We start from the raw sequence: 115,343 nt of genomic DNA, 5'->3' as shown, positions 1-115,343 counted from the left end.
AAAGATTTCGCGGGTAACGACGCGGTGCTGACACTGCAACATGTACCTGCCACCAACGGCATTATTGTGAAAACGAACAGCCCGGCCGTAACGCTGTCATCCGCCAGCTCCGGCCGTGTCAATACACCATTTGCCGTAAAACTGTCCTTCAGTGAAGTGGTGACCGGCCTTACCACTGCCGCCATACAGGTGACTAACGGTACCGCAGGCACGCTGCAAACAGTTGACAATATCAATTATACTGTTGTGATCACTCCTGCTGCAGATGGCAACGTCACCGTGCAATTACCTGCCGGCGTAGCGGTGGACATCGCCGGTAATAATAACCTGGCCTCTAACCAGCTCAGCCTGGTATATGACGTTACGGCACCGGTTATCGCGCAGCAGACATTCGATGTATATGATAACAGTCCGGCCGGCACCGTAGCCGGTCAGCTGACAGCCACCGACGCTTACGGCATCGTTCAGCACTGGACGCTGGCAACAGACGGCTCCAACGGCGCCTTGTCACTCGATGCCAACGGCCGCATCACCGTTAAAGACAATGCCGTACTGCGCGGTTTTGCGGGCAAAACCATCACCCTACAGGTAAGCGCAAGCGATGGGCTCAATATCAGTACAGCCGTTCCCGTTACCGTGAACGTCCGGATTTCCTATGTCAATAAACAACCGGTGATGGACTCTGTGGCAGACGTGTACATCTGTGCTGCCACTGCGGCACAAACAATACAGCTCACCGGCGTATCACCCGTGGAAGCTGACCAGCACTATGCCATCACGCTGACGGCCAACCAGCCCTACTTCGATGTGCTCCAGGCAGACGTTGTCACCAATACTATCCGCTATCAGCTGAAACCCGGCGTCACCAGCGGTAATACGGCCATCACCATCACCCTGAAAGACGATGGCGGCACAGACAACGGCGGCAGAGACACGTACAGCCAGACCTTCTACCTGACGGTAAACCCGCTTCCCGGCGTGAGCATCAGCAGCGATAAAGGCACCACCGTTTCCAAAGGAGATATCGTTACGCTGACGGCGACCGGCGCGGCTACCTATAGCTGGCAACCGGCCAGCGGCACCAGCGGCGACCTGCACCAGCCCACACTGACGGCCCGCCCCAATGCAGACGCCACCTACCAGGTGACCGGTACCAACGCTGCCGGCTGCAGCGCTGTCGCTAACATCAGCATACGTGTAGCAGATGATTATAAACTGGACGCTACCAACCTGCTGACGCCCAACGGTGACGGCAAAAACGACCGCTGGATTATCCGCAACCTGGACAGCTATCCGGACAACGAAGTGAAAATATTTGACCGCACCGGCAGGCTCGTATACCAGCGCCGTAACTATAGCAACGACTGGGACGGCACGCTGAATGGCCGCCCGCTGGCAGAAGGCACTTATTACTATGTGTTGACCGTCAACGGCACCAGCCGCGTATGGAAAGGATTTATCACCATTCTCCGGAATGATCAATAGGAAAAAAAGATGTCTTATCAACATAATTACATGAGAAGTAAATTATCTTCCCTGACGACACGCATCGCCGTGCTGCTGCTCACCGTAGCGGCTGGCGGTGCCTCTGCTCAAACACTCAGTAACGTGCCGGCATTGCTGGAACCCTCCGGTACCCAGTTCTTTCAGAACCAATACCTCGCCAATGCCGCCATGGCAGGCATTGATACCGGTCTGCAGGTGAACGTGGCCTACCGGCGGCAGTTCAAACAAATGACCGGTGCGCCGGAAACACGCTTCCTTACAGTAGACGGTGCTTTGGGTAAAAGAGTAGGAGCGGGCCTGAACGTGTTTAACGACGTGGCAGGATTGATCAACCGCACCCGGGTGGCCATGAGCTATGCCTATCATTTGCCGTTAGGAGAGGGGGGACAGCAACTGCATTTCGGTCTCTCGCTGGCGCTGAACATTCAGCGGCTGGACCTTTCCCATGTAAACGGCGACCCCAATGACCCTTCTCTCGGCGCTTTCAACCGGCGTGACAACTATTTCGAAGGCGAATACGGTATGGCCTATACGAACGGTCAACTTACCCTGCAGGCAGCCCTGCCCAATGTAAGGAGCCTTTTTACCGGTGACAATAAAACCGTAGACGGGGGCACTATCCTGTATTCAGCGGCAGAATACAGGTTCCTCTTCGATGGTGCGCTGGAAAGCCTTACGCCTAAGGTCTGTTTCCGTGGCGTACGCGGTTACGACAATATTGTGGACGTGGGCGTAAATGCCGCGTTCCTCAACAATGTGCTGAACATTATGGCGCTGTACCACACCTCCAAAAGCATTACTGCTGGATTTGGCGTAGACATCAAAAACACCGTGATGATACAGGCGCTGTACCATGCCCAGACAGGCGGATACAATAACCCCAATAACGGCGCTTATGAAATAGGCGCTTCCATGCACCTGTTTAAATAAACAATGACATACCATTATGAAAAAGCTCCGCTGTCAGCGGGGCTTTTTTTGTGTGACGTTGGTGAGGATGTCCAACAGAACGGCGATAACGGTATTGGTATAATAATACCTGATGGTTACCGGGTCATCTTCGCCGGGTGGCGGCGTAATACGGGCTGACTTCATTTCCTCTCCGTCGGTCGCAATGCTGTAGTAGGCATACAATTCCGTGATGCCTTTTTCCGGTACCGTAGAGGCGTACCCGGTAATGCCGATTCCCCAATGTGATGAAAAAAGGGAACAACAGTTCTCTGATAATGCGCGCGCAGTTTCAGCAGATACACAGTCGCATTGTTGTCCGTGGATAGGGTCCAGGCCCAGGTGCCGGGCCTTTTGTCCGAGGTTGTACGCTGTAATGCCACCCTGAAAATATTCAGTGGCATTGTCGGCCGATGAGAAGGCCACCTGTAACATGCCGGCGGTAACGCTTTCCGCTACGGCCAATGTCTGTTGACGCCTGATCAGGATAGTTCTGATCCGGTTAATGGTTTCGAGATGTTTGCTGTTCATAACAAGGCTCATTTCTAATCCCGTGCCAGTGTTTGGCACGGGGTTTACAACAGATTTTCAAAAAGAAGATCCATGAAACAGACAGAAAAGATCGCTGAGTTTGCTCTACGGTATCGTTACGCAGACATACCGCCGGAAATACTGTCCCGTTTGAAAACCCACCTGTTGGATGCGGCCGCATCCTTTATCTGGGCCCAATTTCAGGAGACGCCCCGTAAAATGGAGGCCGGCATCCGGCAGTTATATGCGCCGGAGCAGCCGCTGGCGGCAGATCATGCTGCCCAATGTTATACGGCCTATATCCGTTACCCTGATTTTATGGATAATTTTCTGGCGAAAGAATCTACCTGTCATCCCAGTGATAATATCGGCATATTGCTGGGCGCCTGTCATCTGCGGGATATTTCCGGGGAAGACTTTTTATCGGCGATGGCTACCGCCTACGCAATAGAATGCAGGCTTACGGAGATTTACCCGGTGATGATAGCTGGCTTTGACCATACCACGCTGCTGGCGTTTTCGGCTACTGCCGCCGCCGGCAGGCTGATGGAGCTGTCGGCCAAAGCGCTTACCCATGCACTGGGCATCGCCGGCTGTAATTTAAATCCTATTGTCACCTCCTGGGCTTCTTACACCAGCGAGTGGAAAGGACTGGCTTCTTCACTGGTCAATGCGGATTGTATGAACATCGTGATGATGGCCAAAAACGGTGTCACCGGCCCGCCGGAACTGTTTGAAATACCGGAGAAAGGGTACGACGCCATTCACCAGCAAAAGCTGGAATATGACTGGACGGCAGCAGACTTTCAACTGCTTTCCCGTTGTGTGCTAAAGACGTATAACGCGGAAGTACATACGCAATCAGTGCTGGAGCTGTTGCAGGAGATGGCTGAGGAATACCCGTTCCGGGTGGCGGAGATCACGGAGATAAATATCACCACCTTCCTGACAGCGTATCATATTGTAGGCGGAGGCGAATACGGCGACAGAACAAAAGTTTTTTCCAAGGAGCAGGCGGACCACAGCCTGCCTTACCTGGCGGCGGTGGTGTTGCTGGACAAACAGGTATACCCGCCGCAGCTTACAGCAGAAAGGATAGCGCAGGAAGACGTACAGAGCCTGTTGCAGAAGGTGAAGATACATACGGGTTTCCCCCTGCACAAGCCGGTAAAGGTGGCAGGCCTCTTAGATCCCTATACAGCGGCCTATCCCGATAAAGTAAGATGTAAGGTGGAGATCACGACTATTGACGGGCAGCAGTTCACCGGAGAAAAAGAAGATTATAAAGGTTTTTTCACCCGGCCACTGTCCTGGGAGGAAATAAAAGAAAAGTTTATAAAATTAAACAAGCCTTACATCTCGGCAGCGGAAATCGACAAGGTGTGTGATATCATTGAACGGCTGGAAAGTCACACTGCCAATGAGCTGTTGGCTGCCATGCTTAAAAACAGTTTATAAAAACACAGCCCCGGGCCCAGGGCCCGGAGCTGTGTTTTTATACGACCGACCTGGAATTATAATTTATCGATCCATGATTTCACCTCTTCCTTTGTTTTGCCTGTTTTCTGCTGGATGCGCCCCAGCAGCTCATCTTCCTTGCCTTCTTCCCATAACAGGTCATCATCTGTAAGATCGGCATATTGTTGTTTGATCTTACCCTTTAATTCATTCCAGTTGCCTTTTACCTTCAGAGCAAAGCTGTTGTTTTGAGTGTCCATAGTAAACAGTTTTTTGGGTGAATAATATTTTATACCTAAGTGTTCAAATATTAAACCACCAGTAGATGTGCCTGTTTTTGCGGGTCGCAGACATCAAAAGCGAGGAAAAACATCCCCGGGCGCGGTCATCTGTCGACAGTTTGCTTACCCATGTCCGCGGCTGAGCCGGACAGAAACGACGTTTTGTCCATAACGGCCACGGTATGCCGGCATATGCAGATGAGCCTTTGTTCATCGTCGGTGATCCTGATTTCCCAGATATGGCTGCGGCGGCCGAGGTGTATAGGCGTGGCCGTGCCATGCACATATCCTTCACGGGCGCTGCGGACGTGATTGGCATTGATTTCCATGCCCACACATATTTCTTTGGCGGGATCTATCACCAGGGTGGAAGCAATGCTGCCCACTGTTTCCGCCAGCGCTACGGAAGCACCGCCGTGTAAGATACCGTAAGTCTGCACTGTACGGTGGTCAACGGGCATGCGTATACGAAGATAGTTGTCGCCAATTTCGGTGAACTCCATACCGAGGTGTTCGTTCATCGTGGATTTTCCTCTTTCATTCAGGGCTGCGATGGAAACATGGGTATGCCAGATTGTTTTTGTGGTCATATGATATACATCTTTTTTTGCAAACCGGAAATATAGTAATTTAGTTGGCTACATAATACCACCAATATGAAACCTCTCAAATTATTGCTCGCCACAGGCATCGCGGTATGCCTGTCTCTTCAGATGCATGCCCAGCAGATCACCGGCAAAATGATCAAAGAATGGGAAAGGGCCAAGACATACACCAGGGAGTACCTGGACGTTATGCCGGAAGGTTCTTACAGCCTGAAACCAACGCCTGAAATGCGTTCTTTCGCAGAACAGATGCTGCACCTCGCAGAAGCCAATTTCGGTTTTGCTGCTGCCGCCAGTGGCAGTACCCTGCCCGGAAAACCCGGTGACATGGAGAAAAACTCCGACAAGACCAAACCGGCAGTGACCAAAACCGTAATGGACAGCTATGATTACGTTATTGACAAGCTGAAAAACATGACGGACGCACAGCTGCCGGAGAAAATCAAACTCTTTGGCCGCTTTGACCTCACCAAGGGGGAAGCCATGGAGAAAGCGTTTGAGCACCAGACACATCACCGCGGACAGACTACTGTCTACATCCGCCTGGCCGGTGCTAAACCGCCACAGGAAAAACTGTTCTAAGCCGGACTATCCGTTTTGTCGCAATTGGACGCAGCGCATGCCAGAGGATAGTTGTTACTTTGCCCCGGACAAAAGCATTGATGATGAACTTTTCAATACAGCCTCGCCTGGAAAACGAACGCGCTATTCTCTATCCGCTGCAGCAAAGCGATTTTGAAGCATTGTACGAGGTGGCCTCCGATCCGTTGGTATGGGAACAACATCCCAACAAAACCCGCTGGCAACGGCCGGTATTTGAGACCTACTTCGATGGTGCGATGAAAAGTGGCGGAGCATTCCGCATTGTAGACAAAGCCACGGGCAAAACAGCCGGGAGCAGCCGTTTTTATGATTATGACCCGCAACAGAACAGTATCCTGATCGGCTATACATTTTACAGCCGTGAGTTCTGGGGTTCCGGACTGAACCCTTCGGTGAAACACCTGATGCTTTCCTGGATATTTCAGTACGTGGACAAGGTCATTTTTCATGTAGGCGCTGTCAACACCCGCTCACAGATAGCGATGACGCGGCTCGGCGCCCGTAAGGTGAAAGAAGAGGAAGTGGCTTACTTTGGCGAACCTTCCCGCCTGAATTGTATTTACGAAATCAACAAAGCAGACTGGCAGGCACAGCACCCCTGATGCTACCAGTCTGTTTTCTTATGCCCCCGCCCTGATCTGCCGCATGCCTTTACCATAGAACTTCTTCATCATACGGTTCATATGGCTGCTGTCGGTGAACCCCAGCTCCGACGCAATATGCTGTAAAGCGGTATCCGTATACAATGCGCGCGACTCCGCGATCTTTAGCCGCAGCTTCATCACATAATCCTGGAAACGTTCGTCTGCATTACGCCGGAAGTACTCACTGAAATAGGTTTCAGCGATGTGAAACTGTTTTGACAGGTTAGGCACGCTCAACTTCTCCACATCCGTGATATTAAAGCTGATGAAGTTGATGAGGTCTGCAAACCGCGTGTCGGTAAAGCGGCGCCCATCCAGTTTTTTCTTCTGGATATTACGGCAGATCACCGCCAGTACAGACACCAGTGTGTTTTGTATAATAAAAGCGGAACAGATGTCTTTCCGTTGGTATTCGTGTAAGATGACATCCAGCAGGCTTTTGAGCTGGGCCTTGTCGGCCGGGTCTTCTACCAGTTCGCCGGGATGGTAGTCATGATGCCCGAAAATAAAATTCAGCCGGCTGAACCAGCTGCTGTAGTCCACTACGTCTGTCGGCCCTGGAATGAAGTAACTGCCGGTAAACCGCACAAACAAAAAGCAGCTGCGTTCTTTTACTTCGTAAGAATGGCATTTAGCCGCCGGTAAAAGAAAAATACCGTTTGTGGCATAGGGGAACTGCATCTGGTTGACCATCTGGTAACCTGTCCCGTCCAGCACGTACACCAGTTCAAAGAAGTTGCTTTTACGGCTTCTTTCCTTCCATTCATCGTATGTCGCGATTTCCACCGCAAAGGAGTCGTGTAAAAAATCCATGGTATAAAATTACGGCAAAGGAATCAACGGATATGTTTCATCCAGGAATGTTACTGTTTTTTCAGGGTAGCGTACCGAAGGTTGCCACGGCGCAAAGTGACCTTTGCCCTGTTAAACATCAACCTGAAAAAAACATGAAAGCAGTACAATTAACAGCCTTCGGGACGGAGCATCTGGTGATCAGCGATATTCCCACGCCATCCCTCAAAGCCAATGAAGTATTGGTCAATATCAAAGCCGTGTCGCTGAACTATCTTGATTGGATCGTGCTGAACGGCACTTTCAACAAAGAGCTGGTATTTCCCTATATCCCCGCATCCGACGGTGCCGGCGTGGTGGCCGCAGTAGGAGCGGACGTTACCCGCTGGAAGCCGGGCGACCGTGTGGTGATGCAGTATGTGCAAAACTGGACCAGAGGCAAAGTAGATCCGGACAGCAATGCCGTGAGGGTAGGCTGGCAAACGCCCGGCGTGTTGTCTGAATACACGGCCGTTCCGGAACACGGGCTGGTGAAGATACCCGTAAACCTGAGTTTTGAAGAAGCCGCCACGTTGCCTATTGCTGCGGTCACCGCCTGGTACGGACTGATAGAGCAGGCAGGCCTGCGGCCCGGGCAAACGGTGCTGACACAGGGCACCGGTGGCGTGTCATTATTCGCCTTGCAGATAGCCAAGGCTGCCGGCGCAAAAGTGATCGCTACTACCAGCAGCGACGAGAAAGCTGTCCGGCTTAAAGCACTCGGCGCAGATGCGGTGGTCAACTACCGGCAGCACCCTGAATGGCACGAGCAGGTAAAAGCGCTCAACGGCGGAGAAGGCGTGGATATCACCATGGACGTGGCCGGAGCCGCCACTATCGGGCAGTCGCTGCTGTCTTTAAAAGAAAATGGCTTTGTGGGCACGGCCGGTTTTATCGCGGGACCGGAGTTGCTGCTGGACATTCATCAGCATCGTATCAACCTGAACTTCATCCGGATACAGGGGCTGGCAGTAGGCAGTGCGGAGAGTTTTGCCGCGCTGAACCGGGCTATTGAAGTCAATGACATCCATCCGGTGATTGATAGCGTGTTTACCATGGAACAGGTGCGGGAAGCATATCTGCGGCTGGAGTCCGGCCAGCATACCGGCAAGATCGTGATTACGCTTCCGTGATAGCACAGCACATATAACAAAGGGCTGCCTGCATGATGCGCGGGCAGCCCTCGTTGTGGTATAATGGCAGGTTTATTTGCCGGATTTGCTGATGGTCACATCATCCAGGATAATGTCCTGCTGACCGGTATTTTTAAAGTAGATGCGGACCGTTTTCATGTTCCGGCCGTATTCTTTGCCTGTCTGAAAGTAAAGCTGCTGGCGGATGAAAATGGTTTTACCACTTTGCGTTTGCGCAGCGGCCTGTTGTAATTCGCCGGTGACTAGCTTCATGTTCGCCACGGCGGCGTGTAACGGGCTGTCGCCTTGTTGCCAGTAGGTCAACTGGTAATTGGCATCATTGTTCAGGTACACGTATTGTTCCATTTCCTGGCCGGGTTTCAGCAGCAGGCCATGGCTGCCATTGCGGCCGGTGGCCAGTGTGCCGTTGCCTTCCCATGGCAGCAGGCTGGTATTGGCGTCAAAACCGGGATTGGGCAATTCGTTGTTGCCTTCCAGCGGCCACTGGTATCCGCGGATATAATCCACTTCCATGTTCACGGAGCCGCCGCCGCCATAGGAGCCGAGGAACACGTTCATGGCATGGTTAGGGGAGTAAATCTGGTGTTTGTCGGTGTATGCTTTTATCAGCTGGCCGTTGATATAGTGTTTGATGCTGTTGGGCGTCCAGAGAATACCGTGGGTCACCCATTGGTCTTTATGCTCAAACCCTTTGGCGATGTGGGTGTTCAGGTTGTGCACGAACTGGCCTTTTTCGTCCACATGGCCGTGCAGCACAAACTGCGCATCGATGTTTTCGAACACGTCGATTTCAAATACCTGCCCTTTGGGCCGTACGCCACTAACGCCGTCCAGCGTAGTGCCTTCCTGGAGATAGTATTTCAGGTCCGGCCCCGGGGAGTCAAACCAGAAGGCGGTGTTCAGTCCCTGTGGTTTACCGGTGAAGCTGCGTTTTACCCTTACTTCGAAGTATCCGCCGCGGCTGTTGTCCAGCAGGTTTTCGTTGGTGCGCCAGTCGTATGTCTGAATGGAAGATATCTTCCTTCCGCTAGAAGGATAGTATACTTTTACCGGCAACGAGTCGTTTGTGAAAATGTTGATGGTACGGCCGTTCAGCGTATAGGCCGCTTCCGGCAAGGTACCGTTGCGCATGGCTTCCAGGTTGTCTTTCTTCAGGAAGTCGATGTTGGAATAGTAGGTGGTATGCCACTTGTTGCGGTCCAGCAGGGAGTCGTTGAACTCATCGTGCCAGAAGAGGGCCATGCCTTCCGGAACGGCGGGAGAGCTGGCAATATCGAGGCGACGGGCTTCGGCGGAATCCAGTGACCAGCGGGTGTTTGTGAGCACGGTACCGGTCAGTGTTTTGCTATGCTGCCTGGCATCGAAAGCTTCTACCCAAACATGGTAGCGCGTGTTGCCCCTGACCTGTTGAATGTAAAAGCGGGTGCTGTTGGCGGGGAGGGTCGCATTTGGCGTGGCGGGCTTTTGGTTATTGTCCGACCAGTACAGATGGTACCCTGTTTCGTTGGAGGTTTTGTCCTCCCAGTCCGCCCTGATCCAGCTGCGCGTGCCGGCGAGCCGGAGGTTTGCAGGCGCGGATAAATCCTGCGCCTGCAAACCGGTAGATGTTAAAAACAATAAATAAAACAATCGCTTCATGGTCCTTAGTTATATCCTTCGTTTTGTTTGATGACACCGTTGCTTTGGGTGATCACCAGCCTTGGTAAGGGCAGCAGCACTTTATAAGCCTGGGCGGTAGTGGAACCGTCGTTGATGGCACGCTGGATGTAAAGGTTCCAGCGTATCAGGTCATCTTTTCTCCAGCCTTCTCCCCAGAGCTCAAACAGGCGTTCGTCCTGTATTTTGGCGAGGAACTGCGCTTTAGAGAGACCAGCAGGGATATCGTCTACCCCGGCCCTTCTCCTGACTGCGTTGATAGCATCGTAAGCCTGCTGGTTGGGTGCGCCGTTTGCTTCGTTGATGCTTTCTGCCAGCATCAGCAGCACGTCGGCGTAGCGGTAGACAGGGAAGTCAACAGCACTGTTTTGTGAATTGGCGCGGGACGGGTCTGGTCCAAATTTCACGGGAATAGCGCCCAGCTGGCCATCTGTCCTGGCATTTTTATAGATCACTTTACCGTTGGCGTCTTTTCCAACAGGATAGGATTCCAGCAGCACTTTCAACCTGAGGTCCTTTTTATCGAATTTGTCATAGCTGGACCAGGGCATTTTATAACCGCCCCAGGCAGTCAGCGGAATACCGGTAGAGTCTTTATAGTCTGACGGCAGCGCGTGTGCCAGCCACATATTGGTGTATTGGTCGCCGCCGGAAGAAGAGCATACTACGGCGAGGATCATCTCTGTGGAGACGCCACCTTTGCTGGCGATGGTGAAGTTGTCTTCGTATTTAGGCAGCAGGGAGAAGCCCATCTGCGTAATTTGCTGACCTGTTGTTACGGCTTCCGTCCATTTTTTCTCGTGCATGTACAGCTTCATCAAACCGGTGAGGGCAGCGGCTTTGGAGAAGCGGCCGTAATCATTGCCGGTGAATTTGTCGGGCAGTACGGCAGCTGCTTCCTTGTAGTCCTTTTCGATTTGCGCTACTACCACGTCTTTCGTAGGACGGGGCAGGTAAGGAGCATCAGGGTTGGCGGCTACTTTACCATCGGTGACAATGGTGAACGGGCCATAGGTGAAATACAGCAGCTGTGCGTAGTGGGCCCTTAGCGCTTTCAGTTCGGCCATATACCGTTGTTTGAGGTTGGTTTCAATGTTCAGTCCATTGAGATTGTCCAGTGCGATAGCGATGCGGGAGATGTAAGACGTATAGTTGCCGTAGTTATGTGTCACCCATTCAAAGTCGGGCGTGTAGTTCAGGTTGCGCAACGGTATCCAGTTGCCGCCCCATGAGCAAACGCCTTCGTCGGTGGTCATCATGGCCTGGGTGCGCCAGGCGTAGGTGCCGGCATCCCAGCCGCCCTGCCAGTCGGCGCCGCCGGCCAGGCCGGTGTAAGCCGCATTGACAGTGGCCACAGCCCCTTCGTTGGTATTCACCACATCAGCAAGATTGCCGTAGGTGGTGTATTTCAAATCTTTTTCACATGCGCTGAAAGCCGCGAGGCTGCCCAGCAAAACGAGTCGGTGATATATGTTTTTCATGATTGTCCGGTTAAGTGATTAGAAGGATACGTTTACGCCAAATACATAACTTTTTACCAGCGGATAGAAGTTGTCCGGGTCCAGCTCCGGGTCCAGGCCGGGATATTGGGTGATGGTAAACGGATTCTGTACGTCGAACGAGAATCTTACACCAGAGAACACTTTTTGTTTTTCCAGCATTTTGGCCGGCAGGGTGTAACCCAGTGTGATGTTGCGGCAGCGCAGGAAAGAAGCGTCTGCCAGCCAGTAGCTGGCTTCATTCTGGAACTGGGAGTAAGTACCATCGGTAAGCGCTGTCGGGAAATCTCCGTTCGGGTTTTTGAATGTCCAGCGATTGGAGGATATCGGCATGGCGTTGAAACCAAACGGATTAGTGGTGGTTTCATTGACTCTGCCGGATAGGTAAGGCGACCATTTTTTCTGGACCAGGCCGGAGAAGAAAATGCTGAGGTCAAAATTCCTGTAGGAGAACTGGTTACCGATACCGAAGTTGAAGCGCGGGTCCTGGTTGCCCAGCAGGGTTTTATCTGCCGTGGAGATAGCGCCATCGGGGCCTGCTACTTTGCCATTACCATCGAAGCCGTGGATGTCCTGGAGGATGAGGCCACCGGGCAACATACCGGGCATATTGGCGGGCATGTTGGCTTTATCACCGTTATAGATGCCGGTAGAAATGTAACCGTAGTAACCACGGAACAGTGCGTCTTTACCAGTGGCCACTTCCCATGGTTTTAACGCGTTCAACGCTGCCGGGGAGCGTTGTGTCCAGTAGCTGAGGTAGTGGGAGAAGTTCAAGCTGGTAGACCAGGAGAAGCCGTTTTCAGACTGGATGTTTTTGCTGTGCAGGGCTATTTCGTAACCAGTGGACCTGGTTTTGCCGGCATTGATAAATCCTTCTTTCAGGATAAAGCCGGTGGGATAGGTAACACTGAAGATCAGGTTACGGATGTCTTTACGGAAATAGTCAACGGAGCCGGATAGACGATTGTTAAAGAAGGCGAAGTCGATGCCTGCATTGAGTTCACCGGCTGTTTCCCAGGTGAGGTTAGGATTTTCGTCACGCGTCATTACCACGCCGGTGTTGATGTTACCGGTGCCGAAGAGCGGGCTTCTGGAGGCGTCGTACACTCTGTTGGCAGCAGCGCCGAAGTTACTGTTGCCGGTTTCACCGTAGCCGGCCCTTACTTTCAGGAAGGAAAGCGGCGTAAAGCCTTTCAGGAAAGATTCATCGGAGAGCACCCATCCGGCGGACACGCCGGGGAAGTAGCCCCATTTTTTATTGGCGGCAAATACAGAAGAACCGTCACGGCGGATAGAAGCCTGTAAGGTAATGTTACCTCTGTAAGTATAGATGCCGCGGGCGAAGTAGGAAGCCCAGATGGTTTCTGATCTGCTGGAGCCTACGATTGGTTTGATCGCTTGTCCGGAGCCGAGGTCATAGTATTTGGAGATATCAGACAGGAAACCCTGGTTGGCGGCGTTGAAGCCTTCCCAGCCTGATTTCTGGTAGCTGTAACCGGCAACGGCGCTGAGGCTGTGTTGCTCAGAGAAAGTTTTATTGTAGGCAAGGGTATATTCCAGCAGGGTTGATTTGGCTTCTGACTGCGCGATGCTGGCGGAGCCGTTCACCTGGGAGCCGAGATAGAATGTCCTTGGCAGGTAGGTGGAACGTTTGGAGTTGGAGTTGTCGTAACTGAAGCGCACATTGGCTTTCAGGTCCGGGATGATGCTCCATTCGGCAAAGGCGCTGCTGAGTGTGCGGGTGGTCACGGTCTGATCGGTGATCGTACCATAAGACACCGGATTAGGGATGTTAGGGTAATAGGGGCTTACGGGGTAGCTGCCATCAGGCAGTTGCAGCGGTTGTACCGGTGCCCAGTAGATAGCGGAGGTGATGATACCGCCGTTTTCGTTGGCGCCGCCGGTGAAAGTATTGTGGGCGGTGGAGTTGGACAGGATCATGCTGGCGCCCAGTTTGATTTTGTCGGACACCTGCTGATCGAGGCTTACACGGCCGTTGTAGCGTTTGAAGTCAGTGCCAAGGATCACGCCTTTCTGGTCGAAATAGTTGCCGGAAGCGTAGTAGTTGGTTTTACCGTTGCCGCCGGAAACGGCGATGTTGTGTTGTTGGGTGTAACCGGCGCGGGTGATGGCATCGGTCGCTTTTTGATGATTGCTGCGGGCAGAATCTATCTGTCCCTGTGAATAGATGGGTTTGTACGGCTGCGCTACGGAACCCGGATCGGTATTGCCGTAGTAGGGAGCCACTTTGTTATCGCGGTACCACATCTCTTCTTTCAGCAGGTTGCGTTGTGTCATGTAGTCGGCAGCGCCGTACACCGGGTACATTTTGTCTACGTTCTGAATGCCGTAGGAGCCGGTGTATTCCACTTTAGGTTTTCCGTTGATGCCTTTTTTGGTGGTGATCAGCACCACGCCGGCGCCTGCACGGGCGCCATAGATGGAGGCCGCACTCGCGTCTTTCAGGAATTCTATGGAAGCGATATCATTGGGGTTGATGAAGTTGAGCGGGGATTTGTCCACGCCGCCTTCCGCATTTTTACCGTATTTGCTGCCGGTGATAGGCTGTGCTGCTGCGTCCATAACGGGAACACCGTCGATCACATACAATACGCCGGCGTTGGCGAAGGATGGATTGCTTCTGATCTGTACATTGATGCCGGCGCCGGGCTGGCCGGTACTCTGCGTTACCTGTACGCCGGAGGCCTTGCCCTGTAATGCGCTCTGGAAGCTGGTGCTGGCGCTGATGTCCAGGTCTTTGCCTTTGACCGTAGTGACAGCGCCGGTGAGGTTTTTTTGTTTTACCGTGCCATAGCCGATCACTACTACGTCTGAGAGGGCGTTGGTGGCCCTTTTCAGGCGGATGTCCAGTGTAGCCTGGCCGGTATAGGTGATCTCCTGTGTTTCAAAACCGATGGAGCGTACCAGCAGCACATCGCCTTTGTTGAGGCTGAGATTGAAGCTGCCGTCGGCTTTGGTGATAGCGCCTTTCTGGGTGCCTTTCACCGCCACGCTCACAAAGGGCAGCGGGGCGCCGTCAGCGTCCAGGATTTTGCCGGTCACGTCTGTCAGCGGGCTGGCGGGCGGTATGGTTGTTGCCGCTTTTTTCCTTACGGTGATCTCTTTGCCGTCGATCACATAGGAGAGAGGCTGGTCTTCGAAAATAATTTTCAGTGCTTCCGCCAGGGGAACATCGGTGAGATTGACGTTCACCGGTTTGGCGGTGTTGATGTGGTCTTTGACGTAGAAGAAGTTGTAGCCTGTCTGGCTTCTCAGTTTGTGGATGACTGCAACAAGGGAAGCGTTTTTCTCAGAAAGGGTGACTTTCTGGGCATTGGCCACAGCACTAAGGCTGATGAACGCTGTAAGCAGTAATGTGGTAGCAATCCGCATGAAAACGAAGATTTTGGAAGGCCGGCAATAGCGCGCCCTGCCTCCTTTGTGAAGAAGGTTTAATATCATACCTTTACGAGGTTTGGTTTTTAGTTCAATGTTGTTTTTCTGATGCGTGAAAAATTGATTTTGATTGAAACCTTACGACCGAACGTGGAAGTGTTGGCTCACTTTCACGTTTTTCATAAGGCCACATCCTTGTTGGCGCTTTTACTTCATGGGCGTGGATTTAAAGTTCACTGTTAATAGTTGTTCTCTTTGACAGTCACATTGTTCACAATCGTGGTCAATACTTGCTTACATATATTTTTCCGGTTACTATCCTGAATTTTAATAAACCTGCTTTCTCGATGGTGTTTAATACTTTTGATACGTTCTCGAACCGGGAGATAGTGCCTTCCATTTCGTTGGTGGGGATGTCTCCTTCATAGATGACTTCCACATTGTACCAGCGGGATATTTTCCGCATGATCCCGTAGATATTTTCGTTGTTGAATTCAAAGTATCCGTTTTTCCAGGCCACGATGCCGTCAGTATTGACAGTGGCTATTTTCAGCGTACCGTTTTTTTCAGTGACAGCTTGTTGGCCGGGCTTCAGCACCTGTGCTTCGTTGATTTTAACGGCACCGGAGAGCAGGGTTGTTCTCGCACACGGTTCATCCACGTAGTTGTTGACATTAAAACTAGTGCCGAGCACTTGTATCTGCTGATGGTTGGTACGTACTTTAAAGGGCCGGGCCGGATCGGCGGCAACTTCGAAGTAGGCTTCCCCGTTAACTTCCACGGCACGTTCCGCCTGTTGTGCGAAAGAGGCGGGGAAAGTGAGGGTGGTGGCGGCATTGAGCCATACCCGCGTGCCATCGGCCAGGGTGATCTGGTATTGTTCGCCCCGGGCGGTGCTGAGGGTATTGTATTGAACCGCGGCCGCGCCGTTTACCGGACGGTATTCCAGGGAGCCGTCGGCCGCCTTGTTCACTTCCACGCCGGCCTGCTCTGTCAGTTTACCGGTCTGTGTATCAGAGAGCAGTATTTTTTTTCCGTTGGCCAGCGTGAGGGTGGCGGTATTTTTCCCAGCCGGTACATCGGCCGTCGCCGGGGCAGTCTGCACAGCCATTTGTGACGGTTGGCTGCTGTGGCGGTACCAGTAAAAGCCGCCGGCCAGTATGCCGGTGAGGGCTGCAGCAGCCGCGATGCGCCAGGGGAACACTCTTCCGCGGGAGATGGAGATGCCTGCCTGCCGGTGTATTTTTTCCAGGATGAGCGCTTCCTGTGCAGACAGGTCGCCGATGGCCGGTTTCCCTGTCTGCTGTGCATCGCACCAGGCGCTGTACACCGCCAGATCTTCATCTGTGGCCGTGTTGGTGGCTATACGGTCTATAATGTCTGAGATATGTTTTTCATCCATGGAATGCCAGTTAGGTGCTTGGTCTGTATATTAAGGGACATAAATAGGGGGTTCCCCCCAAAAGGAGCAGAAAAAAAATTCAGAGCAGCAGGAAGGAGAGCATTTTCCGGCTCAGGTCTGACCGGAGTTTTTTCAGGGCGATGGTGATCTGGTTTTCGACCGTTTTTTCGGAGATGCCCATGCGGGCAGCGATTTCCTTATTGGTGAGATATTGTACCCGGCTGAGATGGAATATCTCCCGGGCCCGTTGGGGCAGTGTTTCGGTGAATTCTGTGATCACCCTTCTCAGCTCTTTTACTTCAAAATCTTCTTCTATGCGGGTGATGGTGGGCAGTTCCACGTTGGCCGCCAGGATAGCGGCACGGCGGCGGGAGGTCTGGATGGTGCGGGCCAGCCGGTACTTAACGGCGGCCATCAGGTAGCCTTTCAGGGAGGTCACTTCCAGGGTGCTGCGGTTTTCCCATAGCCATACAAATATCTCCTGTACCGCGTCGTTGCACTCTTCTTCATTGTTAAGGATATTCCAGGCATACTGGTACAGCAGCCGGAAATAGCGGGCATACACCTCGTTAAAGGCCATGACCTCGCCTTCCTTTAATAAAGGTAGCAATGCTGCATCACTGATCGCGTTATAATCCCTCATATACTAAAAAAACCTCCGGCATAGCCCATCGGCCAAATTTATTCAGTTATTTGGTTATTTGGATATTTTATTATCGGATTTACGGATTTTGTGATTTTGCGGAGGGGAAAGGCTATGGTAAAAATTAATTTATATTTGCTTTCGTCGATTTCATCCTGAAAAAAAACACCAGCAAAATGGCAAAACAGACAACAGGCGGGACAGGGATTCAACAGTCAGGATTTGATTTCCTGGACGCACTGAAAAAGAACAACAACCGGGAATGGTTTAATGTACATAAAGACGACTATCTCCGGGAACTGAAACAGATAGAAACATTTGCAGACGGGTTACTGGCAGATTTGTCGGCGCATGATGTAATTGAAACACCTTCCGGTAAACAAAGCCTCTACCGTATTTATCGCGATACCCGTTTTTCCACGGACAAAACACCCTATAAAACCCACTGGAGCGGCAGTTTCAAACGGGCCACCCAGCAGCGCCGTGGCGGGTACTATTTTCATATTGAACAGGGCAACAGCTTCATTGGCGGCGGTTTCTGGGGACCGGTAGCGGACGATCTCAAAAAAGTCCGTGATGACATCGCCTTTGACCCTGCACCGTTGCGTAAAATTCTCAACAGTAAATCTTTTATATCCACTTTTGGCGCGCTGGAAGGGGAGCAACTGAAAAAGGCCCCCCGCGGCTATGATCCCGGGCATGAGGCGGCAGACCTGCTGCGTTTTAAGCAGTTCCTGCTGATACGCCGCTTTACCGACGAAGAAGTATTGTCGCCGCAGTTCAGAAAAGAAGCCGGCAAAACATTTGCCGCCATGCGCCCTTTCTTCGACTATATGAGTGAAGTATTGTCCACCGATTCCAACGGATTATAATCATCAGTGTATGTCCAACATAGAACCGTTAACACCGGAGATAGAACAGCGCGTGCGCGACAGTTTCGGCCGGCAGAAAATGATGGCGCTGTACGGCGCCACCATGACCGGCATAGGTAAAGGGTATGTAGAAATCAGCATGCCGCCCAGCGATATCGCGCTGCGTCCGTCCGGCATCTTCCATGGCAGCGCCATCGCTGGCCTGACAGACGTGGTGGCCGGCTACTGTGCGGCCACTATTCCGGTGGAAGACCCTTATTTTGTGACTGTCGAGTTTAAGATCAATTTCCTTAACCAGGCCAAAGGTGAGCTGCTGGTCGGACGCGGAAAGTCGATCAAAGCCGGCGCCACGCTGACTATTGTGCAAACAGATATTTACACCCGCGCCGGGGAACGGGAAACCCACGTAGCCACCGCCCTGGTCACCATGATGAAAATCAATAAACGTTAACCTGTATGGAAATCACGTCTATCAACACTTTCCTGCCTTACTACGACAAAATCCGCGAGCGCACCAAAAGACTGCTCGCAGTAGTCCCGCCTGATTCCCTCGACTGGGCTTATAAGCCGGGTAAATTCACCATCGGTGATGAGATCCGGCATATCGCCACCATCGAACGGTATATGTTCGCCGAAACAGTCGCCGGCCGCCCCAGCTGCTACCGTGGCTGCGGTAAAGAACTGGCCGACGGATACGACGCCGTGATGGCTTACTTCGATCAGCTGCACGAAGAGTCGATGGCTATTTTCCGCGCCTTAAGCGAAGAAGACCTGCAGCGCAAATGCACCACGCCCGGCAACGCCACCATGCCCGTATGGAAATGGTTACGCGCCATGGTGGAACATGAAATACACCACCGCGCGCAGTTATATATCTATCTGAATATGATCGGTGTGAAAACGCCGCCGATGTTCGGGCTGAGCGCAGAAGAGGTGGCGGCATATACCAAACCGGAATAGCGCTGCCTTGATGAAGTTATGGCCTATAGCTGTGCTGCTGCTCCTGGGGGTTGGTTGCGGGAGGCAGTCGCGTGTCCGGTCTTTTTCCACGTTAGATGTGACCTATAATGACGGTGGAAGTACCACTCTATCCATTAGAATTTCCAACTGTGGGGAAGTAGTGGCTCAAAAAGGAGATAGAATACGGCCTGTTTTCTTCAGGGGCAGGTTGAGTAATCACGAACTGGATAAACTGGAACGTCTCTATACCGCCATGTCCATTGAAAGATACGACAGTGTTTACAGCGATCCCGGCGGGGAAGATTTTGCATCGTATAAAATAGTCATTCCGGATAGAAAGCCGGCAGGTATATTCGTGTATGGGCACCGGGACGTGCCGGTGCCGCTTGGGCAAATGGTAGGGTACATCGTGGAAGTGGGGCGTAGCATGACGTTGATGCAGGTTGACACAGTTGTTGAATTTGAGAGCAGGAGGGATTTTTTTCCGCCATCTCCGCATAAAAGGCGTGTTGTACGGGAAAATCCTTTATAAACATTAGTAATTGTATCCATGTGCCAACAGAATTAACTGACCATATGAACGTGTTCGATATCCACTATTTTCAATTTTGAGAAATACATGAAAATAATCTGCAGTCTTTGTATCAGCTTGATTGGTTTTATTAATCCGGAAGATCCTGTTATTTACAGTCTGTTCTATCACTGGAACAAAATGAGTCTTGCCCTGGCAAAGGAGATCCCTTCCGGAAAGAACGCAGAAGAGAAAATGCTATACCAGGAACGGCTACAAAGTTTTTGCAGGTTATGGAATATGGTCCCTGACAGCCTTCAGAACACTTCTTTAAGATGGCGCTTTCTCGAGCGGATCAGTACTGAGTTTAACTGGAAAGACAAGAAGTGGTCGGTGATTGAAATGATAAGAAGTGGCGAAATAACCCGGGTAGACAACTATCTCGTTTTTTATCATGGCAGAATGGCTCATATTATTGCTTATCGCTACGAAACAGACAAGTGGGTGAAAATGCGGGAATGGCAGCAACATATTAAAACGAGTAGTCTGGTGATAAAGTCTGCTACCGGCACTGCGAAGCAGGGATGTAACAACGGAGACGTAATAGTGACGGATTTTAAATCTGCCCTTCCATTACAGGTGGCGTATTTTGCTGAATATATGGTGCCGCGGGGGAGTGAGGCTGGAAGGATGATTTGCCGTTCTCGTTAAGGAGAGGTAACCAGCATTGATGACCAATTTTCATCCATGAGATCGGAATAGTGAGACTAGGCGGAATGGGTTTAAAATCAATAAATAGCAGACATGAAAAGAAAGTTAGGTTATGGTTCGGCATGGATACTTTTCGCTGCTTGTTTTCATCCGTTGTTGGAAGTCGATAGAAGAGAACTGGCCAATATTCCGGCTGGCAAGGACGATAGGATAGTTATTTACTATGTTTCCGGAAACGCTACGGTTCAGGACTGCATACAGATTGTAGTATCTTCAAAGGAGAACGGCGAACACGTATTGAAAAATTATGAGCGATACAATACCCTGGAATCATATCGACTGGTGGCTGATTCCTCTTTGATACTCGTTATGGGTGATTCGGTAACTTATTTAAAGAGTAGAAACAAACCCGATACGATTTTTTTACCATTGAAATAATTTGATCAATATAACTATTAGGGTAAGATGAATTGGTCCCGTATTAAAGATGACCTTAAAGCTCCGCTGGCAGTAGCGTTTACGATCCTATTTGTTCTGATCCAGGACAAGCTGTTTATTTGGATATTCCCGCCCGGGAAGAAGTACGGTGTGTCTTTTAATGCTGAGCGTGAGCGGCTGGGGATAGCTACGCTGCCGGGTACCTGGATCACAAAAGACAAGTATAAGGAGATGAAAGTATGGCATGCCCCTGACGTGCCGGATAGCGGGTACTTTAGATATACTAAGACGGTGATCGTTAAATCAGGGAAGATTATCTATTATGGAGATATTTATCTACACATAGATAAATCGATATCTGAAAGACTTACTATTGGCTATATTTTTAAAGACCAGAATAAGTGGAAGTATACATATGACGACCAGTCCAGTGGAATACCTGAAAAAAGTATTACCAAAGCACAATCAGACAGTATCTTAAAAAGCTGGAGATTAGTTTATAAGTAACGTAATGGGCAAAGAGGTTATGTTTTACAGGTTCTGAAGGCTCTGTATTGATTGGTTATAGCTGCGGTATCACATTTTGTGATACCACAGCTATAACCAATAAGTCGTTTTGAAAAAATGAATTATTTTTTTACCTTACGCGGAATTTATTTTTAAAATTGCAGTTAATACTCCCGTTGAAACTCATTATGTAGCATAAGTAATTGGAAGTAACCCGAGAATATTTTGCTGTCCGGAAAGACATTCCCTTATCTATAGTGCTGTTCAACAGAACGGTTTATTATGAGTATGATGGCATGGGCAGATTAAAATTGCTCAGAGACCAGGATGGAAAAATCCTGAAACTGTATGATTATAAATATTAACAACCAGTTACGCAATAAGAAGTTGTTACCCAAATAAAAAACCTATGAGAGATAGAAAAAAGTACGGTTTCAGGCAACTATCGGTTTGTTTATTGTTTGCCGCTTTAGGATTAACAGGAAACATAACCAGGGCACAGCAGCCGGGAGGCCCCGGGCTTCCGTCAGCTACACCTGTACCGCTACCTGTCACCAATACCCCTCCGTTTATTAACTATGTCCGGACCTGGGAGCCGTCTATACCAACAACAGATCCGGCCACAGTGACGGCCGAGAGCAATTCCGTTAGGAATGTAAAGCAGGTATCTCAGTATTTCGATGGCCTTGGCCGTCTGTCACAGACTGTGGCCAAAGGCATGAGTAACTCCGGGGAGGACATTGTAACCCCGGTGGTATATGATGCATTCGGGAGAGAGCAGTATAAATATCTGCCTTATACGCATTCCGCCGGCGACGGGAAATTTAAAACGTCGCCATTCGTTGATCAACAGCAGTTTTACCTGAATTCAGGGAAATATCCCGGCGAGAAAATATTCTATAGCCAGACAGAATTTGAGGCTTCTCCGTTGAACAGGGTTTTGAAGACCTACGCTCCGGGTAATAGCTGGGCTAACCGGCCGGTGAGCCATCAATATCTCGTTAACACTGCACAGGATTCAGTGCGTATTTGGAATATCGGCGCTACAGGAATGCCAGTGAGCCCACTTGCCTATGACGCTGGTCAGTTGACCGTAGACATCACCACAGATGAAGATGGCGGCCAGATAGTCGAATACAAGGACAAGTCAAACCGGATGATATTAAGGAAGTTGCGGGGAGTGGCTTCTCCTGGTTCCGCACATATGGGATGGCTTTGTACCTATTACATTTATGACGATCTGAACAACCTTCGTTTCGTTATTCCGCCGCTGGGGGTGGAAAAGATTACCGGCACCTGGAATACTGCTGCCATAGCGGACGGCCTTTGTTTTCAGTATACCTATGATGACCGAAACCGGATGATCACCAAAAAAATGCCTGGTGCTGGTGTGGTGGAGATGGTATATGATGTGCGCGACCGTCTGGTATTTACCCGGGATTCCAGTCAACGGGTACAGAATATATGGCATGTTACTTTCTATGATCAGCTGAACCGGCCGGTTGAAACTGCCCTGTATAATAGAAGTATTTCAAGGGAAGCGTTGCAGGGACAAATGAATGGAGCTGTTAATAATAGTGGGACCAGCAATTATGTTTTCCCTGGAGCCGCTGACCTGGTTACAGCCTATCATGAACCTGCCCGCACTGTTTATGAAGCAACCAATTCTGTGACACTGGAAAGTGGCTTTGATACCGGCGATGGGGCGGATGCGGATATGCGGATTAATCCTTCTTTGACGACGGGTGCCGCTAATATCACGGTGAGTAATCCTTTGCCTGATATCTTTAGTAATGGAACCCTAACACCATTAACTTACACATTCTACGATAATTATAATTTCCCCGGAGTTCAGGGTACGGTTAGTAGCGATTTTAATATGCCTACTGATGAGGGTAATTCGTTTGTTGAGCCGGTAACAGTTGGCAATCTTACAAAAGGAATGGTAACAGGAACGCGCATACGCATCCTGGGCACCGATACCTGGCTGACATCTACTACTTATTATAATGATAAAGGAAGGGTAAGTCAGGTGGTAGCTGACAATGCTGCTGGTAGTACAGATGTGATTACTTCCCGTTATGATTTTAACGGAAAGGTAGTTAGTACCTATCAGCGCCATAAAAACGGCAGAAGCGGGCTCACGCCCCAAACGACGGTACTGACAACTATGGTCTACGATGACCAGGGCAGGGTGAAAGCGATCAACAAGCGACTGAATGATAATCCGGCGTTGGCGCGTACCATAGCCAGAAATACCTATGACAAGATCGGCCAGTTGAGCGCAAAAGAGCTGGGTATCAACGGGACCGGTGAGCCGCTGGAAAGACAGACATTTGACTATAATCTCCGTGGATGGCTGCGGAGCATCAGCAAAGATTATCTGGATAACGGTTCTGCAGGATCGCACTTTGGCCAGGAGCTAAACTACGACTATGGTTTCAGCGTCCCGGCGTTTAACGGTAATATTGCCGGCATCCGATGGAAGGGCTGGAACGACCAGGCACAGCGGGCATATGGTTATACCTATGATGCTATCAGCCGGTTGAAAGGAGCTGCTTTCTCTCAGCTCACCTCCGGTAGCTGGCTTAATGATGCCGTAGATTTCACAGTTGGTAACATCAGCTACGACGCCAACGGTAACCTGCTGAGCATGAACCAGCGTGGTCAGGTAAACAATGCTGCGGGTAATGTGGACCAGCTGAGTTACCGGTACAATGCTAACAGCAACCAACTACAATCTGTATATGACGGAGTAAGGGCAAAGACAGGTTTAGGGGACTTTACCGACAGCCAGGCTGATGGAGTTGACTATAACTATGACGGAGCAGGTAACCTCACTCGTGATGAGAACAAACAGATTGCCGCTATCAGCTACAACCACCTCAACCTGCCGGAGCTGATTACTGTGACTGGTAAAGGAAATATCCGTTTTGTATATGACGCCGGTGGCAATAAAGTCCGTAAAGTTGTTACGGATAATACCGCCGGTGTTGCAAAGGTTACGACGACAGACTATCTGGGAGGATTTGTATACGAAAATGATAGCCTGCGTTTCGCTGGTCACGAAGAAGGAAGGATACGGGTTGCCTATCAGCCCGGACAGGCGCCTGATTTTGTATACGACTACTTTGTAAAAGACCATCTCGGCAATACCCGGCTGGTACTAACGGAGAAATCCGTCACCAATACCTATGCAGCTACCATGGAGACTCCCAGCGCTGCAAAGGAAAATCAGCTGTTCAGTAATATCGATAATACCCGGAGCAATAAGCCTGTAGGGTATCCGGCAGATGAAAGTGCGGGTAAGAATGAATCCGTGGCCAAACTGACGGCCACCGGTACCGGCAAGAAGATCGGGCCTTCCCTTGTATTAAGGGTAATGGCAGGTGATACCATTCAGCTAAGCAGCAAGGCATTTTATAAATCCAATGGGCCGGCTAATCAGAGTAACCCGGCTGTGCCGGCGGAGAATATGGTGGCTGACCTGATCAATGCGTTTGGCGGTACTGTTTCCGCAGACGCCACACATGGAGCTCCCGCGTCAGCAGCAGTTACACCGTTTAATACCAATTTCTATAATAACGACTACCGCCGACTGAAGGAGAAAGATCCTGATCAACAACCTGGTAAGCCTAAAGCCTATTTGAACTATGTTTTGTTTGATGATCAGTTTAAAATGGTGGAGGAAAACAGTGGAGTAAAACAGGTAAAAGCAGAGCCTGACCAGCTCCAAACCCTTTCACAGGACAAGATGGTCATGAAAAAGAGCGGATTTTTGTATGTTTACACCAGCAATGAGAGTCCGCAGGAAGTGTTCTTTGATAATCTGTTGGTGGCACATAGTGGCAGTCCGGTGTTGGAGGAGACGCATTATTATCCGTTTGGGTTGACGATGGCGGGGATATCGTCAGGAGCATTGCCTGGAGCGAATTATCCGGAGAATAGGCTGAAATATAATGGGAAGGAGTTGCAGAATAAGGAATTTGGAGATGGCTCAGGATTAGAACTATACGATTATGGAGCTAGAATGCAAGATCCACAAATAGGTCGCTGGTGGGTGATAGATCCATTAGGTGAAAAAGGTCGGCGCTGGAGCCCTTATGTTTACGCTCTTGATAATCCGATAAGATTTATAGATCCTGATGGGATGTGGCCTGACTGGCCAACCTGGAGTGATGTCGCAAAAGGTACCAAAGCACTTGCTGGAGGTATTGGCGGGGCTGTAATAGGAACTCTTGATAATGTGACAGGGGCAAGTTTTAGAAGTGCTGTTGCAGGTAGGATATCTGATCCTTCTGTTGCATCGGGTTGGAATACCGGCCTGGATGTAGCGGATGTAGGCGCGATTATGGGAGGTATAAGTGGGCAAGTTGGTGGTGCAGCAGTCACTGCCACAGCGGCTACAGTTACTGTAGCGAGCGGAGGCCTTGCTGTTGAGGTGAGTGCGCCTGCTGCATTAGCGGGAATGACTATATCCGCTGTAGGTACGGTGGTGACAGGAAATGGATCTGCTAATTTGGCATCCCAGTCCGGAAGAGTTTATGCTAGAGACAACAATAAGTTGGAATATCATAAACCTGATCCGACTACAGGAGAAGGGCCAGCTGGAGATCACACTTCCTTCAAACGAGATAAAAATGGTGATGTTTATAAGTATCAGGAATTTAATCAGAATTCGAGAAGTCCACATGGCTTTGAACCAGGTAGAAGATTTGATAGCGGCAGTGCAGATGGTAGGCCAGGCGCTGATCATACCAACAAAAAGACGGGCGTGAAGTTCCCAACCCCTCATATTAACAATGATCCGAACACTCCTGGTGGAGCTAGAGCACCGGAACCCAATGAGTTTCCTAATAACCAAAGATTTCTTAAACCTGGAGGAATTTAAAAGATAATTTGCTAAAGTTATGGTAGACATAATCAACTGGATATCAAATTGGTTTCTATCTCAATGTGATGGCGATTGGGAGCATGAAAATTTAATAAGGATTGAAACAACCGATAATCCTGGATGGGCTGTTACTATTGATTTAACTGATACAGAATTAGACAATTTAGACATCGACGTTCAGATACTAGAAATCAGCAAGGATAATTGGTTTTTGTACAAAGTAAAAGACAAACAGTTTTTTGGAGCCGGTGATTTAGATAAACTTCATTTGATCTTGGAGAGATTTAAAGAATTAACATTGTTAAAACCTTGAAATGGAGAAGGTGGTCGCATTTCGCGACCACCTCAAAAAACCTTTATTGTAATGCAATACCCAATAGCAGCCAAATCTATATCGCAGGCTTGATAAGATTTTCATTCCCCCATATCTTTCTTATGTTTAACAATGCATACCTGACACGTCCCAGCGCGGTATTGATGCTTGCGTCGGTTATCGTAGCCATCTCCCTAAAGCTCAGATCGGCATAGTAACGAAGTATAAGTTCTTCCCGCTGTGGCTGAGGAAGTCTGTCAAGCAGGGACTCTACTTCTTCATACAGCTCCTTTCTCATCATCAGGTCCAGTTTGTTTGCTTCCCGGCTCAGATCATCTCTCCCTTCAACGAAGGAGCTAAGCCCACGGACATTCATAATCTCCTGCCGCGTTTTATATTTCCTGAAATAACTAACATTTTCATTATGCGCAATCCTGCTGGCCCACGTCAGGGAAAGACCGTTATCCAAATACCTCTTCGTGTGAATTGCATTGATTATTTTAATAAAGACCTCCTGAAATACGTCTTCTGCCAGATCCCCGTCTTTAACGCGATATATGATAGTTGTAAAAATTCTGTCCTTTTGGCGATGGACAAGTTTTTCAAAGGCGATGTTATTTCCCGAACGATACAATTGAATCAGCTCTCTGTCCGAGAACCGGTCATAAGCTTCGGGCCCCATAGCACGAATAGCCTCTATTTCCATTTTATGTTAGCGAATAAAGACAAAGCGGGCTCGTTACCGCTTTTATTGTTTCCCAGGCGCATGTAGCTTTCTTTTATAAACAAGTATATTGAAAGACTACAAATGCTGTTGTCCGGAAGATACTATTCGCTGTTTTTACCATGGTTGTTGGACGCAAAAGGAGGCTTTCAACAAGTCATTAACGAAGACCCGCATTTTCATCTGTTCGCGTGGTATTCTACCGGGCGATATTTCAAATTTTCAATGCTACAGTTTTTCAGGAGACCAAGGTTATCTCAAAACAACTCATCCAGCATCACATAATACGCCACCCTTTCCTCATCTCTTTCCATCCCCAGCCTTTCAAACAACATCCCTGCATAATCATCCGTTCCGAAGTTATGCTTCAGTGACCGCACACATAACGCTATATCCTGGTATATATCTGCTACGCCGGCGCCGCCGATATCAATGAAACCACTCACTTGTCCCTGTTTGCCGAAGATATTAGGCAGACAGTAATCGCCGTGCGTGAAGACAGGCGTATAGGCGGCAGGTTTATGCGCAATAAGATAATTCAGGAGTGCCTGCGGCGTAGCGAAACGGTTATTGTCTTCCCAGTCGGAGGTGTCCACCAGTCCGTGTGTTACGTTATACGCTGCGGCTGTTAATTTCTTTTCCAGGCTGTTGTCGAAGGGGCAGTTCTCAATAGGAAGCGCAGACAGCAGCTGGATGCCGTCGGCCAGCAGTTTTACTGTTAGTTCAGGATTATCGAGGTAACTGTCAGCGCAAAGCATTTCGCCATCTACAGCGGTGGTGAGCAGGTAATCGACGGCATCGTGGGCGCTGAAATACTGTATCACCGGCACCGGCAGCTTGTCCTGCAGCCAGGTGAGTACTTCATATTCGCAGCGAAGCCCTTGTCCGGAAGGTTGTGTTTTCAGGTAAAATACGCTGTGGGCGCTCGTATAGCGGTACACGCTGGCGGCCGAATAACCGATGGTGATGGGTTCGGGTGATATACCTGTCAGCAGATGGGCCAGGTCTGTAGGGAGGTTGGGCATGGGTTCCTGTTTTGTGTCTCCGTAAAAATAGGATTTTAATGGATGGTCGCAAGCGTACCGGCGAAATTGAGCAGGTATACGGGTCAGTACAGGTTTTTTGTGTTCGATGTGCAGGCGATGGTGACCGAGCTGACAAAATAGTGGAAAGCCGGGTGATGAACCCGGCTTTTTATTATTCGTTCAGGAAGTCGTCTATCAGGGCCACTGCCATCTGTGGCGTGTGGCTGTGGTGTTTGGCCGTCAATACATCACCCAGGAATTCACCGTGCTGGCCTGGCATGATCACGAGGCGGCCTTTCGGCAGCAACCGGTACATGGCTACGGCATGTTCCGGCGTGATGGCGTCCCGGTCGCTGATCAGTACCAGTGTAGGTGCTTTGATGGAGCGGACCATATCATCGGGCCAGTCTTTAAAAGCCAGCATCCGGCCATTGTCCTGGTTGAACATTGTCTGTAATGCTTTAGGGTCGTTGCGGATAGCGAGAAAGCCGTCTTTAAAAGGTTGCGGCATATCGCTGAGACGGGCCTTTTTCATCATGTCCCAAAACATGGGAGGCAGGCCTTCTCTTTTGTAGAAGGAGGAAATGGTCACAATGCGGCGTACTATTTCCGGGTGACGGACGCCGATCTGGAGCGCGGTACAGCCGCCGTTGCTAAAGCCTAGGATATCCGCTTGTTGAATGTGCAGTGTTTTTAGCAGGGCGGCCACATCATCGGCATCCTGTTCAAAGGTGGTGGGGCCGGGGCGTGCTTCGGTGTGCCCGTGGCCTTGCAGCTCTACCGCTATCACCTGGTGATGTTGTGCAAAATCGTTGAGCACTTCGCCGAAAGTGGTGCGGATGGTGGAACCGCCGCCATGGATTAATACTAGCGGGCTGCCGCTGCCATGTATTTCGTAATACATTTTAATACCGTTGACCGTGGCGTAAGCGCTGGTGGTATCCGTTTGTACGGCGGTTTTGGACAAAGGAATGGCTGTTCCGGGCATGGCGCTGCTGATGGTCATGGCCAGAAGGATACTTGTAAGCATATATTTGTTTTTGTGTTGGGGGATTAGCGGATGCCTGCGGGTTGCAGGTGTGCCTCCAGTATGTCGAGCATCTGTATCCAGCTTGGGTAGGCGCCTGTTCGTTTAGCCAATGCCGTATTAACTGTCTGGTGTAAGGTGAACAGGGTTTTGTCGCCCTCCGGTGTGAATGTCAGCGTCAGGATGGTTTCATCCGGCCAGTCAGGGTCCATACCTGCATCGCGGGCGGAGATGGGGTTTCCGCCGGCATCTGCCACCTGAAGCGTGCAGACGATTTTTTCCGGACGGATGATTTCCAGGAAGGTGGTTTTGCACCAGCAGTCTTTATAGTTGCCTTCCGGGTTGCGGATGCAGGAGAGGAAGCTGCCGCCGGGGCGGATATCGACATGGGCAAAGTGGACGGTGCAACCTTTCGGTGCGTACCAGTGCCGCAGATGTTCTTCTTGGGTCCATGCTTCAAAAACCAGCTCCTGTGGCGCGTTGATGATACGGGAGATGAACGTATCCTGATTATTGCTGTTTGCCATGTTTTTTATTTTTAGTTTGTAATTGCTGTAAATAATCCTCCATGGAGTCGATGGCCGCATTCCAGTATTTGTTACATTCTTCCACCCATGAAGTTACCTCTTTCAGTTTGTCTATTTTCAGTTCACAATAGCGTTCGCGGCCCTGTTGCCGGATAATGACCAGCCCGCATTCCGTGAGCACTTTAATATGCTGGGAGATGGCCGGCCTGCTGGCGTCGAAGTTGTCTGCTATGGCGTTCAGGTTCATCGACTGACGGGCTATCAGCGAGATGATCTCCCGCCGGGTGGGGTCTGCTATGGCCTGATAGATGTCCCTTCGTTTCTCCATTGTGTAAGTATTTGCTTACAAATATAGGAAATGTAAGTAAATGCTTACAAATTTATTTTTTGATGATAATTTCTTCATCTCCCCAAAATCATATAATTATAATCGGTGAATCGAAACGTCCCAGTTTAATAAACGAAATGTCTCTATATCATGGCCTCGCCTCTAGCATATCTTCCAGGCGTATTATAGGCAATACCGACATGTGATTGCACACCTGTTTCAACTTCATCATGCAGGTAATTATCTATTCCATAAAGCGATAAAAATAACACGTTTGTGACCGTCCAACTGACCGTCCAACTTTAATTTTACTTTATTGTAATTTTAAAAAGGGGATGGCTTAAAACACGGTTTAAAACGCTTTCAAATCCTGGTTGCAGATCAAGTAAAACAACGCCAGTTGCGGTTTTGCAGCGTTCATAGTCGACGGTTGCCAGACTGCCAATAGTTAGGCCTCTAATTAGCCACAAATACACCATAAATTTACTTTTTGGGACGTTTCGTTTATTTGGCAGCCCCTATTGTAGAATCGCCCCTGATCCGCCATGGTTATATAATTTACGCGCTTTTTATAATCGTTGTAATTGGGACATTTCATTTCACCCACTATAATCAAAAAATCGTAAACAACCACGAACGTCCGCTGCAAAAAGATCAACGGCCTGGCTTATCTTCGCGTGAATAAAAAAACAGCAGATGGGACCGTGGTTACATATCTGTGCGCAGTGCGGCGCCAAAAATTATTACAAGGCATGGGACATGTGCCAGCCGGAAGTTCGTTGCAGGGATTGCGGGTTTGTTAAGGTAAATCCGCCGGAAGAGGTGGAGCGGATGCGCAAGATAGCGGCAGAGAACAGCTGGTATGCAGGTTTTGTGGAGCTGTTGTTTGCGATGGAAGACGAGCTGGGCATTGAATTTAACGGCAAGGAATTTCCAGAGCCTTTTGCCACCTGGCGAACACTGCTCGAGGCGACGCTGCAGTACACCGGCACGGCCGTGACCGAAGCAAAAGTGATGGAAGTGATGGCGAAATGTGCCGATACAACGGTAACGTATATACGTGAAAAAATTGATGAGCCGATCAGTGTGTAAAAAATCACTTTTTATATGATAGTCAGGAGGACTAATGATAGGTTTGTTTTATTTGTTGGCCTGTAATATAATGTGGTGGCGGGTTTTATGGTGTTTTGCCGGTGGTATTTGTTAATCTTTTGATTTTTTTTGAAAAAAAATTTGGTGAAATAAAATTCTTATTTATCTTCGCTTCACTTATCCAAACAGTCTGTTTTTTTCTGGTTGTCCCAAAGTTGTCCCAAAACATTTGATTGACATTGTACCCCGGAATACTATACTTATACTAAGATTGGCTATATCCTGAAATATCAATTCCATAGGTTTTTCCAATAAAATATCCTTTCGCTGCGGTTACTGTTATCAGTACTATCCGTTGGTGTCTATTGGGAATACAGATGTATCGAGTGCATGTGATTGTTATGTATGTATGCTTCGTGTGTAAGGAAGTGTGGCGCTTATCCCTGGCCGTACTCTGCTTATTTTTCCGTTCTTAAGATTTTGCTTATTGTTTAAATCTGACTTCTTATGAAAGAGAAGATCCTTTCCGTGACCTTGCCTGTCGCGGTCTCGTGGGCCTGTAAGGTCTTCGCGCAGGCACCGGTAACAACGGCTACAGCTGATGCTTCCGCCATCGTGGCGGCTCCTGTACGCTGCTCGCGGGCCTACGGTAACATCGGTTTTGGCAACACGGCACCTTCCGGGACAGCTGGTGTGGTGAAACCGGCTCCGGATGCTACCCGCAGCGCTTCCGCTTTCAGGGAACGAAGTATGATCAATGCTGAAATTGCAGATGTAACAGGTGACGGGTAACCGCAAAAGTAACTGATCGGCAATTCCGGCTTAAAACCAAAAGGTCCTGTACTTCACCTGGGTGCAGGCCTTTGGTATCCCTATCCCGCAACCCAAAAATTTTTTGAAAGATGTATGCTACCATGCTTATGAAGCGCCTGACCCTGCGCGTGCAGCAGAGATATGAGATAGTCTTTGCTACCGCATTCACCTTTTCCTTTTTGTTACTGCACACGGTCATTGTGCATGCGCAGGGAAACCTGATGATTTATCCCAAACGTGTGGTGTTTGATGGTTCCAAAAGAACGCAGGACCTGGGCCTCGCCAATACCGGCGCGGACACGGCCACCTACCAGGTGTCTTTTGTCCAGGTCAGAATGAAAGAAGACGGTTCTTTTGAAAACATTGAGCAACCGGATTCAGGACAGAGCTTTGCAAGCGCTAACCTCCGTATTTTTCCCCGTACCGTTACCATTGCACCCAAAGAATCACAAGCCGTGAAACTGCAGGCCATCAACACAGGTAGCCTGCCTCCCGGCGAGTACAGATCTCACGTTTATTTCAGGGCTGTTCCTGCTCCCTTACCTGCCGGTGAAACACCGATGCGGCCCAAAGACACCAGTAACCTGGAAGTCAAACTGGTCCCCGTATTTGGTGTCACCATCCCCGTCATCATCCGTGTGGGCGCTGATTCCACGTTGGTCGTTATCTCTGACATGGACCTGGATTTCAAAGACCCGAAACAACCACAGGTGATGTTTGCGCTGAACCGCAGCGGCAATATGTCGGCCTACGGCGATCTGATGATCGATTACATCTCGCCGTCAGGCCAGCGAACGCGTGCCGCGGCGGTAAAAGGAGTGGCGGTGTATACACCGCTGTTAAAAAGAAAAGTCAGGATAGATCTCGACAACACGGCTAAGCTCAATTATCATCAGGGCAGATTGGAAGTAAGCTACGAAACGGCTTCCGGTAAACCAGCCACCCTGGCTAAACAGGAGATGTTCCTGCGCTGAGATAAACAGACGATTGTTTAACCCCTTCGCAATTTCCCGATCATGTGTATGCATTTTGTACAGCACCCGGCAGGGTGGGCTGTGACGGGCATCTTATGTTTGCTGCATTGTTTGCCCGCAGTGGCCCAGGTTACGCCCACCATCGTTCAGCAACTCAGTTTTGGTACCTTCAGCGCCGGTCAAAGCGGCGGCACCATCACCGTCAACGCGGACGGCGTCACTACCACCACCGGTGATGTGATACCCATCGGAAAAGGGACCATGGCCTCACCGGCGGTGATAGAACTGGAAGCGCCCGTTGGCAGCAGGATCGCCATCCTGGAAACCAACTCCCTGCTGAAAGGCGGCAAAGGCAACACCCTGTCGCTGCGCATCAAGAGCTCCGACCCGGCGATGCCTTTCATCACCAAAACACCCCGGACCAGCATTCATATCGGCGGGACATTAACAATCAATAAACCCGGACAAACAGCTTCAGGAAATTATAACGGACAGGTCTTCATCACTTTTTTAGCAGGCGAATAACCCCGCCTTCTATGAGAAACCATGAACCATGAAAAACCTTCACGACATGCTCATGCCCGTTCTGTTCGGCGCGCTCTGCATCGCGTGCGCCATCACCGGAACATCGGGCAGCTGCCTTGCACAAAGCCCCGGCTCAGATGACGAACTGGTTGTGACCGTGGGGATGCAGGAATTGGGGAACGCTGAGATATCCGCCATTATCCGTAACCAGGATGTTTACCTTTCAGTGAGTGACCTGTTCGATTTCCTGCAAGTTAAAAATACCCTGTCGCCCCAGGCTGATACCCTGTCAGGATTTATCATCAGCCCGGAAGACAAATTTATCATCGACAAATCAACACATACGATCACCTATAATAAAAAGACATTCACCATGGACGCTCAAAAACTTATCTGCACGCCTGCGGGATTCTATCTCCGCTCCGCCAGCTGGGCCGATGTGTTCGGGGTGAACTGCGCTTTCCGCTTCCGCGATCTGTATGTGGCCATGACGACTAAACGGGAGCTGCCTGTAATCCGTGAAATGAAACAACAGAAGCTTCGTGATAATATTAACCGGTTGAAAGGAGAGGAGAAAGCAGATACCGTTATCCGCAGAAAAGCTACACCTTTCAGCATTAATGCGGCCGACTGGTCAGTGATGACCACCACGCAACAGGACGCCACCAGCTTGAACCTCAACCTGTCGCTCGGTGGCCAGGTGGCCGGCGGCGAAACCAACCTGCAAATGAATTATATCGATGGAAACCTGGACGTTCGCAATCAGCAATTCATGTGGCATTATGTGAACAATGACCATCCATTGTTACGGCAGGTTACCGTAGGCAAGATCAATAATATGGCAATCGCCTCCGTATTGTATCCGTTAGCGGGCGTGCAGTTTACCAATGCGCCCACGCTTAACAGGAGTGCCTTCGGTACCTACCGGTTAACCGACATTACTACGCCTGGCTGGAAAGTAGAGCTGTACATTAACCATGAACTGGTCGACTACCAGCAGGCCGATGCTTCCGGTTTCTTTGCCTTCAATGTGCCCATCATTTATGGCAATACCACCGTGACGCTCCGATTCTATGGCCCTTTTGGTGAGGTGCGCACCGAGCAGCGGGAAATTATGGTGCCTTTTAATTTCCTGCCTGCCGGTGAAATGGAATACACGCTGACCGGCGGCATCATCCTCGACGGACAAAGCAGCCGTTACGCCATGGGCACCGTTCACTACGGTATCACCAAACGTATCACCATTGGCGCCGGCACAGAATATCTCTCCTCTATTCCCGGAGGGAAACCGATTCCTTTCATGCATGCCGCGTGGCGGTTGACCGACAACCTGATCTTCAGCGGTGAATACGCATACGATGTGAGAAGCAAAGCCTCTCTCTTCTGGCGCATGCCCTGTGAAATGGAAATAGAAGCACAGTACCTGCGCTATAAACCGGGACAGCAGGCAGTGAAATACAATTACCAGGAAGAACGCAAGCTCTCAATAATGCTACCTATCAGAAACCCCAATTTTTCCCTGTTCTCCCGGCTAACGGTAGATCAAATCACCATGCCGCCGGCAGAACAGGTCCCGACAACAGAAAAAATTCCGCTGACGCCTTCCATTCCCTCCGTGAAATATACTACCGTGGAATGGATCACTTCCGGCACTATCGGCCGTGTGAACACCAATGTGACCACGTTCTGTAATTTCCGGGAAGACGCGCCGCCAGTGGCATACAGCACTCTGTCGCAAACGTACCGGCTTTTCTCCAATATGTTTGTCATGCCCCGGGTACAGTACTCCTATGACAGCCACCAGTTTTCCAACGCCCGCGTGGAACTGGAGCGCAACATCAGGCAACGTACCTACGTAAGACTCTCTTTCGAAAGGGATTTTCTCTACCAGCAGTTTATTGGTGGCATTACCCTTCGTTATGATTTCAGATTTGCTAAAGCGGGTATGAGCGCCATGATAGCAGGCCGCAATTCATCGCTCACCGCTTCAGCAGGCGGCAGCCTGCTCTATGACCGGGAAAGCCATTACCTGATGACCAGCAATGTAGGCAGTGTAGGACGTGCGCAACTGACGGTGCTGGCTTTCCTTGACATCAATGGCAATGGTAAAAGAGATGCCGGTGAGCCCAAGGTGGACGGGCTTTCCATACAGATCAACGGCGGCCTGTCCGTGTTCGACAAACAAGATACCCTTTACCGTGTCTTTAACCTGGAACCTTACCGAAAATACCTGATACGCCTAAATCCTGACGGTCTCAGCTCCGTTGCGTGGCAACTGAAACATACCGCCATCGGGGTGACCGCGCTGCCCAATCAGTTTAAGCCGGTAGAAATACCTGTGACCGTTTCCGGTGAAGTAGCCGGAATGGTCAGGAATACCCAAAAACAAGGACTGTCCCGTATCCGGATCAACGTGCTGGATACCGACTGTCACACAGTTGCCTCCGTACTCACGGAAACCGACGGTTATTTCAGCTACCTTGGCCTTCGTCCGGGCACCTATACCTTAAGCCTGGACCCGGCGCAGCTGCAGCGCCTGCATATGACAGCCCAACCCGCTGAAATAACCGTTACCATTAAACAAAATCCAGAAGGCGACGTCGTCGATGGACTGATGTTTAAACTTAGCCCGATTCTATCCGCTAACCCACCCAAATAGTTCGCATTTGATTAACCCCAAACTTTTTATTTCATCACTTATCTATTTAATCATTTATCTATTTATTCATTATTTAAAACCCAAATTTTATGAAAAAGGTGTTATCATTAATGGCTATCATTTCTGTATTCTTCGCCGCAACAGCAGTTGCCCAGACATCCGCTACCGCAACAGCCAATGCTTCTGCAACTGTCATCACTCCCATTACCCTGACTAAAACGCTGGACCTGAACTTCGGTATTCTGGCTGCATCTCCGGTGCCTGGCACCCTGAAAATCACTCCTGCCGGTATTCGTACCACAACAGGTGGTGTTTCCACCCTGTCTACCGCAGGTACAGTTACCCCTGCAATTTTTTCTGTAGCAGGTGAAGATGGTTATTCTTACGCTATCACACTGCCACTTATTCCTGTAGTATTGCACAATACTACACATGCAGGCGCCTTCATGCTGGCCACTAACTTCACCAGCTCTCCGGCGGTGATCACCGGTGGCGTATTGACTGGCGGCTCTCAGGCACTGAACGTAGGAGCTACCCTGTTCGTAGGCCCTAACCAGGTAAACGGCCTGTACACTACCAGTATTCCGTTCCCGGTTACTGTGAACTATAACTAAGCAATTGTTGCGGTTGCTAGAACAAGGGGTTGTCCTGCAAACAGGGCAGCCTCTTTATTTTTATATCTTTGCGGGCTTAAGATTTATAATGTGGGACGAAAGGCTAACCTGAAAAAAAGAGAAGGGGAGTTTCCCGGGGCGTAACCCCGGGGTATCATCGGTTCTATTATTGCATGGCCGTTACTTCCGGCAGTTGTTTGCTCAGATAGCCAATAAAAGTCCATATTTCCGCCACTTCATTGATGGGCACTTCAAAATCGGCGTATTCTTCGTTGAGGGAACGCAGGAGCAGCGTGCCTTTTTGTTTAATGCGGCTGGTTACCAGTTTGAAGATAATATCTTCTTCCCCGCCTTTCAGCACCAGTACGCAGGCGGTATTGTCTTTCAGGTGTGACCAGTCTTCCAGGTACTGGGCGATGATGTGGCTGCCATCGGGGATGGGCTGCATAGAATCGCCGGAGATGGGGAACATGCGGATGGTTTTGCCACGGGGCAGTTCCGGCAGGGAAAACTTAGGCAGGCCGGCGATGAACTCCGGATCTGCGTGCCCGCTGCGATAGCCTGCCCTGGCGCGTGCAGGCACATACTCCATATTTTCTTCATTGTCCTGGTCAACCGTAATGGGCAGAATGCGTATATGCCTGCCCGTTAAGTCCACCGTATTGCCGGCTTCCAGCTCCAGCAGTTGTTCTTCCGTAGCCTGTTGCAGATCGTTTTTAATAAACGTGTCCAGGTCCACCCGGAAAAAGTCAGAGATCAATACCAGGTCTTCCAGCCGTGGGTTCCGTGTTTTACCGCTTTCCTGTGCTGTAATTTTGTTTCTGTTGATACCCAGCAGATCGGCCAGATGCTGCTGTGAGAGCTTTTTCCGCGTGCGCAGAATTCTCAGGTTCTCTCCCCAGAAAGTTGGCTTCTTCATCATTTTCCGGTTATATTTAAAATAAATTATATTTATAACGAATGGGGACAAATGTAATCAATTACGGATTACGAATGACGAATTACGAATGGAGGACCCATTTTACCCCCGTTATTTAAGTAACCTCCCTATTAGGAAAACCCTAATTCGTAATTCGTCATTTGTAATTCGTAATTGTTACCGGTGATATCCTTTGCTGTACAGTTCAGTGGCGGTATAGGCTGTATACGGGGCTTCCAGCAGGGGATAGTCCCAGCAGCCCATGCGATGAAACAGTTCTCCGCCGAAGCCGTTTTTGAACTTGTACAGGCCATATAACGGATGTTGCGGATCGGGGGTGGGAGATACGCCGAAGAAGTCATACTCCGTACAGCCTTTACGTTTAGCCCGCTGCATAGCTTCCCATTGCAGCAGGTAAGTGCCCATATAGTTCCGGTGCGTGTTGGAGGAGGCGCCGTAAAGATAAGTGCCGCGGTTGCCCGCTACCACGAGGAACATGGCCGCCAGCGGAATACCATCGGCCTCGGCCAGCAGCATCTCCACATCTGCAGGGGACGTGCTGTTATTGGCACGGGCGGTCAGCACGGTGCTGAAATAACTGATATCTTCCTGCACAATACCGTTACGTGCGCACGTTTGTGCGTACAGGTTATACCATGTATCGATATTCTCCAGCCCGGCGGCCTTTACCTGCACGCCTTTGCGGCTTGCCAGCTGGATATTGTACCGGGTCTTCGTTTTCATATTGTCGAGCAACAACCGGTCATCTTTCTTCAAATCCATAAAAATGGTATTGGACGGAAGGATGTCTGTATTCGACTTTTTCAGGTTCCGGCCGCGGGTGCTGTAGTTGAAACGCAACTCCTGCATTTGTTTGGCCGGAGGGCCCAGCCAGCTGCCGTTTTCATCGAAGTATTGCGCTTCAACTGACCAGTGCGACTGCCACGCGAGGTCATAACGTATCATGATACATTGCTCCGGCAGCAGCGGCCGCAGGCTCTCGGACAGCTCTTCCAGGAAAACGCCCTGACAGTCGGTGTCAGGCTCTATCTCCGGTCCATAGGGCACATACGCGATATATTGCTCGTCGTTGATCTGCCGCAGGATCACCAGTACGTCACTCTCTATATAACCATGTTCCGCAGCGCCGGCAAACAACGCCTGTCCCTGCACTTTAAAATCAAAGGCGTAGGTTTCCCAGCCCTGCCGGCTTTTCACCTCCGACCAATACGCCGTCTGTTGTAAAATAGCTGTCTTGTTTACCTGCCTGATCTCTTTTTTGCAAATGTCAATGTACATGATGCATCACGGTTGGATGTAAAAAAAGAAACCGCTTCACTTCCGCCGGAAATGAAACGAATGAAAATAACGCTATAAGTACGGGGCCCCCGGTATACGGCCGTCAGATCAACAGCCCGGGGCTTGTGTATGGAAGTCCTTGAAATTGGAAATGAAGTACAGCTTTTTACAGAAGCAACAGAAGGAGATGATAGCGGCTTTTTCCGCTACAGGAGCGGAAAATAGGCGGTGTCGCTTTGTGTTGTATGATAAAAACTGTAACATGACGGCTGCAAAGATACGAAAAATCACGGGGGTATTATATCAGATCAGGCAAACGGGATCGATATCATCATATCGGTCCCGTTTTATTTCCTGTGATGTCATTTAATCTTCCAATGCCTGATACACGGCCACTTTAAATTCATCGCCAATACTCCAGTACGGTGATAAATACTCCTGTGTAAAGATGATGCCGATCAGGTCCTGTTTGGGATCGGCCCAGTAGTGGGTATTAAAAGCGCCGCCCCAGCTGAAGGTGCCGATGCTGTAGGGCATCAGGTGGTCGTTGGCCGCTGTTTCCAGTGCGAAGCCGAGGCCGAAACAGAAAGGCTCCGGTTGGGCGGGCAGGGGAGAAGGGCGTACGCCTTTCTCCAGCTGGTTGGTCAGCATGAGGGCCACTGTAGCGGGACTGATCAGTTTTTTGCTGGTGTTGTCATGTTGGTCGGTGTATTTTCCATGGTGCAGGAAGAGCGCCAGGAATTTGGCATAGTCTGCCGCAGTGGACACTAGGCCGGCACCGCCGGAGAGGTAAGTGCCCTGGCGGTTGGGATACAGCGGGTCTACGCCTTCATAGATTGGATGGGTGACGGGCAGCATTTTGCCGTTTACGTCTTCATAGAGGGTGACCAGTTTCTTTTGTTTGGCCGGCGGCAGGTGGAAATAGGTGTCCTGCATGTCCAGTGGAGCAAATACCCGCTGTTGCAGGAACACGTCCAGCGGCTGGCCGCTCCATATTTCGATGAGATAACCCAGTACGTCGGTATTGAGGCCATAAGTAAAGGCCAGCCCTGGATCATGCATCAGCGGCTGTTGCGCCAGCAGGTTGATTTTTGTCTTCAGGTCGGAGGCCATGGTGCCGACACCGCTGGGCACACCTGCTTTAGCATAGATGGCCTGCATCTGCGGATCGCTGAACACGGCGGCGTAGGCTATGCCGGAGGTGTGACGGAGCAGGTCGCGCACGGTGATTTCGCGTGTAGCCGGCCGCGTAGTATAGCTGCTGTCTTTCGGGTTGAAGGACACTTTTACCCGCGGGTTTTTGAAGGCAGGAATGAATTTGGACACCGGGTCGTCCAGTTGGAATTTCCCTTCTTCCCATAGTATCATTGTACCCAGACTGATAATAGCTTTGGTTTGTGAAGCGATGCGGAAGATATTGTCTGTCTGCATGGTTTTGCGGGATGCTACATCGGCATAACCGAAAGCCTTGTTGTACACAACCTGCCCGTGACGGATAACCAGGGCGGTGGCACCGGGAATATGGCCGGCTGTTATATGGCGGTTGATCACATCGTCAATGCGGGAAATCCGTTGTGCGTCCAGGCCGGATTGGGCATAGGAAGTAAGGGTGACGGCCATAGCGGCGATCACAGTAAATATACTTTTCATAATGGTGTTTGTTATTTTTTGTGTTTGATAAGGCAAAGATGGGGTCTTCTGATCTATAAATAAAATAGCATAAATTATATCAATCTATAAAGAAAATTATACTTTTGGGGTATGATAAATTTTGAATGGTTCCGCACTTTTAAGGCTATCTATCAGACAGGCACGCTCACCGGCGCTGCGCAGGAATTATTGATATCACAGCCTAACGTAAGCCAGCATCTGGCAGGACTGGAAGCGTATATCTGTCATCCGCTGTTTGAACGGCAGCCGCGCCGCATGGTGCCGACCGATTTTGGTAAACTGCTGTATACGGAGGTGATTGATGCGGTGGAGAAACTGGAGAAGGTAGAGCTGGACTTCCGCAATACCTGTGCGTGGGAAGTGCCGCTCACCTGCGTAGGCGCGCCGAAAGAGTTTTTCCAGGCCATCATTGCGCCGCGTATCAGTCAGTCGGACGCCAGCTTCATCTTTGAATTTGGTGATCCCCGGCAGCTGCTGGACAAAGTGCTCAGGCATGAGATGTATTTTACGCTGACCACCACCTGCGGGCATGAAAAAAACATCGTGTATGAGCCGGTACTGGAAGAACGGTTTATATTGGTGGGCAACGCCGGACTGGATGACAGCGGCCTGCGTAAGGCCCTTCGGAAAAAGGACATGGCGGCAGCGGAAGCATGGCTATACGAACAGCCATGGTATGCCTATAGCAGCGATATTCCTCCTGTTCGCCGCTTCTGGCAGGAGAATTTCCATAAACGCCCGCAGATAAAACCCCGCTTTGTTATTCCGGATTATGAAGGCATCCTCAGGGCGCTGGCCGCCGGCAACGGTGTCACCATTGTACCGGACTACCTGGTAAAAGACTACCTGGGCAAAAAGGAGCTGAAACAACTCTGGGCAGACGCTGATGCCTCCTGTCAGACGTACTACCTGGCTTATGATAAAACACGCGTCACCACGCCACAGCTAAAGCGGGTAAAAGCCCTGTTGCATTTATAAGCCCTTTTGGTTATTTTGTCCGGTAGAACAGCAATTATCCGTAAATAATGCTTATGTACCGTTCAGTATGGCTAACGGTGGCGTATATACTCTCAGCCGCCACTTTGTTTGCCCAAAACAATGCACAACGCGCCGGCCTGCTACAGGCGGCGGTCGACAAACATCTGTATGAACCGCGTACCGGTCTTTATATTCAGACGAGCGACCCGGCAAAGAACCATAACCCGCATGCTGATCTGTGGGGGCTTTGTGCGCTGGTGCAGGCCGCCAACGAGATGGAGGGGCTGCACCCCGGGAAGGCCTACCTGAAGCCGGTCGTGAAAGCTATTGACCAGTACTATGATCCTATCCCGCCTGCGCCCGGCTACGCTTCGTATGTAGTAAAGGAGCGGCGGGAAGACCGTTACTACGACGATAACCAGTGGATAGGCATCGCTTACCTGGATGCCTACGCCCGTACCAAACAGCGGACTTACCTCGATAAAGGCGCCGAGATTTACCGGTTTATGATGACCGGTTTTGATACAGTGAGCGGCGGTGGTTTATACTGGAAAGAAGGAGACAAGACGACTAAAAATACCTGTTCCAATGGTCCGGGCGTCCTGCTGGCTTTGCAGCTGTACGAAGCCACGCACCGGAAAACCTACCTGGACACTGCGCTGCTGCTGTATCAGTGGACAAACAAACATCTTCGCAATGCCAACGGCGTATTCTGGGACGCGATCAAGCCATTGGAGAACAACCGCATCGATTCTGCTACGTATACCTATAACAGTGGTACTATGCTGGAAGCTAATGTGAAGCTGTACCGTATTACGCGGCAGCCACAGTACCTGAAAGAGGCACAGCAGATTGCCGCCGGCACACTGCAGCGGTTCTACCGGGACGGCCGGTTTCATTCCTCTTATTGGTTCAATGCCGTGTTGCTGCGCGGGTACCTGGCCCTTTACCGGGAAGACAAGGACCGGCGGTATGTAGATGCCATGCAGACTTACGCCGACAAGGTGTGGGAGGAAGACCGGGACGCCGGCAGCAATATGCTGGGAAAAAAGCCGGAGAAAGAGTTGCTGGGACAGGCCGGTATGATGGAGATCTACGCCCGGCTGGCAGCACTTCCCTGATTCAATGCACGCCTACAAAATAATAAGCCGCGCTGGTAAATACCAGTGCGGCTTTTCCTGTTGTTGTCGTTGTCGTATGATTAAAATCTTGTGATCAAAGCGATGCCCTGATAGTTGTCGAGGGCGTTTTCGTCGAGAAACACCACGTTGCCGCCTTTATGCAGCACTGTGTCGATGACGGGCAGCGTCACGTCCGTAGAGCCGTTGCTGTTACCCAGGGTGATGACGCCTTTGTCGACGTGGCCGGTGGGAAGGTAGGTCTGCCCGATATAGAGCGTATCTGCCTGTCCGTTTTCGGCGGCGGTGTAAATATCGTTCAGGTCTACCAGCAGGCGTTGTGCAGACTGGGCGGCATTGATGGCCTGCAGGGCAGCGTCCTGTTTTCCGGCGATGTATTGTTGAATGACCGGGAAAGTCACTTTTGCGATGTCCGGGTCGGAGGTGTCGTCGAAGCTACCGTGATGGGTACCGATTACCAGTCCCCTGATGTCCATTATTTCCTGATAGAAGGCGAGGTTTCTTTCTTCTCCCAACAGGACCACCGGCAACGGATTCTCTTCATAATATTTTTTAAATCGTTTATCCGCTGTATTAAAGAACTCTTTCAGGAGGTTGTCCACGATCTGGTCATGTTTCAGGCGCATGGGATCGGTGGTGTAATAATTGTTGAGATAAGGGAAATCCTTGTTTTTCACTTCGCTTACTATTTCGTCATTAAACGCTTCCAGCAGCCGTATTTTCTGGCGGGAAACGGAAATGATATAATAATGTTCGCTCTGCTGCACGGCTTTGAGCAGTGGGCGGATCTCGAAGCGGTCGCCGATCACGTACCGGTCGGTGGTAGTGACGGGCAAGCGTTTCACCTGGATGGAGTCCGGGCTGGCGAAGATGGCCAGTGTGTCCAGGTTATAGTCGTGATTGATGGACTTTTCAGTTTCTTTTATTTTGTCGAGCACGGGCCATACGATCCTTTTATCGAACTGTTCATATAGCTCTTTTTCCACCTGTGTGATGAGGTTTTTGAGGTGGATGCTGTCTTGTTTGTTATCGGGGAAGGTGCGATGGGTAGACACCAGGATGGTCACAGCCGGCGTGCCGGTATATTGGCTTAGATTGATCAGTGTTTGGTCCATAATTCCTGGTTTTTCTGGTGACGGGGAATGTTCCCCTGCATTTATTATGCAAAAATGCGGGGAAACGCGCACCTGAAAAATGACAGGGGTCAGTTTATGCCCTGATGTTTGTCAGCCTGTTGTCTTCCTTTAGCCGTGAGGTAGGGGTAGAACTGGTTGAACAGCACGTCTGCGTAGTATTGGACGGCTTTTTTGCCTTTGAGCTGCATTTTTATTTCATTGTGCGACAGGGCGAAGTCGGCCATGATATATTGCTGGGTGATAAGATTTTTCCAGATGTAGGGGGGGATGTCATCGCGGAAGATGCCTTCTTTAATGAGGGTGTTGAACAGGACGAGAAATTGTTCTTCTCGGGCTTTGTCCCAGCTATTGTAGAGCGTTTTCACTTCCGGTACGCGGCGGGCCACTTCCACGAAGTGGAGGAAGATAAAGCGGTATTGCCAGATATGGTCGATCAGTATTTCCACCCAATGCCGGAAATGTTCCAGGTTTACCTGGCTGAGGTTTTCGTTATGTGTAAAAAAGCGGGAGAAGCCGTCGTTGAGCTCTTTGAAGAGTACGAGGATGATTTCGTTGGTGTTTTTGTAATGGTACTGGAGATTGCCGTGGCTGATGTCCAGTTCTTTAGCGATATGCCGTATAGTGATGGCGTCGATGCCCTGTTCGTTGAACAGTTTGAGCGCTGCTTTCCGTATTTTTTCTTTTGTGTCTACCATTAGTACAAATGTACTATTTTTTTCGACTGAGATTATTTTATGTGTTGATGATGATATAATATTACATTATTCCTTAATTTTAAGTTTTTCATTATTTTTCAGGGCGGGAAATGTTCCCGTTGTGTTAAACGATAAACCTATCCTAACCTATGAGGCTGTTGTTGTTCCTGGTTTTTGCCTTAGTGCAGTTGACTGTCAACGGACAGACGGCGGCGCCGACGGCTAAAAAAGGGAACCGGGCGACGGAGTTTCAGATGAAGGAAGGGAGTTACCTGGCGTTTGCACAGGTGAACCTGAGCATGGGGGAAATCGGTTTCCAGGTGGAAGTGGCCTGTGAGCATAAAAAAAGCGGCTCCAAACTGGAGTTCCGTATAGACAAGCCCAAAGGTAAGGTGATTGGCACCCTGGACATCCCTTATACCGGCGACAGCACCTATGCCCTGAAACTGACGGGCAACCTGCGCCATGCGGAAGGTATACACGACCTGTACCTGGTAGCCAAAGGGGGCGTGGCTTTCAGCGTTACCTCCTTCAGTTTTATCCACAATTATTAGTATATCCTTTCCCGTTAGTTTGAAAAAAAATTTACTTTTTGTTTGGAGAATTAAAATGAGTGCTTATCTTTGCGCTCCCTGATCACAATATCAGTTGCCCAGATGGCGAAATTGGTAGACGCACTGTGTTCAGGTCGCAGCGCCTGCAAGGGTGTGCTGGTTCGAATCCAGTTCTGGGCACGTAATAGGTTGTAAGTAGTTTGACTTACAACCTATTTTTTTTGTGCCAATGTCGTTTGGATACGCATTTATCCGCTTCCCCGACTTAATCAGTCCCAAAAGCGTTTATGCCTAACTGTTATACTGGCCTCCGCTGTGAACCGGGATGACAATAAATATAAAAAAATCCTATCTGTTACAAGCAATCTCATCAATGTCTCAAAATCCGCTATACGGCTGCATTAGAAAATAATATATATTGCAGCTATACATCTGTCCGGTTACTATCGCAATCATCTTGGTTTTCAGAAGCTCCCTTATTGATTTTTATTAACACCCAATCTTTTTGCTATGAAAAGAATGACCTCCATCTTACTGCTGTCAGGTGCTCTTTTAACCGGGAATATAGCCGGTTATGCGCAAAACACGGTGCCGCAGCAGACCATCGAAAAGGCTTCCAAAGCAGAAAAGAAGAAAAAGAAACAGGCAGAAGAGAAGGCAGCCACCACGCAGGACCAAACCGCTACCACGGCTAAGAAGACCAGGTCCAGGGCTGCAAAAGAAGAGGCAAATGCTACCAACGCCGCTACTGAAACAACGAAAAAAGCAAGGACAAAAGCTGCTAAAGAAGAAACAAACGCCACCAACGCTGTTACTGAAACAACGAAAAAAGCAAGGACGAAAGCTGCTAAAGAAGAAACAAACACCACTAACGCTGTTACCGAAACACCCAAAAAAACAAGGACCAAAGCAACTAACGTAACCACAGCTCCGGTATCTGCTCCGACAGTTCCCGCGCCTGCCCCAGCAGTAACCCAAAAACCTGCTCCTGTTGCTCCGGCAGTAGCTCCAGTCAGAAAAGCGGCTCCTGCCAGCGGCGGTGATCAGGTGGTGGGTACCGATGCCAAGGGGCGTACCATCTATCAGGGCCCCCGTGGCGGGCAATACTACATCAATAAAAACGGTAACAAAACTTATCTCAAAAAACAATAACAACGATTTGTAAAAAAAACGAGGACGTCTCATTTATTTTTGAGACGTCCTCTGCTTATGCCATTGTTGAAATCTCCCAGGCCACTACGCTAAATACAATTTAATAGTAGACTGATCTTATTGTATTTATTTCTTATGAGTAATGGTGTTACTATCATTTTAAATAGTTTTATATCTTTGCGGCAATTAACGATTATGCTTGAAAATTTGAAAATAGGAATTTTAGGAGGAGGGCAGTTAGGGGCTATGCTTATGCGGCATGCGATAGATTTTGGCCTCCGTGTTTCGATTATGGACAAGGACCCTCATGCGCCTTGCTCACACTATACTTCTTCTTTTTTTTGTGGCGATCCGGCTTCTTTTGAAGCGGTTTTGGAGTTTGGTAAGGACCTTGACGTTATTACAATTGAAAAAGAGGCTGTAAATATCGACGCTTTACGCCAGCTTGAAAAGCAGGGAGTAAAGGTTTTTCCGTCACCCGATACCATTGAAGTAATACAGGACAAATTTACACAAAAGCAGTTTTTGCTGTCACATAACATACCAGTAGCGCCTGGAGAGGCCGTACAGGGCAAAAATGATCTGTACCGGTACGAAAGTAAGCTGCCTGTTTGTCTGAAAAAGCGCCGCGACGGGTATGATGGCTATGGCGTTATGGTCTTGAAGACTAAGGAAGATATTGAAGCGGCATTTGATGCGCCCTGTGTAGTGGAAGAATTAGTGGACATTAAACACGAGATTGCTGTAATCGTCGCAAGAAATGAAGATGGCGCGGTAGTATGCTACGATCCCGTAATGATGGCGTTTTCTGAAGAGAAGTTCATTCTTGACTACCAAATAGCGCCCGCCCAGATAGACGAAGGGATATTAAAAGAGGCTACAACCCTCGCTGAGAAGGTTGCTGATGCGCTCAAGCTGGTTGGTATTCTTGCTGTGGAAATGTTTGTTACAAAAGATAACAGACTTTTGGTAAATGAAATGGCACCAAGGCCGCACAACAGCGGTCATCACACTATAGAGGCCAGCACTACCTCACAATATGAACAATTGCTCCGCGCCATACTTGGATTGCCATTAGGCGCCACCGGGCTTCATTTCCCGTCTTTGATGCTGAATGTACTGGACAATGATGCATTGAATGCTGACAGACCGGGAAAGCTGAAACGTTTGTTAGACGTACCGGGCGCTCACCTTCACTGGTATGGCAAAGAGGGCAGAAGAGCAGGCCGGAAAATCGGGCATGTGACAGTCACAGACAATACAATTGAGAACGTTATTGCAAAAGCGGAATTAATACGAAAAATTTTAAACTAAAAATATGAAACAGGTAGAGGTGGGCATTATCATGGGAAGTAGTTCTGATGCGCCTATTATGCGTCAGGCAATAGAGGTGCTGAAGAAGTTTGATATAGGCTATGAGTTTAGCGTTGTATCGGCACATCGCAGCCCTCAAAGAATGTTTGAATACGCAGCTACTGCTGAAGAACGTGGCCTGAAGATCATCATCGCAGGTGCCGGTGGCGCAGCACATCTTCCAGGTATGGTTGCCGCTATTACTACCTTGCCGGTAATTGGAGTTCCTATTAAGTCTTCAAATTCTCTCGATGGCTGGGATTCCCTTTTATCCATAGTACAGATGCCGGGAGATATACCGGTAGCCACAGTAGGGGTTAATGGCGCACGGAACGCGGGGCTGCTGGCTGTACAGATTTTGGGCACAAATAACAGCTCTATCAGGCAAATGCTGGCGGCAATGAAGAAAGAGAACTATGAGAAGGTGAACAAACAAAATGAAACATTAGATCAAGATGCATAGAAAGTTTAAGGCGCCTGTTCCGGGCTCTTGAACTAAAAGGCTTGTAAGTTTGCTTACAAGCCTTTTTTATTTTAACCATGTGTTGTTTCATTACAGGTTTGCTGCCACAAAGGATTGGGTATAGTCTTTAATAATCTGGCGTACTGTTCTGAACTGCTGCATGATCTCTTCTTCGGTACCGGTAGCTTTTGCGGGATCGGGGAAATTCTCATGAAATTTCTGGGCCGTGGTAGGAAAGAAGGGGCATCTTTCTTTTGCGTTGTCACAGACGGTAATAACGTAGTCGAAAGGTATGTTCCGGTACTCGGTGATGTTGTTGGAGGTATGACCGGAAATATCGATGCCGTCTTCCGCCATGGTGGCGATGGCCCGCGGATTGACACCGTGTGTTTCTACGCCTGCGCTGTATACTTCTGCCTTATCTCCGGCGAAATATCTTAAATAGCCTTCCGCGATCTGGCTGCGGCAGCTGTTGCCGGTACAAAGGACAAGGATTTTTTTCATACGATGATGAGTTGACGGTTATGCTTTTACTGTGTTAGCGGGAGTGTTGTACCATTTTTTCCGAAGCCGGAAAGCCACGTTTACCAATGCAATGAGTGCGGGCACTTCGACCAGTGGTCCTATTACGCCTACGAAAGCCTGGCCGGAGTTGATGCCAAACACGCCGATGGCTACCGCTATGGCCAGTTCGAAGTTGTTACCGGCTGCGGTGAACGCGATCGCCGCATTCCGGGAGTAATCGACGCCCATTGTCTTGCCCAGCAGGAAACTGACCAAAAACATGATGGCGAAATAGATCACCAGCGGAATAGCTATTCTGACAACGTCCAATGGTATCTGCACGATCAGTTCTCCTTTAAGGCTAAACATCACGACGATGGTAAACAGCAGAGCTATTAACGTGACCGGTGAAATGAAGGGTATATATTTTTCCTGGTACCATTGCTCTCCTTTCCATGCGATAAGGCCATAGCGGCTGATAATACCGGCGGCAAACGGGATGCCTAAATAGATCGCGACGCTTTTAGCGATTTCGCCAATGGATATAGCTACGGTCAGCCCTTTCATACCAAAAACGGTCGGCAACCAGGTGATGAAGAGGTAAGCGTACACACTATACAGCAGCACCTGAAAAATGCTGTTCAAGGCAACCAGTCCGGCGGCGTATTCGCGGTTACCATCTGCCAGCTCATTCCACACGATGACCATTGCGATACAACGGGCCAGTCCAATCAGGATAAGCCCCGTCATGTATTCCGGATAACCATGCAGAAACAGTACTGCTAACACGAACATGAGTACCGGACCAACTACCCAGTTTAGTATCAGGGAAGCAGATAATACTTTGGTATTCCGGAATACTTCACCCATGTTTTCATACTTCACTTTGGCGAGCGGCGGGTACATCATCAGAATCAAACCTATTGCCAGTGGTATATTGGTGGTGCCGGATGAAAAGGAATTGATAAACCCGGAAGAGGATGGAAAGAAATATCCGATGCCAACGCCAATAGCCATTGCCAGGAATATCCATAAGGTGAGGTAGCGGTCCAGAAAGCCCAGTTGCCTACGCTGGGCAGGATTGCAGTTTTGCATGATGTTGCTGTAAATGGTTTTTAAATGCCTGTTTGTGTGCTTCTTCTTTCGAGTAGTAATGTATCTCTCCACCTGTCGCCCATTTTGCCTATCCGCTCTCTGCGTCCTACAATACGGAAGCCGCAGGCTTCATGGATTTTCACACTGCCGGTATTTTCCGGAAAGATGCCTGCCTGTAAAGTCCAGAAATTGTGCAGCTCACTTTCCCGGATTAGCGCTTCCAGCAGCTGACGGCCAATCCCCTTGCCCCGCGCATCGGGGGCCACGTATACACTTACTTCAGCTACGCCGGAGTATACACAGCGGCTGGATACAGCTGTCAGTGCAGCCCAAGCTAATACCCGGTTATTTTCAACAGTAACGAGGCGGCAGGTTTTGAGATGGGACTGGTCCCATTCTTCCCATGAGGGTGCTGCAGTCTGGAAAGTGGCATTGCCGGTAGCAATGCCCGCTTCGTAGATGGATAATACCTGACTTCCGTGCCCGGCAGTCATCGGCTGAATAGTCATATAGTATTGGTTTCAGGTGATCAATTAACAGCAACCCGGAGGGCAACATGCCGTCTCGGACGGTTTTTCAGCGTAAACGGTAATACTGTAGATGCCTGTATCACCGGAACGGAAAGCAGCTATTTCTTCAGCGTTCAGGTAGTTGGAAAGAATATCATCCGGAATGGTGATGGTTTTCTCTTTCTGGATGGTAATGTTTGTAAAGCCGTTGATTTTGATCATGTCCAGGTACTCATTTTTCTGCACGGCGCCGGATACGCAACCGGCGTACATTTCCGCTGCCTGCTGAATGCCGGCCGGCAGAGTGCCCTGCAATACGATATCGGAAATACTGAAGTGCCCGCCAGGTTTCAGCACACGGAAAATTTCCCTGATAACGCCGTTTTTGTTGGGCACCAGGTTCAATACACAATTGCTGACCACCACGTCCGCGACATTGGCGGTTACGGGCATTTTCTCAATATCGCCCTGACGGAACTCTACATTATTGAAATTCAGTTTCTCCGCATTGGCACGGGCTTTTTCAATCATGGCAGGCGTGAAGTCGATGCCTATTACCTTTCCGGACCCGCCGGTTTCCTGCCTGGCGATGAAACAGTCATTACCTGCGCCGGAGCCCAGATCGATAACGGTATCTCCTTTTTTGATTTTTGCAAACTGCGTTGGCAATCCACATCCCAGACCCAGGTCTGCATCCGGGTTGTACCCTTCCAGCTGTGAATAGTCATCGCTCATGATATTATATACTTCGGTGGAACAACAGCCGGAGCCGCAACAGGAAGATGCGTTGGTAGCCTTGTCCTGTAAAGCGATTTCACTGTATTTCTGTTTTACCAGTTCCTTCATTTGTTCGTCGGTAGTCATGGTATCTATTATTGTATTATTGCAATATTGCGATATATTTAAACAAAAAAATATCAGCAGCAGGACTGTTGCAGGTCCACATCTTTAAAAAATGCGCTGAACAGTTCCTTGTACTGCTTCCAGACTTTGGGATTGATGCAGTAACATACGCTGGCCCCTTCAATGGAACCCTGTATGATCCCGGCTGTTTTCAGTTCTTTCAGATGCTGGGAAGTGGTAGCCTGGGCAAGGCCCAGTTCTTCCACCAAATCCCCGCAGACACAGGCGTTCTTTTTGACCAGGTACTGGAGGATGGCAATACGGGCCGGATGTGCCAGCGCTTTAGCCATAGCGGCTATTTCATTCTGCTGTCTGGTGAATAAATCTGCTTTGGTAGCGCCCATTTATACGATTTTATTATCGCAATATTACGATATGTTTCAGAAGGAACCAATTTTTTTTATTTGATGAAGGTAATATTCAAAAACAGCTTAAAATTTAAATAACCTGGCGGCTACATTGTACAGGGAAATAAGATTATTATCTTTAGCCAATGAGCCATGATGCTTTCTTTCAGAAAATAAGAACCTACGTTGGTCTGTCGCCGCAAGCGGAAGCGGCGTGGGCTGCCTTGCTTCACGAAAATACCTACCACAAGGGCGACGACTTCGTCACCGAAGGCCAGACGCCTAAAAAGGTGGCCTTTATTGTAAAGGGCTTAATGTATCAGTATTACACCGCCGAAAACGGCGACATGGTGATCAAGTATTTTTTCCCCGAGAACCGGATTGCCGGTTCCATGACCGCCACGCTTACACAATCACCGGGCAGTTTCACCATAAAAGCCCTGGAGGATACAGCTGTACTCGAATATAATTTCATGGAGTTTAAAAAGCTTGTTGCGATCTATCCTGATATCGCCGCTTTTTATATCCGCTATATGGAGCAGCATTGGATAATCGAGAAGGAACCCTATGAAGTATCGCTCCGGTATGAATCAGCGAAAGCCAATTACGATAATTTTCTCCACAGATATCCCGGTTTGGTGAAAAGGCTAAAGAAACACCATATTGCCGCCTATCTCGGTATCACGCCCACACAGCTTAGCCGGATTTTTTTGGCGAATAAGTAAAAAATTCCGCCTTTCTCAACAAATGTAAATTTTTAGCAAAAACGGTTACCGCAACTTTGCTGTAATAACAATTAAAAAATCAAGTCATGGCAAAACAAGTATTTATCAACTTACCCGTAAAAGACCTTCAGCAGTCACTGGACTTTTATACGGCCATCGGATTTACCAACAATCCTCAGTTCTCGGATGACTCAGCGAAATGCATGGTGTGGAGTGAAAATATTTTTGTGATGATAATGACCCATGAAAAATTTAAAACTTTTGCGACAAAGCCGTTAGCTGACACCAAAGCAAATCTGGCAGGGCTCTTTTCACTGTCGTTAGACAGCATAGACGAAGTGAATAACCTGGTAACGAACGGTATCAAAGCAGGAGGGACGGAGCCCAATGAAATGAGAGACTATGGTTTTATGCAACAGCGGACCATCGAAGATCCGGATGGGCATACCTGGGAAGTCTTTTTTATGGATATTACCAAATTCCCGGCCCAACAATAAAGCGGATAAAAAAGAATCAGCGGCCTCCAACAAACTACTACTTTGAGTATATGTAGTCATGCCTGTAACCGGTAATTTTATGACAGCAAATCAAATGAATGTTCCCGGGACCAGGTACTTTATATACAACGTTGTGCTGCTGGTTTTTTTTAACACTCACTATCCGGTTAGAAGCCCAGCAAATAGCCCTAGGTAATCCATCTATGGAAGGAGCGCGGGGAAAAGGGATAATACCCGCTCCCTGGTTTATTGTACAGGGTACGCCAGACACACAGCCTGGTATATTCGACATAAAACTACCGCCATCGGCTGGTAGCAGCTATATTGGCATGCATAGCGGAAAGGGTTTCCTGGAGGGGGTTGGCCAGCAATTAGCGCAACCACTGAAGGCACATACTACCTATGTATTGAGTTTTGATCTGGCGTTTGCTACCTATTATCTTTATCCTGCCTGTTACGGTAACCTCGCTATTTATGGAGGCAATACGCCGGGCGATACTGCCGCCCTGTTATGGTCGTCAGGCAATTTTATTCAAACAGATTGGAAGCGGTATCATGCGGTATTCCGTACAACACAGGCCTGGCGTTATATTTCATTCCTGGCTTATCCTACTACGCCATGTAACAAGAGCCAGTTTGGCATTGCATTGCTGATTGACAATTTATCAGCCATCGATGAATTAGTGCTGCCCACGGTAACCGCTACCGTAAAGCCATGTAGTTGCGGAGAGGTGTCAGACGGCAGTATAACCCTGCATGTAACAGGCGGAGTGCCTCCTTTTCAATATCAGCTGGACAACGGCATATGGCAAACGGACAGCGTCTTTTCCGGCCTTGCTGCGGGGCCGCATACCGGAAAAATAAAGGACAATCATGAGTTTGGCGCCCGGGTGGACACTTCAGTAACGTCACCCTGGAAAAACTGCCTGGTGATATTTCCCAATGCATTTACGCCTAACAGCGATGGGCAGAATGATATTTTCCGGCCCAAAGTGTATGACGCCATCCATAACTACCGGTTACAGGTATACGACAGATGGGGAAAACTGGTATTTTCCAGCCTGGCGCCGGAAGCCGGATGGGACGGTACTTTCAGGGGATCCCGTGCAGGCGTACAGGCCTATGTATATATATGCACATATACCGACAGCCGTCAGGAGCAACATATGCTGAAAGGAAGCGTATTGCTGCTATACTGAGGTGTCATAGTCACGAAGCAATATCGGCTGCATAAGGAAATGTAAGCGTAAAAACAGTACCGGCAGCATTGCTGCTAACAGCTATAGTGCCGTTGTTGGCCATAACGAAACGTTTTACGATGGCCAGGCCCAGGCCGGCACCTTCTTTATCCCCTACATTTCCGGCGCGGAAAAAAGGCGTGCATAAAAAACGTATATGCTCTTCCGGTATACCAATGCCTTTATCCTTTACTTTAATGCATAGTTCTTTTTTGCGGTAATGCAGACTGAGCAAAGGTCCCTGCTCATGAGAGTATTTAAAGGCATTTCCAACCAGGTTGGTCAGGATACCGGCCAGCTGACTTTGATCGATATAAATATCACGGCGTGTCCCGGTAATTTTTATTGTTAACTGACGCTTGTCCGCACGCTGATAGAAATACCGCTGCCGGATCATCCTGGCAAAGGCAGATACATCCGTGATCTCAGGAGTAGCATCCGGATTACCGGCTGCCATGCTGCCGCTGATGAGGATGTCTTCCACCATGTTAGTCAGCATGGTTATCTCTTCTTTAATACGGGATATGTTCCGCTGATAAAAAGGCAACATCATTTCATCCCGTTGCATTTTCGTTTCCAGTAGTTCTACAGACGATGAAATAGCAGTAATAGGTGTCTTGAATTCGTGCATGGCCATAGAAATATATTCAGATCGGATATCTGTTAATGATCTTTTCCTGGCAACATGCCTGGTAATAAGTTCGCGCATACAATAGGTTTTCGGTTGATAGAAATATGGTTTATTTCAAAGGATATGAGTTCGCAGGACTACAACTAGTCTATCTAAATTTACAAAATCTCTGAATAAATTATTATATAGAATATAATTTAATTTGATTGGTTGGTACGACGTAATTTATGGTAATCAATACTTTGTTAGTTTTGAATTTAATTTTGCTATTTTAGTGGAGAAATGAAATTGATATATTTCATTAATATTAATTTGTTTATGGTAATTCCGTCTATGTTAATAGTGATATGTAATTAAGACGTAACAGCCCTATTGATTTGCCTTATTTTTCTGTTATATAACCATATTATACCATATCAACCGAAAACCCAGCTCTTTTATTATGATCAACATTGGTATCATTGAAGACAACCACTTTCTGTTAAACAACTATCGCGAATTTCTCGAAGATTTCCAGGAGTGTAATGTAGTATTTGCATGCAAAACCATGGAAGAATTTATCGCACTGCCGGTAACCTATCCTGACGTAGAAGTAGTATTAATGGACATCACTTTGCCGGGCATATCAGGTATAGATGGTATCGCAGAAGTGAAGAAACGTTATCCCGAAATAAAAGTGATTGTATTGTCCGGGCACGACGATAAACAATATATCATAGAGGCCATTAAAAAAGGCGCCAGCGGTTACATCATTAAAACGAGCCGCCTGAACGATATCTACCAATCCATCATAGACACCGTGCAAAGCGGCGCCACTTTATCACCCAAAGCGGCACATATGCTGATCAGTCATCTCAACGGAGATCCGCTGGAAAGTATCAAAGACAAACTTACCCGCAGGGAATATGAACTGGTACAGTTGCTCAAGGAAGGCTACTCATATAAGGAAATGGCGGAAAAGTTGTTCGTCACTGTGTTTACAGTGAACCAGCACCTGAAAAAAGTATATCAGAAGCTAAATGTTTCATCCAAATCTGAATTGATCTCAAAAATATGGTCAAATAATTTATCCTCTCTTCTGTTTATTGCGACCCTCTCCCAAAATTTCTTATATTCTTCTTTTAATGATATGTCTCTTGATTTTGTTGCCGATTTACTTTTATAAGTAACAAGAATATGGAGTTGAGTACAATTTATACTCTAGTTAGTAATTGATTCAGGCCCTCAACTGAAGTAATATTGTATGGAGCGGAACGGCAAGTGAAAGCGATGATATTAAAAGCCATATGATGATATTGAAAACCTGCTTAACCTGGATAGGACTGGGATTACTATGCTTGAATTGTTTGTTTACTGCCTGCACATCAACCAAAAATGCTATTTACTTCAGTGACGTAAAAGACACAGTGCTATCACCGGTTGATGGCAGTTTCGAGCCCAGGATACAAAAGAATGATATACTGCAGATCAATGTAAGCAGTCTTAACCCGGAAGATGTTATCATTTACAATGTTTCCAACATGACCTCCGCGTCAGGCGCCGGAGGGGCCAATGCAGGAGCAGGCGCTATGCTGGGAGGCTTCCTGGTGAATGAGCAGGGATATATTCAATACCCGGTGCTGGGGCCTGTTAAAGTGACGGGTTTTACTAAAAAATCACTCACCGACTACCTGCACGATCAGCTCATAGCACGCAAGCTGCTGGTAGATCCTGTGGTAAGTATCCGTTTTCTGAATTATCGTGTTACCATATTGGGGGAAGTCAGCAAACCTACAGTAGTAAATGTTACCAACGAAAAAATATCAGTACTGGAAGCGCTGGGAATGGCAGGTGATATAACGGTGTTTGGCAAACGAAACAATATTCTCCTGATACGGGAAGTCGATGGCGAAAGGATCATCCGCCGGCTGGACCTGAACGACAAAAAAATCCTTAATTCCCCTTACTATTTTCTGCAATCAAATGATATACTTTATGTGGAACCCAATAAGTCAAAGATAGCAACGGCTGACCGGTCCCGGCAGATACTGCCCATCGCGCTCAGCAGCTTGTCCTTACTCGTTATTATCCTGGACCGTTTGATCATTAATAACTAGCATATGCAAAAGGTAAAGGTAAATGGAAATCCAATCCAGACCGGCGAAACGCCACAGAGCCTGCTGACGTTCATCCGTTCGCACTATCTGCCTTACTGGCCGTTGTTCGCAGCAGCCATAGCAGCTGCCCTTGCATGTGCCTTCCTGTATCTGCGTTACGCCACGCCGCTCTATAAAATATCTGCGGTATTGCTGGTGCAGGAAGCATCTAACGGACTTGGCGCCAGCGACATGTTGCAGTCGCTCGATCTGATGGGAGGCAGCAAAACGATCATGGAAAATGAAATTGAAATATTAAAGTCGCGTACACTAACAAAATCGGTTATACGAAAACTGAATCTGTACGGGGAAGTCATAGAAAAAGGGAAGATAAGAGATGTGGTACGCTATCAGGACGGCCCGCTGAAATTCGTCTTCCTCGAACCAGACGCCATACAACCGGCGGCAACCGGTACCTGGCCGTTCACTTACAGCAAAACCGCCCAACAGGTGACCATTGACGGTAAGCGTTTCCCTGTGGGAGACACCGTACAAACCAGATGGGGAAAACTGCTGATACTGCCACAAGGCAATCATGCAGATACTGCCGCCAGCTATTCCCTGCACCTGATGACGGAGAAACAATGGATGCAACGGATACTTGCGACCATCAAAATTATGCCTGCAGCTAAAGCAGGAAGCGTAGTGGACCTGGAGTATACGGACGCCGCGCCGAACCGTGGTGAAGACATACTAAATGAGCTCATCAGGGAATATAATAAAGCCGCGGTGGAAGATAAAAACAGGACCTCCGCCAACACCATGAGCTTTGTAGAAGAGAGATTGCGGATCGTCAGTGCCGAACTGGGACAGGCAGAAACACAGGTGGAAAAATTTAAAAGAACAGAAGGTATTGTGGACATCGGCGAACAAAGCAAATTATTCCTGGCCAGTGTACAGGAAAACGACCGCAAGATTAGTGAAGCCAATATGCAGCTTTCGGTGCTGGATGCTATTGAAAGATATGTTGTCAGTCAAAGGACCACCGGCAATATTGTACCAGGCACCATTGGCCTCACGGATGCCGTGTTGCTGGAACTGGTCGCCAAACTTTCGGAAACAGAATTACAACTCGAACGCCTGCGTAAAACCACCGGCGAAAACAGTCCCTTGCTGGCGAGCCTTAACCGGCAGGTAGAGCGGCTCAAACCCGCCATCATGGAGAATATCAGGAGCCTTCGCGCCAATCTCGAAGCAGGGCTGACACGATTACAAACGGAGAATAACCGCAACATGAACATCGTCCGCAGCGTACCGGGGAAAGAAAAAGCGTTGCTGGAAGTAAGCCGTCAGCAAGCGATTAAGAATAACATCTACACCTTTCTCCTTCAGAAGCGGGAAGAAACATCCCTGGCTTATGCAGCTGCGGTGTCTGACAGCCGGATAGTAGATGCCGCCGAATCGGCCGCCTTCCCTTTCAGTCCGCAGAAACCAATGGTACTGGGCCTTTCTGTTCTCGCAGCCATAGCGCTGGTAGCCGGGTTTGTGGCACTGAAAGATATGATGAACAGCGAAGTGATGTTCCGGGCGGATATTGAAAAAATGACAACCGCGCCCATTGCTGCGGAGATCATGTACCACGACAGCAAAAATCCGGTGGTGATCAGCCATGACAGCAGGACGGCAATAGCGGAACAGTTCAGGGCATTGAGAACCTCTTTATCCTATATAGGCCTTAACGGTGATCGCAAAACACTCATGATCACTTCCTCCATTTCGGGCGAAGGCAAGAGCTTTATATCCGTGAACCTGGCCGTAGGCCTGTCGCTGGCTGGGAAAAAGGTCGCCCTGCTGGAATTCGATCTGCGCAAACCGATGATCAGTAAAATGCTGAATATGCGTGCTGTTCCGGGCATCAGTAATTATCTGGTTGGCAAGGCATCTTTACAGGACATCCTGCAGAAGATAGACAACAATGAACATTTATACCTGTTGTCTGCAGGCATCATTCCTCCTAATCCCAGCGAACTTATTCTCAACGGGCAACTGGAGCACCTTTTAAACGAACTGAAAGAACGCTTTGACTATATCATTATTGATTCCGCCCCGGTAGGACTGGTAACAGACGCCAGGCTGATTGCACCTTTCTGTGACGCAACCCTGTATGTAGTACGTCATCAGCGTACGCCCAAACATTACCTGAAACTGGTGGAAGAGCTGTATCAGAACAGGGAACTGGGGAAACTGAACATCGTATTCAACGCAATAAAACGCCAGGGTGTAGCTGGTTACGGTTATGGTTCCGGATACGGCGACATAAACGGTTACGGATACACGGAGGCTGTCAAAAAGACGGGTTTCTTTAAACGAAGTACTAAATAATAACAATCGAAAAATCCGGTCACACCACCATTTATGTGACCTGCGGGGAAACTATGCCCATCCTGCCTTTATAACTTCCACACGAACTATCCGATCACCTTAAAAACCGGCTCCTATGTTTAATGTTCAACCATTAGCCTGGTATGCGGTATATACCAGGGCCAAATGCGAAAAAAAAGTAGCTGACCTGTTCACCCGTAAAAAAGTAGAACACTATTATCCAGTCAAACACTTAGTGGGCGCGCGCAGGATCGTTGAGACCCCGCTCTTTCCTTCCTACGTATTTGTGCGTATTCCGGAAAGCAGGAGCTGGGTAGTACGTGAAACAGATAACGTGGTGAATTTCGTGCACTGGCTGGAACAACCAGCCATTATACCAGACCACGAAATTGCATTGATAAGGCATTTTCTGCGTGACTACGAAGATGTATCTGTGGAAAGATTTCCCATTCCGACAGACAGGGAGAGGGTACATGCTTCCGGCGGAAAGATCATACAACTCAGCGGTGACCATGTGAAAGTGGAGCTGAACAGCCTGGGTTGCATGCTCGTAGCTAAAGTGCCATCGAGAGAAATATCGGCGATTACCGGCAGCAAAGCGGTAAACGGACCTCATTACTGATTTAAACCATTAACCTTATGATGCAGCACATTCTTCTTTGTGGTGGCTCCGGCACCCGGTTGTGGCCTTTGTCAAACCAGCAAACCCCCAAGCAGCTATTAACCCTGTTCGATGGGTACAGCCTCCTTCAACTGGCCTTCCGGCGAAACCGCTTTGCCTGTAACAAGGTAATGGCCATCGTCAACGAACAACAGGCGGCGATAGTTGCGGAACAACTGGAGCAGGCCGGCGCCTCAGCTCCTGTATGTCTGGCCGAGCCGGTAGGGCGCAACACCGCTGCCGCCATCGCACTGGCTGCTTTTGTGACAGATCCTGAAACCATTTTGCTCATCACTCCCGCCGACCATCTTATCGGCACGCCAGACAGATATGCCGTCGCCATAGAGACTGCTGCGGTGCTGGCGGGAGGAAATTATATTGTCACTATAGGGTTAGTGCCCACTTACCCGGAAACAGGCTTCGGCTACATCAGTTACTCCGGGCATGATGTACTGCAGTTCGTGGAAAAGCCCAACCGTGTGGTGGCAGAAGCGATGCTGGCTGCTGGCGGCCACCTGTGGAACAGTGGCATCTTCTGCTGCAAGGCGGGCGTAATGCTGCGTGAACTGCAACAACATGCACCCGCCATTTACGAGGCTGCTGCTGTCGCCGCCGCAGAATGGAAAAGCACCGGGGCATTGCGCAGGGAAACAATGGAGGCCATCCCCTCTGACAGTATTGATTACGCCGTACTCGAAAAAAGCGACATCGTAAAGGTGGTCCCGGCCAAAATGGACTGGAGCGATGTAGGCAGCTACGATGCATTGGCGGATGCACTTTCCAGGCATTATCAATACCGCAATCACCAGGCGGTATTTATCGAAAGCGATCCGCATAAGAATATCGTAATCGGAAAAGACAAACTGGTGGCCCTCGTAGGTGTGGAAAATATGGTGGTGGTCAATACCGCGAGCGCCCTCCTGGTGATGAAACGCGGCAACGGGCAGGATATCAGACAACTACATCAATGGGTCAGGGAAAACCGGCCTGAATTACTGTAACCTTAACTGAAATATATGCAAGCAAATGATCCGATTTATATAGCCGGTCACCGTGGCATGGTAGGCGGCGCTATCAAAAGAAAACTTGAAACCCTGGGCTATCACAATATCATTACACGCAGCTCCGGTAGCCTGGACCTTCGCAAGCAGGAGGATGTAGATGCTTTTTTTGCTGCTGAAAAACCTGCCTATGTATTCCTGGCAGCTGCCAAAGTGGGTGGCATTTACGCTAACAATACCTACAGGGCCGAATTCCTGTACGATAACATCATGATCGCTGCCAATGTAATACATGCTGCCTGGAAATATGGCGTCACCAAACTGCAGTTCCTGGGCAGCTCGTGCATTTACCCGCGTATGGCGCCACAGCCGGTCAAAGAAAGTTTCCTGCTGACAGGAACGCTGGAACAGACCAATGAACCTTATGCCATTGCAAAAATAGCAGGTATCAAATTATGTGAAGCGTACCGGGACCAGTATGGCTGCAACTTTATCAGCGTGATGCCTACCAACCTTTTCGGCATAGGGGACAATTACCACCCTCAGAATGCCCACGTGCTGCCGGCATTGATCAGACGGTTCCACGAGGCGAAAATAAATAACCGGGCATCGGTGACAGTATGGGGAACGGGAACGCCTAAACGGGAATTCCTGTTTGCGGACGATCTGGCGGATGCCTGCGTATTCCTGATGCAGCATTACAACGAGAAAGAACCGGTGAACATCGGCAAAGGCGAAGACCTCACCATCAGGGAACTGGCAGAATATGTCAAAGATGTGGTGTGCTACGAAGGGGAGTTGATATTTGACGCCAGCAAGCCGGATGGAACGCCCCGTAAGCTGATGGACGTATCCAGGTTACGCCAGCTGGGATGGAAACATTCCATCAGCCTGAAAGAAGGACTGGTAATGGCTTACAGGGATTTCCTGCAACAGCATCAGTTCAAATTACAATCCTAAACAACAGTTGTATGAAAGTAGTAATCGTTGGTACCGGGTATGTAGGTTTAGTGACCGGGGCCTGCCTGGCAGAAGTAGGAACGGAAGTGGTATGCGTTGACGTAGACGCCGGTAAAATCGTGCGTTTACAAAACAACATGCTGCCTATTTATGAACCCGGTTTACAGGAAATTGTAAAGCGCAACCAGCAGGATGGCCGTTTGTATTTCACTACCGACCTGGCTTCGGCGCTACCAGGGGCAGAAGTGGTGTTTATAGCCGTAGGAACGCCGCCGGGAGAAGACGGCAGTGCTGACCTGCAATATGTATTGCAGGTGGCCGGCCAGATAGGACAGCTCATGGAACATTACCTCGTGATCGTCACCAAAAGCACTGTGCCTGTTGGTACTGCCGTACAGGTAAACAGGGCGGTAAAAGAGAGCCTTGACGCCCGGCAACTGATCCTCGACTATGATGTGGCCTCCAACCCTGAATTCCTGAAGGAAGGCGCTGCAGTAAATGACTTCATGAAACCGGACCGTATAGTCGTTGGTGTTAATACCACCAGGGCGAGGCACACACTGGAGCAGTTATACCGCCCCTTCTTGTTAAACGGACACCCTATCTTATTCATGGACATCGCATCTGCAGAGATGACAAAATACGCTGCCAATGCCATGCTGGCCACGAGGATATCCTATATGAACGATATCGCCAATTTATGCGGGCTGGCAGGAGCTGACATCGACCAGGTAAGAAAAGGTATTGGCAGCGACCCGCGGATAGGCAAACATTTTCTTTATCCCGGTATGGGCTACGGCGGCTCCTGTTTTCCGAAAGATGTAAAAGCACTCATACAAACAGGGCGGGAATATGGCTACCATCTCCGTATCCTGGACGCAGTGGAAGCGGTAAATGAAGATCAGAAAAAAGTATTGTTCCGGAAAATACTCCGCCATTTCGACGGCGACGTCCGCAATAAAAAATTCGCCGTATGGGGATTGTCGTTTAAACCTAATACCGACGACATGCGGGAAGCCCCTTCACTGGTGCTGATAGACAGCCTGCTGGAAGAGGGCGCCATAGTGAGCGTATACGACCCTGTAGCCATGGACGAGGCATCCGCCTGCCTGGGCAATAACGTCACTTTCGCGGAAGACATGTACAGCGCCGCGGAAAACGCAGCGGCCATATTGCTGGTAACGGAATGGAACACGTTCCGGATGCCGGACTGGCAAAGGCTGCGAAAAACCATGCAATCGCCGCTCGTATTTGACGGCCGCAATATCTACGATGACGTGCAACTCATCAAACTTGGATTTACCTATTACGGTATCGGCAAAGCCAATACTACAGTTAATGCGCTGATACAATAAGTCGGCATTAATTCCTGCTGTAACAATTATTTCTATCACCACTAAATTAACGATTGTATGAAAGTAGCCCTGATAACAGGTATTACCGGCCAGGATGGAGCCTACCTGGCAGAATTGCTGCTGGAAAAAGGATACATGGTGCACGGCGTTAAACGTCGCGCTTCCCTGATCAATACGGAGCGCATAGATCATTTATACCAGGATATGCACAGCGAGAATGTACGCTTTCGTCTCCACTATGGTGATATGACAGACAGCACCAACCTGATCCGCATTATCCAGGAAACCCAGCCGGATGAAATTTATAACCTGGCGGCCATGAGCCATGTGAGAGTGAGCTTTGACACACCTGAATACACCGCCAATGCTGACGGTATCGGCACCCTGCGTTTACTGGAAGCGTTACGGATACTGAAATTGGAAAAGAAAACCCGCATATACCAGGCCAGCACTTCCGAGCTGTACGGACTTGTTCAGGAGGTGCCACAACGGGAAACCACTCCCTTCTATCCCCGCAGCCCTTATGCCGTGGCTAAGTTGTATGCCTACTGGATCACGGTTAACTACCGCGAGGCCTATGGCATGTATGCCTGCAATGGCATCCTGTTTAATCACGAAAGTCCGCTCCGGGGTGAAACCTTTGTAACCCGGAAGATCACCAGGGGGGCGGCTGCTATTGCGCTTGGACTGCAGGATAAATTGTACCTGGGCAACCTGGACGCACAGCGGGACTGGGGCCATGCCAAAGATTACGTGGAAGCGATGTGGCGCATCCTGCAACAGGAACAGCCGGACGACTATGTGATCGCCACCGGCATCACCACTACCGTTCGCGAATTTGTTCGCATGGCCTTTGAGGAACTGGGCATCACTGTCACCTTCCAGGGCAGTGGTGTCGGGGAGACAGGCATTGTTACCGCCTGTTCAAATGAAGTATACACGTTGCCGTTAGGGAAAGAAGTGGTGGCTATTGACCCCCGTTATTTCCGCCCTACAGAGGTGGAGCTGCTCATCGGGGACCCCGCCAAATCGAAATCAGTACTGGGCTGGGAGCCGGCCTATGACCTGCCTGCACTGGTCCGGGAGATGATGGCCGGCGACATTGCATTATTTGCAAAGAAAGAAGTTACACAGCTCGAACACTTAATAGGATAAATAAATGCCATGCAGGTAGCAAACAGGGTGATATTAAATACCGGCGCACTTTACGGGCGAATGCTCATTACCATTTTCATTTCATTGTTCGCCACCAGACTGGTGCTGAACATATTGGGCGCGGCCGATTACGGGTTGTTTAACCTGATCAGCGGGGTGATTGCCATGTTGTCATTTCTGAACATTGCTATGACGATCAGCACACAACGTTATATGTCGTTTCACCTCGGTACAAAAGACGGCCACAAATTAAAGCTGGTATTTAACGCCAGCGTATTGCTGCATTTTATACTGGGACTGGCTATGGTGTTGCTGTTTGAAGTGGCGGGCGGCTACCTGTTTGATCAGGTGTTGAATTACCCGGCAGACCGGACCATGGCGGCGAAGCTCATCTTTCAGTTCATGGTTGTCAGCGCATTCTTTACTATCATATCCGTGCCTTATGACGCTACGCTGATAGCGCAGGAGAACATGGTGACGGTGGCCATACTGGGTGTTGTTGAATCCCTGGGAAAACTGGCGATAGCATTAGTCCTGCAATACACCGGTTACGACAAACTGATCGTGTACGGCGGCCTCATGACTTTACTCACAGTATTACTGCTGCTGTTCAAGCAGGTGTATTGCGCCACGAAGTACAAGGAAAGCAGGATCGCTATCCGGCGGTACGCCGACCGGCAATTGCTGAAAGAGATGTTTGCCTACGCAGGATGGAATATGTTTGGCGCCGGCAGTGTGGTTGCCCGTAACCAGGGGTTGGCATTACTGCTGAATGTATTCTTCGGCACCGTCGTAAATGCGGCTTATGGCATTGCCAACCAGGTAAATGCCCAACTGAGTTATTTCTCGGTGACCATGTTAAGGGCATTGAACCCGCAGATCATAAAAAGTGAAGGCAGTGGCGATCGGCCCCGGATGCTTCGCCTGGCCATGATCGCCAGCAAGTTCTCTTTTTTCCTGTTGAGTTTCCTGGCTATTCCCATGATGATAGAAATGCCCTTTGTATTACAATGCTGGTTAAAGCAAGTGCCGGAGTATACTGTGATCATGTGCCGCTTAATTGTTATTGCTACGCTCATCAATCAACTATCTGCCGGGATACAGGTGGCAGTGCAGTCTGTTGGAAAGATAAGGAAATACCAGGTGGTAGTCAGTACAATGGTATTGCTAAACCTTCCCGTTGCCTGGCTGTTGCTCAAAGCCGGCTGGCCGGCTGCCTCAGTACTGGTGAGTGCCATCGTTATAGAGGTGTTGAGCGGGGCTTACAGGATCATGGCGGCCGAAAGAATAGCGGGACTGTCTCCGCTGCTGTATGTAAAACAGGTGGTCGTCCGCGCGGTAGCACCGGTGTTGCTGGCTGCGATACTGGCATACATACCGCAGTGGTGCATGCCCGAGGGATTTATACGGTTGGGGGGGACAACGCTGGTGAGCATACTGGCCATGACCGCCAGCGCGTGGCTGATCGGGCTGACGCAGGAAGAGGTGACCAAAATAGAACAACTATTCAGCCGCGTCTTTTCAAAAATACAGGCAAGGATGCCGGTATTAAAACAGAACTAACGGATATGCACATACTATTTTTTACGGATATTTCGCCCTTCCCGCAGAACGGAGGAGAGAGGATCAGAAGTTATTACCTGATCAAGGCCTTGTCGCAGCTTGGATACGAGGTAATAGCAGTAGTGCGGAACGTGGAAAAAGCAGACCTGAAGTCTTATCATCTTCCTAACGTCACTTATTATACTTATGAAACAAAGGATTTTGACCTGTTGACCCGTATAACCGGTAAACAATATTTCCAGCGGTCACCGGCCATACTGGAAATGTTCAGGAAGATATGCCAGGATTATCCCATCGCTGTGGCTTTCCTCGACTATGGGTTTGTGGGGCACTACATTTCTTTCTTTGAATCGAGGCATATCAGGGTGGTCCTGGGCACGCATAATGCGCAGCCAATGATCACCTGGCAGCTGCCCTCGGCCAATATACTGGACAGGGTCCGTAAGCTGCAGTTGTTCAGCATGGAAAAACTGCACGAGCGCCTGTACTTTAATAAGGCGGCTGCGGTATTGGTAGTGAGCGACGATGACCACGCTTATCATACCCGGTTCCTGCCCGAAAGAAAAGTATTTACAGTGCCCAATTTTCTTGACCAGGCGGATTATCGCCTCTCCGGGAAAAAACAACAACGGGTACTGGTAATGACCGCCAACTTCGGTGTATACATGAATTTTGCCGGCCTTAAATGGTTCATAGAAAATGTTTGGGATGAAGAGCTGGCGGCCCGGTACGACCTGTGGCTGGTGGGCCGGGGATCAAAGGAAGCGCTCAAACGCATCACCGGCAGAGAGGAGTATCAGAATATAGTGGCCTTTGGGAAAGTGGATGATGTGAAGTGGTACATCTCCGTGGCCAGCGCCGTGATCATCCCCCTGATACATGGTAGCGGCACCCGGTTGAAATGCCTGGAAGCCATGGCGCTCAAAACGCCTGTTATCGCTACCAGTAAGGGGGTGGAAGGCGTAAAGAGCAAACACTTCATCGTAGCCGATGAGCCGGCGGCCTTTAAACAGTCACTGCTCAACTTCGATGACACTAAAGACAACGGCGCCCTGCTGCAGCAGGATTTTCAGCGGGAATACAGCCTGGAAGTAAATAAACAACGTTTGCATCAGATTATTAACTACGCCTTGCGCGGAAAAATGCAGGTTTATGGTCAACCGGCTTAAGATAGCACTCTATACGTTACTTAGCGGCGTAAATGTAGCACTGGTAGGGCAGCTGAAGCTGAACGAAATCATGGTGCTGTTGTCGGCGCCGTTTGTATTCGACAGGCGTGATTTCAAAGCCTATCCCATGTTCCGGAAGATCATTGTCGCGCTGGCAGCTTTGTTTATTTGCCAGGCTGTCACAGACCTGTTTGTAGTGAACAGCCCTTCAGAAAATTTTATGCGCGGATGGGCCGCCATTGTTATGTCTATTCTATCATTCCTCTTCCTGTTTAAAACATTTAAAGATGATAAGATTATTTTCTTCTTCCTCTGTATGACCCTGTTGAAAAATATTATATGGACAGATGAAAACGCCGACACAGACATGTCTTACTTCAAGTTCAAGATGGTGCCTATCCTGTCCTATGGCGTGTATATCCTGTCATTCCTGCTGTACCGCAGCGGGCGCTGGAAGACGGTACTGGCCTTGCTCTTGTCATACAGTCTGCTGTGTTTTGCAAGAGATGCGCGTTCCACAGGGATGGTCTTCTTCCTGGGCGCCATTATCATTTACTGCTTCAACAGCGGAATGTACCTGACGCGCGACAGGCTGCTGGTGTTTGGTATAGCGGGGTTGTTATTATTTCAGTTCGCCTATGTGGGTTATGTGAATGCAGTATTGAACCATGAGCTGGGCGGCGAACATGCATCAGAACAAATAGAGCGGCTTGACAATCCATACAATCCCCTGGAATTGCTGATGACAGGCCGTGGAGAAACATTTGCCGCACTGGCCGCGATCAGCGATGCTCCCTTGTTTGGCCATGGCTCCTGGGCAAAAGATGATAATCTGAAATACTACCGCATTCTGTTGCTGTACCAGAATGAGGAAATGAACGAGCAACTGGTCGCGTCTACCGACCACCTGATCCCGAGCCACTCCATTTTGCTGGGCGCCTGGGTGAACTGTGGGCTGGGGGGATTTATTGCTGTGTTGCTGGTGTTTGTCCTTTTACTGAGAATGGGATTCTACCTGATCGGCAATGCCGCAGACACAGCGCTCTACCCGGTGCTGGTATTGATGACCATCGGCGTGATCTGGACTTTCCTGTTTTCACCCTTACAACAGCTGCGGTTTAATATACCGGCCATTGGCGCTATCCTGTTACGGTCTTACTACGAGTGCTTACCGGCGTACAACGGGACGGCCCCTGAAGCGCTGACACACGAAACAACGGGCTTCCTCACTCCGGAAGCAGAAATATAAACGGAAAAAACAACGACTATGAAAGTATGCTTCATTACGCTTGGCGATATTAAGTTCATTGCCACCATGAAACGGGCCATCGGCATGGCAAACCCTCTCCTGGCACTTGGATGGGAGGTGACGATCATTGCACAGGACAGTGAGGAGAACAGGAAGCGTATAGCCATGGAGTGCAGCGATGCAGTGCAGGTGTATTACTATCCCCCGGGCACCGTTGCAGAAGAGGTACGAACGAAAACCGCACTGGTAAATGAAATTGCGCCGGATTACGTGCTGTTTTGCTCATTCAGCTTCCGTAACCGCATCTCGAAAAACAAACTTAAGCACAAGCCAAAGATACTCATCGAACATTCAGAACTACCGTCTGGTATCCCGGACAACAGTGGTCTTCGCAAATATGCTATGCTGGCCCTGGAATACTGGTCAGTATTATATGCCGACGGCTTGCTGTGCGCAAGCAGTTATCTCTGTAAGATTTACAAAAAGAGAGCGGCACAATTACTTCGTAAGCAACTGCCTGTCCTTTATTCTCCCTATGCGTTTAACAATGAAGTGGTGGAGTCGCCACGCATCCGTTACCAGGAGTTAAAAGACACCTATGCCGGAAAAACGCTGCTCATCTACATGGGCACGCTGACCCGTAACTACGGCCTGTTTACCATGCTGCAGGCAATGGAAATGATCAGCAGGGAGCGCCCGGACGTAATCCTGCTGTTGTTGGGCCGTGGGCGCCACCAGGAAGAGGCTAAGGCTTTTGTGAAGGAAAAGGGGCTGACGCAACAGGTACAGTTCCTTGGCTATACGCCGGAAGAGGAACTGAGCTCTTACTTTGCGGCCGCGGATGCATTTATATCTCCGCTGAATGATACCATACAGGACCGGGCCCGCTGCCCCAGTAAGATCTATATGTATATACCCTTTGACAAACCCGTGTTTACCTGCAACGTCGGAGAACCGGCAGAGATATTTGGAAATGACGGGTGCTATTTTGACAACCGGCAACCAGCCTCCCTGGCTGCACTGATCAACCAGCTGGCATCCGGTGGCCTGGAAGTGCGGGGGGCCGATAAGAAGGCGCATAGCTGGGAAAAACGTGCTATTGACTTTACCGAATGGATCAACAGTAACTATACGGCCAAAGTATTAAGTATTGCTAACCTGTAAATGGTACCAGCGTGAACTACGTTTATTATAAAGACCCTAAAGGCAATTTTGGCGATGACCTCAACGGCTGGCTCTGGCCCAAATTGTTTGGCATGGGAAAAGAAAAAGATCCGGATGTATTCCTGGGCATAGGTTCTATCCTGTTTGATGGTTCTCCCTTGTTCCGTGATCTGGCGACGCGGCGTAAAATCGTGTTTGGTACCGGTGTACGGCCTGTTCATAGAATCTTTCCGCTGGACGGCAGTTGGGATATCCGTTTCCTCAGAGGACCGTTGTCTGCATATGCTTTTAATAACCAGTTCCCGTATATCGCTGACGCGGCCTATGCCATCCGTCTTCTTCCGGATTTTAACAGGTTCCTGCATATGCCGAAGAAGTATAAGGTGAGCGTCATCCCGTATTTTAAATCAGTCCCGTTCTTCGACTGGGAAAGTCTCTGTTCCCGGTTGGGCTTCAACTATATTTCACCGCGTTCCGAAAAAGGAGTGGAGCATACGCTGGCGGAAATTGCTGCATCGCAGTATGTTATTGCAGAGGCCATGCACGGCGCTATTCTCGCCGATGCGCTGAGAGTTCCCTGGCACCGGTTCCTGTTGTCCACGCCGCATACGGAAGGCAGCGGTGTTTCGGAGTTCAAATGGATGGACTGGCTGGCTGCTGTTAATCTTTATAACATCAATGCCACCACGGTAAAGCTGTACCGCAAATCATTCCTGCATGAAAAGATAAAGTCGCTCTCCCGTAATCGTATCAGCGCGGAGTTCCTTGTTCCCGGCATGGTAAAATCCGAGCTGATGAAAATGCTGCAGGGCGTAACTGAATTTTATCTGTCGGAAGACGAGGTGGTCAGGCGCATCGATAGCAAAATTTTTGGTCAGGCCGATTTGTTGCGCAGAGAGCGGAGCATGGATACTTCTTTATTTATTACAACACGTTAGTTATGCAAAAGGAATTTGTTTTATCAAGGGGGGAAGGTCATTTCTTTTTTGGGTTCCATGACCTGGTGGCATGGAATTTTGAAGGGAATAAAATTTTGGCCTTGCAGGCGCCCGATATAACGGTGCCGCCGGACCCACGGGTGGCATGCGGCATTGGTTATTTCGATGCGGCACGGCAATTCCGCAGGCTGGGCGATACTTACGCATATAATTATCCTCAGGGGGCGCGGCAGCAATGGATAGCCGAAACAGACAATTTTATTGTGAATGATCGTGTAGAAGACAAATGGGGATCACGCATCTATGATGCAGATACCGGTAAATGTGTATCTACCCTGCAGTTGCCCGCACATGTGATCACCGATAAGGGCATCGCTTTCGGGTTGGATTACGCGCGATTATTCCGGGTAGGCGGATATGGTTATACCGGACTTCCTGATAAACAGGCGCATGTCCATGCGCCTGTGGATTCCGGCATTACAATACATAATATTTATACCGGTGAACAGTCGCTGCTGCTTTCTGTTGCAGCAGCGGCTAATTACCGGATGGACCCTTCGCTGGGACAGCATCATTACATTACTCACCTGCTATTAAATCCATCGCAGAACAGGCTGGCTTTTCTGCACCGTTACAAGCTGAAAGACGGTGGAGAAACCACGCGGCTGATGACCATAGGTACGGACGGTGACGGGCTTACCTGCCTGGCCACCGGGTTTCTCAGCCATTTCGACTGGAAAGACGACAATCATATTGCCATCTGGGGCAGGACCGGCAGCGGTATTGAAAAACTGCGCGGCTCACTGTTGTACAGGATGATGCCGGCTGGTCTGATAGCCAACGGGAAGAAAGTGCTCAAAAAATTATTGTACACCCGCGGGAAAGGCGCTAAGGCCGTGGCGCCTTTTAACTGGCTGTTGCTGGAAGATACAGATAATGCGGTGCCGGCTATGCTGGCAAAGGATATCATCACGGAAGACGGGCATCCGATGTTTTGCCCGGCCGACCGCGACTGGATGATTTGCGATACCTATCCTGACCAGCACGGCATTCGTACGCTTTTCCTTTTCCAGTACAGCACGCAGGAGAAAACCACGTTAGGGACCTACCGCATGATCGATACTAAACCTGATCTGCAACTGGCCGACCGTTTACTCGAAGGTGTAGATGAGGGCGTGCTGAAATCGTTTTCACTGGAACAGATGGCTTTTACCAGAAGTGGGCTGCACTGCGATCTGCATCCCCGCTGGAAGCGGGATGGCAGCCAGGTGGCCTTCGATTCCATTCACGAGGGCAGCCGGCTGATCTATGGATATGATGTGAGCAGTATTATTCATGTAAATAAAAACGTGCTGGTATGATAGCTATTGTACAGCCACTGGTGCCGCATTACAGGGAGCATTTCTTTAACCGCCTGCGCGAGCAGGCGCCGTTTGAACTGTATTGTTACAACGGAGCGGAAGTAATGCAAAAGCAAAACCTGTCGGCCGGCAGTACTTCCGTCAGACCATTGCCTGCCTGGAGCATAGGGCCTTTTGTACTTTATAACCCGTTACGTCTTTTAAAATCAGACTATAAGGTGCTGGTGCTGATGCTCAACTTTGCACATATATCTACCTGGATAATCCTGTTGTTGAAACCTTTCCTCAAACAAAAGGTGGTGCTTTGGGGCCACGGAATTTCCGTGAAGAGGTATGTGCAGGAAGAGCAGCAGCCCAGCCGCCTGCTGAAATGGATGATACAACTGGCAGATGCCACCTGGTTCTATACTGCCAGTGAAATGGCGTTATGGCGACAGGTCATCCCGGCCATGAATGCCGTGTCGCTGAATAATACTATCTCGGAAGTGGAACAGATCATACAACAACCTCTTCCTGACAAGACAGCCTTACGGGAAAAGTATGGTGTTCGCGCCAGGAGAGTGTTGATCTACTGCGCCCGGTTTAATGAAACGGGACGGCGCATTGACCTGCTGTTAAAAGTCATTGCGGAAACCGATCCGGCGGAATATGGCTTTGTCATTATCGGAGCGGGAAAATACAAACCTGACTTCAGCGGTTATCCGCATGTGATCGACTTTGGCGCGGTGTACGACCCGGGGGTGAAGCAGGAGTTGTTTGGCCTGGCAGATCTTTATTTTCAGCCAGGATGGGTTGGACTGTCCGCCGTGGAAGCTATGGCTTATGGTAAGCCGGTATGCACTTTCAAACGTAGCGAAACGATATTGCAATGTGTGGAATACGGCTACATCAAAGACGGTAATAACGGGTTGATCTTTGAGAGTATGGAGCACTGCCTGCATACGCTGCGTACCATTTCCGATGATGAGATCCATACCATGGGGCAGCAGGCCAGGCGCTTTGTAAAAGAGAACCTGACGATGACTGGCATGGTTGACAATGCGTCGCATTCGCTGCATGCAATGATCCAATAATAATCATTTTATGAAGATACTTTTCATTGTTCCTTCCTACAAGCCGGCCTATGTGTACGGCGGACCGGTTGTGGTAATTGCCCGCCTGGCAGAACAACTGACGCAGATGGGACATACCGTTGAGGTCTACACCACCACCGCTAACGGCGGAAAGGAGCTGGAGATACCAGCCAATAGCACTATCATGGTGGATGGCGTAAAGGTGACCTACTTTAAACGGATCACCGGCGACCATACACATGTGTCGCCCGCTTTATGGAAGGCAGTTTGGACTAATGCACGGCTGTTCGATAAAATACATATTCACTCATGGTGGAATTTCCTGGTGATCGGCGCTTCCTTTATATGCAAGTGGAAAAAACTGAAACCATTGCTGTCGCCTCACGGTATGTTCTGCGATTATGTGCTCACTGCCAGGAATAGCCGTAGCAAACAGCTGCTGCATAAGGTGATGGGCAAACAGCTGCTGCGTAACACTTATCTGCATGTCTCCTCTGAAATGGAATGGAAGGAGTGCCAGCAGATAAATAAAGGCTGGGAAGGGGGGCAGGTATTTAACCTTGTGCATCTTCCCGGGGACAGCTATACACGCCATGATAACAACGCTTTCACCATTAGCTTCCTTTCACGCGTGGACCCCAAAAAGGGATTGGACCTCCTGATACGGGCGCTCTCAGGGGTGTCGTTCCCATACCGTTTGCAGATTGCGGGCACGGGCGATGAAAAGTATGTGTTGGAACTGAAGGACCTGGTGGCCCAGTTGGATATGAAGGACAAAGTGGACTGGGTAGGGTGGAAAGGCAATGAGGATAAATTTCATTTCCTTGCTGCCACCGACCTTTTTGCCCTCACCTCCCGTAATGAAAACTTTGCGATCGTGGTCATAGAAGCCTTATATGCCGGCACACCCGTGTTGATCAGCGACCAGGTAGGATTGGCGGGCTACGTGCGGGACCATAACCTGGGTTGGATTACACCGATAGACAATGTAGCGGCCATTACCCGCCAGTTGGAGGAAGCTTACCGCGATAAATTACGGCGGGAGTATATTTCCCGCCATGCGCCCGGGCAGGTCCGCGATGATTTTAATGATGCCAGGCTGGCGTCTTCTTATGTTCAACTGTACGAAAAATGTAATTAGATGGAATTGGCAGTGATAATACTCACCTATAACGAATCATTGCATCTGGCGCGCTGTATACGTAGCCTGAGGCCCATAGTGAGCAGTATTTATGTGGTAGACGCTTTTTCCACTGACGACACAGTGGCCATCGCAGAAAGCTATGGAGCGAAGGTGCTTCAGCGTAAATGGGTCAATTATGCGGACCAGTTTCAATGGGCGTTGGACCATGCGGGCATCACAGCCCCCTGGGTGATGCGCATGGATGCAGATGAATACCTGGAACCAGGACTGGTAAAGGAGATAGCCGCACGTCTGGACAATATGCCGGAAAATATAACGGGAATATACATACGCAGGAAGGTATTGTTTAAGGGAAAATGGATCCGGTACGGCGGCTTTTACCCGCATACGCTCCTGAGAATCTGGCGCAACGGGGTGGGTAGCATTGAGCAACGCTGGATGGACGAACATGTCGTATTGTCTGATGGCAATACCCTGCGGTTCGATGAGCATATTGTGGATGACAACCTGAACTCTATCCACTGGTGGGTAAATAAGCATAACAACTATGCCATCAGGGAAATGGTGGACCTGCTGAATATCCGTTACAGTTTCTGGCAATCGGACGACCGTTTGTTGAAAGCACACGGATCGCAGGCCAAACGCAAACGGTTCCTTAAGGAAAAGGTTTACGCTGCACTATCGCCGGGGATGCGGGCCTCCATGTATTTTCTTTTCCGCTATGTGCTGCGCTGTGGGTTCCTGGACGGCTACAAAGGCTTTTTATTCCATTTTATGCAGGGCTACTGGTATCGTTTGCTCGTAGACGTTAATGTGCAGGAGTTTCAGCAAAAGCTGAAGGGAGGAGAAAGCAAGGAGGATATTATGGCATTACTGAAACAGGATTATAACATTCATATCTGATATTATATGGCAACCAATCTCGCGGCATTTAACACCGGTAATTATTATGCCGGACCGAAATGGAAAGTACTGGCCTGGTACTTCTGCAACTATTATGTGCTTAATAGCGCTTTCCCGTGGCCATATGTGTTGAAACGTGCTTTGCTGAGGCTGTTCGGCGCCAGAATAGGCAAAGGCCTGGTCATAAAAACAAAGGTGCGGATCAAGTACCCGTGGCGATTGACCATTGGTGACCATTGCTGGCTGGGGGAAGGGGTCTGGATCGATAACCTGGCAGATGTGACCCTGGGCGATCACGTATGTATTTCCCAGGGCGCACTGTTGCTGACAGGGAACCACGATTATAAACGGCCGGATTTCCCTTACCGGCTCGGAGATATCCATATCGAAGACGGTGCCTGGATTGGCGCTATGGCTGTAGTATCTGCGGGCGTCACCTGCGGATCGCACAGTGTGCTCACGGTAAACAGCCTGGCTTCAAAAGATCTGCAGCCCTGGCTGATTTATTCCGGAAGCCCCGCCGTAGCAGTGCGTAAGCGGGAAATGGTAACGCATCCTGTCACTTTCCTAAATATGGCGGCCATATGAAAAAAGGTGCCGTTTTGTTATTGTTTATATGCATGTGGGGGCGGCTGCAGGGCCAACATTGGCTCACCGACTCGCTTGAAGTACATGCCGGCGCCATCGGTACGGTGGCGACAAAAGACTATATGCCCTTGTGGCTGGTGTCGAAGCGCTTTGGGACCATCAGTGACCGCAAGGGTGATATGTCGGCGCATGTAGGGTTCTCCGGGCAACAGGTATGGCAGGAGCGTTTTTATCTCAGGCTGGGGCTGGACGTATATAACAACAACCAATTTGGCAGCACTTTTATTGAACAGGGATTTATAAAAGCGGGATATAAGAACTGGGAGATACGCGCCGGGCGGTATGAAGAGATTATCGGGGAAGTAGACCCCTTGCTGAGCAGCGGCTCCCTGGGAGTCAGTGGCAATGCGCTGCCTATCCCAAAGATAGGGTTGGCAGTAACAAAATACACCAATGTGCCCTGGACAAACGGATGGCTACAGTTTAAAGGGCTGATCAGCCATGGCTGGATGGGAAAAGAGCAGTTCATTAAAAACGCCTGGCTGCATGAAAAAAACTTCTATCTCCGCATAGGAAAAAACAAGCTCAAATTATTTGGCGGCATACAGCATTATGCCGTTTGGGGTGGCAGCCGCAAGGACCTTCCGGCCATCACCCGGAACTGGCAAGGGTTTATGGATGTATTGCTCGTGAAAACAAAAGACGACGGCACAGTAGGCGATGCGAATATACAACCCAACCGGCCAGGCGATCATCGTGGTGTCATCGAGGGAGGTATCGACTGGGAGAATGAGCAACTGGCGCTGCACCTCTATCACCAGACGCCGTTTGAATCAGGCCAGGGCATCGATATCCGGAACATCGACCGGTTGCTTGGCATTAGCTATACCAACAAAAAGCCCGGTGGCTGGCTAAGTAAAATAGTGGCAGAGTTTATTTATACCCGGCAGTCGAACGACTTCTACCTGCAACGCCTCAGGGAAAGTTATTATAACAACGGCGTGTACCTGACCGGCTGGGACTATCATGAGCCTATCATTGGAACACCGCTGTTTACAGACAGGTACAGGGCGCAACATTATTTTACCGGTGTAAAACCACTGGACTGGGACCTGCCAAAGGATTCGCTCCGCGGGAAAGGCGGCAACATCATCAATAACCGTATTGTGGGCGGGCATATCGGCTTCCAGTATCGCCTCATGGGGAAATTATCCGGCAAGACGCTGATCACCTATACACAAAACTATGGCACTTATACCAACCCGGCCCTGTTTACGCCTGCAAAGCGGCAATGGTATACCCTGGAGGAGCTGCAATACCAGTTGCCCGGGAAAGGCTTGCTGCTCACAGCATCGCTGGCGGTAGACCAGGGACAGCTGACCAACAATGTAGGGTTTTTACTGGGTGTCCTGTGGAGCTGGAAAATGTAAGATTTAAATATAACGTATATGCGTAAACGAGTATTACTGATAAGCGGGAATTTCTCACCGGAGCCAACCGGCATTGGAAAATACAACGGCGAAATGATCGGCTGGCTGGCGGACAACGGCTGCGACTGTACGGTCATTACCACCTATCCCTACTATCCGCAATGGAAGGTCCAGCCGCCCTATGACCGTATGCGAAACTGGTTTAGCAAAGAAACGGCCGGGAACATCACGGTATACAGGTGCCCGCAGTATGTGCCCGCCAACCCTTCCGGAAAGAAGCGGATGTTGCAGGATGTTTCGTTTGCCGCATCAGCGTTTGTTAAAGTAATGCAACTGGTATTCCGGCGAAAATTCGATATCGTGATCACAGTAGCCCCACCGTTTCACCTGGGCCTGCTGGCTGTATTGTACAGGAAACTACGCGGCGCTGTTTTCGTATACCATGTGCAGGACCTGCAGATAGAAGCCGCAAGGGACCTGGCAATGATCCGGTCTAAACGCCTTATCAACACGATGTTGAAAGTGGAGCAATTCATTTTTCGAAGTGCAGATCATGTCAGCAGTATTGCGGACGGCATGATCCGGAAAATAAGCGATAAAACCGGAAGGGAGGTCCTTTTCTTCCCCAATTGGGTGGATGTGTCCAGGTACCATCCGTTAACCGGTAAGGAAGCCCTGAAAGAAGCATTTGGCTTTGCGGCCACCGATAAGATTGTTTTGTATTCAGGGGCCATAGGCGAGAAGCAGGGGCTGGAATCGTTGCTACATGCGGCCGCAGCATGGCAGCACCAGCCGGATGTCCGGTTCCTTATCTGTGGCTCAGGGCCTTATAAAGCAAGGCTGGAACAAATGGCAGAACAACTGCAACTGAAAAATACCACTTTCTTGCCGTTGCAACCTGCGGGGCAGTTTAATCAGTTCCTGAATATGGCAGATGTGCATCTGGTGATCCAAAAGTCGCATGCCAGTGACCTGGTAATGCCTTCCAAGCTGAGCACCATACTGGCAGTAGGCGGCATCGCCCTGATCACTGCCAACTCCGGCACGGGCTTGCACGAACTGGTGAGCAGGCATAATATCGGGATACTGGTAGATGCCGAAAACCAGGAAGCCTTGCAGGCCGGCATCGGTAAGGCCATATCACAAAACACGGCAGATATTGCCAGAAATGCACGCGATTATGCGGCAGCCCATCTTTCCATTTCAGGTGTAATGGCGCGCTTTAAAGAACAGGTGGCATAGTGCTATTATTGATCAACTATCTCTTTTTTATGTTGAACCGGTACCTTAAGATTTGCAGCGTCCAGTTGATTGCACTGGATTTTATTTCTCTGAATGTCCTTTTTTACCTCATCAGTTTCTGGCTGCGGCGATATGACCGCATGCAGGATATCAACGTGGATATTTTCCTGGCGGCATCCAATCTCTCATGGATGGTGGCGCTGTATACCACAGGCATATATTTTCTGAGCCAGCAATTGTCCTTTGACCGTATCACCCGGAAAACCGCACAGAGCATTCTGCTGTACTTATTGTTGCTGTTGTTGTTCCTTTTCTTCTCCAAACAATTGTATTCCCGCCTGTTTATCCTGATGTACTGCACGGGATTTATCCTGGTAGTGTTAATGGGGCGTTGGACCTTTTACCGGGTTACCAGCCATATCATGCATCGCAGGGGAGTGGAAAAAAAAGTGGTGATACTGGGGTATAACGAGTTGTCGAAAGAACTGGCCGGCAAATTGCTGGAAGATAACAGTAATCTCAAATTTGAAGGCTATTTTGAAGACCAGCATAATGTGCATGAACTCTCTTATTACCCGGTAATCGGCAACCTGGCGGCTTGTGTGCCATATGCACAGGCTAATAATATCCGTGAGATCTATTCTACTTTGTCGCCCGAAAAATTTCCGTACCTGTATACGCTGGCCAGGGAAGCAGAATTAAACCTGATCCATTTCCGCTTTGTCCCGGATTTTAAATTGTTTGTAAACAGGCAGATTTTTGTGGACTACTTCAATAACATCCCCATCATATCGCTGCGGGCCGAGCCGCTGGATGATATTGCCAACCGGATACGCAAGCGCGTATTCGATATTGTATTCAGCAGCCTGGTGATCATCTTTATTTTGAGCTGGCTGATTCCTTTGCTGGCATTGCTGATCAGGCTGGAATCCGCGGGCCCTGTGTTTTTTGTGCAGTACCGTACCGGCCGTAATAACCAGAATTTCCGATGCCTGAAACTACGAAGCATGTATGTAAACAAGGACGCTGATGCTAAACAGGCGACGCGCCATGATAGCCGTTTTACACGTATAGGCCGCATACTCCGGAAAACCAACCTGGATGAGATGCCGCAATTTCTGAATGTCTGGATGGGCCACATGTCAGTTGTAGGGCCACGCCCTCATATGCTGAGGCATACGGAAGAATATTCCCGTATTATACAACAGTATATGGTCCGTCATTTCCTGAAACCCGGAATTACAGGATGGGCCCAGGTGAGCGGCCTGCGTGGCGAAGTCACGGACGAAGCGCACCTGCGCCGGAGAATTGAGCACGACATCTGGTACATGGAAAACTGGTCCATATACCTGGACCTGCGCATTATATTTTTAACGGTCCGGAATACGATCAAAGGAGAGGAAAATGCGTTCTGAATACCTGTTTCAGACTAGCCGGACCCGATAGTGTTCATCTGTTTTTTATATGTTCCCGGTGATATCCCTGTTATTTTTTTGAAGATTTTAGAGAAATAGAAGACGTTGTCAAAACCTGTTTGCGCCGCAATTTCGGTAAAAGTCAGCCGGGTTGTCAGCATCAGGTATTGCGCCCGTTCTATTCTTTTTTCATGTACATATTTGACTGGCCTTTCTCCGGTGTGTTGCTGGAAAAGGCGCGAAAAATAGTCCGTATGCAGGTTCGCTTTTTTCGCCAGGTGTGTTACCGATAAGTCGCGGTTCAGGTTCAGTTGAATATAGCTGATGATATTCAGGATTTTTGCCGGCACCTGTCCGGTGTCCATGTGTTTAAATGTCTCCTGGGTCAGGAACCGCGACACCAGCTGGAGAAGAATGCCATGTGTTTCAGTGAATACCGACAGGCTTTGACGGTTATTCAGTTCCTGGTATTCTTTGTAGAAAACATTTTTTTCGTATACGCTCGGGTCGTCAGAGCGGTTAATGCCCCGGCCCGGGTTTATTTCCAACAGGCGCCTGAAATTCAGTATATCAATGTCGGTGGCTTTTACCTTCATGATGGCCCTGTTATTTTCAAACAGTGAAATGCCGTCTGACGACTCTTCAAAGAACTGGACGAAATATTGACTGAGATAATCAGGGCATATCAGGTTACATAAGGTGAAGCTCGGTATAATATAAAGAAAGCCGGCTTCCAGCCTCACCTGTGCCGAGGCATCCCATATTTCGCCTGTTCCCGCATCAATATAATATATCCTGAAATATGGACTGATCACATTTCTGTAGTTCCACCTGGCGTCCAGCTTCACATAGTCGACGTTCAATAACGTAAATGTCTGTTTTAGCGCTCTTTTAATCATGTGGTACATTTGATTGAACAACCTGGATTGAAGCGTCTCTCAGAAACGCTGTTATTTGTTTTTACAATGGCCATTGTTCTTCCAATGTTAGGATTTTACCATAAAAATAAGCAGTAAATAGTCGGTTTTGTATAAAAGAAAGTCCTATTAAGCCAAATGTTTGGTAAATATTTCGAAGTAAGTTTGATTGATCGATTATTAGTTGTCATCATCATTGAAGGCTGCCTGCAAAAAGTTGACGCCTGCTGGTGGTGATGCCCGGTAAATATAAATTCCATGAAAAGAAGAACGCTGATCAAAGGTTTAGCGACGGGCTTGTCATCCCTGTACTTATCTGATCTTTATGCATACAGCCCGCTGAAATCGCTTTCTATTCCACGTATGGCATCCGGTCCATTCCAACCCAGCTGGGAATCGCTGGCCCAATACCAGGTACCTGACTGGTTCCGTGATGCAAAGTTCGGCATCTGGGCCCACTGGGGACCGCAATGCCAGCCGGAGCGCGGTGACTGGTACGCCCGGGGAATGTACCAGGAAGGGAGCGACCAATATAAATACCATATCCAAAAGTATGGCCACCCGTCAAAATTTGGCTTTAAAGACGTCATCAATGAATGGAAGGCTGAGAACTGGCAACCGGAAGAACTGGTGGCCTTATACAAAAAAGCAGGCGCCAGGTATTTTATGGCCATGGCCAATCACCACGATAATTTTGATTTGTACGACAGTAAATACCACCGGTGGAATGCTACCAGGCTGGGCCCTAAAAAAGATATTATAGGCGGTTGGGCAAAGGCTGCCAAAAAAGAAGGCTTGCCTTTTGGAGTAACGGTACATGCTTCCCATGCATGGACGTGGTATGAGGTGGCGCAGCGTTCCGATAAAAGCGGACCGTATGCCGGCGTGCCCTATGATGGCAAACTGACTAAATCCGATGGCGGTAACAGCTGGTGGCGTGGTTACGATCCCCAGGAATTATATGCGCAAAACCATCCGTTAAGCAAAGACAGTCTGGATAACGGAAGTATGGGGAGGCACTGGGACTGGGGGAATGGTGCCAGCATACCCGATAAGGCCTACTGCGAAAATTTTTTAAACCGGACTGTTGAACTCATTGACAAGTACGGCCCTGAACTCGTTTATTTCGACGACAGTGCGCTGCCGCTTTGGCCGATAAGCGATGCAGGGCTGAAGATAGCAGCACATCTCTACAATACCAGCATCAAAAGACATGGAAAACTGGAAGCCGCTTTGTTCTGTAAGGTGCTGAACGAGCAGCAACGGAAATGTATGATATGGGATATTGAAAGGGGACAAAGCAATGAGATAGAACCGCTGCCCTGGCAAACGGATACTTGTATCGGCGCCTGGCACTATGATCGGCGCTTGTTTGATAACAAGCGCTATAAAAGCGCTAAAACAGTGATACATACCCTGGCAGACGTGGTAAGTAAGAACGGTAACCTGCTGCTGAATATCCCGGTACGTGGCGACGGCTCTATTGACAGTGAAGAGCGTGCCGTCGTTGAACAGATAGCTGCGTGGATGCAGGTCAACAGTGAGGCTATCTACGGTACACGGCCATGGAAAGTATTTGGCGAAGGGCCTGCTATGGAGTCTGCAGTGGCATTGAATGCGCAGGGTTTTAATGAAGGGAAAGGCAAACCATTTATCGCGGAAGATATCCGTTTTACCACGAAGGGTAAAACACTTTATGCGTTTCTGTTAGGATGGCCTGCAAACAATACCGCCCTGGTAAAGACGCTGCGGGCCAGTGACCAGGCTGGAAAAGTGCAGCAGGTGAGCATGCTGGGAGCCGGCGCACTGAAATTTCAACAGACCCCCGGCGGCCTTACCGTGCAATTGCCGGAACAGCCACCCTGCAAAGAGGCATTTGTATTGAAAATTGAGGGGGCTATCGCTTAAGGCATATGCTCCTGTATCTCCTATTGTAACAACGCAGTTGATTGGGGTGGCAGTAGTGTTGCTGTCAGCCCCGGCTTCTGCAAAACTATGCTCACATATGGCCACCCAAAAGACACTATTCCCGTTTATACTGATAACAAGCCTGTTTTTTTTGTGGGGATTTGCGCATAACCTCGACCCGATACTGATACCCCATTTGCAGAAATCATTTACGCTCACCACGGTCCAGGCCACCCTGGTGGATTCTGCCGTGTTTGTAGCTTATTTCCTCATGGCTTTGCCGGCGGGGTTTATTATGAAAAAATACGGTTATAAAACAGGCATTATCAGCGGGCTGCTGGTTTTTGCGCTGGGATCGTTTCTTTTTATTCCTGCTGCCAATACACAGCAGTATGTGTTTTTCCTTGTTGCGTTGTTTATCATTGCCTGTGGTCTGACCATTCTGGAAACAGCGGCCAACCCTTATGCTTCATCGCTGGGCGATCCGGCGTATTCCACGCAGCGGCTGAACCTGGCGCAGTCGTTTAATGGACTGGCCACCACATTGGCGCCTGTGATCGGGGCCCGTGTTATCCTTACTAAAGACTATACGGCGGCGCAATTAAGTGCGATGACGGAAGAAGGCCGCCGGCTGGCACTTGCAGCGGAAGCTGCCACGGTGAAAATACCTTATTTTATTTTGGGAAGCGTCCTGGTGCTGATAGCGGTCATTTTCGCTTTCACGCGTCTGCCGGCCATCCAGACAAATGAAGAGCAACCGGCCGGCAAACATATTTTTCATGCGTTCCGGCATCATCACCTGAGATGGGGCGTCATAGCCCAGTTTTTTTATGTAGGCGCCCAGGTCTGTGTGTTCAGCCTGTTCATTCTTTACGCCACAAAGGCTGCGGGCATAACAGCGGTATCGGCGGCTGATTACCTGGGTTTGTGCGGATTCGCCTTCCTGCTGGGGAGATTTATCGGTACTTACCTCATGCAATACTTCCGTTCAGCCAGGATGCTGGCAGTATACGCTGTGCTGAATATCTTTCTTTGCCTGGTGGCCATCTGGGGAACAGGTATGGTTACGGTTTACGCTGTAATAGGCATCTGTTTTTTTATGTCTATCATGTTTCCGACCATTTTTGCCCTTGGTATAAAAGAATTGGGTGGAGATACAGAGTTTGGAAGCAGCTTGATCATTATGTCTATTGTGGGAGGGGCTATCCTGCCGCGGTTATTTGGCTACATCAGCGATGTGACCGGCAATATTCAATATGGTTACATCATACCATTGATTTGTTTCCTGGTGGTGGCTTATTTCGGTTTTAAAGGCCATCGTGTAATACAGAAAGACGGAAAATTATTGGTTTCAACTATTATTTAAAAAATATGAAAAGACACTGTTTGGCGCTCGATTTAAAAGATGATCCCCGGCTGATTGAAGAGTATGAATATTGGCACAAAGCGGAAAACGGGTGGCCGGAAATAAAAAAGAGCATTCTGGACGCAGGAATCACAGAGATGGAAATTTACAGAACGGGAAACCGTTTACTGATGATCATGGAAACCAATGAACAGTATGACGAGACGGCAAAAGCTGCATCTGACGCGGCCAACCCGAAAGTACAGGAGTGGGAACAATTAATGTGGAAGTTCCAGCAACCATTGCCCTGGGCAAAAGAAGGAGAGAAATGGGTGTTGATGGAACAGATTTTTCGTCTTTAGAAAACCAGCATGCACCATGCTGTTAAAAATAACGGTAAAAAAAAGATAATGCGTAACAGATGTTTGTATATTTTGACTGTATTGACGGTGTTCTGTCATATCTGCCTGGCACAGGCAGATAATGCTTCTTCAAAAGCAGGTACAGTGCCTACTTTCCCTGATCCTCCTGCTGGCTTTAACCTGCAGCGTAATAATATACCTCATGGAAAAATGACGGTTGTGCAGTACCCGTCCAAAACGCTCGGTAAACGCCGCGAAATGAGCGTATACACGCCTCCGGGCTATACTGAAAACAGGAAATATCCGGTGCTGTACCTGTTACATGGCCTGGGACAGGATTACCGCCAGTGGACAGAATGGTGCCAGGCAGATAATGTTATCGACAACCTCATTGCAGATGGTAAAATGCAACCGGTGATCATGGTCTTTCCGAACTGTGATACCAGGCTAACGGTAACGGATACTGCATCATCCGGCCGGTCGGGGAGAGCGGACGGGTTTGAAGGCTACGGGAAACCATTTGAAGAGGACCTGCTGAAAGATATCATTCCCTACATCGATTCACATTATTCCACTATCAGCAACCGTGAACACCGTGCATTGGCAGGACTGTCAATGGGCGGCGGCCAGTCGTTGAACATCGGTTTGTATCACTTGGAAACGTTCGCCTATGTAGGCGGTTTTTCGTCGGCGCCTAACACCAACAAGTTTGGCGGTATGTATACCAACGTGCCGTTTATTCCGGATCTTAAGGCGGCCCGTGAGCAGTTGAAATTATTATGGATAGGATGCGGAAATAAAGATGGCCTCTTCGGGATCAGCGAAAAGGCGCATCAGTATCTCAGCGGGATAGGCATGCCACACGTCTGGAACGTGGACACTAACGGTCACGACAATACGGAATGGGACCGTAACTTGTATTTGTTCGCTCAACAGATTTTTATACAGCAGCATCAGCCGGGCAGATTGCAGACATTTGCTCCGGGCCAGGTCAGGCTGCTGTCAGGGCCTTTCCTGGATGCGCAGCGAACAGACGAAAAATATATTTTGTCTATGGACCCGGACCGCCTTTTGGCGCCTTTTCAGCAGGATGCAGGCATCCCTGTGAAAAAAAAAATTATGGCAGCTGGGAGAGCGGGGGCCTGAACGGACATATTGGTGGCCACTACCTGTCGGCGCTTTCATTGATGTATGCCGCTACCGGAAAGGAGGTTTATCTCCGGCGGCTGCATTATATGCTGGACCAGCTGGAAAAATGCCAGGCGAAGAACGGCGATGGTTACCTGGGCGGTATTCCGGATGGGAAAAAGGTTTGGACGCAGGTGGCAGCAGGCAGGGGAGAGGCAGTCACCCAAAGATGGGTGCCCTGGTATAACGTGCACAAAACGATGAACGGGCTGCTGGACGCCTGGACGCTCACTGCCAGCACCCAGGCCCGTGACATGTTGCTACGGCTTTGCGGCTGGAGCAGGAATGTGACAGCAAACCTCAGCGATGAACAGATGCAGCTGATGCTGCAAACGGAATTCGGAGGAATGAACGAGATTTTTGCCGCAGTAGCAGAGCAAACCGGCGATACCAGCTGGCTCAATATGGCCAGGCGCTTTACCCACCGGAAATTGCTCGACCCGCTCAGCAGACATACCGATGCGCTTACAGGATTACATGCCAATACACAGATCCCCAAAGTAGTTGGTTTTATGCGTACCGGGATGGCTGGGCATGACGCAGGACTGGAAGATGCTTCGGCATTCTTCTGGAACACGGTGGTATCGCACAGAAGCATCTCCATAGGCGGCAACAGCGTACGTGAACATTTCCATGCTGCGGATAATTTCCGGGCCATGCTGGAAAGCCCCGAAGGACCGGAGACCTGTAACAGCTATAACATGCTGAAATTGACCAGGCTACTTTTCCTGCACAACCCTGACCGGAAATTTATAGACTATTATGAGCGCACGCTTTATAATCATATCCTTTCCTCCCAACATCCCAACGGCGGTTTCGTGTATTTCACTCCCATACGCCCCATGCACTACCGGGTATATTCAACCCCTCAGAACGCCATGTGGTGCTGTGTTGGGACGGGACTGGAAAATCATGGGAAATTTACAGAACTGATTTACGCCCATTCGGACGACTCGCTTTATGTGAACCTGTTTATTCCCTCGGTATTACACTGGAAAAACAAAGCGATGACACTGATACAGGAGACCCGCTTCCCGCAGGAAGATTTCTCCTCGCTGAGCGTTACTTTGAAAAAGCCGCAGCTGGCAACGATAGCCGTGCGCGCGCCGGAATGGGTAAAAGACAGTGTAACCGTTACCGTTAACGGGCAACATGTAAGGTCTGACATTAGTGCATCGGGTTATTTGTTTATCCGTCGTACGTGGAAAAACGGGGATGTGCTGAAGGTCCATCTTCCAATGGAAACATATACAGAAGGCCTGCCGGACGGCAGCCACTGGCTTTCTTTTTTATATGGTCCTCTCGTGCTGGCTGCTGCCACAGACACGTTCGATATGCCAGGGCTGCATGCCGATACCAGCCGTTGGGGACATATTGCGCGCGGTAGCCTGCGCCCGATACAGACAGCCCCCTTGCTGGAACTAAATGGTCCGGGGCGTGTGGCGTTGCAACGTACGGGTAATGCACTGGAATTTACGATGAGCGGTCTTATTTCCGGCCCAGCCGTCAGGGACCTCAAACTGATACCCTTTTACCGCATACATGACAGCCGGTATATGCTTTACTGGCCTTATGCAGGCCAAGGCGGGAACGGCAGGCCACCGGGGCCGCTAAGTGATGAAAGGCAGCGCCTGGACAGCCTGACCATTGACCGCGTGTATGCGGGTGAACAACAACCGGAGGCTGACCATCAATTTGAGGACGGAGGCAGCAGTGCCGGTGTTTCAGGTGACCAGCATTTCAGGGTGGCACATCAGTCGTTTGCTTATACGTTGCAGGCAGCTTCCTCCGGAAAACATCAATTGTATATCCGTTACCGTTATAACAATGCGGAGGACTGTGGCAGTGTGATTGTTGGAAACACCAACCTGGTGGACTTATGCGGGAAAGCCAGTCACGACGGGGGCGAACAGGTGGCAATAGTGGACATCCCCGGGAGGATGATTTCCGCTGGCGTGGTAAAGGTAGTTTTCCGGGCTGCCGCAGGCAAGACTGCGCCAGGCATCATGGAAGTACGGCTTCTCAAAGCCCCGTAGGCTCTGGGCAGCCCGGCTATTTCTACTTGCTATTGTGCCACCGGCCAGTTGTCCGTACGGAAAGGCCCGACAGGCAGTCCTTCCGCAGAAAAAATATTACCGATAGCGGTGTTGGAGAAACCATATCTCACCGCTTCCGGTTTTTCCACTTTGGGGCTCCATACGATCAGCGCATCTTTTTCCACCTTCACGGACGCTTCGTGGAAAACTTTGTCCGCGCCGGCTACGTATAACGCAACCGGTGCTTTGCCATTGATTTTGAGAGAGGAGGGTACGTTACTGAAACGGACCACTGCTTTGTTGTTACGGATGCTTATATCTTTGAATGCGGGGCTTTTCCAGGCAAATCCTGTTTTGCCGTAGTTCTCTGCAAGCGCCCAGTTGGCAAGCCTGTTGCCGACTGTTTTTTTGTCCTGCGGATGAATATCTTTCACATTGTCCGTTACGTCGGACACTACTACCATGCCTGTGCCGGGAAGGGCGCTGCTGCGGGCCTGCGCCTCACGAAGCAATGCAGCTTCGGGGTCCTTGTCATAGGTGAATGGTGCTATCTGAACATAATAAAAGGGCAGTAGTTTATGCCATGCATCACGCCATGCCTGGATCATGCCGGTGAACAGCGGGGCATAGGTGGTAGCCGTTTTTACATTTGCTTCTCCCTGGTACCAGATAACTCCCTTTATATTGAAAGGAAGAAGCGGCGCTATCATCGCGTTATAGGCGTAACCTGGCTGATGCGGCCACCAGGCGGCGGGAGACAGTTTGGCGGCAGCTTCAGCAAGTTGCGGCTGACTAGTTACCAGACGCTCCGGCGCCCATACCTCTGCCGGTGTGCCTCCCCAGCTGGCGTTGATAAGACCTACCGGTACTCCCAACGTCTGCTGTAGTTTCAGTCCGAAAAAATATCCGACTGCGCTGAATGGCTTCAGACTATTGCTGTCGCATACTTCCCAGGCACCCTGGCAATCATCCTGCGGATATACGGCCGTGGTTTTAGGAATGTTAAAGAACCTGATATTATTGTTGCTGCAAACAGGCAGTTCTGCTGCTATTTGCCGGATACCATTGTAGTAGCTGAATTCCATGTTCGACTGGCCTGAGCACAACCACACCTCACCGATCAGGATGTTTTTCAGTACGATCTCATTGGAGCCTTTGAGCCTTATTTCATAAGGGCCGCCGGCTGCGGGGGTATGCACTTTCAAAGACCATTTTGCGTCTCCGCTGGTCGTGGCCGTGGCTGTTTTATTATCCCAGCCGGTATATACGGTAACTTTTTCAGAAGGGCCGGCCCAGCCCCAGATGGTTACGCTGTCGTTTTGCTGTAGTACCATGTTGTTGCCTACGAGTGATGGCAGCCTGATCGCGGCGTGAAGTACAGAGGGTATCAACAGGAGAAGTCCGTAGAGGAAGTGTTTTTTTATCATCGTGGTTAGCATCTTGAGGATTAAATATAAAAATGATAACCGACAAACAAAAAGGAAGAGATGAATATTTTTTCATTTCGTCCTACTTCCTGTAGTCATACCGAAACCAGGCAATATCCACGTACCCGTTGTCTTCCCTGGTGTTGAAATTAAAAATACCGATGCGGTCTCCCCGGTAGCTGCCCCAGGTGAGTTGATAAGTATTCCCCACGGTCTTAAAGGTTTTCCCGTCGGTGCTGAAAGCGTACTGACTTATTCCTTCAGTGCCCCATGTTGACCGGAGCCAGACAGATTCCCCGCTGATCGTTATGCCTGAAGTATCTTTCCCATTGTTGTCATATACTAAAGTCCGTATTCCATTCTCCTGTTTGATGCCAAATAAACTGTAGCTGGTGGTTGAAAAATGTGTTAATCCGCTGAACTGGCCGTCTGCCATATGACTGATATCGATTCTTACGGTCGCAGTGTTGTTGGGCGTGCGCATGCTGCGTTGCGTAAGCGTGTTTCCTGCCCGGAGTATAACGTTTGCCTGTTTCCTGGCAGAGACGGGCGTAAATGCGTACAATCGAAGGTAACCTTTACGCGCTGTTAATGACCATTTTCCGGCGCGTGGCTGATAGTTCCATTCCCACTGCACGTTTAGTTTTCCGGTATTGAATTCATCGCTGCCCTGAATGGAAATTTTTCTTTTATCGGATATAGGTTTGGGCCCGCTCCAGACCATACGCCCTATCGTATCGGCGTCCGGCTTGCCAATGACCGGCCATCCGTTTATCCAACTGACAGGGAGAAGACTGGCAGGACGCCCTTCCCAACCGCCGCTGCCATGGTGCGAGAGGAAATACCATTTGCCTGCAGGTGTCTGCAATAACCCGCCCTGGTTAGGTTCCCTGTCCATTTTGGGGTCCACGTGATTTAATTGCCGGGTCTCCCATGGGCCGTAGATATTTTTCGATCGTGCCATCATGATGACGCGGCCTTCCGGTTTTACTTCACTGAAATAATGGTAATAAAGCCCGTTGATCTTATACAGCTTGTTTGCTTCACTGCCATTGGACTGATGTATGATGGAATCAGATTCCATGATGAGGCGCTTCCCGTCTGGCGTCATCCTGAACAAATGAATGTTGTATTTCTTATTGTTTTTAGGATCAACAGCAAAATTGGTAGCAATAAAATAGAGCTGTCCGTCGTCATCACAAAACGAACAGCAGTCGTCCCAGCCACTGACGCTCCATAAATGATGAACAGGTTCCCAGGGCCCTGCGGGACTGGTGGCAGCGCTCATAAAAAAGCCATCATCAGGTGTGCCAAAATACACCCAGAATTTGTCATTGTAATATCTGATGGAACCGGCCCATATGCCTCTGCCATAACTGTTCATCCGGTCCCAGTTCAATTGCGGACTGATTCGTGTCAGATCATCCACCACATGGCCTGCAATTTCCCAGTTGATGAGATCTTTGGAATGCAGCACCACCATGCCGGGCGAAAACTGCATGGTAGAAGATATGGCATAATAGTCATCGCCTACGCGTATGGCGTCAAGATCACTGTAGTCTGCCGGTAGCACAGGGTTCACATAGGTTCCGTTTCCCTGGTCACCCCAGTTGCCGGTCATTTGCGCCTTAGAACATACACCTGATAACTGCAGGCAAAGCAGGAGCAATAAAAATATAAGACGATCCATCTGAAAATTTAACCATTGATATTTAGTAAATATGCCACTCCCAGATACCATTGAGCCCATGCAGGATTTTTACACGTAAATAACGGGCCTTGATGTTCAGGTTGTCGATGTGCGGCGATTGTACCATTACCTGCTGATGTCCACCGCAAGGTTTCCATACTTTGCCGTCGGCAGAATACTCCAGCGTGTATGCATGCCCGGCAGTGGGCCTGACAAAATACACTTCGCTGCGTTTGACAGGTTGCAGTTTGCCTAAGTCCGCGATCATCCAGGGTGTTGCATCTTCGGCGGCAGCCATCCACCTGGAGCCGTTTGCATGATCGAAAGCAAACTGCGGCGAAAAGGATTCTGTTCTTTTAAACAGGGAATCCTTATTGGGTTTGATGATCATATCGGAACGAACGCTGGATGCTTTTGAACTGATGACATCGATCTCTTTCTCAGGAGGCAAGGGATGGAGGGCGCCTGTCCCGTCGAGCGTCAGGTCAACGGGGCGGATGGTCCCGTCCTCATTAAATTCCAGCTTGTTTACATAGGTCTGCCGGTTAGTGCTTCCCCTGCCAAATTCCAGATAGGCAAAATAGTAATTATCTGTGCCGGGCACATTAAACACGCAGCCATGGCCGGGGCCGAAGATCTGCCGTTCATAACTGGTAGTGGCTATAATATCATTTGCAGGAAATTCAAACGGTCCCAGTGGGGATGTCCTGCTCATTCCGTAGGCATATTGGTATTTTTCATCGCCGCCAAGCGTATACAGGTAATAATAGATTCCATTGCGTTTAAAGAAGATGGGGCCTTCAGAATAACCAGGCCGCTTTGTGGCAATCTGAATGACGGAAGCCGTATCAATAGCTGTCATGCTCCGTTGTAGCTTTGCAGCAAACCGGCGTTGCCAGAAAATATAGGGCTGCCCGTTATCGTCAATAAAAACCTCCGCATCGATACCGGCAGGGCCTTGGGGATCTTTGGATTGTAACAGGGTGGCCGGCGTGAAAGTAGCGGAAAAGCTGTCAACGCCTTTTGCCAGTTTAAACGGTCCGTCCGGAGAGGCGGCAACGGCCGGATAAATAAAACCATTCACTGTTGGATAGATATAGTAAACGCCATTGGCGGCAATAGCTTTGCTGGGCGCCCAATATTTCTGCCCCATAGCAGCGGGAAAGTAAGTGCCGGAAAAACTCCAGTGAACAAAATCTTTCGACTTCCATACTACCGGCGGCCCCGATGTCTTCAGTCCCTGGTCATATCCATCTGTTGTCGCGTAACAGTAGAAGGTACCGTTTATTTCCTGGATGCTGGCATCGGCAATCATATCAGGGACCAGCGCATGGCCAAAGGGATTCTGTCGCTGCAAAAGGGCTTTTGAATTTGTATCATCATTCACGGTACTGTCGTGCCGGAGTAGTTGGATAGCTGTTTCCCTGGATATTTCCAGTACGGTGCCATGAGACATTTTCAGATCTGTTACCTCCCTTTGCCAGTCCTTTAAATCCTTACTGATAAATACGTACGCGTAGTCACTTTCAAAGGGGTCTGTAAACATGCAGTACCGGTCGCCTATTTTTACAACTGATGGCCCTTCATCGCCCGTTGATGGCCGTATAGGGCCGGATTCTTCACCCCAGCCGCCTTCCGGCGTTTTCCCGGTACGGTAGTATACATTAGGGACGCGGCTGTTGTCATCTTTCTTATAAAACAGGAGATATTTATTTTTGTCCCTGAAGATAAATGCGTCTATCGGCCCGTTGTTCCCGGGCGCGCCACCTGCAGGAAAACCATTCCTGAATAATATTTTGGGTTCGCTGAATATTTTGAAATCTTTAGTAGTGACATAATATATCCTGCCTTCGGAGCCCGCTTTTTTCCATGGCCCGATATTCGAAGACCAGTAAACCATGTACTCGCCTTTTAGTTCATTGAAATAAATCTCAGGCGCCCAACAATTGTTGGTGCTGTCAATACCTTTACCAATCTCGATGGTTTTTTGTTCGCTCCAGTGGATGAGGTCAGACGACGCTGCATAACCGATGTCTTTTCCTTTCCAGCCGGATGTCCACACCATCCGGTAAACACCGTCCCTGCCATGATGAATGCTGGGATCACGCATTAGTTTTTCCGAACCTACCTGTGGAGTGATAACAGGCCGTCCGGCATTCAATTGTGCCCAATGCAGGCCATCAGTGCTCAATGCCAGGTGTGCTCCTCCCGCCTGTCCTGTAAAATAGGAAAAGAGAAAAAACTGTTTGGCCTTCAGGTCAATTTTATGTTGATGTAAAATGCCGGTAGTGTCTTTAGCAACAGCATAAGCGACTGATATAAACAAAAGAATGGCGATAGGAATAAGCGTTTTTACAATTTTCATTCATGTTGTTTTTTTAAAGATAAAAAAGTTGTACAGCGTTATGATATAAAACAGGTACATACTTCAAAAAAGTTTCCGGGTACAGGGGCAGTGGCAGGAACGCCACCACCCTTGTGTCCGGAAGTTATCTGAATTATAGTTTCATGATTTTTCCGGTAATGAGCGTTCCGCGGTTGTTTATCTGTAAATAATAAGTGCCCGCGGCCAGTCCGCGGACTGACATAAACTGGGATTTTCCGGTGATTACCAGGTTTTTCACCTCTGTCCCGTGCTGATTGTATATTCTCATCACTGATCCGGTTTCAACTCCGCTTACCTGTATATTCAACACATCGGCAACGGGATTAGGATAGACAGTAAGCTGCTGATGGTTTGTTGCCGGTGATTCATTTCCTTTGCCGGTCAGGCTACCGGTAGCAGTACAATCACCAAGCCGGTCGCCATGGGCAAGATGCTCCTTTACGGCGTCTGAAGAAATACAAATGGTTTTGTTATTGTGGCAGATCATTATCTTGTTGTTATTGTTGCCACAACGGACGTCCAGTGTTTTAACGGTAACGGCGGCGGTGGAGGAACATCCCTTGTTATCGGTAACGACCACTGTACAGGCTGCGGCTGTATTTACGTTGATGGACGGAGTGGTTTGCCCGTTGCTCCACTGATAACTGTAAGGCGCGGTTCCGCCGGTAGCATTGGCCGTCAGTTCCAGCGATGTAGGCCCGTAACCGGCGTAAATGGTGTTCTTCTGATCTATCTGCGGATTCATGGCATACACATCCGGGATACTTGTGGTTACTGCCGCATTTACCGTTACAGCGGTGGATGTGGTATTCACATTACCATGTATGCCCGTGACCGTCCAGGTAATGACTGATTTTCCTGCATTGAATGCGCCGCTGGCGTCTGCGCCGCTTCCATTCCGGGAGGTGGCTCCTTGTACAGTATAGGTTATCGAAGCGACGCTATAGTCATCGGCTACCGTTAACGGGGGAACGCTGTAGGTATCTGACTGGCTGTAACAGTAGAACAGATTGGCAGGCGCGATGGGGGGCGTATAGGCTGTAAATGCGATCTCCGCGGCGCTTAAAGCTCTTTTGTATATCTTAAATTCATCGATAGCGCCATTGAAGAGGGGATCAGAGAACTGGGATTTCCCCAGGTAGTTCAACGAGGTGCCTGTAGCAGTACCCGCAGGGGTGAGTTGCTGCGGCTTGATGTTGATCGCTGTATTGGAAGATACCAGATTGCCGTTGATATACAGCCGGGCAGTATCGCCTGACTGGGTTACAGCCAGGTGTACCCAGGTGTTCAACGGGAAAACATAAGGGAAGCTCACATTGAGTTCTGTTCCGTTGTTTTTAATGGCATACCGTACGATGGATGAACTTATGTTGTTTACCGTGGTTGTTCCCGCCTGAACAGAGAGGAACATATATTGTGTAGTACTGTTCCCAAAATCAAACACCCTCATCCAGTTGGCCATTGCGTCCATTTTTACCCAGGAGGAAACGGTAAAATCGGACAAAGTGCTGACGATTCCGGCCGGCAACGTCGCATAGGCGTTGGCGTTACCGTTAAGTTTAAGTGCGCTTCCGGCTTTGCCGGCTGCCCTTGTTGCTACGGCTGCCAATGTGCCGTGTTTCGCTCCCCAGCTATCGATAGCGCGTATTCCGCTGGTTTCATCAAACTTCAGGTAAGTCATCTGGCCTGTATTAGGTGATGCCGTCACCTCCGGGCTTAAGGCGGTGCTATCTGTAGACGCCACTGTATAATAGTAGACCGTTCCGTTACTCACCGTAGTATCCGTGAAGCGCGTGGCGGTCTGATTGGCAAGAGTAGTGTAGGGGCCGCCTGGTGTGGTTGAGCGCTGTATGTTGTAGGTGGAATTGAAAACGGGGCTCCATTCCAGGATGTTTTGGGAGTCACCGGCAGCAACCGTCAGATTGATGGGCACCGTTCCCACGGGCACAAAACGGAATGGGAAGTTATAGGGAACAGGATCATTATCGCTTCCAACGATATAGTTTATTTGATTTCCGTTAATGTACCAATAACCGTTCCCGGCTGATTGCGCTCTTTGCACCGCGTAAGACGTCCCGTTAAAGTAAATATTCATGGAATTCCATGCATCCGAGTAAGGCGTGACACTACGGCCAAACTGTGCGCTCTCATTGATATAGTTGCTGAAAGACGCGGGTGCGCTGAGGCAGACAATTTTATACCTGCCATTGCCCTGTTTCGTGACATGCCAGATCTGAAGCAGGGGATCGGAATCTGCCAGGCTGAATAATGGTGTATTGGTTTCGTTCTTTGTCCAGAATGAATCGCTGCGGAGCGGCTGAAGATAGTAGTTTCCGTCAGCAAGGGTATTCATTCCATAGTACATGGAAGCTTTATACCGTTTAATGGCATTTCCCAGTATGGCCACATAGCTGCAAACTTCTGTAACAGTTGACTGTGAGTTATAGGCAGCCTGCACATAGGTAATGCTGTCATTTAACTGTGTTTTGGCCGCCACCGGGAATTTACCCAGCTCATTCGTGGTGCTGACAGCTGTCGTGTCGCGTAGTTTTTTGGCTTCAGCCAGTTTTTGAAGGTACACGGAATCCATTTCCGATGCGGTGACCGGTTCTATCCTGAAGATCTGGTTGGCACCATCAAGCCATCTGTTGATATTCATCACAACGCCGTCCGCGGTATTTGAACCCGGTACTTCCAACGATTTCTGGCTGGGTTTTCCGATGATGCTAAAAGTACCGTTTTCCCGGTCTTTAATCGTCCAGACCTGGGCGTCATCAGTGTCTGAGTAGGTCCGCTGTTCTACGGTTGCGCCGTTTGTGACGGCATTACCGGTAACATCCATCGCTTTTCCGCTCAACAGGTTAATGATCTTATAATCAGTACCTGATTTACGGGTAATGGTCCAATGTTGGTTACTGGAGAAAGAATAGGTCTTTTGTCCCAGCAGGGCACTGTCAGCAAGGGAACTGTTTTTAACCTCCACTGCTTTACCGCTATGGGTGGCTATAATGCGGTACAGGCCATTGAGTGTTTGTGGTACGTATGGCGCCCGGGGCGTGCCCGCATCGGCGGGGGAGTCGGCGCTGGTGCCGGCGGCGTTTGTGGCGCATACTTTGTAATAATAGGTCTGCCCGTTAGTGGCGTTGTTGTCCATGAAGCTGTTGCCCGGAAGGTTGGACGCGATGGTTGTATACGTTCCGTTTGCTGAAGCGGCCCGTTTAAGCGTATAGCCTGTTGCGCCAAATGATGAAAGCCACCTTACGCGCACCTGGTTGTCTCCGGGGTATGCATATACGAAATACGGCGCTTCAGGTTGGGTAACGATTCCTCCCTGTCCGCCAGTCACACTTACATTGCTAAAAGTCGCTGTATCCAAAGATCCGTTGGTATTGGAGCAAACAAGCAGGCCTATATATGCTTTACCGGTGAAGCCTGCAAACCTTCCCTGCACTTCTGAAGCCCAGCTTGTGCCATCGGCGGAGTAATACATTCCTATCACATCTCCGATCCTTTCAATTTTGACCCAGTAAGCATCCTGTGGGACAGGTCTTTCCGCTTTTTCCCAGTTGGAGCCTCCTCTTACCTCTGTCCATCCATGCATAAAAGCCTCCGCTCTTTTACCTGATTTAATGGCGATCCATGCCCTTTGTGCGGAGGTAGCCGTCAGATCAGAACGGATCATGAGCCCTGCTCTTGAATTAGGGCTGCTTTTTCCGATTGTTTCTACTTTGGCTATAATAGAACAGTTTCCGGTCACTTCTTTGTAAACGAGGTGCAGGCCATCTGCTGCGTGCGTTAATATGTCCGTTCCGCTTCCATTTACTGTCCAGACATTATTATTGTAAGCGCTGTTCCCTGCCGGGGAAACCGTTCCGATATCCAGATCTGTCAAGTCGCCTGTTCCCGCTTTTCCCGGGTCGGGAACGATTTGGGTTTGCGGAGGAACGACAGCGGTAGAATGATCTTCCGATTTATAAAACCAGGTATAGACAGGATCAAACCGTCTTGGAATGTCGGTAAGCCGCTTCGTGACATAAGCGGAGCCCAGATTTTTACGTACCATGTAGGCTCCGTGTATAAGGGTAAGTCCCCATCTTCCGCCGTCCCAGACACCGCTTTCATCGGTTAAATAATGCGCATCAGTAGTGCCATAAGGTATATATCCAATGGAGTCGCCGGTATTTTTCCTTGAAAAGTATTCCCCTGTTGCAAGAAGCCGGTTATCCAGTTCAGAATAGAGGTCCAATCCTTGCTTCCATAGCACTTCAGCGGCAAAAGCCAGGTTGCCCCACATGCCATGTGCATGCCCCTGATCTCTTGCGCTTTCGCCATTCTCCCCGCTTGGCAGCGTATTTTTTAATCCGGTAGCGCCGATGTATCTCATCAGGTGAACGATGTGCGCCACTTTTTCCGGGTCATCGGAAAATGCGGCGATCACAGCTCCTGCAGCTATGCTTAATGTGCCTTTGTTGGCCGGCCCCAGGGCATAACCATTACAACCAGAAGGAGGCCAGTAAATGTTATTGAACAGGTTCTGTACCGCGGTGGTGTTGGCTGGCGTCCAGCCGCCCCAGGTGCCGCGGAGGATGGAGGCGGCGCCTCCATAGGCAAACGCGAAATCTCCCAGGTCGAGGTTTCCCAACTGTCCGGTAAATTGAGTTTGGGTATTGGCCCATGCCACTAAAATATCCCTCGCTTTTATGGCATAAGCTTCATTGTCCGTAAAATACCACATAAGGGATTGATAAAAAGCAGCGGTCATATCGTTCATCCATTGGCCACGATTGACGTCCGGACTACGGCTGACGGTGGCGAACGGCCCCTGCATCTTATATGTCAACTGTGACTTGCCATCTGCAGCCATGATGTCATATGCCTGTTTCCATGGATAATCGCCGGCCTGTATATGGGCCTTTAACACACTCAGGTCCGAAGCGGAAAGAGGAATGCCCGGATGCACAAAGGTTTGGGCCCCTGCATTTGAGGAAAGCAAAAAGATAAAAATTACTGCCCAGAAGCAGTTGGTCTTTCTGGTAAAAAAGTCTGTCATAGGGTGTTGTTTTTTGAGGGTTTAAAATGGTTATCATTACATCTTGCTGAAAATGTCTTTTACTATTTGAAAAATCTTTTTTCACTTACTACCGATTTAATCTACCGTTATACTATCGAATGTCGCTGTGTTTAAATTGGAGCTGTTTGATGAAACCGCCAATCCAACATAATAAGCGTTGGCCATTGATACTGTAACCGGATTACCTACAGCAAACCATGTGGTCCCGTCGGTTGACTGATAGGCGGTGATGGTGTTCCCTGCTTTCCGCAAGCGGAACCAGGTGGGAGTGCGCGTGTAGGCGTTACCGGTTTGAAAGCCCATGGTGCCGCCTGTGGAAGTGCGGCTGCCAAATCTTGCTTCACGGACACCTCCGTCTCCGGAGGTCATGCTAAAAGCAATGGCATTGGCGGAAAGGGATTCCCTGACCATGATGCCCGTTTTCTGAGAGCCGCCGCCCTTCCATGTGCTTTCTGCGACCCGAGCTGTGATTGTAACGTCGCCGGTTACACTTTTATACACATAACCCAATCCATCTGCGGCGCCGCCGATGCCGGCGCCGGAACCACCTACCACGAAAGTCCCGTTGTTTACGTTGGCATACCCGGCAGTGCCTGCGGTGGCCGCTGTTCCAATATCCTGTCTGCTCCAGCCGGCGGGCAATGTGCCTGTAGCGGCCGGAGTGGCATTCACTTCCGGGGAATTACTGCTGGTCCCTGCCTGGTTAATGGCAGATACGACATAGTAGTACCGGGTGCCGTTGGCCACACCCGCGTCCTCATATAACGGAAAAGTTCCTCTGAAGGTTGCTATCTGGGTATAGGGGCCACCGCTTGTTGTTGAACGCAGTACATTATAGCCGTTGGCTGTCGGCACCGGGGGCCATCTTAACCATACTTTTCCTACACTTGCGGTTGCTTTCAGTCCTGTTGGTATCGATGGCGCAGGGGAGGAGGGATAAGGTGACGCACTTGCATTTAATGTATAACATAAGGTGCCGAAGCCAAGGTTGTCGTCGTGCTCAAAACCTTCCGGCCTGTTCACTTCTGCCATGGCTTTTACGTATGGGGCGCTCAATCCTTTTCTTACCACATAGTGGTTGTAAATCATTTCCCAGATGGGGCGTTGCAATCTTCCCCTGCCGCCGCTATTTTGTTCCGACGCCCAGAAATTCAGGACGTTATCGCAGTTGTTATACGTGGAGTACGGAACGTCCTGCCACAGGTTGTATTTGGCGGTATATTCAGCGCCTGCCAGCAGGCGGTTGTTGTCATAGCCATACATGTCCTGGCCCTGGTTCCACGCTATCTGGCAGAAGCTGGCCAGCATGCCCACGCCCAGCAATGCATGTTCCTGGTCGCGGCCTGTTTCCTGCCACTGTCCCAAACCTCCCGGATGCAAAAAAGGAATGGCCTTCGTGATATTGCCATTGCCCGCACCGGATTTAAAGTAGGTAATGGCCTCATTGAATTTGGCCGTGTCGTCGCACAATACGCCGATGCTTAAAATGGCCGTGATGTTGCAGATATCCCAGTTCGCCCAATAATGGCTGATGCAGGCATTGTTGTGGCGGGTTAAAAAATCATGGCAGTTAGGATAGAGGTAGGTGGTCATCATTTTTTTAAATTGATTAAAATCTGCCTGTGACCAATTGGGATAAAGACGCAGTATCTCTGCTGCCACAGCAAATTCGTAAACCGCGATCCCCATCAGTCCGGGGATGTCTTGTCCGCTGGGGACCTGGTTTACGGCGTAGGCCCATGCGTTCAGGATTTTCCGCGAACAGGCTGCATAGGAGGTGTCGCCTGAAATATACCAGCGCAGGGCATTGAGATAGGCGGCGACAGCATCTGCTGACGCGCGCTGGCGGCTGACGCCCATATTGGCCTGTGCCGCGGCGGTGTAAGTGTTTTGTGCCTTGGGGTGAGCTATGAGGGCGTTCCAGCTGTCAATCCAGGGATGCGCTCCGGCTGCTACCTGTGTTTTCATCCGGTCTAAATCCGTTTTGGTGTGTAAACCGCCGGGATGAATAAAAGTTTGTGCTGCTGCTGCCGTGCTAAAAAAAAGCAGCAGCAGGAATAACGGGTATTTCATAACAAGATTTGTTTTATCACTATTGATCATTTCGCGGATTTTTTAAACGTTATATTTTGTGTGTGCTCCCCCTGTTGGATATTGGCCTCTTCGACGTTGGTGACCTGCTTTCCGTTGATACGAAGGTTTTCGAACGTTATATTTTTTACAAGATGTGTTTTGTCCAGGCCATTGATAATAGAAGGGGAGATGTTGTTGCCGTTGTAACTGATGTTTTTGAAGTAGATATTTTCTATTCCTCTGCCAGGCGCCGCATTGTATTTGTCATAGAACGCCACCCGCAGTTGCAGGAGTTTCCCTTCCTGGAAGTCATCTACACGTATATCTTCAAAACGGACGTCGCGGACCAGGTTCATGTCGCCTGCCTGGATGGCCATACATCCTTCGGAAATGGGATCGTCTTCATCGAGCTCTAATATTTCAATGTTTTTAAATAATAATTTTTCGATGACGTCGCCTGTTTTTTCCGTGTTTCCGTGAACGCCGATATTGATGGTGTGTGCTACGTCCGCCCAGAGAATGGAATTGGTAACGGAATAGTTCTTGGCGTCACCGTAAAACTCCCAGCGATGCCCATATACCGCGATACAATCATCGGAATTGCGCATGAACACATCATCCACCGTAACGTCGCTGCAACTCATAAAATCCAGCCCATCGCTCCAGGAACTGGCGCTGAATGATTTCAGGTTGCGGATGGTAAGGTGGTCCGATCCGCCGGCGAAGACGGTATAGTGCTTCGGATTGAGGACAATGATCCCGTCAACGGTGACATTGCTGGAGTGCCGCACCTCAACGCCACGCTGCGGCTGATCAATAATGCCACGCCCGAGAATACGGACATTTTCCACTTTGTCACACAGTAGTTTCCCTCTCACTATAGCTCCTCCGGCTATATAAACCGTTTTACCCGATGGAATGTTAAATGCTTCACCGGGGAGGTCTTTGGGCAGGTGTACGCCGGGCCCGAAGTAAACCACGTTCGGGTCGTTGGGATCGGGACGGTACGTTTCAACAGGATTGGCAAATACATGGAGGTTGTGCAGCTTGTCGCCGTCGAACTCTATAGAGAGTTTCCGGGGTCCGGTCAAGGTAAACGTAATACTGTTCCCATGGAGGACCGGTTTTATTTCATAGGAGGATGGACGTACCTTCACGGACTGTACATTGCCGTTATTCTTTTGTACGAATACTTCTACAGAGCCGGAAAAATCGAAATAGACCATAGACGCATCCTGTGGTTTGTCCAGGTCCACTTTTACATTGTATTCATACAGGTCCTGCCATTCCCCGCCGGGCTTGCGCACTTTAACCGTGTAATCATCATTGTGCATGGAGTATACGACTGCCTTCGGAGCGGGATAGGTAATGAGTTCCTGCGCATTTGTTTTTAAAGTATAAATACAGACAAAAGAGATAAGGAATATAAACTTCTGCATATGTTGATGAATCGGATTAATGAATATGTTTTATTGTTTTATCGCTGCCAACTGGCCTCTGATGATGCCATTGGGATACTTTTTGGTGTTGATGGTAAAATAGCAGGCCCCTGCCAGGAAGTCTTTTTTCTCTTTCATTCCGAAGCCGTTTAAGCCTGCTAATCCGAGATTGACAGATGCTTCGCTGTTTGTGCTGACAAAGGGGAGGGAACGCACTAAGGCGCCGTTTTCCGCCGCACCGGCAGGGCCGTAGAAGTTTACTGAAATGATGGTGTCTTTGTCCGTTCTCCACAAGTCTTTCCATGTCAGGGTGAAGGTGAGGATGTTTAACTGCTCGTCATAAAAGCCTTTAAATGTCCCGGCGAAAGTGGTGTCAATAGCCGGTACCAGTTGTTGGGCACTTGCAGTGGAGGTAATCGTATATTGATCACCGCTTATTCTTTCCAGTGATCCGCCTTTTGTGCAGGCGGCGATGGAAAGTGTGGCAATAAAGGTAAGCGTGGTTATCATGCTTTTCATAAGCTGCTTGTTAAAATTGTTTTAAACTGTTTTCAGTAACCTGGTGTTTGTTTTAAGGCGGGCGACTTCGTCAGTTCACTTTGTGGGATGGGCCAGAAATACATTGCCTCGGTGAACACATGTCTGCGTACCGGTATTACACGGTAGGAGAAACTTCCGTTTGCGGCCCTTGTGATCTCCATGCCGTGTGTTTCGGCATTTTCCGTCTGGGGCGCAATTTTCCAGCGGCGTATGTCCCAAAAGCGGTGTTCCTCAAAAGCCAGCTCCACGCGGCGCTCATGCCGGATGGCTTCGCGCATTTCCTCTTTGGTCATACCCGCTTTCAGGCCATACAGGCCGTTTTCGCCGGCGAGGATGCCTGCCCGGCCGCGTACCATCTTTAACCAGTCATATATTTCCGCGGTGGGGCCATAGTATTCGTTGGTGGCTTCGGCGGCGTTTAACAGTACTTCTGCATAGCGCATCACTACCCACGGCCGGTACAGCTCACCACCGCCGCCGTTGCACATCTTATACCTGAAATATCCTGTTAATGTGCCGGTGGATGTATAGATGCCGTCAACGCTTGCACTGGTCACTGCTGCATTCCCTGTCGGGATGACGCCTGTATAGGTATTGACCGGTTGATCGCCAAATGATCCCATAATGCGGATAGCGCCGTTATAGTGGACGGTACAGGTAAGCCGCGGGTCCCTGTTTTTATACATATTATTGCCGATGCCCGGGTAACCGGAAGCAGGGTCCGTTATCCGCAGCCCATTGATCATATCAAATTCATCTACCAGCTCCTGCGTTGGAAAATACTTTGTTCCTGTCCAACCGTTCATGCCTCCTCTGGAAGTAGGATTGGCGCTGGCTTCAACGTAAAAATTGTTGCCGGTCGTCCATGGTTGCCAGTAAACGAGAACATGTTCCGCTTGTGGCGTATTTTGCAGAAAGAGTGTATAAAGCGGCGTGGCTGAAGCGGTATACAGGCTGTACACGCCCAGGCTGATCACCGCTTTGGCGGCGTCGGAGGCCTGTTTCCAGCGTTCCGGATCGGCGCCGGGGAATGTGAGCAGATGTTCAGGGTCATTTGCCCTTGGCCCGCTGTTGACCAACGGGCTGGCCGCGTATAAAAGCATCCTGGCCTTTACGGCTAAAGCAGCGCCCTTCGTTACTTTCAACTGGTTCGCATCTCCCGGGCGATAAGAGAGCGGAAGTAAAGCGGCGGCTGCGTCCAGCTCACTGGTCAGGTATTTGATGCAGTCCTCGTACGAGCTGCGTGCCACATCTATTTTTTCATTGCCGTCAAATATTTTGTCGCCAATTAAAGGTATGCCGCCATAGTGTTTCAACAGCGTGAAAAGATACCATGCCCTTAAAAACCGTACCTGCCCCGTCCAGTAGTCTTTGGTGGCATTCGATACCGGAATGCTGTCTTTGTTCTTCATGAATATATTTGCCGCCCTGACCATTTGAAACGTAGTTTTCCATAGCCCTCCGTCGGCATTGTTGGCATTAACGCCACCACTTGAAATTTTGTATGTGTAAATAGTGGGATCGCCGATTGGTTCCGATTCGTCGCAGGCCGCGTCCAGTCCTGTATTGCTGAATCTTCTCGGGTTAAAGGACAATCCCAGGTTTGAATACAGGTTATTAATGACGCCCAGTGACCGGGTACTGTCCTGGAAGACCGCCCTTTCGTCAATCGCGGACAAGGTCTTCTGGTCCAGGAAGTCTTTTTTGCAGGCCGTGATAAAGAAGGCTGGAACCAACCCTGCCAATAGTATTCTCCGGTATATTTTATGACTGATCATAGGTGATTTTTTAGCGTTAGAAGCTTAGTTGCAATCCAAAGTTGAAGTTTGCGGTATTAGGGTAGGCGCCACCGGGGCCGCTGGCAATTTCAGCGTCCTGTTGGAACTTGCCCATGTTCTGTATATTCACCAGGTTATACCCTGAGAGATATACCCTCGCATTTTGAACTACTTTCGTGCTTTTCAGCCATCCCCGGGGAATCTGGTAAGCCAGCTCCAGTGATTTTAACCGGACATACCAGGTATCGGCATACCAGAAATCAGAGACTGTCAGATAAGAGATATTATTGATGTTGGTGTTCAGTCCAATGCGTGGATAAGTGGCGGTAGCAGCAGTTGAGGGTGTCCAGCGCTCCAGGTTCCAGGGCCGGAGATTACCATTGAACGCATCACCGGCGCCTTCTGCCGTTACCTGTACGGCATAACCAAAAGATCCCTGCAGCAATGCTCTTAATGTTAATCCCTTGTAACCGATGGTGAATTCAGCACCCAGAACGGTAGTGGGTAAATTTGGTTTTGACAGGTTGACTTTATCGGCATCGCTAATGATGCCATCCCCGTTCATATCGGCGTACTTAAGATCTCCCGGCTGTATAACACTCCAGGTGGGTGCGGCCACGCCCTTCTTTACTTTCCCGTTCGCATCAAAATCATCGGGCTGGTAGAACCCGATATTATGATACCCCATGATCAAACCCAGCCTGGTACCCGTTCTTGCCTGGTAGGGATAGTCCGGCGCCTCACTGATATAAATAATCCGGTTAACGGCATAAGAAGCATTGGCGCTGATCGAATAGTTGATCTTTCCCTTGTCGTTCCTGTAGGTGACCACCCCGTCAAATCCCTGGTTCTCTGATATGCCCACATTTTTTTTGGGAAGGTCCTGTCCAATCAACAAAGGAATATCCCGCTGTTCAATCACCTGGTCATAGCGGTAATTATAAAAATAACTGCCGCTCAGTGTCACCTTGCCCTGGAACATGTTCAACTCCAGGCCCAGGTCTGTCTTCTTTTCTTTTTCCCAGGAGACGTCGGGATTTACCAGCGCTCCTTCTACCGTGGTATTCCCATAATAGTTTGAACCTGTGGTACCATACTGAATTACAGAAGTCACCGTGCCCGGATAGTTGGCGTCTGATCCTACCAGGCCATAGGAGCCCCTGATTTTAAACATGTCGAAAAACGGGAACGTGTTTTTGAAAAACCGTTCTTCTGCTAGGTTATAGCCCCATGATACTGCCGGGAATATGCCATACCGTTTGTTTTCCTGGAAGAGGTCATTGCCATTACGGGCAACGGTAACGCCCAGGAGATATTTACGCCTGAAATCATAATCCAGCCTCGCGGTGGTGCCCCGGTAGTTGACGGGGATGACGGCGCCATTTATATAATTCCGCTGATTTAACAGCAAAAGCCCGGTGAAGTGATGGCTCCCGATGGTGCGGTCATAATTAAGAGAGGCCTGAAGGATGGTGGTAGAATTAAAGGCGCTGTTGGTAGAAGCAACTACATAGGGAAGCATACGGTATTGACCCGCGTCCCTGATGGAATAGGAATTCGTGGCAACGTCATATTTATAGGCGGGCAGGCCGCTGCGGTTAAGATTGCGGCCCTCATTGTTATTACCGGCATAAGAGATATTTACCCTGGCAGATAAACCGGGAGTTATAAAATCAAGTTGCTGGTCCGCCCCTACAATAATGTTATAGTTATTCCTGAAACTTCTGATGTATCCACCGTTGGCCAACCGGAAAGCCGGGTTGATAGCGCCGTTATTGGTGATAGCGCCCTGGTGCGATGCATAGCTGGAACTGCCATTGGGGTTTGTTACCGGCATGGCATACGGAGCCATGTAACGAAATGCCCCCAGTTCATAAAAGAGTCCGGCGTTTTCCACGGTGCCGCTGGGGTTATTGACCGTTTCAAAGCGGCCATTGACGTCAAACCGGATCTTCAGCGTTTTTGTAGGTGTAATATCAAGATTGGAGCGATAGTTAAAGCGCCTGTAGAAGTAGTTGGTGTTGACATAATCTCCTACCGGCTTAAAGTCTTTTAAAATACCGTTTTGGGAAAAATATCCCAGTGAGGTAAAATATCTTACGAGGGAATTGCCTCCGCTTACATCTACATTATAACGGGATTGGGTAGACGCTTTTTTGAATAGAACATCTGCCCAGTTTACATTCGGATGGCCATAGGGATCGGAGCCGTCTTTAAACTTCTGCAGGTCGTCCGGGGTGAAAGGCAGTACCGGGGCCTGGGACTGGCCGTATGCATCATTGATGGTTGCCTCGTTCCGGAGCAGTGCCGTGGTGTATGCGTCCAGGAAAGTCGGCATCCTGATCGTTTGGTTAATTCCGCTTTCGGCCGTGAGATTGATCCGGGGTTTTCCGATACGTCCCCTGGTAGTGGTAACCACCAGTACGCCGTTGGCGCCTTTTAATCCATAAATGGATGTGGTGGCCGCATCTTTGAGGATGGAAACAGATTCCACTTCATTTACGTTCAACTGCGAGAGCTGCGTATAGTCGTACTCGATATCGTCCACAATGATCAGCGGTTTGTTGTCTCCGGTGATGGAATTAACACCCCTGATAAAGAAGTCGGCGGCGTCTGCCCCGGGCTGGCCGCTCCTTTGCTGGCTGAAGAAGCCGGGTAGGCGGCCGATAAGCGTATTTTGAATATTGGCAGTGGGGACCGACCTGATCTCTTCTCCCTTTACTGAGCTGACAGCCCCGGTGCTGGTGATTCTTTTCTGACGTCCAAAACCAACTACCACCACATCTTCCAGCCCTTTTACGTCTGGCGTGAGGTGGACCAGCATAGGGCTGCCTGCTACTGCCGTAATGGTTTGGGGCAGATAACCAATGCATGTGATCACCAGTTTTTTTACACCGCCTGGCTTGAGTGAGATGGTATAATTCCCCTGTTCATCAGAAACGACCCCGTTTTTCCGGTTGTCTGTTTCTGAAACGGTAGCACCGATAATGGCTTCATTTTTATCATTTACCACACGCCCTCTGATGATGATGTTTTGGGACCACGCCACCGTTGATATCAGCGAAAACCATATCAACATGAATATCTTTATTTTCATTTTATGCTGTTTATTGTAACAAAAAGGTTAATAGCCGGGGTTTTGTTCCATTCCGCCGTTCACCTGCGTTTCTTTTATGGCAATGGGGAACAGGTACATGGCATCCGTGAAATAGGGCGTGGTGACCACCTTGGGGGAATAGTTGAATGTACCATTTGCGTTTTTGGTGATGGTGAGGCCATGAAGCGTGGTCCCGTAAACGGCTTTCGCGATTTTCCACCTGCGTATGTCCCAGAATCTTTGTTCTTCAAATGCCAGTTCAATACGGCGTTCGTTGCGAACAACCTCACGCATCTGTCCCTGAGACAATCCCGGAGGCAGCGTATAGGGAGACAGTCCGGCCCGCTGGCGGATTTTCTCAATAGCCGCATACACGGACGCATCAGGCCCTGAATATTCATTCTGTGCTTCGGCGTACATTAAAAGAATGTCTGCATACCTGATAATACACCATGGCGGAACGAAACCGCCATCCCGGAAAAAGGTATTGGTATAGTTGGCACTGCTGCTGTCATTTGCACAGAATTTTTTAGCATAATAACCCGTTTGTGTCTGTACAGGGGCGAGTATTGCATCGTTTGGCTTGTCTTTGCCGCCTTCAAAAATTTCCACTGGCCTTTGCAGCCATTTAGCGCCATTGTAAAATACCGTTTGGTCTAAGCGAGGATCGCGGTTGGTGTAAGGATTTGATATGTTATAGCCGGATGATGCATCGGTAACCGCCTTTCCGTTTTTCATGGGGAAGGCGTCAACGAATTCCTGTGTGGGGCTTACACGTCCTTCACTGTTGCGGTTTGCCGGTTTGTAGCCGGGTGGCGACATATAATAGGAATAAGAATTGTCAATACGGGGATCACTCATTCTGAAGAAAATATGTTCCTTGTTCGCTCTGGCCAGCATCAGGGTGTAACGATTGGGCTCCAGGTCATAGATACCGAGGTTCATCACTGCTTTTGCCGCATCAGCAGCGGCTTTCCATCTTTCTGCATTGTAGGATGCGTAGCCGGTATAAGACCTGCCGGGGGTAGACGATGGGTTAAACAAGGGGCTTGCGGCGAGGAGCAATACTTTGGCCTTGATAGCCATCACAATGCTTTTGCGCATTTTCCCGAAATCGGCATCGGTGGTCCTGCCAGCCAGGGAAGCGTCGGGGCGCAGGCTGTCTTTCGCTATGTCCAGTTCTGATACGATGTAGTTTACACACTCCTGAAAGCTGTTGCGTTTAAGATTTAATAATCCTGCATCGTTGGAGTCGAAAATTTTGTCGCCTATCAACGGTACGCCTCCATATCTTCTTATCAATTCGTAATAAAAATAAGCCCTGAGGGCCCGGGCCTCGTTGGGAAGCCATACTCTGCGGGATGAATCGGCCCAGGGGACCCGCTGGTAATTCATTAAAAAAATATTGGCTGCCCTGATGGCGCTGTAACAGTTTCCCCAGTTGTCGTCAAATGTGGTAACGGGACTGTAGCCGCCGCGAATGATATTCCATCCTTCATTACCATCTGCGCTTGGAACAGCGTCATCTGAAAAACATTCTAACGGTACCAGGGAAATGTTGCTTCGCTGTCCTCCATTAAGGCCCCAGCTGGAACCGCCCAACATCCGGTTATACCCGGAAGGGATTTTCGTGTATATGTTTGTGACCCATTTGTATGCCTGGTCCCCGGTAGGGTCGTTCTCATCGAAAATATAATCTATCGTAAGCAGTTCAAGCGGCTTGTCTTCAAACGCTTTTTTACAGGATGATACGGTAAAGGCAACAGCCATAAAAACAAGACAGGTCCAGCTATAATTCTTTTTCATACAACAATGCATTGCCGGTTAAAATTTAATGTTGATACCGAAATTGAAAATCTTCATAATGGGATAAGCTCCTCCCCAGGCCTCGGGGTCCAGGTCTTTCCTGACATCATAAATTTCCGCCCAGGTAAGCAGGTTCAACCCATTGGCAAACAGGCGTACGTAAGGAAGGCCAATCCTGCGGGATAGTTTTTCAGGGAAAGTATAGCCTATCTCTACGTTTTTGAGGCGTACAAAATCGTTATCCTTCAACCAAAAAGAGGAGGGCTGGGTATTGTTGGTATTGTTGCCCAGCCATAGCCTTGGTTGTTTCGCCGTTTCGGCGGTAGCTGTTGTAAACCGGCCCAGGTTATATTCATAGGCATTATTCTGTCCGCTGTTTCCAAAGCCGTTCATGAAATCGCCGTTTAAGGTACTCTGACGATTGAACGTACCCTGGACAAGTATCGAAAGATCAAGGCCTTTAAAGCTAAAGCCGGTATAGAGACCATAGTATATCGTGGGTTTTGCATTGCCAATCGGTCCCTGGTCGTCAACTGTGATCTGACCATCACCGTTGCGGTCCAGGTAACGTATATCGCCGGGCCTCAGCGATGATTTGGGTGAGGAAGGCATTACTGCGGTAGCAGGATCATTGATTTCGTCATAGGATCTAAACAGGCCGGTTGCGGTATACCCATATTGCAGTCCTACCGGCATTCCGGTCGTGATCTGGTAATCGTAGTTTTTAGGTAGTTCTCCATTATAAACCACCTTCGACTGCACAATAGAAAAATTACCGGAAACAAAATAACTGAACGCTTTTATGCGCTGCTGCCATTTGACTGAAATATCTGTGCCCCAGTAGTTGAACCGCTGGTAATTCTGTGTTGGATAGCCTGCGCCAAAAATGGCAGTTGTGAAGGTGGGTGCGGCAACAAGATCGTAGAACTTATTGAAGAAGTAATCTGCTGTTATGGTCAGTTGGTTGTTCCAGAGGCCAAGATCAATTCCAGCGTTCAGTTTTTTCGCTTTTTCAGGGCTCAGGCCTGTATTGGCGATCGCATTTTCTCCGGAGCTTTTGTCGAGAGAAGAGCCGGAGCCGAACCAATAGCCGTTGGCGTTGAAATAGGTCTGTATATAGGAAAAGTAACCGGCATTTACCTGGCCGGTCAATCCATAGTTCGCTCTCAGTTTGAGAAGGCTGATGAAAGGCAGGTTGCGGCTGATGAACGTTTCCTTATGCAGGTTCCAGCCAAGTCCTCCGGCCCAGTATGTTGCCCAGCGTTTTGATGGCGCCAGCCAGTTGTAGCCTCCATAGCTGACCGCACCTTCGGCCACGTATTTATCATCAAAACAATAGTTTAGTTTACCTGAATAAGCGGTGTAGTTTTCCGGCAGGTTCGTGGTGTTGAATGCCAGTTTGCTTTGCTGGTTGGCAACTGTCAATATGGAAAGAGCGTGCTTTTTAAAAGCCCGGTCATAAGCCAGTGCTCCTTCCAGGTACACGATGCGGGACCTTTCATTCAGACTGCCCCTGGTTGTTTGTTCGGTTGTTGATCCATACTTCGTATAGGCTCCATTCTGGTACTGGTATACTTCAAAGTTTTTATCCCGTATAGTTGAATAATAGGCTGTATTGTTGTTGGAGGCTTTTGCTGTCAGCACAAGACCTTTTGTCAATACATCAAGTTTCTGCATGACCTCCAGGTCAACCGCCATATCTCTTACATCCTGGAACTGATATCCCCTGGCAACGGCCTGTCCCCATATGTTGGCATTGCCCTGGTATTTGTCGCTGCCTCCGAAGGACCCGTCGGGATTGAAAACAGGATAGGCGAGTTGGGGCGTGTTTAATAAAGATGAAAAAATATTTGACACGCCTCCGCCGGGTTGGTTGTAACGTTGAAAGCGGCCGAAGAGGTTCAGCTGCACAAAAGTCACCGGTGTTACATCAACGCCTACATTTGAACGCAGCGCGTACCTGTTCAACTGGACGTTTGTATTATACTTATTATCGTCGCTGGTCCTGATAATACCATTTTCCCGCACATTGTCCAGGTCAACGAAATACCTGAAGCCTTTTCCACTGCCCTGAAGATTGAGGTTATAACGGGATATGCCGGCTCTTTTCCGGAGAACGGTATTGTACCAGTCTACATCGGGATAAGTATAAGGGTCTGTATGATGTTGATAGGCATCAATCTGGGCCTGTGTATATTGTGGAGGGATGGCGACGTTGCCTGCATCGTTTTGCCTGGCTTCATTATACAGCGTGGCATATTGCCAGGCCGGCAATGGTTTGGGCAGGGCGGTCGGCGTTTCAAAGCCCGACTGGGCGGTAAATGAAATGCGGGGTTTGCCGATATCTCCTTTTTTGGTTCTGATGGAGATGATACCGTACGAGGAGCGTTGTCCGAACATTACCGTCGATAGTGCGTCCTTTAATACGGTGATGGATTCAATTTGTTCCGGATCAATGGACTGGTATCCCCGTTCAACCCCGTCAATCAGGATTATTTGCGCTCTTGCCCCGCGGATGTTGAAGCCCATTCCATTGCCGTCCAGGCCTGGGCCACCACTACTGAAATAGATATTTAAACCTGGTATGCGGCCGGGCAATGCCTGTAAAAACTGAGGACTTGGCGTGGTGACTAACTGGTTGGTATATACCGTTACAGCAGACTGGAGCAATCTGTTTTTGGCTTGTTCTCCATAGAGGACCGGAACGGTGGTGGCTTCCGTGACAGTCGCCGTTTTTGTATCAGCCTTCGTTGTATCGGCCAATTGCGCCCTGGCGGAAGAAAACAGCAACAGCATAGCCGGAAGGACCAGGCGGACCTTACAGCACACTTGCCTTCCGATACCAGAAGGTAGCAGAACACCTGCGGTTAGATTTCTTTTCATAGTGGAAGTTTATAAAGACAAGAAGTTCTCTGTCAGGGCCAAAACCGCTTTTAGCCCTGATCATTACAATTGGAATTTTTGATGGATTATCTGATCAGTTAATTCTTTTTCATAGTGGACGAAGTGATTGAACAGTTTTCTTTTTTCGCATAGTAGTTTTTCCGGTATCCTGTTTTGTTTGCGTCAGCAGGTTGCAAACGCATTATAGTTTTTCCATGCTTTGCATCTTGTAGGTTTTACCGCTTTGTGTTTGTAGTTCGTATATATAATAACCTTGCTTCGCTGTGCTTTTTATCGGGCTTCCGGCTGCAGTCACCGGAACGGCTGTACGAATTTTACAGGGTTCTCCGTTGGCGGACCTGATGGTGAAACTTGTTAACTGGCCGTTGCGCCAGTTAATGTCTGCCTCAAATCCTCCCCGGGCACGCAATCCGCTCACGGAGCCATTGGGCCATGCGGCCGGAAGGGCTGGCAGGACGTCAATTACATAAGCATATGTGCCATCCCGGGTGGTGTAGGTTTCATGGCTCTGCAACAGCATTTCGGTGATGCCGCTGACGGCACCGAAATTGCCATCGATCTGAAAGGGAGGATGCGCGTCGAAGAGGTTGGGATAAGTACCGCCGGCATCGGCCATCACAGTTTTGAGTTGTGTGGTGGGCCGAAGCTGATAGGACAGCAGCCGGTGGGCATGATCGCCGTTGCGCAGCCTGGCCCAAAAGTTTTCCTTCCAGGCGATGGACCATCCCGTGCCGTCATCGCCCCGTAGTTCGAGTGTACGTTTGGCAGCAGCGGCCAGTTCCGGTGTCTGGAAAACAGTTACCTGATGACCGGGATGGAGCGGGAACAGATGCGACACGTGCCTGTGGTGCGGATCATCGGTGTTAAGGTCCCAGTCCTTGTTCCATTCTTCCAGCTGGCCTTCCTTGCCTGTTCTCAGAGGGCTTATGTTGTCCCTGGCTGCTATCAATTTTTTTCTGAACGCTTCGTCGGTATGGAGTATACGGCAGGCCATGGCCACATTATCGAACAGGTCCCAGACGATTGCTTTTTCCATAGTGGCGCCTTCCGTAACACTGCCTTTTTGTTTGTCGTCTGTGATAAAATTATTTTCGGGAGATGTGGAAGGAGAGGTGACCAGGTGCCCTGCCGCATCTTTGATCATGGTGGCCAGATAGAATGCTGCGGCACCTTTCAGTACAGGGTAAATTTTTTCCAGATAGCGGATATCCCTGCCGAAGGCATAGTGCTCCCACAGATGCTGGCATGCCCAGCCGCTGCCGCCGGCAAACACGCCCCATGGCAGGGCGGCTCCGGGGCTTGTCCATCCCCAGCCGTTGGTCGTATAGCCATAGCACCAACCGGGGGTGTCCGGCCCGAAATACGCTTTGGCTGTTTTGCTGCCGGGAGCCACGAGGGCGGTGGTAAGCCGGATCATAGGTCCATGCAGTTCGCTCAGGTTCGTAGGTTCCGCCGGCCAGTAATTCATCTGGTAATTGATGTTGGACTTATAGTCACATTTCCAGGGCAGATCGAACCCGTCGCCCCACAGACCCTGTGAATTGGAAGGCAGCTGATTGGCGGGGCGACTGGAAGATATCAGCAGGTACCGGCCATATTGATAGAACAGCGCGGCAAATCCCGGATCTTTTTTTCCATCGCCGTAATTGCGAAGCCGCTCATCAGTCGGGAGCGAGTCTGCCGCAGCGCCCAGATCGATCCTGACCCTGTTGAACAATCTTTCATAATCGGCGGTATGAGCTGCTTTTAACCGGCTATATCCTTTACTGATGGCTTGTTGCAGCCGCAAGGTTGTTTTCCGGTGCGGATGTTCTCCTTTGAAGCCTTTGTCATAATCCAGGACGTAGGAGGTGCCGGCTGATACATAAAGGGTGAGTTCCCGGGCGTTCCTGACAGTGATGCTGTCGCTGCCGCCCTCAATAAGGCCGTCGGTAACAGCTGCCAGTTGTACTTCAAAATCGAGCGCAGGACCGGTATTGCCTGTCATGATCAGTTTATTGGGTGCTTCGAACCTGGTCTGCGACTTTTCTTTCCGGTGAAGGAAAATGCTGACTGTTATCGGCGTGTTGCCGTCGGCTTTGATGTGATGGACCAGCACACTGTCCGCAGCACTTGAAAATGTTTCCCGTGTATAGGTGGTCCCTGATTGATTGAAACTTACCCCCGAAATCGCCTGTTCTATGTCCAGCCATCGCCTGTATGAGCTGGTGGGCGCTGCAGATTTATAATGAAGAAAAATATCTCCCAGGGTCTGATAGGAAGAATAGTAGGGCGCCGGGGAGGTCATATACCGGGCGGTAAGCTCCTGCGCTTTTTTATATTGCTCTTGTCGTATAGCCGCCCGGATGGTATCCAGGAATTTATAGGCGTTTTTTCTGTCAGCGTCGGGTTGCGGACTGCCGGACCAGACAGTAATATCGTTCAGCTGCAGGCGGTCATGGCCCGTACCGCCAAACACCATAGCGCCCAATGTGCCGTTGCCCACCGGCAGTGCTTCGATCCATTCTTTTGCGGGATACCTGTACCAAAGTGAAAGCGGATTTTTTTGCCCCGAAATGCTCCGTGGAACCGTCAGTACCGAAAAAATGACAATAAGTATTTTAAATGTCAAATCGACTCTTAACATGGAAATTTGATTTTGGTGCTTATTACAGGTATAGTCCCCGAAAGCGTATCCTGCTATAAAAGCCTGGCCGGTTCATTGATTGTTTTCCAACAGCGGCGGGTTGATACGATTGCTGTGCCCAGATCCTTCCTGTTGGCTTTCCCGACCAAAATACAGCGGAATGAATTAAAAATTGTCGTTTAGACAAAAATTACTATTATACACCCTGAATTATGAGACTGTCCCCCCTCGCTGCCCGTTTTTCCCGGAGTAAATTGTAACAAAGGACAGGGGGTGAATTCGTAATTCGGCCGATCAACCAAAGTAGAACAGTATTTTTCAATTTCACGGGATGAAAAAACTTGTAATGTGCTGCATGTTACTTTTTGCTGCAGCGTTCCACGTATCCGGTTTCTCCGCCGGCGATAACCCTTATCATGTCATTTCATACCTGGGCATAGAGCAGGGTTTGTCAAATAATGCTGTCCGTTGCGTGTTCCAGGACCATAAAGGATTTATGTGGTTTGGTACCTATGACGGCCTGAACAGGTACGATGGCAATGTGTTTAAGGTGTTCCGCAACAGGTTCAATGACAGCAGTTCCCTCGTAAATAACTGGGTTTTTACGATCAATGAAGATTTACAATACAAATTGTGGATCGGCACGAGACAGGGAATTAACATATATGATCATGTTTCCGGAAAATTCAGCAGCGTACAGTACCAGGTGGCAGGTACCAACCGGTTGGAGCGGATAACTGCCGTGGTGCGGGACATTAAGAGAGATGAGAAAGGAAACATGTTGATCGCAACAGAGAACCTGGGCCTGTTGTTTTGTGCCGCAGGAACATATACCGCCGTCCAGGTGCCATTGTATGCTAACGGTCAGCGGCTGACATCCTACGATGCAGGCGGTATTGAGATAACCGGCAATGGAGCGGTGTGGTGTTTTGTACAGGGCAGGGGACTATGCAGGGCAAACGGCAATATTACCGCCATTCAGATAGTGAACGCTGCTTTCCCGACGGCAGACTGTATGAAGGCTGACAGAGACCTGTTATGGATAGGCACGCCCAATGGATTGTTGAAATACGCTGTATCCTCCAACCAGTACCTGGAGTCATTTACAGAAGAAAACGGAAAACTGTCTTATAATAAGGTGTCAGGCCTGTATCTCGACAAAGGCGGAAGGCTTTGGGTGGCCACTAATGGCGGGGGGATAGATATCATCCGTACGGAAAACGGCGCCCGGGAAGAGAATATTCCGGCCGGCAATAGCAACTACACCCTGGCGAGTGGCTCCGTCAGCGCGGTTTACGAAGATACGGACGGCCGCAAATGGATCGGGACACTGAGGGGTGGGATCAATATCATAGATCCCAAGAAAGACAGGTTTCGGTCTGTGCTGCATGATCCGCTGAACAGCAACAGCCTTGTCAGTAATTTCATTTTTGCATTTTG

95 protein-coding genes and 1 tRNA gene (2 of these 96 running past the window's edge) are annotated in these 115,343 nt (G+C 49.4%); 58 read left to right on the top strand and 38 right to left on the bottom strand.

The genetic code is table 11. The annotated features are described in order from the left end of the window. Together ACTJJS_RS25200 and ACTJJS_RS25195 are read left to right on the top strand one after the other, a co-directional pair. Window positions 1–1,485 carry the final stretch of an Ig-like domain-containing protein gene (locus ACTJJS_RS25200; RefSeq protein ID WP_440665971.1) on the top strand. Its footprint begins 6,285 nt before the window's first position, so 1,485 of the gene's 7,770 nt are visible here — the last part of the coding sequence; its start codon lies beyond the left edge, outside the window; its stop codon occupies window positions 1,483–1,485. Between the two features lie 30 nt (window positions 1,486–1,515). Beyond that, window positions 1,516–2,436: a PorP/SprF family type IX secretion system membrane protein gene (locus tag ACTJJS_RS25195; protein ID WP_440665969.1), complete on the top strand. Its 921-nt coding sequence runs from the start codon at window positions 1,516–1,518 to the stop codon at window positions 2,434–2,436. A 33-nt stretch (window positions 2,437–2,469) separates the two neighbouring features. On the opposite strand, the gene ACTJJS_RS25190 is transcribed toward ACTJJS_RS25195, so the two are convergent. Then, window positions 2,470–2,985, bottom strand: a complete 516-nt coding sequence (locus tag ACTJJS_RS25190) for a CinA family protein (RefSeq protein ID WP_440665967.1) — start codon at window positions 2,983–2,985, stop codon at window positions 2,470–2,472. Between the two features lie 72 nt (window positions 2,986–3,057). On the opposite strand from ACTJJS_RS25190, the gene ACTJJS_RS25185 reads away from it, so the two are divergent. Further along, window positions 3,058–4,443 (top strand): MmgE/PrpD family protein, encoded by a 1,386-nt coding sequence (locus tag ACTJJS_RS25185; protein ID WP_440665966.1) that lies wholly within the window; start codon window positions 3,058–3,060, stop codon window positions 4,441–4,443. Window positions 4,444–4,499: 56 nt separating this feature from the next. On the opposite strand, the gene ACTJJS_RS25180 is transcribed toward ACTJJS_RS25185, so the two are convergent. Next, on the bottom strand, window positions 4,500–4,703 hold the full coding sequence (locus tag ACTJJS_RS25180) for a CsbD family protein (RefSeq protein ID WP_168874677.1): 204 nt from the start codon (window positions 4,701–4,703) through the stop codon (window positions 4,500–4,502). A gap of 125 nt (window positions 4,704–4,828) precedes the next feature. Then, window positions 4,829–5,314, bottom strand: coding sequence for a hotdog fold thioesterase (locus tag ACTJJS_RS25175; protein ID WP_440665964.1), 486 nt, complete (start codon window positions 5,312–5,314; stop codon window positions 4,829–4,831). A 66-nt stretch (window positions 5,315–5,380) separates the two neighbouring features. Here ACTJJS_RS25175 and ACTJJS_RS25170 point away from each other — a divergent pair, with 66 nt between their 5' ends. Next, the gene (locus ACTJJS_RS25170) at window positions 5,381–5,911 is read left to right on the top strand and encodes a DinB family protein (protein ID WP_168874679.1); all 531 of its coding nucleotides are present in this window, start codon (window positions 5,381–5,383) and stop codon (window positions 5,909–5,911) included. An 80-nt stretch (window positions 5,912–5,991) separates the two neighbouring features. Next, window positions 5,992–6,534 carry a GNAT family N-acetyltransferase gene (locus ACTJJS_RS25165; protein ID WP_440665962.1) on the top strand — a complete coding sequence of 181 codons (543 nt, stop codon included), beginning with the start codon at window positions 5,992–5,994 and terminating at the stop codon, window positions 6,532–6,534. Between the two features lie 18 nt (window positions 6,535–6,552). Here the strand turns inward: ACTJJS_RS25165 and ACTJJS_RS25160 are convergent, their stop codons facing one another. Continuing rightward, window positions 6,553–7,389 carry an AraC family transcriptional regulator gene (locus tag ACTJJS_RS25160; RefSeq protein ID WP_440665960.1) on the bottom strand — a complete coding sequence of 279 codons (837 nt, stop codon included), beginning with the start codon at window positions 7,387–7,389 and terminating at the stop codon, window positions 6,553–6,555. A 134-nt stretch (window positions 7,390–7,523) separates the two neighbouring features. Here ACTJJS_RS25160 and ACTJJS_RS25155 point away from each other — a divergent pair, with 134 nt between their 5' ends. Further along, on the top strand, window positions 7,524–8,540 hold the full coding sequence (locus tag ACTJJS_RS25155) for a zinc-dependent alcohol dehydrogenase family protein (RefSeq protein ID WP_440665959.1): 1,017 nt from the start codon (window positions 7,524–7,526) through the stop codon (window positions 8,538–8,540). A 72-nt stretch (window positions 8,541–8,612) separates the two neighbouring features. Here the strand turns inward: ACTJJS_RS25155 and ACTJJS_RS25150 are convergent, their stop codons facing one another. From ACTJJS_RS25150 to ACTJJS_RS25130, 5 genes are all read right to left on the bottom strand, one after another. Next, window positions 8,613–10,199, bottom strand: coding sequence for a family 16 glycosylhydrolase (locus tag ACTJJS_RS25150; RefSeq protein WP_440665957.1), 1,587 nt, complete (start codon window positions 10,197–10,199; stop codon window positions 8,613–8,615). Between the two features lie 5 nt (window positions 10,200–10,204). After that, complete coding sequence (locus ACTJJS_RS25145; RefSeq protein ID WP_440665956.1) at window positions 10,205–11,698, bottom strand: RagB/SusD family nutrient uptake outer membrane protein; 1,494 nt, start codon at window positions 11,696–11,698, stop codon at window positions 10,205–10,207. Window positions 11,699–11,716: 18 nt separating this feature from the next. Beyond that, window positions 11,717–15,181: a TonB-dependent receptor gene (locus ACTJJS_RS25140; protein ID WP_440665954.1), complete on the bottom strand. Its 3,465-nt coding sequence runs from the start codon at window positions 15,179–15,181 to the stop codon at window positions 11,717–11,719. A 217-nt stretch (window positions 15,182–15,398) separates the two neighbouring features. Beyond that, window positions 15,399–16,517, bottom strand: a complete 1,119-nt coding sequence (locus ACTJJS_RS25135; protein ID WP_440665952.1) for a FecR family protein — start codon at window positions 16,515–16,517, stop codon at window positions 15,399–15,401. Between the two features lie 79 nt (window positions 16,518–16,596). Continuing rightward, a complete protein-coding gene (locus ACTJJS_RS25130) occupies window positions 16,597–17,160 on the bottom strand; it encodes an RNA polymerase sigma-70 factor (protein WP_440665950.1) in 564 nt (187 codons plus the stop codon). A gap of 176 nt (window positions 17,161–17,336) precedes the next feature. Between ACTJJS_RS25130 and ACTJJS_RS25125 the strand changes: the two genes are divergently transcribed. The 9 genes from ACTJJS_RS25125 (at window position 17,337) to ACTJJS_RS25085 (ending at window position 26,366) form a co-directional block, all read left to right on the top strand. Next, window positions 17,337–18,032, top strand: coding sequence for a DUF2461 domain-containing protein (locus tag ACTJJS_RS25125; RefSeq protein WP_168874687.1), 696 nt, complete (start codon window positions 17,337–17,339; stop codon window positions 18,030–18,032). Window positions 18,033–18,042: 10 nt separating this feature from the next. After that, complete coding sequence (locus tag ACTJJS_RS25120) at window positions 18,043–18,483, top strand: PaaI family thioesterase (protein WP_440665948.1); 441 nt, start codon at window positions 18,043–18,045, stop codon at window positions 18,481–18,483. A gap of 5 nt (window positions 18,484–18,488) precedes the next feature. Beyond that, window positions 18,489–18,992 (top strand): DinB family protein, encoded by a 504-nt coding sequence (locus ACTJJS_RS25115; protein WP_440665946.1) that lies wholly within the window; start codon window positions 18,489–18,491, stop codon window positions 18,990–18,992. A 7-nt stretch (window positions 18,993–18,999) separates the two neighbouring features. Next, window positions 19,000–19,524 (top strand): hypothetical protein, encoded by a 525-nt coding sequence (locus tag ACTJJS_RS25110; protein WP_440665944.1) that lies wholly within the window; start codon window positions 19,000–19,002, stop codon window positions 19,522–19,524. A gap of 87 nt (window positions 19,525–19,611) precedes the next feature. Beyond that, window positions 19,612–20,214 carry a hypothetical protein gene (locus ACTJJS_RS25105; RefSeq protein WP_440665942.1) on the top strand — a complete coding sequence of 201 codons (603 nt, stop codon included), beginning with the start codon at window positions 19,612–19,614 and terminating at the stop codon, window positions 20,212–20,214. 93 nt (window positions 20,215–20,307) lie between these two features. Continuing rightward, window positions 20,308–20,652, top strand: a complete 345-nt coding sequence (locus ACTJJS_RS25100) for a hypothetical protein (protein WP_440665941.1) — start codon at window positions 20,308–20,310, stop codon at window positions 20,650–20,652. Window positions 20,653–20,679: 27 nt separating this feature from the next. Further along, on the top strand, window positions 20,680–21,159 hold the full coding sequence (locus ACTJJS_RS25095; protein WP_440665939.1) for a hypothetical protein: 480 nt from the start codon (window positions 20,680–20,682) through the stop codon (window positions 21,157–21,159). A 409-nt stretch (window positions 21,160–21,568) separates the two neighbouring features. Then, window positions 21,569–26,050 (top strand): DUF6443 domain-containing protein, encoded by a 4,482-nt coding sequence (locus ACTJJS_RS25090; protein ID WP_440665937.1) that lies wholly within the window; start codon window positions 21,569–21,571, stop codon window positions 26,048–26,050. A gap of 19 nt (window positions 26,051–26,069) precedes the next feature. Then, a complete protein-coding gene (locus tag ACTJJS_RS25085; RefSeq protein ID WP_440665935.1) occupies window positions 26,070–26,366 on the top strand; it encodes an immunity 53 family protein in 297 nt (98 codons plus the stop codon). Window positions 26,367–26,442: 76 nt separating this feature from the next. Here the strand turns inward: ACTJJS_RS25085 and ACTJJS_RS25080 are convergent, their stop codons facing one another. The 5 genes from ACTJJS_RS25080 to ACTJJS_RS25060 all read right to left on the bottom strand — a co-directional run bounded on the left by ACTJJS_RS25080 (window position 26,443) and on the right by ACTJJS_RS25060 (window position 29,997). After that, window positions 26,443–27,072, bottom strand: a complete 630-nt coding sequence (locus tag ACTJJS_RS25080; RefSeq protein WP_440665934.1) for an RNA polymerase sigma factor — start codon at window positions 27,070–27,072, stop codon at window positions 26,443–26,445. 275 nt (window positions 27,073–27,347) lie between these two features. After that, window positions 27,348–28,115, bottom strand: coding sequence for an APH(3') family aminoglycoside O-phosphotransferase (locus ACTJJS_RS25075; protein WP_440665932.1), 768 nt, complete (start codon window positions 28,113–28,115; stop codon window positions 27,348–27,350). Window positions 28,116–28,287: 172 nt separating this feature from the next. Then, window positions 28,288–29,145 carry an alpha/beta fold hydrolase gene (locus ACTJJS_RS25070; RefSeq protein WP_440665931.1) on the bottom strand — a complete coding sequence of 286 codons (858 nt, stop codon included), beginning with the start codon at window positions 29,143–29,145 and terminating at the stop codon, window positions 28,288–28,290. A gap of 23 nt (window positions 29,146–29,168) precedes the next feature. Next, complete coding sequence (locus tag ACTJJS_RS25065) at window positions 29,169–29,669, bottom strand: SRPBCC family protein (protein WP_168874697.1); 501 nt, start codon at window positions 29,667–29,669, stop codon at window positions 29,169–29,171. Next, window positions 29,653–29,997 (bottom strand): ArsR/SmtB family transcription factor, encoded by a 345-nt coding sequence (locus ACTJJS_RS25060; protein ID WP_168874698.1) that lies wholly within the window; start codon window positions 29,995–29,997, stop codon window positions 29,653–29,655. The genes ACTJJS_RS25065 and ACTJJS_RS25060 overlap by 17 nt, the downstream gene beginning before the upstream one ends. Before the next feature lie 696 nt (window positions 29,998–30,693). Between ACTJJS_RS25060 and ACTJJS_RS25055 the strand changes: the two genes are divergently transcribed. From ACTJJS_RS25055 to ACTJJS_RS25030, 6 genes are all read left to right on the top strand, one after another. Next, window positions 30,694–31,089 (top strand): hypothetical protein, encoded by a 396-nt coding sequence (locus ACTJJS_RS25055; RefSeq protein ID WP_440665928.1) that lies wholly within the window; start codon window positions 30,694–30,696, stop codon window positions 31,087–31,089. Window positions 31,090–31,596: 507 nt separating this feature from the next. Further along, on the top strand, window positions 31,597–31,881 hold the full coding sequence (locus ACTJJS_RS25050) for a hypothetical protein (protein WP_440665927.1): 285 nt from the start codon (window positions 31,597–31,599) through the stop codon (window positions 31,879–31,881). A 110-nt stretch (window positions 31,882–31,991) separates the two neighbouring features. Next, entirely contained in the window at window positions 31,992–32,876 is an 885-nt protein-coding gene (locus ACTJJS_RS25045) for a fimbrial biogenesis chaperone (RefSeq protein WP_440665925.1), read from the top strand. A 42-nt stretch (window positions 32,877–32,918) separates the two neighbouring features. Beyond that, complete coding sequence (locus ACTJJS_RS25040; RefSeq protein ID WP_440665924.1) at window positions 32,919–33,401, top strand: DUF4402 domain-containing protein; 483 nt, start codon at window positions 32,919–32,921, stop codon at window positions 33,399–33,401. Window positions 33,402–33,429: 28 nt separating this feature from the next. Then, window positions 33,430–36,060 (top strand): carboxypeptidase-like regulatory domain-containing protein, encoded by a 2,631-nt coding sequence (locus ACTJJS_RS25035; RefSeq protein ID WP_440665922.1) that lies wholly within the window; start codon window positions 33,430–33,432, stop codon window positions 36,058–36,060. An 89-nt stretch (window positions 36,061–36,149) separates the two neighbouring features. Next, window positions 36,150–36,674 (top strand): DUF4402 domain-containing protein, encoded by a 525-nt coding sequence (locus ACTJJS_RS25030; protein WP_440665920.1) that lies wholly within the window; start codon window positions 36,150–36,152, stop codon window positions 36,672–36,674. A 166-nt stretch (window positions 36,675–36,840) separates the two neighbouring features. Here the strand turns inward: ACTJJS_RS25030 and ACTJJS_RS25025 are convergent, their stop codons facing one another. The 3 genes from ACTJJS_RS25025 to ACTJJS_RS25015 all read right to left on the bottom strand — a co-directional run bounded on the left by ACTJJS_RS25025 (window position 36,841) and on the right by ACTJJS_RS25015 (window position 40,542). Beyond that, window positions 36,841–37,596: an XRE family transcriptional regulator gene (locus ACTJJS_RS25025; protein ID WP_440665919.1), complete on the bottom strand. Its 756-nt coding sequence runs from the start codon at window positions 37,594–37,596 to the stop codon at window positions 36,841–36,843. A gap of 174 nt (window positions 37,597–37,770) precedes the next feature. Beyond that, window positions 37,771–38,892 carry a lipid II:glycine glycyltransferase FemX gene (locus tag ACTJJS_RS25020; protein WP_440665917.1) on the bottom strand — a complete coding sequence of 374 codons (1,122 nt, stop codon included), beginning with the start codon at window positions 38,890–38,892 and terminating at the stop codon, window positions 37,771–37,773. Window positions 38,893–39,258: 366 nt separating this feature from the next. Further along, window positions 39,259–40,542 carry a serine hydrolase domain-containing protein gene (locus ACTJJS_RS25015; protein WP_440665915.1) on the bottom strand — a complete coding sequence of 428 codons (1,284 nt, stop codon included), beginning with the start codon at window positions 40,540–40,542 and terminating at the stop codon, window positions 39,259–39,261. Window positions 40,543–40,653: 111 nt separating this feature from the next. Here ACTJJS_RS25015 and ACTJJS_RS25010 point away from each other — a divergent pair, with 111 nt between their 5' ends. Then, on the top strand, window positions 40,654–41,541 hold the full coding sequence (locus ACTJJS_RS25010) for a LysR family transcriptional regulator (protein ID WP_168874708.1): 888 nt from the start codon (window positions 40,654–40,656) through the stop codon (window positions 41,539–41,541). 53 nt (window positions 41,542–41,594) lie between these two features. Next, window positions 41,595–42,662: a glycoside hydrolase family 76 protein gene (locus ACTJJS_RS25005; protein ID WP_440665914.1), complete on the top strand. Its 1,068-nt coding sequence runs from the start codon at window positions 41,595–41,597 to the stop codon at window positions 42,660–42,662. 80 nt (window positions 42,663–42,742) lie between these two features. On the opposite strand, the gene ACTJJS_RS25000 is transcribed toward ACTJJS_RS25005, so the two are convergent. After that, entirely contained in the window at window positions 42,743–43,795 is a 1,053-nt protein-coding gene (locus tag ACTJJS_RS25000) for an AOC03_06830 family ribosome hibernation factor (protein WP_440665912.1), read from the bottom strand. A gap of 89 nt (window positions 43,796–43,884) precedes the next feature. Next, window positions 43,885–44,511 (bottom strand): TetR/AcrR family transcriptional regulator, encoded by a 627-nt coding sequence (locus ACTJJS_RS24995; protein ID WP_343746268.1) that lies wholly within the window; start codon window positions 44,509–44,511, stop codon window positions 43,885–43,887. Between the two features lie 149 nt (window positions 44,512–44,660). Between ACTJJS_RS24995 and ACTJJS_RS24990 the strand changes: the two genes are divergently transcribed. The 5 genes from ACTJJS_RS24990 to purE all read left to right on the top strand — a co-directional run bounded on the left by ACTJJS_RS24990 (window position 44,661) and on the right by purE (window position 48,033). Continuing rightward, entirely contained in the window at window positions 44,661–45,065 is a 405-nt protein-coding gene (locus tag ACTJJS_RS24990; protein ID WP_440665910.1) for a carbohydrate-binding protein, read from the top strand. A 96-nt stretch (window positions 45,066–45,161) separates the two neighbouring features. Further along, window positions 45,162–45,245: transfer RNA gene (locus ACTJJS_RS24985), tRNA-Leu, on the top strand. Between the two features lie 330 nt (window positions 45,246–45,575). Further along, entirely contained in the window at window positions 45,576–46,217 is a 642-nt protein-coding gene (locus ACTJJS_RS24980) for a hypothetical protein (RefSeq protein ID WP_440665908.1), read from the top strand. A 135-nt stretch (window positions 46,218–46,352) separates the two neighbouring features. After that, window positions 46,353–47,531, top strand: coding sequence for a 5-(carboxyamino)imidazole ribonucleotide synthase (locus ACTJJS_RS24975; protein WP_440665907.1), 1,179 nt, complete (start codon window positions 46,353–46,355; stop codon window positions 47,529–47,531). A gap of 4 nt (window positions 47,532–47,535) precedes the next feature. After that, on the top strand, window positions 47,536–48,033 hold the full coding sequence (gene purE / locus ACTJJS_RS24970; protein ID WP_440665906.1) for a 5-(carboxyamino)imidazole ribonucleotide mutase: 498 nt from the start codon (window positions 47,536–47,538) through the stop codon (window positions 48,031–48,033). Between the two features lie 90 nt (window positions 48,034–48,123). On the opposite strand, the gene ACTJJS_RS24965 is transcribed toward purE, so the two are convergent. The 5 genes from ACTJJS_RS24965 to ACTJJS_RS24945 are packed head-to-tail and all read right to left on the bottom strand — an operon-like array spanning window position 48,124 to window position 51,388. Then, a complete protein-coding gene (locus tag ACTJJS_RS24965) occupies window positions 48,124–48,537 on the bottom strand; it encodes an arsenate reductase ArsC (RefSeq protein WP_440665904.1) in 414 nt (137 codons plus the stop codon). 18 nt (window positions 48,538–48,555) lie between these two features. Continuing rightward, window positions 48,556–49,632 (bottom strand): ACR3 family arsenite efflux transporter, encoded by a 1,077-nt coding sequence (gene arsB, locus ACTJJS_RS24960; protein ID WP_440665902.1) that lies wholly within the window; start codon window positions 49,630–49,632, stop codon window positions 48,556–48,558. 20 nt (window positions 49,633–49,652) lie between these two features. Beyond that, window positions 49,653–50,141, bottom strand: coding sequence for an N-acetyltransferase family protein (locus ACTJJS_RS24955; protein WP_440665900.1), 489 nt, complete (start codon window positions 50,139–50,141; stop codon window positions 49,653–49,655). Between the two features lie 24 nt (window positions 50,142–50,165). Then, on the bottom strand, window positions 50,166–51,005 hold the full coding sequence (locus ACTJJS_RS24950) for an arsenite methyltransferase (RefSeq protein WP_440665898.1): 840 nt from the start codon (window positions 51,003–51,005) through the stop codon (window positions 50,166–50,168). Window positions 51,006–51,058: 53 nt separating this feature from the next. Continuing rightward, window positions 51,059–51,388 (bottom strand): ArsR/SmtB family transcription factor, encoded by a 330-nt coding sequence (locus tag ACTJJS_RS24945; protein WP_343746279.1) that lies wholly within the window; start codon window positions 51,386–51,388, stop codon window positions 51,059–51,061. 149 nt (window positions 51,389–51,537) lie between these two features. Between ACTJJS_RS24945 and ACTJJS_RS24940 the strand changes: the two genes are divergently transcribed. The 3 genes from ACTJJS_RS24940 (at window position 51,538) to ACTJJS_RS24930 (ending at window position 53,812) form a co-directional block, all read left to right on the top strand. Next, window positions 51,538–52,116 carry a Crp/Fnr family transcriptional regulator gene (locus ACTJJS_RS24940; protein WP_440665896.1) on the top strand — a complete coding sequence of 193 codons (579 nt, stop codon included), beginning with the start codon at window positions 51,538–51,540 and terminating at the stop codon, window positions 52,114–52,116. Window positions 52,117–52,202: 86 nt separating this feature from the next. Next, window positions 52,203–52,613, top strand: coding sequence for a VOC family protein (locus ACTJJS_RS24935; RefSeq protein ID WP_168874730.1), 411 nt, complete (start codon window positions 52,203–52,205; stop codon window positions 52,611–52,613). 203 nt (window positions 52,614–52,816) lie between these two features. Further along, on the top strand, window positions 52,817–53,812 hold the full coding sequence (locus ACTJJS_RS24930; protein WP_440665893.1) for a gliding motility-associated C-terminal domain-containing protein: 996 nt from the start codon (window positions 52,817–52,819) through the stop codon (window positions 53,810–53,812). A 10-nt stretch (window positions 53,813–53,822) separates the two neighbouring features. On the opposite strand, the gene ACTJJS_RS24925 is transcribed toward ACTJJS_RS24930, so the two are convergent. Next, window positions 53,823–54,560: a sensor histidine kinase gene (locus ACTJJS_RS24925; RefSeq protein ID WP_440665892.1), complete on the bottom strand. Its 738-nt coding sequence runs from the start codon at window positions 54,558–54,560 to the stop codon at window positions 53,823–53,825. Window positions 54,561–54,924: 364 nt separating this feature from the next. On the opposite strand from ACTJJS_RS24925, the gene ACTJJS_RS24920 reads away from it, so the two are divergent. From ACTJJS_RS24920 to ACTJJS_RS24820, 21 genes are all read left to right on the top strand, one after another. After that, a complete protein-coding gene (locus ACTJJS_RS24920) occupies window positions 54,925–55,647 on the top strand; it encodes a response regulator (RefSeq protein ID WP_440665890.1) in 723 nt (240 codons plus the stop codon). 121 nt (window positions 55,648–55,768) lie between these two features. After that, entirely contained in the window at window positions 55,769–56,578 is an 810-nt protein-coding gene (locus tag ACTJJS_RS24915; RefSeq protein WP_168874734.1) for a polysaccharide biosynthesis/export family protein, read from the top strand. 3 nt (window positions 56,579–56,581) lie between these two features. Then, a complete protein-coding gene (locus ACTJJS_RS24910) occupies window positions 56,582–58,939 on the top strand; it encodes a GumC family protein (RefSeq protein ID WP_440665887.1) in 2,358 nt (785 codons plus the stop codon). Window positions 58,940–59,054: 115 nt separating this feature from the next. Next, window positions 59,055–59,561, top strand: a complete 507-nt coding sequence (locus tag ACTJJS_RS24905) for a transcription termination/antitermination NusG family protein (protein ID WP_440665885.1) — start codon at window positions 59,055–59,057, stop codon at window positions 59,559–59,561. A gap of 17 nt (window positions 59,562–59,578) precedes the next feature. Continuing rightward, window positions 59,579–60,601: a mannose-1-phosphate guanylyltransferase gene (locus ACTJJS_RS24900; RefSeq protein ID WP_440665883.1), complete on the top strand. Its 1,023-nt coding sequence runs from the start codon at window positions 59,579–59,581 to the stop codon at window positions 60,599–60,601. 15 nt (window positions 60,602–60,616) lie between these two features. Continuing rightward, on the top strand, window positions 60,617–61,561 hold the full coding sequence (fcl, locus tag ACTJJS_RS24895) for a GDP-L-fucose synthase (protein WP_440665882.1): 945 nt from the start codon (window positions 60,617–60,619) through the stop codon (window positions 61,559–61,561). Window positions 61,562–61,572: 11 nt separating this feature from the next. Beyond that, the gene (locus ACTJJS_RS24890; protein WP_440665880.1) at window positions 61,573–62,916 is read left to right on the top strand and encodes a UDP-glucose dehydrogenase family protein; all 1,344 of its coding nucleotides are present in this window, start codon (window positions 61,573–61,575) and stop codon (window positions 62,914–62,916) included. A 57-nt stretch (window positions 62,917–62,973) separates the two neighbouring features. Continuing rightward, window positions 62,974–64,071 carry a GDP-mannose 4,6-dehydratase gene (gene gmd, locus ACTJJS_RS24885; RefSeq protein WP_440665878.1) on the top strand — a complete coding sequence of 366 codons (1,098 nt, stop codon included), beginning with the start codon at window positions 62,974–62,976 and terminating at the stop codon, window positions 64,069–64,071. A gap of 9 nt (window positions 64,072–64,080) precedes the next feature. Beyond that, window positions 64,081–65,634: a lipopolysaccharide biosynthesis protein gene (locus ACTJJS_RS24880; RefSeq protein ID WP_440665876.1), complete on the top strand. Its 1,554-nt coding sequence runs from the start codon at window positions 64,081–64,083 to the stop codon at window positions 65,632–65,634. Between the two features lie 5 nt (window positions 65,635–65,639). Next, window positions 65,640–66,803 (top strand): glycosyltransferase family 4 protein, encoded by a 1,164-nt coding sequence (locus ACTJJS_RS24875; protein ID WP_343746289.1) that lies wholly within the window; start codon window positions 65,640–65,642, stop codon window positions 66,801–66,803. Further along, window positions 66,787–68,052 (top strand): hypothetical protein, encoded by a 1,266-nt coding sequence (locus tag ACTJJS_RS24870; protein ID WP_440665874.1) that lies wholly within the window; start codon window positions 66,787–66,789, stop codon window positions 68,050–68,052. Before ACTJJS_RS24875 ends, ACTJJS_RS24870 begins: the two co-directional genes overlap by 17 nt. Before the next feature lie 18 nt (window positions 68,053–68,070). Next, a complete protein-coding gene (locus tag ACTJJS_RS24865) occupies window positions 68,071–69,216 on the top strand; it encodes a glycosyltransferase family 4 protein (protein WP_440665872.1) in 1,146 nt (381 codons plus the stop codon). A gap of 11 nt (window positions 69,217–69,227) precedes the next feature. Further along, window positions 69,228–70,154, top strand: a complete 927-nt coding sequence (locus ACTJJS_RS24860) for a polysaccharide pyruvyl transferase family protein (RefSeq protein WP_440665870.1) — start codon at window positions 69,228–69,230, stop codon at window positions 70,152–70,154. 2 nt (window positions 70,155–70,156) lie between these two features. After that, window positions 70,157–71,515 (top strand): hypothetical protein, encoded by a 1,359-nt coding sequence (locus tag ACTJJS_RS24855; RefSeq protein WP_440665868.1) that lies wholly within the window; start codon window positions 70,157–70,159, stop codon window positions 71,513–71,515. Further along, entirely contained in the window at window positions 71,512–72,588 is a 1,077-nt protein-coding gene (locus tag ACTJJS_RS24850) for a glycosyltransferase (protein ID WP_440665867.1), read from the top strand. Before ACTJJS_RS24855 ends, ACTJJS_RS24850 begins: the two co-directional genes overlap by 4 nt. A 10-nt stretch (window positions 72,589–72,598) precedes the next feature. Continuing rightward, window positions 72,599–73,729 (top strand): XrtY-associated glycosyltransferase XYAG1, encoded by a 1,131-nt coding sequence (locus ACTJJS_RS24845; RefSeq protein WP_440665865.1) that lies wholly within the window; start codon window positions 72,599–72,601, stop codon window positions 73,727–73,729. Further along, a complete protein-coding gene (locus ACTJJS_RS24840) occupies window positions 73,730–74,635 on the top strand; it encodes a glycosyltransferase family 2 protein (protein WP_440665863.1) in 906 nt (301 codons plus the stop codon). A 6-nt stretch (window positions 74,636–74,641) separates the two neighbouring features. Next, window positions 74,642–75,223 carry a WcaF family extracellular polysaccharide biosynthesis acetyltransferase gene (locus ACTJJS_RS24835; RefSeq protein ID WP_440665861.1) on the top strand — a complete coding sequence of 194 codons (582 nt, stop codon included), beginning with the start codon at window positions 74,642–74,644 and terminating at the stop codon, window positions 75,221–75,223. After that, entirely contained in the window at window positions 75,220–76,653 is a 1,434-nt protein-coding gene (locus tag ACTJJS_RS24830; protein ID WP_440665859.1) for a capsule assembly Wzi family protein, read from the top strand. The genes ACTJJS_RS24835 and ACTJJS_RS24830 overlap by 4 nt, the downstream gene beginning before the upstream one ends. 18 nt (window positions 76,654–76,671) lie before the next feature. Then, the gene (locus ACTJJS_RS24825; protein WP_440665857.1) at window positions 76,672–77,895 is read left to right on the top strand and encodes a WcaI family glycosyltransferase; all 1,224 of its coding nucleotides are present in this window, start codon (window positions 76,672–76,674) and stop codon (window positions 77,893–77,895) included. Between the two features lie 29 nt (window positions 77,896–77,924). Next, window positions 77,925–79,310 (top strand): undecaprenyl-phosphate glucose phosphotransferase, encoded by a 1,386-nt coding sequence (locus ACTJJS_RS24820; RefSeq protein WP_440665856.1) that lies wholly within the window; start codon window positions 77,925–77,927, stop codon window positions 79,308–79,310. Between the two features lie 14 nt (window positions 79,311–79,324). Here the strand turns inward: ACTJJS_RS24820 and ACTJJS_RS24815 are convergent, their stop codons facing one another. Then, window positions 79,325–80,209 (bottom strand): helix-turn-helix domain-containing protein, encoded by an 885-nt coding sequence (locus tag ACTJJS_RS24815; RefSeq protein WP_440665854.1) that lies wholly within the window; start codon window positions 80,207–80,209, stop codon window positions 79,325–79,327. Window positions 80,210–80,485: 276 nt separating this feature from the next. Here ACTJJS_RS24815 and ACTJJS_RS24810 point away from each other — a divergent pair, with 276 nt between their 5' ends. From ACTJJS_RS24810 to ACTJJS_RS24790, 5 genes are all read left to right on the top strand, one after another. Next, window positions 80,486–82,135, top strand: coding sequence for an alpha-L-fucosidase (locus tag ACTJJS_RS24810; protein WP_440665852.1), 1,650 nt, complete (start codon window positions 80,486–80,488; stop codon window positions 82,133–82,135). A 97-nt stretch (window positions 82,136–82,232) separates the two neighbouring features. Continuing rightward, window positions 82,233–83,501: an L-fucose:H+ symporter permease gene (gene fucP / locus ACTJJS_RS24805; RefSeq protein ID WP_440665851.1), complete on the top strand. Its 1,269-nt coding sequence runs from the start codon at window positions 82,233–82,235 to the stop codon at window positions 83,499–83,501. Window positions 83,502–83,506: 5 nt separating this feature from the next. Next, on the top strand, window positions 83,507–83,842 hold the full coding sequence (locus tag ACTJJS_RS24800) for an L-rhamnose mutarotase (protein WP_343746300.1): 336 nt from the start codon (window positions 83,507–83,509) through the stop codon (window positions 83,840–83,842). A 48-nt stretch (window positions 83,843–83,890) separates the two neighbouring features. Then, window positions 83,891–84,988, top strand: a complete 1,098-nt coding sequence (locus ACTJJS_RS24795; RefSeq protein ID WP_440665849.1) for an alpha/beta hydrolase-fold protein — start codon at window positions 83,891–83,893, stop codon at window positions 84,986–84,988. After that, window positions 84,883–87,066: a beta-L-arabinofuranosidase domain-containing protein gene (locus ACTJJS_RS24790; protein ID WP_440666257.1), complete on the top strand. Its 2,184-nt coding sequence runs from the start codon at window positions 84,883–84,885 to the stop codon at window positions 87,064–87,066. Before ACTJJS_RS24795 ends, ACTJJS_RS24790 begins: the two co-directional genes overlap by 106 nt. 29 nt (window positions 87,067–87,095) lie before the next feature. Here the strand turns inward: ACTJJS_RS24790 and ACTJJS_RS24785 are convergent, their stop codons facing one another. The 12 genes from ACTJJS_RS24785 to ACTJJS_RS24730 all read right to left on the bottom strand — a co-directional run bounded on the left by ACTJJS_RS24785 (window position 87,096) and on the right by ACTJJS_RS24730 (window position 113,903). Next, window positions 87,096–88,493, bottom strand: a complete 1,398-nt coding sequence (locus ACTJJS_RS24785; protein WP_440665847.1) for a sialate O-acetylesterase — start codon at window positions 88,491–88,493, stop codon at window positions 87,096–87,098. An 82-nt stretch (window positions 88,494–88,575) separates the two neighbouring features. After that, window positions 88,576–90,183, bottom strand: coding sequence for a glycoside hydrolase family 43 protein (locus ACTJJS_RS24780; RefSeq protein ID WP_440665846.1), 1,608 nt, complete (start codon window positions 90,181–90,183; stop codon window positions 88,576–88,578). 22 nt (window positions 90,184–90,205) lie between these two features. Then, window positions 90,206–92,548 (bottom strand): family 43 glycosylhydrolase, encoded by a 2,343-nt coding sequence (locus ACTJJS_RS24775; protein WP_440665844.1) that lies wholly within the window; start codon window positions 92,546–92,548, stop codon window positions 90,206–90,208. 133 nt (window positions 92,549–92,681) lie between these two features. Further along, window positions 92,682–97,619, bottom strand: a complete 4,938-nt coding sequence (locus ACTJJS_RS24770) for a LamG-like jellyroll fold domain-containing protein (RefSeq protein WP_440665842.1) — start codon at window positions 97,617–97,619, stop codon at window positions 92,682–92,684. A 96-nt stretch (window positions 97,620–97,715) separates the two neighbouring features. After that, window positions 97,716–99,713 carry an alginate lyase family protein gene (locus ACTJJS_RS24765; protein ID WP_440665840.1) on the bottom strand — a complete coding sequence of 666 codons (1,998 nt, stop codon included), beginning with the start codon at window positions 99,711–99,713 and terminating at the stop codon, window positions 97,716–97,718. 26 nt (window positions 99,714–99,739) lie between these two features. Beyond that, complete coding sequence (locus ACTJJS_RS24760; RefSeq protein ID WP_440665838.1) at window positions 99,740–101,152, bottom strand: glycosyl hydrolase family 28 protein; 1,413 nt, start codon at window positions 101,150–101,152, stop codon at window positions 99,740–99,742. A 30-nt stretch (window positions 101,153–101,182) separates the two neighbouring features. Beyond that, window positions 101,183–101,671: a CHRD domain-containing protein gene (locus ACTJJS_RS24755; protein ID WP_440665836.1), complete on the bottom strand. Its 489-nt coding sequence runs from the start codon at window positions 101,669–101,671 to the stop codon at window positions 101,183–101,185. Between the two features lie 32 nt (window positions 101,672–101,703). Continuing rightward, a complete protein-coding gene (locus tag ACTJJS_RS24750; RefSeq protein WP_440665834.1) occupies window positions 101,704–103,470 on the bottom strand; it encodes a RagB/SusD family nutrient uptake outer membrane protein in 1,767 nt (588 codons plus the stop codon). 16 nt (window positions 103,471–103,486) lie between these two features. Next, window positions 103,487–106,567 carry a SusC/RagA family TonB-linked outer membrane protein gene (locus ACTJJS_RS24745; RefSeq protein WP_440665832.1) on the bottom strand — a complete coding sequence of 1,027 codons (3,081 nt, stop codon included), beginning with the start codon at window positions 106,565–106,567 and terminating at the stop codon, window positions 103,487–103,489. Between the two features lie 27 nt (window positions 106,568–106,594). Beyond that, on the bottom strand, window positions 106,595–108,373 hold the full coding sequence (locus ACTJJS_RS24740; RefSeq protein ID WP_440665830.1) for a RagB/SusD family nutrient uptake outer membrane protein: 1,779 nt from the start codon (window positions 108,371–108,373) through the stop codon (window positions 106,595–106,597). A gap of 18 nt (window positions 108,374–108,391) precedes the next feature. Further along, window positions 108,392–111,256, bottom strand: coding sequence for a SusC/RagA family TonB-linked outer membrane protein (locus ACTJJS_RS24735; protein WP_440665828.1), 2,865 nt, complete (start codon window positions 111,254–111,256; stop codon window positions 108,392–108,394). A 202-nt stretch (window positions 111,257–111,458) separates the two neighbouring features. Next, window positions 111,459–113,903, bottom strand: a complete 2,445-nt coding sequence (locus ACTJJS_RS24730; protein ID WP_440665826.1) for a glycoside hydrolase family 95 protein — start codon at window positions 113,901–113,903, stop codon at window positions 111,459–111,461. Between the two features lie 355 nt (window positions 113,904–114,258). On the opposite strand from ACTJJS_RS24730, the gene ACTJJS_RS24725 reads away from it, so the two are divergent. Next, window positions 114,259–115,343 carry the 5' end (the start) of a hybrid sensor histidine kinase/response regulator transcription factor gene (locus ACTJJS_RS24725; protein WP_440665824.1) on the top strand. The gene runs 3,037 nt beyond the window's last position, so only the first 1,085 of its 4,122 coding nucleotides appear in the window; the start codon lies at window positions 114,259–114,261; its stop codon lies off the right edge, out of view.

The organism is Chitinophaga sp. 22308 (assembly GCF_052045305.1).
Lineage (GTDB): Bacteria > Bacteroidota > Bacteroidia > Chitinophagales > Chitinophagaceae > Chitinophaga > Chitinophaga varians_A.
The sequence above is the reverse complement of the archived record's forward strand: the minus strand, read 5'-3'. Positions and strand labels throughout refer to the sequence as shown.

Bases quoted from the DNA above. Each gene is read 5' to 3' on its own strand.
- ACTJJS_RS25195 (WP_440665969.1), top strand. From the start codon at position 1,516: ATGAGAAGTAAATTATCTTCCCTGACGACACGCATCGCCGTGCTGCTG.
- ACTJJS_RS25190 (WP_440665967.1), bottom strand. From the start codon at position 2,985: ATGAACAGCAAACATCTCGAAACCATTAACCGGATCAGAACTATCCTG.
- ACTJJS_RS25185 (WP_440665966.1), top strand. From the start codon at position 3,058: ATGAAACAGACAGAAAAGATCGCTGAGTTTGCTCTACGGTATCGTTAC.
- ACTJJS_RS25180 (WP_168874677.1), bottom strand. From the start codon at position 4,703: ATGGACACTCAAAACAACAGCTTTGCTCTGAAGGTAAAAGGCAACTGG.
- ACTJJS_RS25175 (WP_440665964.1), bottom strand. From the start codon at position 5,314: ATGACCACAAAAACAATCTGGCATACCCATGTTTCCATCGCAGCCCTG.
- ACTJJS_RS25170 (WP_168874679.1), top strand. From the start codon at position 5,381: ATGAAACCTCTCAAATTATTGCTCGCCACAGGCATCGCGGTATGCCTG.
- ACTJJS_RS25165 (WP_440665962.1), top strand. From the start codon at position 5,992: ATGATGAACTTTTCAATACAGCCTCGCCTGGAAAACGAACGCGCTATT.
- ACTJJS_RS25160 (WP_440665960.1), bottom strand. From the start codon at position 7,389: ATGGATTTTTTACACGACTCCTTTGCGGTGGAAATCGCGACATACGAT.
- ACTJJS_RS25155 (WP_440665959.1), top strand. From the start codon at position 7,524: ATGAAAGCAGTACAATTAACAGCCTTCGGGACGGAGCATCTGGTGATC.
- ACTJJS_RS25150 (WP_440665957.1), bottom strand. From the start codon at position 10,199: ATGAAGCGATTGTTTTATTTATTGTTTTTAACATCTACCGGTTTGCAG.
- ACTJJS_RS25145 (WP_440665956.1), bottom strand. From the start codon at position 11,698: ATGAAAAACATATATCACCGACTCGTTTTGCTGGGCAGCCTCGCGGCT.
- ACTJJS_RS25140 (WP_440665954.1), bottom strand. From the start codon at position 15,181: ATGATATTAAACCTTCTTCACAAAGGAGGCAGGGCGCGCTATTGCCGG.
- ACTJJS_RS25135 (WP_440665952.1), bottom strand. From the start codon at position 16,517: ATGGATGAAAAACATATCTCAGACATTATAGACCGTATAGCCACCAAC.
- ACTJJS_RS25130 (WP_440665950.1), bottom strand. From the start codon at position 17,160: ATGAGGGATTATAACGCGATCAGTGATGCAGCATTGCTACCTTTATTA.
- ACTJJS_RS25125 (WP_168874687.1), top strand. From the start codon at position 17,337: ATGGCAAAACAGACAACAGGCGGGACAGGGATTCAACAGTCAGGATTT.
- ACTJJS_RS25120 (WP_440665948.1), top strand. From the start codon at position 18,043: ATGTCCAACATAGAACCGTTAACACCGGAGATAGAACAGCGCGTGCGC.
- ACTJJS_RS25115 (WP_440665946.1), top strand. From the start codon at position 18,489: ATGGAAATCACGTCTATCAACACTTTCCTGCCTTACTACGACAAAATC.
- ACTJJS_RS25105 (WP_440665942.1), top strand. From the start codon at position 19,612: ATGAAAATAATCTGCAGTCTTTGTATCAGCTTGATTGGTTTTATTAAT.
- ACTJJS_RS25100 (WP_440665941.1), top strand. From the start codon at position 20,308: ATGAAAAGAAAGTTAGGTTATGGTTCGGCATGGATACTTTTCGCTGCT.
- ACTJJS_RS25095 (WP_440665939.1), top strand. From the start codon at position 20,680: ATGAATTGGTCCCGTATTAAAGATGACCTTAAAGCTCCGCTGGCAGTA.
- ACTJJS_RS25090 (WP_440665937.1), top strand. From the start codon at position 21,569: ATGAGAGATAGAAAAAAGTACGGTTTCAGGCAACTATCGGTTTGTTTA.
- ACTJJS_RS25085 (WP_440665935.1), top strand. From the start codon at position 26,070: ATGGTAGACATAATCAACTGGATATCAAATTGGTTTCTATCTCAATGT.
- ACTJJS_RS25080 (WP_440665934.1), bottom strand. From the start codon at position 27,072: ATGGAAATAGAGGCTATTCGTGCTATGGGGCCCGAAGCTTATGACCGG.
- ACTJJS_RS25075 (WP_440665932.1), bottom strand. From the start codon at position 28,115: ATGCCCAACCTCCCTACAGACCTGGCCCATCTGCTGACAGGTATATCA.
- ACTJJS_RS25070 (WP_440665931.1), bottom strand. From the start codon at position 29,145: ATGCTTACAAGTATCCTTCTGGCCATGACCATCAGCAGCGCCATGCCC.
- ACTJJS_RS25065 (WP_168874697.1), bottom strand. From the start codon at position 29,669: ATGGCAAACAGCAATAATCAGGATACGTTCATCTCCCGTATCATCAAC.
- ACTJJS_RS25060 (WP_168874698.1), bottom strand. From the start codon at position 29,997: ATGGAGAAACGAAGGGACATCTATCAGGCCATAGCAGACCCCACCCGG.
- ACTJJS_RS25055 (WP_440665928.1), top strand. From the start codon at position 30,694: ATGGGACCGTGGTTACATATCTGTGCGCAGTGCGGCGCCAAAAATTAT.
- ACTJJS_RS25050 (WP_440665927.1), top strand. From the start codon at position 31,597: ATGAAAGAGAAGATCCTTTCCGTGACCTTGCCTGTCGCGGTCTCGTGG.
- ACTJJS_RS25045 (WP_440665925.1), top strand. From the start codon at position 31,992: ATGTATGCTACCATGCTTATGAAGCGCCTGACCCTGCGCGTGCAGCAG.
- ACTJJS_RS25040 (WP_440665924.1), top strand. From the start codon at position 32,919: ATGTGTATGCATTTTGTACAGCACCCGGCAGGGTGGGCTGTGACGGGC.
- ACTJJS_RS25035 (WP_440665922.1), top strand. From the start codon at position 33,430: ATGAAAAACCTTCACGACATGCTCATGCCCGTTCTGTTCGGCGCGCTC.
- ACTJJS_RS25030 (WP_440665920.1), top strand. From the start codon at position 36,150: ATGAAAAAGGTGTTATCATTAATGGCTATCATTTCTGTATTCTTCGCC.
- ACTJJS_RS25025 (WP_440665919.1), bottom strand. From the start codon at position 37,596: ATGATGAAGAAGCCAACTTTCTGGGGAGAGAACCTGAGAATTCTGCGC.
- ACTJJS_RS25020 (WP_440665917.1), bottom strand. From the start codon at position 38,892: ATGTACATTGACATTTGCAAAAAAGAGATCAGGCAGGTAAACAAGACA.
- ACTJJS_RS25015 (WP_440665915.1), bottom strand. From the start codon at position 40,542: ATGAAAAGTATATTTACTGTGATCGCCGCTATGGCCGTCACCCTTACT.
- ACTJJS_RS25010 (WP_168874708.1), top strand. From the start codon at position 40,654: ATGATAAATTTTGAATGGTTCCGCACTTTTAAGGCTATCTATCAGACA.
- ACTJJS_RS25005 (WP_440665914.1), top strand. From the start codon at position 41,595: ATGTACCGTTCAGTATGGCTAACGGTGGCGTATATACTCTCAGCCGCC.
- ACTJJS_RS25000 (WP_440665912.1), bottom strand. From the start codon at position 43,795: ATGGACCAAACACTGATCAATCTAAGCCAATATACCGGCACGCCGGCT.
- ACTJJS_RS24995 (WP_343746268.1), bottom strand. From the start codon at position 44,511: ATGGTAGACACAAAAGAAAAAATACGGAAAGCAGCGCTCAAACTGTTC.
- ACTJJS_RS24990 (WP_440665910.1), top strand. From the start codon at position 44,661: ATGAGGCTGTTGTTGTTCCTGGTTTTTGCCTTAGTGCAGTTGACTGTC.
- ACTJJS_RS24980 (WP_440665908.1), top strand. From the start codon at position 45,576: ATGAAAAGAATGACCTCCATCTTACTGCTGTCAGGTGCTCTTTTAACC.
- ACTJJS_RS24975 (WP_440665907.1), top strand. From the start codon at position 46,353: ATGAGTAATGGTGTTACTATCATTTTAAATAGTTTTATATCTTTGCGG.
- purE (WP_440665906.1), top strand. From the start codon at position 47,536: ATGAAACAGGTAGAGGTGGGCATTATCATGGGAAGTAGTTCTGATGCG.
- ACTJJS_RS24965 (WP_440665904.1), bottom strand. From the start codon at position 48,537: ATGAAAAAAATCCTTGTCCTTTGTACCGGCAACAGCTGCCGCAGCCAG.
- arsB (WP_440665902.1), bottom strand. From the start codon at position 49,632: ATGCAAAACTGCAATCCTGCCCAGCGTAGGCAACTGGGCTTTCTGGAC.
- ACTJJS_RS24955 (WP_440665900.1), bottom strand. From the start codon at position 50,141: ATGACTATTCAGCCGATGACTGCCGGGCACGGAAGTCAGGTATTATCC.
- ACTJJS_RS24950 (WP_440665898.1), bottom strand. From the start codon at position 51,005: ATGACTACCGACGAACAAATGAAGGAACTGGTAAAACAGAAATACAGT.
- ACTJJS_RS24945 (WP_343746279.1), bottom strand. From the start codon at position 51,388: ATGGGCGCTACCAAAGCAGATTTATTCACCAGACAGCAGAATGAAATA.
- ACTJJS_RS24940 (WP_440665896.1), top strand. From the start codon at position 51,538: ATGAGCCATGATGCTTTCTTTCAGAAAATAAGAACCTACGTTGGTCTG.
- ACTJJS_RS24935 (WP_168874730.1), top strand. From the start codon at position 52,203: ATGGCAAAACAAGTATTTATCAACTTACCCGTAAAAGACCTTCAGCAG.
- ACTJJS_RS24930 (WP_440665893.1), top strand. From the start codon at position 52,817: ATGGAAGGAGCGCGGGGAAAAGGGATAATACCCGCTCCCTGGTTTATT.
- ACTJJS_RS24925 (WP_440665892.1), bottom strand. From the start codon at position 54,560: ATGCGCGAACTTATTACCAGGCATGTTGCCAGGAAAAGATCATTAACA.
- ACTJJS_RS24920 (WP_440665890.1), top strand. From the start codon at position 54,925: ATGATCAACATTGGTATCATTGAAGACAACCACTTTCTGTTAAACAAC.
- ACTJJS_RS24915 (WP_168874734.1), top strand. From the start codon at position 55,769: ATGATGATATTGAAAACCTGCTTAACCTGGATAGGACTGGGATTACTA.
- ACTJJS_RS24910 (WP_440665887.1), top strand. From the start codon at position 56,582: ATGCAAAAGGTAAAGGTAAATGGAAATCCAATCCAGACCGGCGAAACG.
- ACTJJS_RS24905 (WP_440665885.1), top strand. From the start codon at position 59,055: ATGTTTAATGTTCAACCATTAGCCTGGTATGCGGTATATACCAGGGCC.
- ACTJJS_RS24900 (WP_440665883.1), top strand. From the start codon at position 59,579: ATGATGCAGCACATTCTTCTTTGTGGTGGCTCCGGCACCCGGTTGTGG.
- fcl (WP_440665882.1), top strand. From the start codon at position 60,617: ATGCAAGCAAATGATCCGATTTATATAGCCGGTCACCGTGGCATGGTA.
- ACTJJS_RS24890 (WP_440665880.1), top strand. From the start codon at position 61,573: ATGAAAGTAGTAATCGTTGGTACCGGGTATGTAGGTTTAGTGACCGGG.
- gmd (WP_440665878.1), top strand. From the start codon at position 62,974: ATGAAAGTAGCCCTGATAACAGGTATTACCGGCCAGGATGGAGCCTAC.
- ACTJJS_RS24880 (WP_440665876.1), top strand. From the start codon at position 64,081: ATGCAGGTAGCAAACAGGGTGATATTAAATACCGGCGCACTTTACGGG.
- ACTJJS_RS24875 (WP_343746289.1), top strand. From the start codon at position 65,640: ATGCACATACTATTTTTTACGGATATTTCGCCCTTCCCGCAGAACGGA.
- ACTJJS_RS24870 (WP_440665874.1), top strand. From the start codon at position 66,787: ATGGTCAACCGGCTTAAGATAGCACTCTATACGTTACTTAGCGGCGTA.
- ACTJJS_RS24865 (WP_440665872.1), top strand. From the start codon at position 68,071: ATGAAAGTATGCTTCATTACGCTTGGCGATATTAAGTTCATTGCCACC.
- ACTJJS_RS24855 (WP_440665868.1), top strand. From the start codon at position 70,157: ATGCAAAAGGAATTTGTTTTATCAAGGGGGGAAGGTCATTTCTTTTTT.
- ACTJJS_RS24850 (WP_440665867.1), top strand. From the start codon at position 71,512: ATGATAGCTATTGTACAGCCACTGGTGCCGCATTACAGGGAGCATTTC.
- ACTJJS_RS24845 (WP_440665865.1), top strand. From the start codon at position 72,599: ATGAAGATACTTTTCATTGTTCCTTCCTACAAGCCGGCCTATGTGTAC.
- ACTJJS_RS24840 (WP_440665863.1), top strand. From the start codon at position 73,730: ATGGAATTGGCAGTGATAATACTCACCTATAACGAATCATTGCATCTG.
- ACTJJS_RS24835 (WP_440665861.1), top strand. From the start codon at position 74,642: ATGGCAACCAATCTCGCGGCATTTAACACCGGTAATTATTATGCCGGA.
- ACTJJS_RS24830 (WP_440665859.1), top strand. From the start codon at position 75,220: ATGAAAAAAGGTGCCGTTTTGTTATTGTTTATATGCATGTGGGGGCGG.
- ACTJJS_RS24825 (WP_440665857.1), top strand. From the start codon at position 76,672: ATGCGTAAACGAGTATTACTGATAAGCGGGAATTTCTCACCGGAGCCA.
- ACTJJS_RS24820 (WP_440665856.1), top strand. From the start codon at position 77,925: ATGTTGAACCGGTACCTTAAGATTTGCAGCGTCCAGTTGATTGCACTG.
- ACTJJS_RS24815 (WP_440665854.1), bottom strand. From the start codon at position 80,209: ATGATTAAAAGAGCGCTAAAACAGACATTTACGTTATTGAACGTCGAC.
- ACTJJS_RS24810 (WP_440665852.1), top strand. From the start codon at position 80,486: ATGAAAAGAAGAACGCTGATCAAAGGTTTAGCGACGGGCTTGTCATCC.
- fucP (WP_440665851.1), top strand. From the start codon at position 82,233: ATGGCCACCCAAAAGACACTATTCCCGTTTATACTGATAACAAGCCTG.
- ACTJJS_RS24800 (WP_343746300.1), top strand. From the start codon at position 83,507: ATGAAAAGACACTGTTTGGCGCTCGATTTAAAAGATGATCCCCGGCTG.
- ACTJJS_RS24795 (WP_440665849.1), top strand. From the start codon at position 83,891: ATGCGTAACAGATGTTTGTATATTTTGACTGTATTGACGGTGTTCTGT.
- ACTJJS_RS24785 (WP_440665847.1), bottom strand. From the start codon at position 88,493: ATGATAAAAAAACACTTCCTCTACGGACTTCTCCTGTTGATACCCTCT.
- ACTJJS_RS24780 (WP_440665846.1), bottom strand. From the start codon at position 90,183: ATGGATCGTCTTATATTTTTATTGCTCCTGCTTTGCCTGCAGTTATCA.
- ACTJJS_RS24775 (WP_440665844.1), bottom strand. From the start codon at position 92,548: ATGAAAATTGTAAAAACGCTTATTCCTATCGCCATTCTTTTGTTTATA.
- ACTJJS_RS24770 (WP_440665842.1), bottom strand. From the start codon at position 97,619: ATGACAGACTTTTTTACCAGAAAGACCAACTGCTTCTGGGCAGTAATT.
- ACTJJS_RS24765 (WP_440665840.1), bottom strand. From the start codon at position 99,713: ATGAAATACCCGTTATTCCTGCTGCTGCTTTTTTTTAGCACGGCAGCA.
- ACTJJS_RS24760 (WP_440665838.1), bottom strand. From the start codon at position 101,152: ATGCAGAAGTTTATATTCCTTATCTCTTTTGTCTGTATTTATACTTTA.
- ACTJJS_RS24755 (WP_440665836.1), bottom strand. From the start codon at position 101,671: ATGAAAAGCATGATAACCACGCTTACCTTTATTGCCACACTTTCCATC.
- ACTJJS_RS24750 (WP_440665834.1), bottom strand. From the start codon at position 103,470: ATGATCAGTCATAAAATATACCGGAGAATACTATTGGCAGGGTTGGTT.
- ACTJJS_RS24745 (WP_440665832.1), bottom strand. From the start codon at position 106,567: ATGAAAATAAAGATATTCATGTTGATATGGTTTTCGCTGATATCAACG.
- ACTJJS_RS24740 (WP_440665830.1), bottom strand. From the start codon at position 108,373: ATGAAAAAGAATTATAGCTGGACCTGTCTTGTTTTTATGGCTGTTGCC.
- ACTJJS_RS24735 (WP_440665828.1), bottom strand. From the start codon at position 111,256: ATGAAAAGAAATCTAACCGCAGGTGTTCTGCTACCTTCTGGTATCGGA.
- ACTJJS_RS24730 (WP_440665826.1), bottom strand. From the start codon at position 113,903: ATGTTAAGAGTCGATTTGACATTTAAAATACTTATTGTCATTTTTTCG.